54 protein-coding genes and 3 pseudogenes (2 of these 57 cut by a window edge) are annotated in these 115,343 nt (G+C 70.9%); 36 read left to right on the top strand and 21 right to left on the bottom strand.

What is annotated here, in order from left to right; genetic code table 11:
• On the top strand, positions 1-687 hold the 3' portion of the coding sequence (locus tag ACIA8K_RS03955; protein WP_396054698.1) for an HNH endonuclease. The gene continues 21 nt to the left of window position 1, outside the view; only the last 687 of its 708 coding nucleotides appear in the window; its start codon lies beyond the left edge, outside the window; its stop codon occupies positions 685-687.
• Here ACIA8K_RS03955 and ACIA8K_RS03950 read toward each other — a convergent pair whose 3' ends face one another.
• Positions 688-1,425 (bottom strand): GntR family transcriptional regulator, encoded by a 738-nt coding sequence (locus tag ACIA8K_RS03950; RefSeq protein ID WP_396054696.1) that lies wholly within the window; start codon positions 1,423-1,425, stop codon positions 688-690.
• Positions 1,426-1,538: 113 nt separating this feature from the next.
• On the opposite strand from ACIA8K_RS03950, the gene iolC reads away from it, so the two are divergent.
• From iolC to ACIA8K_RS03895, 11 genes are all read left to right on the top strand, one after another.
• Positions 1,539-2,486, top strand: a complete 948-nt coding sequence (iolC, locus tag ACIA8K_RS03945) for a 5-dehydro-2-deoxygluconokinase (RefSeq protein ID WP_396054694.1) — start codon at positions 1,539-1,541, stop codon at positions 2,484-2,486.
• Positions 2,479-3,366, top strand: coding sequence for an aldolase (locus ACIA8K_RS03940; protein WP_396054692.1), 888 nt, complete (start codon positions 2,479-2,481; stop codon positions 3,364-3,366). The genes iolC and ACIA8K_RS03940 overlap by 8 nt, the downstream gene beginning before the upstream one ends.
• Positions 3,363-4,190, top strand: coding sequence for a 5-deoxy-glucuronate isomerase (iolB, locus tag ACIA8K_RS03935; RefSeq protein WP_396054690.1), 828 nt, complete (start codon positions 3,363-3,365; stop codon positions 4,188-4,190). The genes ACIA8K_RS03940 and iolB overlap by 4 nt, the downstream gene beginning before the upstream one ends.
• Complete coding sequence (gene iolD / locus ACIA8K_RS03930; protein ID WP_396054688.1) at positions 4,187-6,052, top strand: 3D-(3,5/4)-trihydroxycyclohexane-1,2-dione acylhydrolase (decyclizing); 1,866 nt, start codon at positions 4,187-4,189, stop codon at positions 6,050-6,052. Before iolB ends, iolD begins: the two co-directional genes overlap by 4 nt.
• Before the next feature lie 92 nt (positions 6,053-6,144).
• Positions 6,145-7,104 carry a sugar ABC transporter substrate-binding protein gene (locus ACIA8K_RS03925; protein WP_396054686.1) on the top strand — a complete coding sequence of 320 codons (960 nt, stop codon included), beginning with the start codon at positions 6,145-6,147 and terminating at the stop codon, positions 7,102-7,104.
• On the top strand, positions 7,104-8,150 hold the full coding sequence (locus ACIA8K_RS03920; protein WP_396054684.1) for an ABC transporter permease: 1,047 nt from the start codon (positions 7,104-7,106) through the stop codon (positions 8,148-8,150). Before ACIA8K_RS03925 ends, ACIA8K_RS03920 begins: the two co-directional genes overlap by 1 nt.
• Positions 8,151-8,152: 2 nt before the next feature.
• Positions 8,153-9,040, top strand: coding sequence for an ATP-binding cassette domain-containing protein (locus ACIA8K_RS03915; RefSeq protein ID WP_396054682.1), 888 nt, complete (start codon positions 8,153-8,155; stop codon positions 9,038-9,040).
• Positions 9,041-9,051: 11 nt separating this feature from the next.
• The gene (locus tag ACIA8K_RS03910) at positions 9,052-9,915 is read left to right on the top strand and encodes a TIM barrel protein (protein ID WP_396054680.1); all 864 of its coding nucleotides are present in this window, start codon (positions 9,052-9,054) and stop codon (positions 9,913-9,915) included.
• Complete coding sequence (locus tag ACIA8K_RS03905) at positions 9,912-11,066, top strand: Gfo/Idh/MocA family protein (RefSeq protein WP_396054678.1); 1,155 nt, start codon at positions 9,912-9,914, stop codon at positions 11,064-11,066. Before ACIA8K_RS03910 ends, ACIA8K_RS03905 begins: the two co-directional genes overlap by 4 nt.
• Entirely contained in the window at positions 11,063-12,052 is a 990-nt protein-coding gene (locus ACIA8K_RS03900; protein WP_396054676.1) for a Gfo/Idh/MocA family oxidoreductase, read from the top strand. The genes ACIA8K_RS03905 and ACIA8K_RS03900 overlap by 4 nt, the downstream gene beginning before the upstream one ends.
• A 49-nt stretch (positions 12,053-12,101) precedes the next feature.
• The gene (locus ACIA8K_RS03895; RefSeq protein ID WP_396054674.1) at positions 12,102-12,602 is read left to right on the top strand and encodes a GNAT family N-acetyltransferase; all 501 of its coding nucleotides are present in this window, start codon (positions 12,102-12,104) and stop codon (positions 12,600-12,602) included.
• A gap of 40 nt (positions 12,603-12,642) precedes the next feature.
• On the opposite strand, the gene ACIA8K_RS03890 is transcribed toward ACIA8K_RS03895, so the two are convergent.
• Positions 12,643-13,587 (bottom strand): SDR family NAD(P)-dependent oxidoreductase, encoded by a 945-nt coding sequence (locus tag ACIA8K_RS03890; RefSeq protein WP_396054672.1) that lies wholly within the window; start codon positions 13,585-13,587, stop codon positions 12,643-12,645.
• Positions 13,588-13,696: 109 nt separating this feature from the next.
• Here ACIA8K_RS03890 and ACIA8K_RS03885 point away from each other — a divergent pair, with 109 nt between their 5' ends.
• The 3 genes from ACIA8K_RS03885 to ACIA8K_RS03875 all read left to right on the top strand — a co-directional run bounded on the left by ACIA8K_RS03885 (position 13,697) and on the right by ACIA8K_RS03875 (position 16,239).
• Complete coding sequence (locus ACIA8K_RS03885) at positions 13,697-14,362, top strand: TetR/AcrR family transcriptional regulator (RefSeq protein WP_396054670.1); 666 nt, start codon at positions 13,697-13,699, stop codon at positions 14,360-14,362.
• Between the two features lie 118 nt (positions 14,363-14,480).
• Positions 14,481-15,062, top strand: a complete 582-nt coding sequence (locus ACIA8K_RS03880) for a ferredoxin (RefSeq protein WP_396054668.1) — start codon at positions 14,481-14,483, stop codon at positions 15,060-15,062.
• 697 nt (positions 15,063-15,759) lie between these two features.
• Positions 15,760-16,239, top strand: coding sequence for a hypothetical protein (locus ACIA8K_RS03875; RefSeq protein WP_396054666.1), 480 nt, complete (start codon positions 15,760-15,762; stop codon positions 16,237-16,239).
• A gap of 284 nt (positions 16,240-16,523) precedes the next feature.
• On the opposite strand, the gene ACIA8K_RS03870 is transcribed toward ACIA8K_RS03875, so the two are convergent.
• The 8 genes and pseudogenes from ACIA8K_RS03870 to ACIA8K_RS03835 form a co-directional block, all read right to left on the bottom strand.
• Positions 16,524-17,078: a hypothetical protein gene (locus ACIA8K_RS03870; protein ID WP_396054664.1), complete on the bottom strand. Its 555-nt coding sequence runs from the start codon at positions 17,076-17,078 to the stop codon at positions 16,524-16,526.
• A gap of 53 nt (positions 17,079-17,131) precedes the next feature.
• Positions 17,132-17,665 (bottom strand): hypothetical protein, encoded by a 534-nt coding sequence (locus ACIA8K_RS03865; RefSeq protein WP_396054662.1) that lies wholly within the window; start codon positions 17,663-17,665, stop codon positions 17,132-17,134.
• A 725-nt stretch (positions 17,666-18,390) separates the two neighbouring features.
• Positions 18,391-18,804, bottom strand: a pseudogene (locus ACIA8K_RS03860) (transposase family protein); the annotation flags it as partial.
• A 19-nt stretch (positions 18,805-18,823) separates the two neighbouring features.
• Positions 18,824-19,913, bottom strand: a pseudogene (locus tag ACIA8K_RS03855) (IS110 family transposase).
• A 234-nt stretch (positions 19,914-20,147) separates the two neighbouring features.
• Positions 20,148-20,507, bottom strand: a pseudogene (locus tag ACIA8K_RS03850) (transposase family protein); the annotation flags it as partial.
• A gap of 366 nt (positions 20,508-20,873) precedes the next feature.
• Positions 20,874-21,026 (bottom strand): hypothetical protein, encoded by a 153-nt coding sequence (locus tag ACIA8K_RS03845; protein WP_396054660.1) that lies wholly within the window; start codon positions 21,024-21,026, stop codon positions 20,874-20,876.
• A gap of 1,039 nt (positions 21,027-22,065) precedes the next feature.
• Positions 22,066-22,836 carry an IclR family transcriptional regulator gene (locus ACIA8K_RS03840; RefSeq protein WP_396054658.1) on the bottom strand — a complete coding sequence of 257 codons (771 nt, stop codon included), beginning with the start codon at positions 22,834-22,836 and terminating at the stop codon, positions 22,066-22,068.
• 578 nt (positions 22,837-23,414) lie between these two features.
• A complete protein-coding gene (locus ACIA8K_RS03835) occupies positions 23,415-24,683 on the bottom strand; it encodes a thaumatin family protein (protein WP_396054656.1) in 1,269 nt (422 codons plus the stop codon).
• Between the two features lie 215 nt (positions 24,684-24,898).
• On the opposite strand from ACIA8K_RS03835, the gene ACIA8K_RS03830 reads away from it, so the two are divergent.
• Complete coding sequence (locus tag ACIA8K_RS03830) at positions 24,899-25,627, top strand: SDR family oxidoreductase (RefSeq protein ID WP_396054654.1); 729 nt, start codon at positions 24,899-24,901, stop codon at positions 25,625-25,627.
• Positions 25,628-25,644: 17 nt separating this feature from the next.
• Here ACIA8K_RS03830 and ACIA8K_RS03825 read toward each other — a convergent pair whose 3' ends face one another.
• Complete coding sequence (locus ACIA8K_RS03825; RefSeq protein WP_396054652.1) at positions 25,645-27,021, bottom strand: glycoside hydrolase family 43 protein; 1,377 nt, start codon at positions 27,019-27,021, stop codon at positions 25,645-25,647.
• Between the two features lie 163 nt (positions 27,022-27,184).
• Here ACIA8K_RS03825 and ACIA8K_RS03820 point away from each other — a divergent pair, with 163 nt between their 5' ends.
• Positions 27,185-28,132: an asparaginase gene (locus ACIA8K_RS03820; protein ID WP_396055626.1), complete on the top strand. Its 948-nt coding sequence runs from the start codon at positions 27,185-27,187 to the stop codon at positions 28,130-28,132.
• A 106-nt stretch (positions 28,133-28,238) separates the two neighbouring features.
• Here ACIA8K_RS03820 and ACIA8K_RS03815 read toward each other — a convergent pair whose 3' ends face one another.
• Entirely contained in the window at positions 28,239-29,012 is a 774-nt protein-coding gene (locus tag ACIA8K_RS03815; protein WP_396054650.1) for an SDR family oxidoreductase, read from the bottom strand.
• Between the two features lie 217 nt (positions 29,013-29,229).
• Here ACIA8K_RS03815 and ACIA8K_RS03810 point away from each other — a divergent pair, with 217 nt between their 5' ends.
• Complete coding sequence (locus ACIA8K_RS03810; RefSeq protein ID WP_396054648.1) at positions 29,230-29,877, top strand: formylglycine-generating enzyme family protein; 648 nt, start codon at positions 29,230-29,232, stop codon at positions 29,875-29,877.
• Between the two features lie 69 nt (positions 29,878-29,946).
• Here the strand turns inward: ACIA8K_RS03810 and ACIA8K_RS03805 are convergent, their stop codons facing one another.
• Positions 29,947-31,686, bottom strand: coding sequence for a CocE/NonD family hydrolase (locus ACIA8K_RS03805; RefSeq protein WP_396054647.1), 1,740 nt, complete (start codon positions 31,684-31,686; stop codon positions 29,947-29,949).
• A 323-nt stretch (positions 31,687-32,009) separates the two neighbouring features.
• On the opposite strand from ACIA8K_RS03805, the gene ACIA8K_RS03800 reads away from it, so the two are divergent.
• Both ACIA8K_RS03800 and ACIA8K_RS03795 read left to right on the top strand, forming a co-directional pair.
• Positions 32,010-40,721 carry a hypothetical protein gene (locus ACIA8K_RS03800; protein ID WP_396054645.1) on the top strand — a complete coding sequence of 2,904 codons (8,712 nt, stop codon included), beginning with the start codon at positions 32,010-32,012 and terminating at the stop codon, positions 40,719-40,721.
• A 13-nt stretch (positions 40,722-40,734) separates the two neighbouring features.
• Positions 40,735-42,828, top strand: a complete 2,094-nt coding sequence (locus ACIA8K_RS03795) for a hypothetical protein (protein WP_396054643.1) — start codon at positions 40,735-40,737, stop codon at positions 42,826-42,828.
• A gap of 52 nt (positions 42,829-42,880) precedes the next feature.
• On the opposite strand, the gene ACIA8K_RS03790 is transcribed toward ACIA8K_RS03795, so the two are convergent.
• Complete coding sequence (locus ACIA8K_RS03790; RefSeq protein ID WP_396054641.1) at positions 42,881-43,648, bottom strand: hypothetical protein; 768 nt, start codon at positions 43,646-43,648, stop codon at positions 42,881-42,883.
• A 211-nt stretch (positions 43,649-43,859) separates the two neighbouring features.
• Here ACIA8K_RS03790 and ACIA8K_RS03785 point away from each other — a divergent pair, with 211 nt between their 5' ends.
• The 8 genes from ACIA8K_RS03785 (at position 43,860) to ACIA8K_RS03750 (ending at position 64,523) form a co-directional block, all read left to right on the top strand.
• Entirely contained in the window at positions 43,860-53,843 is a 9,984-nt protein-coding gene (locus ACIA8K_RS03785; RefSeq protein WP_396054639.1) for a hypothetical protein, read from the top strand.
• Between the two features lie 131 nt (positions 53,844-53,974).
• Positions 53,975-54,613, top strand: a complete 639-nt coding sequence (locus tag ACIA8K_RS03780; protein WP_396054637.1) for a response regulator transcription factor — start codon at positions 53,975-53,977, stop codon at positions 54,611-54,613.
• Positions 54,614-54,627: 14 nt separating this feature from the next.
• Positions 54,628-55,440 (top strand): hypothetical protein, encoded by an 813-nt coding sequence (locus ACIA8K_RS03775; protein ID WP_396054635.1) that lies wholly within the window; start codon positions 54,628-54,630, stop codon positions 55,438-55,440.
• 40 nt (positions 55,441-55,480) lie between these two features.
• Complete coding sequence (locus ACIA8K_RS03770) at positions 55,481-58,237, top strand: right-handed parallel beta-helix repeat-containing protein (protein WP_396054633.1); 2,757 nt, start codon at positions 55,481-55,483, stop codon at positions 58,235-58,237.
• Positions 58,238-58,247: 10 nt separating this feature from the next.
• Complete coding sequence (eccCa, locus tag ACIA8K_RS03765; protein ID WP_396054632.1) at positions 58,248-62,318, top strand: type VII secretion protein EccCa; 4,071 nt, start codon at positions 58,248-58,250, stop codon at positions 62,316-62,318.
• Positions 62,319-62,475: 157 nt separating this feature from the next.
• Entirely contained in the window at positions 62,476-62,793 is a 318-nt protein-coding gene (locus ACIA8K_RS03760) for a WXG100 family type VII secretion target (protein ID WP_396054630.1), read from the top strand.
• A gap of 35 nt (positions 62,794-62,828) precedes the next feature.
• Positions 62,829-63,146, top strand: a complete 318-nt coding sequence (locus tag ACIA8K_RS03755; protein ID WP_396054628.1) for a WXG100 family type VII secretion target — start codon at positions 62,829-62,831, stop codon at positions 63,144-63,146.
• Positions 63,147-64,523 (top strand): EsaB/YukD family protein, encoded by a 1,377-nt coding sequence (locus tag ACIA8K_RS03750; protein WP_396054626.1) that lies wholly within the window; start codon positions 63,147-63,149, stop codon positions 64,521-64,523. It abuts the gene before it with no gap.
• 54 nt (positions 64,524-64,577) lie between these two features.
• On the opposite strand, the gene ACIA8K_RS03745 is transcribed toward ACIA8K_RS03750, so the two are convergent.
• Genes ACIA8K_RS03745 through ACIA8K_RS03735 form a run of 3 tightly spaced genes read right to left on the bottom strand, consistent with a single transcriptional unit; the run spans position 64,578 to position 66,675 of the window.
• Positions 64,578-65,234 carry a hypothetical protein gene (locus ACIA8K_RS03745; protein WP_396054624.1) on the bottom strand — a complete coding sequence of 219 codons (657 nt, stop codon included), beginning with the start codon at positions 65,232-65,234 and terminating at the stop codon, positions 64,578-64,580.
• Between the two features lie 59 nt (positions 65,235-65,293).
• Positions 65,294-65,956 carry a hypothetical protein gene (locus ACIA8K_RS03740; RefSeq protein WP_396054622.1) on the bottom strand — a complete coding sequence of 221 codons (663 nt, stop codon included), beginning with the start codon at positions 65,954-65,956 and terminating at the stop codon, positions 65,294-65,296.
• A 59-nt stretch (positions 65,957-66,015) separates the two neighbouring features.
• Positions 66,016-66,675 carry a hypothetical protein gene (locus tag ACIA8K_RS03735; protein ID WP_396054620.1) on the bottom strand — a complete coding sequence of 220 codons (660 nt, stop codon included), beginning with the start codon at positions 66,673-66,675 and terminating at the stop codon, positions 66,016-66,018.
• 244 nt (positions 66,676-66,919) lie between these two features.
• Between ACIA8K_RS03735 and ACIA8K_RS03730 the strand changes: the two genes are divergently transcribed.
• Positions 66,920-88,288, top strand: a complete 21,369-nt coding sequence (locus tag ACIA8K_RS03730; RefSeq protein ID WP_396054619.1) for a hypothetical protein — start codon at positions 66,920-66,922, stop codon at positions 88,286-88,288.
• A gap of 40 nt (positions 88,289-88,328) precedes the next feature.
• Here the strand turns inward: ACIA8K_RS03730 and ACIA8K_RS03725 are convergent, their stop codons facing one another.
• Entirely contained in the window at positions 88,329-88,742 is a 414-nt protein-coding gene (locus tag ACIA8K_RS03725; protein ID WP_396054617.1) for a YbaB/EbfC family nucleoid-associated protein, read from the bottom strand.
• 331 nt (positions 88,743-89,073) lie between these two features.
• Between ACIA8K_RS03725 and ACIA8K_RS03720 the strand changes: the two genes are divergently transcribed.
• Entirely contained in the window at positions 89,074-91,185 is a 2,112-nt protein-coding gene (locus ACIA8K_RS03720; protein ID WP_396054615.1) for a hypothetical protein, read from the top strand.
• 165 nt (positions 91,186-91,350) lie between these two features.
• Here ACIA8K_RS03720 and ACIA8K_RS03715 read toward each other — a convergent pair whose 3' ends face one another.
• Positions 91,351-92,688: a S8 family serine peptidase gene (locus tag ACIA8K_RS03715; RefSeq protein WP_396054613.1), complete on the bottom strand. Its 1,338-nt coding sequence runs from the start codon at positions 92,686-92,688 to the stop codon at positions 91,351-91,353.
• Positions 92,689-92,856: 168 nt separating this feature from the next.
• On the opposite strand from ACIA8K_RS03715, the gene ACIA8K_RS03710 reads away from it, so the two are divergent.
• On the top strand, positions 92,857-95,619 hold the full coding sequence (locus tag ACIA8K_RS03710) for a hypothetical protein (protein ID WP_396054611.1): 2,763 nt from the start codon (positions 92,857-92,859) through the stop codon (positions 95,617-95,619).
• On the opposite strand, the gene ACIA8K_RS03705 is transcribed toward ACIA8K_RS03710, so the two are convergent.
• Positions 95,607-97,607, bottom strand: coding sequence for a hypothetical protein (locus ACIA8K_RS03705; RefSeq protein WP_396054609.1), 2,001 nt, complete (start codon positions 97,605-97,607; stop codon positions 95,607-95,609). The two genes, ACIA8K_RS03710 and ACIA8K_RS03705, sit on opposite strands and share 13 nt — an antisense overlap.
• A gap of 205 nt (positions 97,608-97,812) precedes the next feature.
• Here ACIA8K_RS03705 and ACIA8K_RS03700 point away from each other — a divergent pair, with 205 nt between their 5' ends.
• The gene (locus tag ACIA8K_RS03700) at positions 97,813-99,396 is read left to right on the top strand and encodes a S8 family serine peptidase (protein ID WP_396054607.1); all 1,584 of its coding nucleotides are present in this window, start codon (positions 97,813-97,815) and stop codon (positions 99,394-99,396) included.
• 64 nt (positions 99,397-99,460) lie between these two features.
• On the opposite strand, the gene ACIA8K_RS03695 is transcribed toward ACIA8K_RS03700, so the two are convergent.
• Positions 99,461-101,074: a ricin-type beta-trefoil lectin domain protein gene (locus tag ACIA8K_RS03695; RefSeq protein WP_396054605.1), complete on the bottom strand. Its 1,614-nt coding sequence runs from the start codon at positions 101,072-101,074 to the stop codon at positions 99,461-99,463.
• A gap of 207 nt (positions 101,075-101,281) precedes the next feature.
• Here ACIA8K_RS03695 and ACIA8K_RS03690 point away from each other — a divergent pair, with 207 nt between their 5' ends.
• The 4 genes from ACIA8K_RS03690 to ACIA8K_RS03675 all read left to right on the top strand — a co-directional run.
• Positions 101,282-101,869 carry a sigma-70 family RNA polymerase sigma factor gene (locus ACIA8K_RS03690; RefSeq protein ID WP_396054603.1) on the top strand — a complete coding sequence of 196 codons (588 nt, stop codon included), beginning with the start codon at positions 101,282-101,284 and terminating at the stop codon, positions 101,867-101,869.
• 80 nt (positions 101,870-101,949) lie between these two features.
• Positions 101,950-102,723, top strand: a complete 774-nt coding sequence (locus ACIA8K_RS03685) for a zf-HC2 domain-containing protein (RefSeq protein ID WP_396054601.1) — start codon at positions 101,950-101,952, stop codon at positions 102,721-102,723.
• 377 nt (positions 102,724-103,100) lie between these two features.
• Positions 103,101-103,457, top strand: coding sequence for a hypothetical protein (locus ACIA8K_RS03680; protein ID WP_396054599.1), 357 nt, complete (start codon positions 103,101-103,103; stop codon positions 103,455-103,457).
• 207 nt (positions 103,458-103,664) lie between these two features.
• Positions 103,665-115,343 carry the 5' portion of a hypothetical protein gene (locus ACIA8K_RS03675; protein ID WP_396054597.1) on the top strand. It continues 3,912 nt past the right edge of the window, so only the first 11,679 of its 15,591 coding nucleotides appear in the window; it begins with the start codon at positions 103,665-103,667; its stop codon lies beyond the right edge, outside the window.

Here is a 115,343-nt window from a genome sequence, read left to right as displayed (position 1 = left end):
AGCCGGCAGATCCGGGCGGCGCCGGGTCCGGATCGCTACTCACTGGCGACCAGGCTCTGGTCCGGCCGATCGGTGAGGAACGCGGTCTATACGCCGGTGAAGGAAGCGCTCTGCAGCATGGCGCCGGGCCGGGAGCGCTGCATGTACTGCGGCGACAACCACGGGACCGACGTTGACCATTTCGAGCCGGTCGCCCGTAATCCGCTGCGGACCTTCGACTGGCTCAATCATCTGCTTGCCTGTTCGAACTGCAACAGCCATCAGAAGCGTGACCGATTTCCGTGCGACGCTGATGGCCGGCCGCTGCTGATCGATCCGACGGCGGAGGACCCGGCCGATCATCTGTTCCTGTCGCTGTCGGTCGGCGAGTACAAGGCGTTGAGCGACAAGGGGGCGCGGACGATCGAGGTCTGCGACCTGAACCGTGCTCTGCTCGCGCGCGGCCGGATGCAGGCCCGCCGGGTGGTGGCGATGGCGCTGCGCGGCTGGCGTGACGACCGTGACGCCGGTGACGCGGCGGGGATGGCCGAGAAGGTGCTGACCATCCGGGAGCAGCCGTTTGCCGACGTCTGCCAGGCGATGCTGCGCCAGGCGACCGCACCGGGGGCGGATGTGATCTTCTCGGACAGTCCGGATCTGATCGCGCTGCTGTGCAGCGAGCCGCTTCGCGAGGCGCTGCTGGCCTGATCAGCGGTGGTAGACCGTGACGTCGATGGCGTAGTGGTCGGCGCGGTAGAGGTTGTCGGCGAATTCGACCGGGGAGCCGGCGGCGTCGAACGCGGTCCGCTGCATGCAGATCAGCGGCGCTCCCGGGCCGATCTCCAGCAGGCGTGCCTGTGCGGTGGTCGCCGCGCGGGCCGTGATGCGCTGCGTGGCCACGGCGGGACGGCCGCCGCGTGTGCCGAGGAGGTGGTAGAGGCCGTGGGTGGTCAGGTCGGCGGCGGTCAGGGCGGCGAAGCGGGGTGGGAGCCAGTTGCGGAGGATCGCGAGTGGGGTGCCGTCGGCGAGGCGGAGGCGTTCGCAGTGGACCAGGTGTTCGCCGTCGGGGAGGCCGAGCATGCGGCTCGCCTGGCGGTCGGTGGCGGCGGGTTCGAAGGACAGGACGCGGGTGGACGGGTGGCGGCCGGCGGCGGTGAGGTCGTCGTGGAGGCTGGTGAGGGCTACGCGGCGGCGGACCTGGATGTCGTTGACGCGGGTGCCGGCGCCGCGTTTGCGGGTGAGGAGGCCGTCGGCGACCAGCTCCTCGATGGCGCGGCGCATGGTGGGGCGGGAAACGCCGAGGGTGGCGGCGAACGAGATCTCGTCGGGGAGGCGTTCGCCGGGGGCCAGCAGGCCGGACTCGACGGCCTGCTCCAGACGGCTGCTGACCTGCAGATATAGCGGGTCTGGGAGGCTGCGGTCGACGACGATCAGGGGCAGTGGCATGTGGTCACCTGACAAGCGGGCCTGTTTGTCAGGACAAAGTATTGACCTCGACGCCGGGTGAGCGGAAGCTCGCGGGACGGAAACACGCCGGAAACCGGGGAGGGCCCCACCGTATGACCGGGTTCGAAGTCGTCACGATGGGGCGCGTCGGCGTCGATCTCTACCCGCTGCAGACCGGCGTCGGGCTCGAGGACGTGGAGACGTTCGGCAAGTTCCTTGGCGGCAGCGCGACGAACGTGGCGGTGGCGGCCGCGCGGCACGGACGGCGCACCGCGGTGATCACCCGCGTCGGACCTGACCCGTTCGGGAGGTATGTCCGGCGCACGCTTACCGAGCTGGGCGTCGACAACCGGTTCGTGACCGACGTCGAAGGGCTTGCCACGCCCGTCACGTTCTGCGAGATCTTCCCGCCGGACGACTTCCCGCTCTACTTCTACCGGCAGCCGACCGCGCCGGACCTGGTCATCCGCCCCGAAGAACTAGATCTTGACACCGTACAAGCGGCAGATCTCTTCTGGTGTACGGTGACCGGCCTGTCCCGGGAGCCCAGCCGCGAGGCGCACCACGTGGCCTGGGCGGCCAGGGGCAGGCGGCCGCTCACCGTCCTGGACCTCGACTACCGGCCGATGTTCTGGGACTCGCCAGACGAGGCCGGCACCCAGATCCGGACAGCGTTGCCGCAGGTCACGGTCGCGGTCGGCAATCTCACCGAGTGTGCGGTGGCCACCGGTGAGCCGGATCCGGACAAGGCCGCCGACGCGCTGCTGCGCGCGGGCGTCGAGCTTGCCATCGTCAAGCTCGGCCCCGAGGGCGTGCTCGCCAAGACGACTGACGCGGCGGTACGCGTCCCGCCCACCCCTGTCGACGTGGTCAACGGCCTCGGCGCCGGTGACGGCTTCGGCGGCGCGCTCTGCCACGGCCTGCTTAACGGCTGGCCCCTGGAGCGGCTGATCCGCTTCGCGAACGCGGCGGGTGCGATCGTCGCCGGCCGTCTGGAGTGCTCCACCGCCATGCCCACCACCGACGAGGTAGAGAGCGCGCTGGAGCGGAACCATGCCTGACTTCGAGATGCTGCGTGAGCTGCGCGCCACCCGCCCGGACGCGATCGCGGAGGCGGCGGCGAAGCGGGTGAGACGCGACAGGACCATGACCGACGGCCGCCTGATGCTTGTCGCGGCCGATCACCCGGCCCGTGGCGCGCTCGGCGTGCGCGGCGACGCCACCGCGATGGCCGACCGCTACCAGCTGCTCTCCCGCCTGGTCACCGCGCTGGCCCGGCCTGGCGTGGACGGCGTGCTCGGCACCGCGGACGTGCTCGAGGACCTGCTGCTGCTCGGTGCGCTTGACGGCAAGGTCGCGATCGGCTCGATGAACCGCGGCGGCCTGCACGGCTCCGTCTTCGAGCTGGACGACCGCTTCACCGGCTACGACGCCGCGGCCGTGGCGCGGATGGGCTTCGACGGCGGCAAGATGCTTGTCAGGATCGACCCCGACGACCCGGCCACGGTACGCACGCTCGAGTCTGCCGCGAGGGCCGTGGACGACCTGGCCGCGCACCGCAAGCTGGCGATGGTCGAGCCGTTCCTGTCCCGCCGCGTCGACGGGAAGGTGGGAAACGATCTGAGCGCCGCGGCCGTCGCCAGGTCCGTGGCGATCGCGGCCGGGCTCGGCGGGACCAGCGCGTACACCTGGCTGAAGCTGCCGGTGGTGGACGACATGGAGACAGTGATGGCCGCGACCACGCTGCCCGCGCTGCTGCTCGGCGGCGATCCGTCCGGCCACCCGGAGGAGACCTACGCGCGCTGGGGCCGGGCGCTGTCCGTGCCGGGCGTGCGCGGCCTGATGGTCGGGCGCGCGCTGCTCTACCCGCCGGACGGGGATGTCGCGTCCGCGGTCGACTCGGCGGTGGCGCTCGTGCGCGGCGCGGAGGTGGCGGCATGAGCGCGCGTGTGGTCACCGATCTGACGCCGGAGTCCGCCGGCTGGGCCTATTCCGGTCTGCGGATCGTGGAGCTGGACGACGGTGACACCTATGCGATGGACACGGCCGATACGGAGCTGATTACCGTACCGCTGAAAGGCTCTTGTTCTGTGTCGACGGCGGATGGGGACAGGGCTGAACTGGCGGGGCGCGCCGATGTCTTCGACGGGCCGACAGATGTCGCCTATGTGCCGATCGGCACGCGGCTCACAGTCACCGCGGTGGGAAAGGCAAGAATCGCTCTGGCGAGCGCAAGAGCAACGACAAAAATGCCTTTCCGGTACGTCCCGGTGGCCGACGTCCCGGTCGAGTTGCGTGGCGCCGGGAATTGTTCCCGGCAGGTGCACAACTTCGGCGTGCCAGGTGTGCTCGATGCGGACCGGATCATCGCGTGCGAGGTGCTGACGCCCGGCGGGAACTGGTCGTCCTATCCGCCGCACAAGCACGACGAGGACCGTGACGGCGAGTCGGTGCTCGAAGAGGTCTACTACTTCGAGGTGGCGAACGGCGGGCCCGGCTACCAGCGCGTGTACGGCACGCCGGAGCGCCCGATCGACGTGCTGACCGAGGTGCGCAGTGGCGAGATCGTGCTGGTCCCGCACGGCTGGCACGGCCCGTCGATGGCCGCGCCCGGCTACCACCTGTACTACCTGAACGTGATGGCCGGGCCGGGCGCCCGCGCCTGGCTGATCCGCGACGACCCGGAGCACGCCTGGGTCCGGGACACCTGGGCTGATCAGCCGATCGATCCCAGACTGCCGTTCACAAGCGGGGGCGTGGCATGAGACTGACAGTGGGGCAGGCAGTGGTCCGGTTCCTGGCCGCGCAGCGCACCGAGCGGGACGGCGTCGAGCACCGACTGATCGACGGCTGGTTCGGCATCTTCGGGCACGGGAACGTGGCCGGGCTCGGGCAGGCGCTGCTTGAGGCGGAGCTGACCGACCCGGGCGCGGCGCCGTACCGGCAGGCCCGCAACGAGCAGGGCATGGTGCACGCGGCGGCCGGCTTTGCCCGCATGCGGAACCGGATGTCCACGCTCGCCTGCACGTCGTCGATCGGGCCGGGCGCGACGAACATGGTGACCGGCGCGGCGCTGGCGACCGTGAACCGGCTGCCGGTGCTGCTGTTCCCCGGTGACGTGTTCGCCACCCGGGTCGCGGATCCGGTGTTGCAGCAGCTTGAGGACCCGCGCACCGGCGACATCTCGGTGAACGACACGTTCCGGCCGGTGAGCAGGTACTTCGACCGGGTGTGGCGGCCGGAGCAGCTGCCGTCCGCGCTGCTGAACGCGGCGCGGGTGCTTACCGACCCGGTGGAGACCGGCGCGGTGACGATCGCGCTGCCGCAGGACGTGCAGGCGGAGGCGTGGGACTGGCCTGACGAGCTGTTCGCGCACCGGGTCTGGCACGTGGCGCGCCAGGTGCCGGAGCCGGCTGCGCTGGCCCGTGCCGTCGAAGTCCTGAAAAATGCGATAAAGCCGCTTATCGTGGCCGGCGGCGGCGTGATCTACTCCGAGGCGACCGAGGCACTGAGACTGTTCGCCGAGGCGACGGGCATCCCGGTGGCGGAGACGCAGGCAGGCAAGGGCGCGCTCGCCTACGACCACCCGCTCAGCGTGGGCGCGGTCGGCGCTACAGGCACCCCGGCCGCGAACGAGCTGGCCCGCGAGGCCGACGTGGTGATCGGCATCGGCACCAGGTACAGCGACTTCACCACCGCGTCCCGGACCGCGTTCGCGGCGGAGGGCGTGCGGTTCGTGAACATCAACGTCGCGGCGTTCGACGCGGCGAAGCACTCGGGTGCGTCAGTTGTGGGCGACGCACGGGAAACGCTTATCCAGCTGACCGAGGCTCTGGCCGACTACCGGACGGAAGACGCGTACCGGGAGAGGGCGGGCCGGCTGGCGGCCGAGTGGGACGCGACAGTGGAACGCGCCTACCACCTGGGCCACACGCCGCTGCCCGCGCAGACCGAGGTGATCGGCGCGGTGAACGACGCGGCCGAGCCCCGGGACGTGGTGGTCTGCGCCGCCGGCTCGATGCCCGGTGACCTGCACAAACTGTGGCGTACTCGGGACCCCAAGGGCTACCACGTGGAGTACGGCTTCTCCTGCATGGGCTACGAGATCGCCGGTGGGCTCGGCGTGAAGCTCGCCGCCCCGGACCGCGAGGTGTTCGTGCTGGTCGGCGACGGCTCGTACCTGATGATGGCGCAGGAGCTGGTCACCGCCGTGCAGGAGCGGGTGAAGCTGATCGTGGTGCTGGTGCAGAACCACGGGTACGCCTCGATCGGCCGGCTGTCCGAGTCGGTGGGCGCGCAGCGGTTCGGCACCGCCTACCGGTTCCGGGACGGCGACGGCCGGTTGGCCGGGAACACGCTTCCTGTCGATCTGGCCGCGAACGCGCGAAGCCTCGGGTGCGAGGTGATACGCGCCACGTCGATCGACGAGCTGACCGGCGCGCTGGCCGAGGCACGCAAGGCCGAAGGCGTCATCGTGGTGCATGTCGACGCAGATCCGTACCAGGATTCGCCGGGAAGTGGATCGTGGTGGGATGTGCCGGTAGCGGCCTCATCTACCTTGAACACCGTGCGCGACGCGCACGCACGGTACCGGGAGGGCAAACGCGCCCAACGTCACTACATGTAACCGTGCGTACGCGGAGGGCACACCGCGTGTTGCGCGCTGTATTCCTGAGAGGACCATGAGTAATGAAGGCTCTTTACCGGGTCGGGGCTTCCGTGGCTGCCCTGGCCCTCCTTGTGACGGCCGCCGCCTGTTCGAACGAGAACGCGGTAAACCGTGATGACGATGACACCTCCGGCAAGGGCGGTGGCACCTACGGGCTGAAGATCGCGGTCGTCACGCACGGCGCGGCCGGCGACGCGTTCTGGAGCATCGTCAAGAACGGCGTCGAGAAGGCCGGCGGCGACCTCGGCGACACCATCCAGTACAGCAGCGACGGCGACCCGCAGAAGCAGGCGCAGCTGATCGACGCGGCGGTGAACCAGAAGGTCGACGGCCTGGTCGTCTCGATGGCGAACCCGGACGCGCTCAAGGCGTCGGTGGAGAAGGCGGTCGCGGCCGGCATCCCGGTCATCACCATCAACTCCGGCGCGGCCCGCTCGAAGGAGTTCGGCGCGCTCACCCACATCGGCCAGGACGAGAAGGTCGCGGGCGAGGCGGTCGGCGCGGAGCTGAAGAAGCAGGGCGTCAAGAACGTGGTCTGCGTGATCCACGAGGCCGGCAACGTGGGCCTTGAGGAGCGCTGCGCCGCGGTCGCCTCCACGCTCGGCGGCCAGCTGCAGAACCTCCAGGTGGACATCAACAACCTGCAGGCCTCGCAGGCGACGATCAAGGCGAAGCTGCAGGCGGACAGCGCGATCGACGGCGTCGTCACGCTCGGCGGCCCGGTCGCGAACGTGGCCGCCGCAGGCATCGCCGAGGCCGCCTCGCCCGCGAAGCTCGCCACCTTCGACCTGAACGCCGAGGTCGCGAAGGCGGTGCAGGACGGCAAGATCCTGTTCGCGGTGGACCAGCAGCCGTACCTGCAGGGCTACCTGGCCGTCACCATGCTCACCCAGTACAAGTCGAACCTGAACGTGCTCGGCGGCGGCCAGCAGGTGCTCACCGGCCCCGCGCTGGTGACCAAGGAGAACGCGGCACAGGTCGCCGAGCTCGCGGCCGCCGGAAACCGCTGATGACCAGCGCTGCACTGACCGGCGCGGGCGACGAGCGCGTCGCCCGCGTCGGGCTGGTCAAGCGGCTGCTGCTCAAGCCGGAGCTGGGCGGGCTGATCGGCGCCGTGCTGGTCTTCGTCTTCTTCGCGTCGCTCTCGAGCGTGTTCCGGTCGCCGGACGGCGTGGCCAACTGGCTCGACGTCGCGTCGACCTACGGGATCATGGCCGTGGCGGTCGCGCTGCTGATGATCGGCGGGCACTTCGACCTGTCCGCGGGCGTGCAGATGGGCACGGCCGCGATCACCAGCGGCATCCTGACCACCTACTACGGCCTCAACACCTGGGTCGCGCTGCTGCTGTCGCTGCTTGTCTGCCTGGCGATCGGCTTCATCAACGGCTATCTGGTGGTCCGCACCGGGCTGCCGAGCTTCATCATCACGCTCGGCACGTTCCTGATGCTCCAGGGGCTCAACCTGGGCGTGACGAAGCTTGTCACCAACACCGTGCAGGTCAACAACTTCAACCGCATCGTCGGGTACGACGTGCTGCAGAAGATCTTCGCGAGTGAGTTCACGATCGCCGGGGCGCGGTTCCAGATCGCCATCCTCTGGTGGATCGTGGCCACGGCGGTCGGTTCCTGGGTGCTGCTGCGTACCCGCTTCGGGAACTGGATCTTCGCTGTGGGCGGCGACCTCACCGCCGCGCGCAACGTCGGCGTGCCGGTCCAGCGCACCACGATCGTGCTGTTCATGACCACGTCGTTCGCGGCCTGGTTCGCCGGCACCACGCAGATCGTGCGGCTCACCTCGATCCAGGCGCAGGCCGGCTTCGGGCAGGAGCTGATCTTCATCGTGGCGGCGGTGATCGGCGGCTGCCTGCTGACCGGCGGCTTCGGCTCGGTGGTCGGGGCGTCGGTCGGCGCGTTGATCTTCGGGATGACCGCGCAGGGCATCATCTACGCCGGCTGGGACGCGGACTGGTTCAAGTTCTTCCTCGGCGCGATGCTGCTGCTCGCGGTGCTGACCAACCAGTACATCCGCCGCTTCGCCGAACAGTCGAGGAGGTAGCCGTGAGCGAACTCGCGAGCGAATCAGGCAGCTCAGGTGCGACAGTCGACAGCTCCGCTCTGCCGGAGAACGGCGCCCCGCTGCCGGAGAACGGCGCCCCTCTCCTGGAGATCAGGGAGCTGACCAAGACGTTCGGAAGCGTCATCTCGCTGTCCGGCGTCTCCACCACGGTCCGGGCCGGCCAGGTCACCTGCGTGCTCGGCGACAACGGCGCCGGCAAGTCCACGCTCATCAAGATCCTGTCGGGCGTGTACCGGCCGGACGGCGGCGAGCTGCTGATGGACGGTGCGCCGGTGCGGCTCGGCAACCCGCGCGCCGCGCTCGACGCCGGGATCGCCACCGTCTACCAGGACCTGGCGATGGTCCCGCTGATGGCGATCTGGCGGAACTTCTTCCTCGGCTCCGAGCCGACGAAGGGGTGGGGGCCGTTCCGGCGGTTCGACCGCCGCCGGGCGCTCGAGACCACCCGGCGCGAGCTCGGCGAGATGGGCATCGACATCCGCGACCCGGACCAGCCGGTCGGCACGCTCTCCGGCGGCGAGCGGCAGTCGGTGGCGATCGCGCGCGCGGTGCACTTCGGCGCGCGCCTGCTCATCCTCGACGAGCCCACCTCGGCGCTCGGCGTGAAGCAGGCAGGTGTGGTGCTGCGGTACATAGCTGCCGCACGGGATAAGGGGCTGGGGGTCATCTTCATCACCCACAACCCGCACCACGCGTACCCCATCGGCGACAGGTTCTTGATCTTGAACCGTGGTAAGAGCCTTGGCGACCGGGCGAAGTCCGAGATCTCGCTTGCGGAGCTGACCCGGCTGATGGCCGGCGGCGCCGAGCTGGACGACCTCGCGCACGAGCTGGCCCGCGAGCCGGGCGCAGGCGAAACGGCGAAATAGGAGGCGACGGGATGACCGCGACGGCGGAGCGAATCGGTGGCGCGCCCATTTCCTGGGGTGTCTGTGAGGCGCCCGGCTGGGGGCTGGAACTGCCCGCCGGCCGGGTGTTGCAGGAGATGAGCGGCCTGGGTCTGGCGGCGACCGAGCTGGGCCCGACCGGCTACCTCGGGAAGACCCCGGCCGAGGTGCGGAAACTGCTCGATGACAGCGGCCTGCGCCTGATCGGCGGCTTCCTGCCCGTGCCGATGCACATCGCCACCCCCGCGGACCTGGAGGAGGCCGCGGCCGCGATGGACACGCTCGCCTCGGCCGGCGCCACAGTTGTCGTCCTCGCCGCCCGCTCCGCCGACGGCAGCTACGACAACGCCGTGCCGCTCGACGACGCCGAATGGACGCGGCTGTTCGCCACGCTCGCGACGCTTCAGGATCTGGCCCGCGAGCGTGGCCTGCTGCCCACGCTGCACCCGCACGTCGGCACCGCGATCGAGAGCCGGGACGCGGTGCTGCGCCTGCTGGCCGGCAGCGACGTGCCGATCTGCCTGGACACCGGCCACCTGCTGCTCGGCGGCATGCGGCCGGAGGAGCTGATCGCGCTTGCCGCGGACCGGATAGCGCACGTCCACCTCAAGGACGTGGACACCGCGGTCGCCGGCCGCGGCCTGGCCTACCTCGACGCGGTGCGGGCCGGGCTCTACCGGCCGCTCGGCGCGGGTGACCTCGACATACCCGGCATAATCCGGAGCCTGGAGGCCGCGGGCTACCGGGGCTGGTACGTGCTGGAACAGGACTGCGCGCTCGCCGAGGTGCCACCCGCGGGCGAGGGCCCGGCCGACGACGTGCGGCGCAGCGTGAACTATCTGAAGGAGAACGTGTGACCGGGTCCGACCGGATCGGTGTCGGCGTGGTGGGCTTCGGCTGGATGGGCGAGGTACACACCCGCTCCTACCAGCGGGTCCGCCACCACTATCCGCACCTGCCGCTGATCCCCTCCCTGATCGCGGTGGCCGATCCGGCGCCCGGCCGGGCCGCCTCCGCCGCCGCGCAGTACGGGTTCCTGGAGGCGTCGGAGGACTGGCGCACGCTGCTGAGCGACGACCGGATCGGCGCGATAAGCGTCACCGCGCCGAACTTCCTGCACCGGGAGATCGGCACCGCAGTGGTCGCCGCGGGCAAGCACCTGTGGATCGAGAAGCCGGTCGGGGTGGACTCGGCCGACACCCGCGCGGTCGCTCTCGCCGCGTCCGAAGCGGGCGTGCAGAGCACCGTGGGCTTCAACTACCGGGCCGCACCCGCGGTGGCGCACGCGCGGGAGCTGATCGCGGCCGGCGAGATCGGCACCGTCACCAACGCGCGCATCCGGTTCTTCAGCGACTACGCGGCCCACCCGGCCGGCGGCCTGTCGTGGCGCTTCACCCGCGCGGACGGCGGCAACGGCGTGCTCGGCGACCTGGCCTCGCACGCGGTCGACCTGGGCCGGTATCTGCTTGGTCCGCTGTCCGCCCTGGTCGCGGACACCTCGGTGGTCATCCCGTCCCGGCCGACGGTCTCCGGCGCCGGCAGCCACTTCTCCCGCGCGGACGGCCCGCCCGGCGAGGTGGAGAACGAGGACTACGTCTCCGCGCTGCTGCGCTTCTCCTCCGGCGCCCGCGCGGTGCTTGAGGCCAGCCGCGTCGCGGTCGGCGAACAGAACACCTACGGCTTCGAGGTCCACGGCACCACCGGCGCGCTCTCCTGGGACTTCCGGCGGATGGGCGAGCTGCGGGTCAGCACCGGCACCGACTACCAGGACCAGAGCTACCGCACGGTGTACGCCACAGGTGGCCACGGCGACCTGCGGGCGTTCCAGCCCGGCGCCGGCATCCCGATGGGCTACGACGACCTGAAGGTGATCGAGGCTGCCGGCTTCCTCACCTCGATCGCGACCGGCACACCGCACGGGCCCACGCTCGACGACGCGGTGGCCGCCTCACTCGCACTGGACGCGATGTCGGAGTCCGTCCGTACCGGAAAGTGGGTGTCGCTGTGAAGCGCATCGGAATCATCGGCACCGGCATCATGGGCACCGACCACGCCCGGCTGCTGCACACGTCAGTCTCCGGCGCGGTCGTGGCCGGCGTCTACGACCTGGACCCGGTCCGGGCCGCCGAGGTCGCGCAGTCGAGCGGCGGCGCGCGCGTGTTCGGCAACCCGTACGAGCTGATCGTCGACGACGACATCGACGCCGTGCTCGTCGCCTCCTCGGACGACACGCACGAGGAGTACGTACAGGCCTGCATCACCGCCGGCAAGCCCGTGCTCTGCGAGAAGCCGCTCGCCCCGACCGTCGAGGCGTGCACGCGTATCGTCGACGCGGAGGTCAAGGCCGGCACCCGGCTGGTCTCGGTCGGGTTCATGCGCCGCTTCGACCCCGGCTACGCGCAGATGAAGCGGGTGCTCCAGCTCGGCGAGATCGGCGCGCCGCTGATCCTCCACTGTGTCCACCGCAACCCGGCCGCGGTGCCAGGCCTGCCCGGGCCCGCAGTGATCACCGGCTCGGCAGTGCACGAGCTGGACATCACCCGCTGGCTCTTCGACGAGGAGATCGTCGAGGTCTCCGTGCACGCGCCCCGGGCCACGAGCCTCGGCGGCGGCACCCCCGACCCGCAGATCCTGCTGCTGCGCACCGAGTCCGGCATGGTCGCGGACGTGGAAGTGTTCGTCAACGCCCGCTACGGCTACGACGTGCGCGCGGAACTCGTCGGCGAGCTCGGCACTGTCACGCTCGACGGCCCGCCACCCACAGTTCTGCGCCGCGCCGGCATCGACGGGCGGGCGCTTCCGGCCGACTGGCGTCCGCGCTTCGCGGAGGCGTACCGGCTGGAGCTCCAGGACTGGGTGGACGGCGCCGGCAACGCCGCGAGCGCGTGGGACGGCTTCGCCGCGACATTCGCCGCCCAGACGTGCGTGCGCGCGCTGGAGACCGGCACGCCGCAGCGCGTCGAACTGCCGCCGGTCCCGAAGCTCTACCACTGACGCGCGCTGCCCCGATCCCTCAAGATCGGGGCAGCCGTATAGTGCCGGCATGCCGATCGTCCGCCCCGCCGTCCCCGCCGACCTGGACGCGGTCGCCGCGATCTACGCGCACTACGTCACCGACAGCGTCGCCACCTTCGAGGAGACCGTGCCGTCCGCGGACTACTGGGCGGGCAAGCACGCCGACCTCACCGGACGCGGCCTGCCGTTCCTGGTGGCGGTGGACGAGGACCGGATCGCCGGCTACGCCTACGTCGCCCCGTGGCGCACCAAGTCCGCCTACCGCCACACCGTCGAGGACACCATCTACCTGGACCCGGCCGCCACCGGCCGTGGGCTCGGGTCCCTGCTCCTCGGCGACCTCCTCGACGCCTGCCGCACCGCCGGCCTCCACCAGGTCATCGCGGTCATCTCCGACCCCGGCGGCGACGCCTCCGTCGCCCTCCACCGCCGCCACGCGTTCACCGACGCCGGCCGCCTCGCCGATGTCGGCTTCAAGCACGACCGCTGGCTCAGCACCCTCTTCATGCAGCACACGCTAACCCCCTGACCAGCGACAACCCTCTTCCCGCTCTGCCGGTGCCGGATCCCTACCTGGCGGCCGAGCCGGCGGGGAACGCGTTCGGTGCGGGTGCGACGGCGGGGAACGTCACCCCGGTGAGGGTCTCGGAGACGGCCCACAGTCGTTGCTGGACGGCCACCTCGTACGACTCCGGGCTGGAGGCGACAGGCCGCGGGTAGCCCATGATCTCGTTGCGCCCGCCGGGACCGTAGTACTGCCCACCGAGCGCGGCGGGGTCGGTGGCGGCGCGCAGGGTGGGCAGCGCGCCCATCGCCGGCTTCTGGGTGATCAGCGGCGCGAGCCAGGTGAGCGGAAGCCGGAGGGCCGCAGGGGTGTTGCGGGCCAGGTCGGTGCCGGACAGGCCGGGGTGTGCTGCCATCGCGACCGTGGTGCCGTGCGTGGCGAGCCGGCGCTGCAACTCGTACGTGAACATCAGGTTGGCCAGCTTGGACTGACCGTAGGCGGCGACCCGGCTGTACGACCGCTCGGACTGCAGGTCGTCGAAGTGGATCGCGGCCCGGATGCGGTGGCCGGTGCTGCTGACAGTCACCACGCGCGAGCCGGGCACCGGAAGCATCAGGTCAAGAAGCAGCCCGGTGAACGCGAAGTGGCCGAGGTGGTTGGTGCCGAACTGCAGCTCGAAGCCGTCCCTGGTGGTCTGCTTCGGGGTGTGCATCACGCCGGCGTTGTTGATCAGCAGGTCGATCCGGCCGAGCCGGGACCGTAGCGCCGCCGCCGCGGCCCGGACGGAGTCGAGCGAGGTCAGGTCGAGTTCCTGCACTGTCACGTTGCCGGCCAGGCGGGCCGCTGCCTGCTCTCCCTTCTCGGCGTCGCGCACGGCGAGCACAACTGCCGCGCCGCGCTCGGCAAGCGCCTTGGCGGTCTCGTACCCGAGCCCGGTGTTGGCCCCGGTTATCACTGCCACCCGTCCGTGCTGGTCCGGAATGTTCGCGGTCGTCCACGTCGCACTCATGTCGTGCCCCCATCGTTTTAACGTACCTTCGGTATCTTGTATCGATGACTTTAAAGTACCCCCGGTATGTTGTCAACGTACCGGGGGTACTTAAGCTAAAGTGGTGATCGTGACGTTCCAGCGGGCACGAACCGAAGAGCAGCGGGAGGTACGCCGGCGGGCGATCCTCGACGTGGCGTCCGCGATGCTCGACGAGATGCCCGTGGCCGCGGTCACCCTCAACGAGCTCAGTCGCCGGGTCGGCCTGGCGAAGCCGAACGTGTTGCGGTACTTCGAGTCCCGCGAGGCAGTGCTGCTTGAGCTGCTTGACCACTCCCTGGGGGAGTGGCTGACCGACCTGGCGGGTGAGCTGGCCGCCGGCGTCGACGAAGGCCTGCCCATGGCGGAGCGGGCGACGGCGGTGGCCGAGGTCGTCAGCCGCACGCTCGCCGGCCGGGTGGTGCTGTGCGACCTCTTCGGCGCACAGGGCGGCGTCCTGGAGCACAACGTCTCAGTCGAGGTGGTCGCACGCTACAAGCGCGCCTCCCTGGACCGCCTGGCCACCATGGCCGCGCTGCTCACGAAGTACCTGCCGGAGCTGGGGGAGAACGCGGCACTGTTCAGCCTGCAGACCATGATCACGGCCGGCGCCCTGTCCGCGTACAGCACACCCCCGCCCGCCCTGCTCGCGGCGTACCAGGCCGAGCCCGAGCTGGGTCGCTTCCACCTCGACCTGCCGGACTTCCTAAGGCTGTCCGTGACGGCCACCCTGCTGGGCGTGCTTCCCCGCGCCTGAGCGCGTTGTGCCATGAATCGAGGCGGCCCGCGCTCGTCTCGCTCGAAACCTAACGGCCTGCCCGCCCGTACCCCCGGCGGTGCCCTTTGCTCGGTGTGTGCGGCTAGGGTCGTTGATCATGTACTGGGATCCGATGCCGGCGGTCGCCGCGTCCGCGGGCCTGCCGATCGTCGATCACCCCGAGGCAGGACGGCCGCTGGGGCCACCGGAGGAATATCTCCGCGGCCGCTGGGAGGAGCGCGACTGGCGTAACGTGCCGGGCCCGTTCTACGGCGCGCGGACCGACTCGTGCTGGGTGGGCCGCGAGGTCGCCCCACGCCATGTCGTCTACGAGGACGAGTTCGGCAGCGAGATCGTCTACCGGCAACCCGGGAACGCCGGCGAGGTGCACCGGCTGCTGACCGCAGCCTGGAACGATCCGTTCCGCGCCTACGCCGCCGACGGAGACACGCACTGGACGCTCCCGCTGGTGTCCGAGTGGTGGGCCGGCCGCGCCCGGCTGACCGCCTGGATCGACGCCGTGCAGCGCCAGTGGTCCGTCAGCGCCCGGGCCGACGAGCGGGAGAACGCCGCAGGTCTGAAGGACTTCGCCGACTATGTGGCCGGCGGTCTCGAAGGGCAGCTCCGCGCATACGGTTTCTGGCTCGACAACCGCCGCCCGCCCCAACCCCACGACACGCTTCCCGACCTGCACCTATAGCCCTCGCACGCATGCCCGGTGTTTCCCGCTCCGCGCCGGCGGCGTCATCGATCATGTCGGGTATCCGGTCGCGGTGCGGCCAACACCATCGCAAGTGAGTTCTGCAGTCTGCACAGGCCGGCAAGTATCGCCGCGAGAATCACCTGCATGCCGAAGGCCACACAGGCTGGTCGTGTCCCGTCGGCTGACTCCGGTGAACCCTTCGGCGGTGCGGGGGAAGCGGGCCACCATACGCAATTGAAGCCGTGCCGCGGTGCCGGCACGTCCGGCCAACGACATGGGTACAGCGATGACGACGAGCGGAAGGCCTGTGAGGCCACGCATGACGGTGTCGACGACCCACCGGCGTCCTCGCGATCGGGCCGGTCGATCGGATTCGGTGGGACCGGCGGTGCTTCGAGCCGCGCGCATGCCAGGATTCTGCCGCTTCGCGACACCTTCGGGCACCGGGTTTCAATGCAGGGTTTCTCCCTAGTTCTGTTCACGGTCGGCATCTCGGGCGCGGGCGACGCCACTTTTCCAGCGTGGCGAGACCGCCGGTCATTGGCCTTCGCGCTGGTACTCGCATCGGCCCGAACGGTTGCAGCATTCGATTTCACATCGCGGCACTTTGCCTCCGGCACGTGTCCACCGCAGCGCCTAACGTCTTCCTCGACCGGATGACAGATCCGGTCGACCACGGGGGTAGGGAGCATTTATGTCCACTCTGGACTTTCGAATCCTGGCGCGCGTCGCGGTGGCGGTCGTCGCAATGGCCGGTGCGCTCGCCGCGGGCGGACCGGCGATCGCCGGAAAACCCGCCGCGTTCGGACCGGCGGTCGCCGGAAAGACCGCCGCGGTGGCGGAGGCGGTCAGTCCGACAATTACGCCTGCGGCCCGGCGCACCTACATCGTCGACTTCGGTGAGTCGCACTCGTGCCCGGCGGGGAACCTCTGCCTGAGTGTCCTGGACCCGACGGTCGGCAAGTTCAAGATCTTCGAGCTTTACGACTGCAATCGGTACGACCTGCACAACTTCTACGACAACGGCTTCTGGTCGAACCGTCAGACCGGCAACGTCCGGTCGTACTTCTACGACCAGAACGGCACTGTGCTGGCGACGTTCTCCTCGACCGATCCGATGCCGCGCGACGGATCGCAGAACTGGAGCCCGGTCTGGTCGGTCCGCAACTGCTGATCACGCACCCCCGCCGCCGGCCCGCGAGGACAGGCCGGCGGCGGGCGCGTGAGGCGTAACCCTCCCGCGAACGCCATCAGCGGGAGGTCATGAATCGAGTCGTGCATTGCTCTGGGTCCGGGCACAGCGCTTCACCCGGCTGCCTCGGGCCGCACCATCCGCCGCCCCCTGGCGACCTGGGCGAAGGCCGGTGCTCCTGGCGCCGATCACGCTGAACGCCTTGTCCTGCCAGTGGAGCACTGCCGGTCTGGGTTCATCGGATCGAGGCGGCCTCGATCCTCAAGTCAATTGCGTCGGATCTGCAGCCCACCAAGAGGGTTGCGGCTATGCAATGGAAGGCCGCGCACGAAACGGTCCACGGTTGCGGAGGGCATTTTTTCGGCCTTTTTGGCGAATTCCTCGAGGTTTCGGAAGAGGAAGGGGCCGGTATGCTGCGCGGCCTCTCGTTCAACGATCACAAAAGGTTCTATTGAATACCAGACATGGACAATGCGGTCGCGGAGCACCGCGATTATCTGCCGATCCTGGAGAACTCCGAGCGCCGTGAGTGCCGCGAACAACTGGTAGTAGTAGGCAACATCGTAGATCTTGGCGCGCACGTCGTCGGGTAGTCCGGAGATCCCTGCGGTCGGCTCATGTTCGACCGGAAGTCGCGTACAGACGAATCGGTAATTGTCGTTGAATTCGACGGAGCGAAACTGTGCCAGGAGGTCGATCATCACCGGGACATAATTGGCATTTCGCATATGGGTGACTTGCCTGGCCGCGAATATTGCAGAGACGAGGAGCGCCAAGAGGGAAACTAGAAGGGCAGCAACGCCGAGCACCTGACCGTCCATATTCGCATTGTGCGTGCCCCAGGCAAACGTCCCGTGCCGTACCCCCGTGCGGTCTAGTGATCGACGGTTGTGGTTGGTGCGGTGCCGAGGGATTCAACGGTTCGTAGGCTCAGCCGGTGGTAGATGTCGGTTGGCTCGGTCTCTCGTGCCTGGACATAGGCGTTCTCGAAGAAGTTGAGGAACGGGGCGCCGCGCATGCGACGTTCCGTCTCGATATAGGGTGCCAGTGCCTCCCATACCTGCCGAAGGCGATAGTTTCCGATACTCAGGATGATCCGTCGATCCACGAGGCCGAACGCCAGCATGATGCCGAGGTTCTCATACATGAAACCGACATTCCATGCCTTTGCGGTGGCTGGCTCGGGCAGAGCGTCGATGCCGAGTTGAGGATCGTGTTCCTCGCGCAGGCGGGTGACCACATATCGCTGGTCGGCCTGGAAGGTCCGATCGCCGAACTGCGCGATCAAGACGTCGGTGGTCGCCTGCAGGTTGCTCGACTTGCGAGTAATGATCATCTGACGAACTGCCGTCCAGCTCGACACGATGATCGCGACCACCGACAGGGCAAGGCCAATAATGCTGATCATCGCGTCACGCGCCTATGGGTGCGCCCCGCATGCAGGGAGTGTGATTCACTGCCTGATAGCGCCAACCCTGTGCCAGTCGTGATCGACTCCGTGGGTGCGAGTGCCGGGAAATCGTCCATACCTCCACTGTGACTAAGCCGGTCCACAGCCCGCCGCCAAGCAGACAGCCGCATGTCTGTCACCCCGACATCTGTCCGGATCTGCCGCGAGTCGCGCGCCCGAAGCGTTATGGCCGGTCAGCGGCGGCGGACGTGTGCTTTCGCGTCTGCTACGGATCACAAGCCTTGGCTTCCGCACTGTGTTCGTTCGTAGCTATTGCCGACCGCGCCAGACGGTCTCTTGACCTGCGTCAGCGAGTTCGCCCGGGTGCTCATGCCGGGTGCCTGGCTGCTGACGGCCTTCCAGTCCGGTGATTGCCGACCAGTGGAGCGCACCAGCGCCTACGGGCATCCGGTAGCCCTGACCAACTACCGTCACGCCCCCAGCACCTGATCGCGGTGCTCACCGAGACGGGCTTTGACGTCCGTACCCACCTGCACCGTGGCGCTGAAGGGACCGAGAAGACTCCGCAAGCCGTCCTGCTTGCCCGTCGACGAAGCCGAGCCACATCCGACCTTGCCGCTGGCCAGACGCCATGCCCTACCGCGCCGCCCGGCTTCCGCTCTTGCCGACTTGGGGGCGTGCCGCAACCGTCGAGCCGCTCTGCCGTCATTGAGCCCTTTTCATCATGCGTGGCGGTCAGCTTCGACGTGGTGCAGAACCAGGATGGCCTGCACAATCACGGTGGCTCGGCGGGCGCAGCAGCGCAGCTTGGTCAGTAGTTTCCAGGTCTTCAGGGTGGCGATGGCTCGTTCGCCGCGGGCGCGGATCTGGGCGTGCTGTCGGTTGTAGCGCTTCTGCCAGCGTTGGAGTTTCGGTCGGGACCGGTGGCGTTTGTACGAGACGCGGATGGTGCCGCCGGCGCCTTGATAGCCCTTGTCGGCGAGGGTCATGACGTCTGCACTGGTCAGGGCGTCGATGATGCCGAGTTGGCGGGCGGCGTTCAGGTCGTGGGTGCGGCCGGGCAACGCGGCCGAGGCCCGGATCAGTCTGCCGGCCGGGTCGGCTATGACCTGCACGTTCACGCCGTGCCGCTTATGTGTGATGCCCCTATGAATGTCAACCAGGTAAGGCTGGTGAGGGTGGCTGCGAAGCGGTGATGATTTTGTAGATCGTGCGGGCGAGGTAGCGCTTCAAGCAGCGGATCACTTCCCGCTTGGTGCGGCCCTCGGCGGTGCGTCGTTGTAGGTAGTTCTTGGTCGGGAGGTGCCATCGCAGGCGGATCAGCACCGCGCGGTAGAGCGCGGCGTTGGCCTGACGGTCTCCTCCTCGGTTGAGGCGTAACCGGTGTGTCTTGCCGGACGATGCCTCCACCGGGCTGACGCCGCACAAGGCGGCGAATGCGGCCTCAGTGGTCAAGCGTTGCGGATTGTCGCCGGCTGTCACGAGTAGGGTGGCCGCGGCGTCCGGGCCGATGCCCGTCACCTCCATGAGCTCGGGCGCCGTCGCGGTGATCGCCATGGTGATCCGCTGCTGCAGTGCGGTGATTTCAGCGGCCAGCAGCTGAATGCGTCGCGCCAGCAGTCGTAGTACGTAGACGACCGCCGCGGAACCAGCGTCGTTGCCGTCGTTGAGTTCGGCGCAGCGATGGATCAGTTGTCGCGTGTTGAGGGCTGACAGTTGCTCACGCAAGACTGGATCACTGCTGACGAGAATCGCCTTGAGCTGGTTGATTGCCTGCACACGGGCTTGACGGCCGAGTCCTTCGCTACTTTGAGCACGCGGATGTCCTCGACTGGTCCATCGGCGGACTTGGCCAGCGCTGTCGCCTCGCCACTGAGCACCGCTCTCGCGGCAGACTCGGCATCAACGGCATCGGTCTTGCCACGCCGGCGGCGCGTGGCGCGGTCAGGGCGGTTGACCTCGATGACCTTCACGTCTGCGGCCCGCAGAGCCCGCGTCAGTCCCGCACCATACGAACCGGTTCCTTCGACTCCTGCGACGTTGAGCGGCGCGAAGGAGCAGGCCCAGGCGATCATCTGCTGGTATCCGACCGCGGTCGCCGGAATGAGCGGGTTCCCAGCAGCGCGCCGGTGCTACTGAGAACAACGGCAACGTGCATGTCCTTGTGGGTATCGACGCCCAGCACGACCTCGTCGTTCGTCCGCGACGTGCCTGCGGCGTTATTCCCCTGCGACACGGGCGTCATGACATCCTCTCCTGTTGCCTGCACCGTTCTGAGCCGCCGTGTCCGCCCGGCCCAGCGGTCAGGACTGTGACGACGCCTGAGCAGCGGCAAGGCCCCTATAGGGACACGCTGACTCCGAGGCGGCCGGCAGCACATGCCGTGATGAGCCAGGCCGACAGATCAAACACAAGGCACCGAAGGCCAGCCAGAGTACGGGTCAGGCCGGGCTCATCACGGACATCCATGATCCTCACAGCCGGAGTAGTAGGGCCGCTGGTCGGCGACCCGGTCGATCGGGATCAGGGTGCCGTCGAGGATGGCGAAGGTCAGCCTGCGGATGCGGTCCATGGCGGTGGCCAGGTCGTCTGCGGCAGCCGAGAGCAGGTCGACGGCTTCACGGACATAGCGCCAGGCGGTGGCCACGCCGATACCCAACCCGGCGGCCAGGCGCGTGTAGGTGTCACCGTTGCGCAGGGGCGCCAGAGTGAGTAACACCTGTTCACCAGGGTTGAGGCGCTGCCGTCGGGAGCCGCGTTGGCGGCGGTGGGCGCGGATGTGGTCGGCGAGGTGGCTCAGGCTCTGATTGGACAGCGGAATCGTGCCGGGGTAAGACAGCGCAGCGAGGCTCCCGGTCGGGGCATCGGATCTTGGTCGACTGCTGTCTTACCTGGAGCCTCGCCTTCATCGATATCCGGGCCACCCACGTCTGCCGTGACCAGCACCGTCAGGTTGGGAAAGGCTCACTCATTCGGATTCGATATCGCGTTATGACGACGCCTTGGGGTGTGGTCGTTGGCGGGGTTTTCGTTGAGGGTGGATGGTCTGGAATCGCGAATGATGAAAGGTCTGGCGTGGATTAGATGCTGTTTCGGGGCGGTGGTGGGCGTCGGTGCGTGAAATGCTTCTCTCGTGGGGCAGTTACAGTTATTTACCACGGCGACCCTGGCCGGGATGCGGGACCGCAGCGCATCCCGGAATTACTCACCTGCGCGTGACGAATTCCGGCGAATTCACCAGCGGCACCGCGACTGGGGAAAGCGCCACGGTCATATCGAACGCCTGCGTCGGTTGCGCGGCTGTTCCTATGCCGACGCAACTGCCGTGGTGGACGGTATCCGTGTCGACCGCGACCACGCCACGACCGGCACTCCCGCGACCTGCCCACCCGACCATCGCACACCTCCCACCGCGGATGGGGACGAGGCCCAGGTCGGGGCAGGTCGAGCCGGCACGCACCTGCCTCCTCGAACCACGCCACCAACGGCAGCCCACAACGAGCCCGACAAGTCCGGTCATCACCACGGCAGCTTGCCGGCCGCATCCCTTGGCGGTCGCAAGCATTCCTCGCGCCGGACGGCGACCACCGAAGAACCCGTCGTCGAGGAGCACAAAGCCGCGCCGCATAAATGTACCGTCATGCGGCAGTCGGAGCTTGCCGCGACCATCCGAGGCGCCCTCATTCGACTTACGGAGAAAAATCCTTCGTTGAATCGGTACGTGCGGCACGCGTCGGCAATGCAGGACCGATGTCGAACCCTGGTAAATAGCCAGACCCGCGCACCGCCGTGCCATCTAGGGCGCAGCTTGAAGGCATTTACTGAGGTTTCGCGGTCGAGGTGCGAGTCGGGCACTCCGCGCCCGGAATTTGGTATATAGAAGCCCTGGCGCGCCCTCACCCTGACCGCGAAAGGTCAGTAGTAAACCTGGGGTGGCGCAGGGCGTCGAAGTCAGGCCGCGGTACCGGTGCCGGGCGCGATTACGCGATCCCGCGCGGTTGCGGGCGACGGGAGCTGGTCGCGGAAACGGCCGCGGTGCTGGTCTGGGCGCCGGGTGCGGCGCTGGTCGCGGAAACGGCTGCGGGTGCTGGTGGCGGCGTTGGTCGCGGAAACGGCTGCGGCGCTGGTCGCGGAAACGGCCGCGGTGTTGGTCTGAGGGCCGGGTGCGGGGCTGGTCGCGGAAACGGTTGCGGTGCTGGTGGCGGTGTTGGTCGCGGAAACGGCTGCGGCGCTGGTCGCGGAAACGGCCGCGGAGCTGGTACCGGTGCCGAGTGAGGAGCCGGTCGCGGGGCCGGGCGTGATGCTGGGTGCGGAGACGGAGACGGAGACGGGGGCGGGGGCGGAGCGGCTGAGGGGGCGGGGCGTGATCTCGATGGAAGGGGGCGGCCGTCCGTGCCCTAACGATGATCTTGGTTGGTCTCGGACGTGGAGGGGCGGGGGCGCAGGCGGGGTTCCAGGAGGCCGGCTACGGCGCGCAGCGCCCGGGCGGCGCGGGGGACGGAGAAGGACGGGGTGGGGGCGGCCATCGTGAGGGCGGCGGTGAGGCGGCCGGCTGGGCGGACAGGGACGGCGACGCCGGTCATGCCGGGCTGGAACTCCTCCCGGTCGAGGGCGTAGCCGCGGCGGCGGGTGGCGTGCAGGTCGGCCCGCAATGCCATCAGGCCGGTGACGGTGGCCGGGGTGCGGGCGGTCAGCCGGAGGCGGGCGAGCAGGGGGTCGAGGCGCTCGGCCGGGGTGAAGGCGAGCAGCGCCTTGCCCGCGCCGGTGCAGTGCGGGGGGAAACGGCCGGCGACGCGGGTGGCGAGTCTCGGGTGGCCGTGGCCGTCGACCTTGAGGAGGTAGATGACGTCGTCGCCGTCCAGGGTGGCCAGCTGGGCGGTCCAGCCGAAGGCGGCGTGCAGGTCGCGCAGGTAGGGGGCGGCCACGTCGAGGAGCGTCATGCCGGCCTGGGCCGCCTGGGTGCCCAGCTCGAAGAGGCGGAGACCGAGACGCAGGCCGTCCGGGCCGCCGTCGGCGAGCAGGCGCTGGGCGAGCAGGCGGGAGACGATGCGGTTGCAGGTGGCCTGCGGCAGGCCGGTGACCCGGGCCAGGTCGCGGCGGGTGCTGTGCGGGTGGGCGGCGACGGCGTCGAGGAGCGCGGTCACCCGGCCGATCATCGACTGGTCCACCGGCCGATTCTGGCATCGGACCACGTGGCGCGGTGGAGAGGCCGGCCGGTCTCGGCGGCCGTGTGCCCGTCACGGCGGGTGCCGTGTGCCCGTCACGGCGGGTACCGAGCGCCCGTCACGGCGGGTGCCGAGTGCCCGTCACGGCGGGTGCCGTGTGCCCGTCACCGCAGGTACCGAGCGCCCGTCACGGCGGGTGCCGAGTGCCCGTCACCGCGGGTACCGAGTGCCCGTCACGGCGGGTGCCGGGCACCTCTGCGATCCGCCGCCACTCGCACGGCGGCGGCCACCCCGGGGCCACCCGGGGGCCGGGGCGGCCGCCGCCGTGCACCGGGTCAGACCGGCAGGGCGACCGGGTGCAGGAGGAGCCCAGGACCAGGCCGGACAGGCCGTCGGCGCGGGGCGCGGCCAGGCAAAGAGGAGGCGGTCTGCCGGAGCACGCCGCCGTTCTCGACCGTCCAGACCTGGGCGGCCGACGAGCTGTTTGCCCGACAGCGGCACCGGCCCCGCCAGGCCCGCCGGGAGGATCCGGGCGATCCGCCGCTCCCGGCCGGACCGGGGGCGGCGGTGCATGCATCACGTCAGGCGCGGTACCACTTCTGGTTGACGCTACCCGCGCACTCCCAGATCTGCAGTTGCGCGCCGTTCTCCGGGTTCCAGTCCTTGATGTCGAGGCACTTGTCGGCCTGCGGGTTGACCACGTCACCGGCGTCGGTGAGCACCCACTGCTGTGCCGGGCCGCCGTTGCAATAGGCGAGTTGGACGGCAGCGCCATTGTCTCCGGAACCCCAGGCGATGTCCATGCACAGGTTGCCCTTGCCCATCAGCCGTCCGTCGACGAACGCCCACCTCTGCGCCTCGGTGCTCGCACAGTCCCAGACCTGCAGGTGTACGCCGTCCGCGAAGTTGGCGTTCGGCGCGTCGAGGCACTTGCCCATCCAGTAGTTGACGAGCCTGCCGGTGGTGGACGGGTCCGGGTCGGCGAGGGCTCCGGTGCGCAGGTCCTCGGCCGGAGCGACCGGCGCCTGGCCGGTGCCGTTTCCGTGGAAGGTGACTGTGAAACCCGTGCACTCCTTGCACTCGAACATCGTCTGGTTGCCCGCCATCGCGTCCATCTTGGACCAGCTGTACGCCTTGGGGCACACGCCGGCGACCGCACGGCTGTAGTCGGTCTCCACGTCCCGGTTCGGGTTGATGCAGTTCAGCGGTGTCCCCCGGTCGTCGCGGACCAGGTTGGCAGCGGGGCAGCTCGGCAGGAACGGCTTCGCGCAGCCGGCCACGCCGCAGTGCTGCGAGCCCTCCTGCGGCGCCGGTCCGCCGGTCGGCGTGATCGTGATCGGCAGCGACACCGCGTTGACGTAGCTGATGTTGTACCAGACCGCGGTGAGCGCGTCGGACGGATCGAAGTTGAACTCGGCGAGGCTTACCGGCTGCTCGGAGTTGATCGCGCAGTGGTCGGCGGCGTTGCCGCAGTCGCCGACCGCGCAGTGGAATGTGCTGCCCGATTCGCCTGTGCACTGCTGCCGGGGGAAGAACTTGCCCCGCCAGTGGCCCGGTCCGGAGCTCTCCGGGATCTCGATGGTCGCCCGCTGCCCCGGCTCCAGGATCGGCAGGCTGCCGAAGTTCTGTGACCCGTCCGCGTTGACCGTGCTGCCGACCCAGACCTTCTCGCCGCTGTCATTGACGAAGGTGACCGTGTGATTCGCACTGGTCTGCGCCTTGGATTCACCGGCCTGCCCGTCGCCGGACCCGCCGATCAGTGTGCTGACCGCCAGTAGGAGTACCGCGATGGCGGTCAGTACCGCAGCGAACGAGCTGCGTGCGGCTAACGATGAGTCTCTACCCGGCATACCACTCACTCTGGTCGGCATCGGCGTGGGCGGTCTACGTCCCAGAAAGAGGTCTCCGCGCTGCGGCGGCGACGCGTGTCCCGCCGCATCCGGGCCGGGAGAGGGGCGATGGTGAGCACCGCCGTCACCTGACGACTCACTCAGTGAGCTTCGGGTCGAGGCTCGGCGGCCGGCGGCCGTACCGTCGCAGGTGTTTGATCGTGATGGGGGTGGTCATGGAGGTGTGTGTCGTCACCGGCGGGACGCGCGGAATCGGCGCCGCGATCGCGCGTGAGCTGGCCGGTGTGCCGGGGCGGGCGCTGGTGCTCGGCTATCGGCGCGATCACGGGCGGGCCCGCGCGATCGAGGCGGAGCTGCACCGGCCGGACAGCCCGGTACGCGCGGTGAGCTGCGACGTCGCGGATCCGAACCAGGTACGGGCGCTGTTCGGCGTCGCGGACGAGCTGGGCGGGCTGACCGGGCTGGTGAACAACGCGGCCGTGCTGGAGCGGCAGGCCGGGTTCGGTGAGATCACGCCGGAGCGGTGGGCGCGGATCCTCGGCGTCGACGTGATCGGGCTGGCGGAGTGCTGCCGGGCCGCGATCGCCCGGATGGGGGAGGGCGGTGTGATCGTCAATCTGTCGTCGCGGGCCGCGGTGCTCGGGGCGCCGGGGGAGTACGTGGACTACGCGGCCGCGAAGGCGGCGGTCGACACGATCACGCGCGGGCTCGGGCTGGAGGTGGCGCCACGCGGCATCCGGGTGGTCGGGGTGCGGCCCGGCGTCATCGACACGGAGATCCACGCCTCGGGCGGCGACCCGGACCGGGCCCGGCGGGTGGGCCCGTCGCTGCCGCTCGGGCGCGCGGGCACGCCGGAGGACGTGGCGCGCGCGGTGGCCTGGCTGCTGTCCCCGGCCGCCGCCTACGTCACGGCCACCACCATCGACGTGTCGGGCGGCCGCTGAGACGGCTGCTCGCGGGCTCAGTACCCGACGCGGAACGTGGCGTCCTGCTTGTCGGTGGTGGTGGAGCCGGAGGTGATCGGATCGACGCGCAGCACGTAGCCGCTGTGCCGGATGAAGCGGTCCGGGAGGTTGTGCGACCGGAACGAGGTCCACGACGAGTCCGCGAAGCCGGGCACCCGGTGGAACGTGGCGTCGGCGTCGAACGCCGCGGTGCCGTCGTCGGCCGCCAGGACCAGCGCATAACTCCAGTGCCGCAGGTACATGGTGGGGAAGTTGACGCTGCGGAACGACACGCCCGCCGGGTCGGCCAGGCCGGGGACGAGCGTCCACTGCTGGTCCTGGTACGGATCGAACGGGTAGACGTCGATCCTGGCCACGTTGTCGGCGTGCCTTACGTACCGATCGGGGAAGTTGTAGCTCTTGATCCGGTTCCACGTCGGGGCACCATAAGTCGCGATTAATCCGGACATCTCGGAGGCGGTGATCGGCGTGATACCGAGGTGCTTCGAGTTGATCGGCTGCGTGTAGAGGCGGTCGTTGAGCAGCGACCAGGTGCCGCTCGCCACGTCCGAGGTCTGCCAGGCGAAGAAGCGGCCGTTCGGGCTCCAGGTGTCGCCCCACATGTACCAGGTGTTCGCCGTGTTCGATTTCACGATCTGCGGCGCCTCCACGCCCCGGCCCGGCGTGATCGCACCGGTGTGGACGCTGAAGCTGTTCGGGTTGAACGTGCTGGACCGGGTGCCGAGCAGCGTGCTGTTGTTGTTGTTCTTGTAGTACATGTAGTTCACGCCGCCGACGGTGACGAAGCTGCCGTCGATCGCGTCGTAGCCCGGGTCGAAGAACACGACGCCGCTTGTCGCGGTCCGGAAATCGGTGGTGTAGCTGACCATCAGCACGTTGTGACCCGACGCGTTGACGGCGGAGTAGACGATCGCGTACTGCCCGCGCGCGGGGTCCCACACCGCCTCCGGCGCCCACGCGTGGGTGGCCAGCGAGTGCACCTTGAGCAGCCGGTAACCGGTGAAGGTGCGCAGGTCGGCGGAGTCCCAGATGTGCAGATACTGACTCTGGTACGCCCAGTCGGTGCCCTTCAGGTCGGTGGCAAGCACCGTGAACGTGCCGTCCTGCCTCCGCAGGATGAACGGGTCGCGCAGCCCGGTGCTGCCGAGCGTGGGCGTGGCGACCGGGCGGTTCTGGTTCAGCGGCGTCCAGTTCAGCCCGTCGGCGCTGACCGCCAGGTGCAGCCCGTAGCTCGCGGCCGCCATGGTCGGCGACTCGGTGAAGTACGCCATCGCATATCCGGCATAGGTGGCCGCGGCGGCCGATCCGGTCCGGGTCAGCGCGGCGGCCCCGCCGAGAGCGGCACCTGTGGCGAGCAATGTCCGACGCTTCATCTCAAACCTCTCATGTGAGCGCTCACAAGGTCGGCCGGAGGTGTGGCGTCCTCAGGTCCGGCGGGTTGCGGACCATCCTGGTCCAGGCTACCCACAAAGTCAAGGTCATCAATGCCCTGTGGGTACGCTGCGCGCGCTGATCAACGGCGGTAGCGTCTGGATCATGCGGGATGGATATCGGGGCGGGGCCGTGCTCGCCGAGGCCGTACGGTCCGGCTTCACGGAGAGCACGCACCGTGGATCGGTAGTGGTCCTCGACGCCGGCGGCGCGCCCCTGGCCGTCCGGGGCGACGGCCGCGGCCCGGTCTTCCCGCGCTCGTCGAACAAGCCGCTGCAGGGCGTCGGCATGCTCCGCTCCGGCCTGCGACTCGACGACGACGCCGACCTCGCGCTCGTCTGCGCCAGCCACTGGGGCGAGGACGTGCACGTCAGCCGGGTGGAGGCGCTGCTCGGCGCGCACGGGTTCGCCGGCGCGGACCTGCACTGCCCGCCCGATCTGCCCGCCGGGCCGGCCGTACGGGACGAGGCGCTGCGGGCCGGCCAGGTGCCCACCCGGACCCGGATGAACTGCTCCGGCAAGCACACAGGCATGCTGCTCGCCTGCCAGGCCGCCGGCTGGACCACGGACGGCTACTGGGAGCCGTCCCACCCGCTGCAACGCCAGCTGCGCGCCACCGCGGAGGAGCTGACCGGCGAACCGGCCGCGGCGGCAGGCGTGGACGGATGCGGCGCGCCGGTACTCGCGTTCTCGCTCACCGGCGTCGCGCAGGCGTTCCTGCGTCTGGTGCACGCGGCACCCGGCTCGTTCGAGCGCCAGGTGGCGGACGCGATGCGCGCCCACCCACGCCTGGTCGCCGGCACCGGCGCGACTGACACGCTGCTGATGACGCAGGTGCCGGGCCTGCTGGCCAAGGGCGGCGCGGAAGGCTTCGCCGCTGTCGCGGTCCCGGGCGCTGGAGCGGTCGCGCTGAAGATCGACGACGGCGCCATGCGGGCGATCCCGGCGGTGCTCTCAGCCGCGCTCGGCGCGCTCGGCGTGGACTGGGAGCCGCCGCCGTCCCCGGTGCTCGGCGGCGGCGAACCGGTCGGCGAGCTGCGCGCGGTCTGGTAGTAGCGCCGGTTTCCAGGCCCTGTATCGACGTGGAGGTCGGAGCGAGGCGCGGTCCAGGGGTCGCCGGGGCCTCGCCGCAGCCCGGCATCCCACGTCGATACAGCGCCTAGGATCGATCGGCGGTGTCCCCGGCGCGGGCGGCAAGCGCGCGGTCCGCCTCGGCGCGCATGGCGGCCACGAAAGCCGCGGTCTCCGGGGTGAACGGGATGCGGTAGACGTGTTCCGCGCCGGTGCCGGCCGTGTAGACGTCCCAGAAGAACGGGGCGATCTCGTCCGGGTCCGACTTGGGACCGCCGGTGCCGATGATGCCGCTGATCCCGGTGAACGCGACGTGCACGCCGCTGCCATCGAGCGACTTGTGCAGGTTCACCGCCCAGTGCCGCTGGGCGCCGGAGACCAGGCCCGCGTTGCCGAGGGCGGGGGCCGGGTCGATTGCGGAGCCGCCGGCCACGATCAGGATCGTGCCGGTGCCCGCGGCCCGCATGTCCGGCAGCACCTGCCGTACCGCTGTGATCATGCCGTTGATCCGGATGTCGACCCACGGCGCGGTGTTCTCCACGGTCACGTCGAGCGCGTCAGCGATCGGCACCAGACCCTCGCGGAAGTCGGGCGCCGGGTTGTAGATCATGACGTCGATCCGGCCGTACCGCTTCTTGATCTCGTCGAAGGCGGCAGTCGTCGCGGGGGCGTCCGTCACGTCGGCGGGGAAGGCGTCGGCGTCCACGCCAAGCTCCCGCAGCCGGGCGACCATCGGGTCCAGCTTCCGCCGGCTCCGGGAGATCAGCGCCACCCGGAAGCCCTTGGCGCCGAACACGGTGGCGATGCTGAGACCCATGCGAGGGCCGGCTCCCACGAGTACCAACGTCTTGGTGTCTGTCATGTCGTCTCCTGAGGGGCGGGTACGGAACCGCCCGGAACCCTACCCTGAGCCACAGTGGGTAAGGCCGCTCTGAGCTGCGAGAACACTGCTGCTCGACCGATGAGACGCCGGTCTGATCAGCGGTGGCCCGGCCGGTCGGCCCGGCCCGTTCTCCGGCACGCCGAGTCGATACGACGGACGCGGGCAGGACGTGCGGAGGCCGCACTAGGATTCTGACGTGGACACTCTGATCGCCGTACCCGCCGGGGAGGTGACGCTCTCCGACCGCCGCACGCAGACCAGCTGGCCGGTGGAGGTGGCGGCGTTCCGGCTCGCCGCGCTCCCGGTCACCCGGGAGCTCTACGCGGAGATCATCGGCCGCTGCCCGGTCGGAGGCGGCGACGACGCGCAGCCGGTCACGGACGTGACCTGGTGGGACACCGTGCTGTTCTGCAACGCGCTCTCCGCCCGCGACGGGCTGGCCCCGGTCTACGGCGTGGCCGGCGAGGACGTGACCTGGGACCGCGATGCGGACGGCTACCGGCTGCCGTCCGAGGCCGAGTGGGAGTACGCCTGCCGCGCCGGCACCAGCGGCCCCCGCTACGGCCCGCTCGACGAGGTCGCCTGGTACCGCGACAACTCCGGCGAGCGGCTGCGCGAGGCCGGCCGCAAGACGCCGAACGCCTGGGGCTTCCACGACATGCTCGGCAACGCCTGGGACTGGTGCTGGGACGTCTACGACGCCACCGTCTACGGCGGCTACCGGGTGCTGCGCGGCGGCGGCTGGTTCGACGAGCACTGGAGCTGCCGCGCCTCCGTCCGCCGCCGCAGCCACCCCAGCCTCACCCTCGACGACGTCGGCTTCCGCGTAGCCCGCAACGCCTGAGCCCGCAGCGCCTGAGCCCGCAGCGCCTGAGCCCGGCCGGTCGCCGCGGCGACCGGCCGAGTCCACAGGTCAGAGCGCGGAGCGGCCCACCACGGGCAGCTGGACGCTGCTGCTGACCGGGCGCACCGAGATCTCGGTGCCGGGCAGCGGGCGGAGCGTGTAGTCGTAGTCGGTGGAGATGACGACCACGCCGAGGCGGTGACCGGCCGCGACGGTGCGGTCGACCGGCTGGAGGTCCCAGCGCAGGCGGTAGGTCCGGTCCGGGGTGAGCGGCTCGGAGCGGGAGAGTGAGCGGCGGTTCTGCGGGTCGGTCCAGCCGCGGGTGAGGATGCGGGTGGTGCCGTCCGGCGCGTAGTCGACAAGGAGCGCGGTCAGGTTCGCGGCGGTGCGGTCGACGCTGACATCCGCGGTGATCCACGGGGTGCCGTTGAGCCGGGTGTCCCGGGTCAACACCGGCAGCTGGTACGCGAGCCGGTGGTCCGCCGAGGCCGAGGCCACCAGCTGCTGCGCGTTCTGCGTGCGGCCGTCGTCGGTGAACGTGTCGGTGCGCGGCCGGCCGGTGGCCAGCGGGACCGTGACGTTCCTGGTGCCCGGGACCGGCCAGGCCGTGGTGGTCTCGGTGACAGTGCAGCTCGCGTTCTCGAGCGTCACCGGCGCCTCGTCCTCGATGCCGCTGTCCACCCGGTAGAGGTAGTGGTCGACCCAGCGGTGCATGGCCGGCGCGAACTCCGGGGCGCAGGACGAGCCGTGGCCGCGGTCGTAGAGCCAGAGCTTGCGGTCGACGTCGAGCGCGTCCCACAGCTGGACGCCCTGCTTGGGCTTCACATTCCAGTCCTGGAGGCCCTGCACCACGAACACGCTGGCCCTGATCTGACCGGCCTGGGCGGTGTAGTCGCGGGCCGCCCAGACCGGGGAGTAGTCGCCTGTGGCGCGGTCCTGCGCCTGCTCCAGGTAGGCCATGTTCGGCGCGCACGCCTCCGGGTTCGCCCGGGAGAGCACGTACTTCGCCATGATGTCCAGGTCCTCGCCCTGCCAGCCGCCGGGCGCCACCACCAGGCCGTTCGCCCGGTAGTAGTCGTACCAGCTGGTCACGGCGGACATCGGGATGATCGTCCGGAGCGCGGACCGGCCGGTGAGCGCCGCCATGATCGGCAGCGTGCCGTTGTAGGAGACGCCGTACATGCCGACGCTCCGGGCCGACCAGCGCGCGGAGACGACGTTGCCGGCCGCGTCGAACGCCCGGCCCTTGCCGTCCAGCCAGTCGACCACGGCGCGGGTGGAGATCTGCTCGTCCCGGCCGCCCGCGTCCGGGCAGCCGGTGGAGGTCGCGGTGCCCAGGCTGTCCATCGCGATCATGGCGTACCCGCGGGTGGTGTAGTACTCCCAGGTGCTGACCGCGGCCGGTGCGGCGTTCAAGCTGGTCAGCGCGCGGTTCGCGGCGATCGCGGCGGCGGACTTCGCGTGCACGCCCTCCTGCGGCAGGCGGTCCACGTCGACGCTCGGGTAGGGCACCTCGGGCGTGCTGCCGCCGTACGGCGTCGGCATGATCAACGAGGCCACCCGCAGGCCCGCGGTCTCGGTCTCGCCGGGGCGGGTGATGTTCAGGTGCACCCGGTCGCGAACGCCGTCCCGGTCGGTGTCGAGCGGTGCCTCCACCCAGACGTCCTCGTTGAGCGCGGCCGCATAGTCGAAGACCGGCTGGGTCGCGCCGTCCTTGACGACTATCGTCGCGCGACCCGTGGCCTGCGCGGGGCTCGCCGCGGCGACCGCGGCAAGGACCAGAGCAGCGGCGATGGCGGTACGTAACACGTGTCCTCCACCCATGTAGGGAGATGTCTCGATGCTCCCTGACGCTAGCCGGTGTCGCCGGTCCGCGGGGGAAATGGCGCCGCCAGCGTGTTTCCGTTAAATCTCGCCTGCATTTACGCCTCGTGAAAGAAGCGATTACCGCGCATTAATCAATGGTTCAACTTGGGCGATGAACCAGCAGTTCAGGGCGGTCGTAGAAGTGGTTTCGCATAGTCCACGTACGACGGGGAGAAGCCGTGCCGAGCCCGAGTGCCTTTCTCCAGATCTGCGCGGACGGACGGTTCATTCCGATTCCATCGGGTGTTTTCTTTCACGAAGGGCCGATGACCACCCCTGTTGATCTAGGGGCGCTGACCCGGGCGATGAGCGCACGCCGTCTCACCGGCGGTACCGCCGTGTTCCTCACCGACGCCACGCTCACCGACCCGGCCGCGGTCGGCCGGGTGCGGCTCGCGCTGCAGGAGATGCCGTCGCCGGCCCGCGCCGGACTGGTGATCGGCGCCCACCCGGGCGAGACGCACGACCCGGTCGCCTGGATGCGGCACACCGAGACGCTCGACCTGCAGAAGCACCTGCCGTTCCGGGCGGACGCCGAGTTGGGCGCCCGGGTCGTGGCCGTGGACGCGGCAGGGCTGGAGACCACAGGGGTTCCGCAGGGCCTCCGGGTGCTGCCCCGCGCGCAGGCCGCGGCGCGCGAGACGCTCAAGACCGCCGCGCGGCTCGCCGTGGACCCGGCCCGAACCCGCTTCGAGCGGCTCCGGGACCTGCTCATCGAGGCGTCACGGCTGCGGGACACGCTCGGCGTGCGGCGCACCGTGGACGACGGGACCCCAACGCCGGTGACCGCCGCGTACCAGATGGCGCTCGGGCTTGCTCTTGTCGGCGTGCCGACGATCACCGGGCCGGCCGAGCGGGCCGCGGTGCCGACAGTCGCCGACCCGGAGCTGGCGCGCGGCGCGCGGAACGTCCTCGACCTGGACCAGCTCACCCGCGCGGTGCTGCCGACAACTGTCACCGAGGTGCTGTACGCATTCACGTCAGGCCTCGGCGCCGGCGAGCGGGCGGACCCGAAGGCGCTCCACGACGCGCTGAAGGCCGTGCCGGGCTCGGTCGCGATGGTCCGCGGCGGACTGCCCGGCCGCGGCGAGGACCGGGTCCGGTGGCTGGTGTCGCTTGACCACGACGTGTTCTGGGTGAACGCGGAGCTGGATCACGAGCCGATGTCCCGGTTCGACCCGGCCGCCACCGACGGGCGTACCGCGGAGCTGCGCGCGGCCGGCACCACGGTCTCGGTCCGGAACGCGGCAGGCGACCCGGTCACGCTTGCCACGCTCGCGCCGCCCGCCCCCGCGCCGCCCGTCGCGCCACCGGTCCGGGACCCGGCCGCGACCGCGCTCGTCGACGGGCTGGGCCTCACCGGAAGCGAGCCGGTCTTCGTCTTCTCCACCGCGATCGGCGACGGGAAACCGGCCGGCCAGGACGGCACGGCGCTGACCCCGGCCGTGCTGGAGAGCCTGGTCGACGGCCTGCGCCGGCAGTACCCGGCGGGACGGGTGCTGCTGATCGGGCCGGAGCCGGGCGCGAACCTGCGCGACCGGGCGCCGGAGCTGTTCGCGCTCCAGCGGGACGCCCCCACCCACGGCCTCGACCTGACCAGGACTGCGCACCTGGACGCGGTCCTCACCGCGTTGAACACCGGCCGTACCGCCACGGTGATCGGGATGTCCGGCGGCGTCGGCGAGGTCTCGGACCGGCTGGGCCTGCGTACGGTGCGGCTCGGCGCCGGCCCGGACTTCGACGGCACCCGGCACGCCGAGGCCGCCCAGCTTCAGCGCCTGGACGTGCCGATCGACTGGCCGGCGCACCTCGCGCGGGTCCGGGCGGCGGTGGAGGCGGGTGATCGCGGCGCGCTCACCGCGGCGATCGACGACTGGACGTCGTCCGCGGCGACGTACCGGTCCATCCTGGACATCGAGGCGAAGCCGGTCCCGTCGGCCACCACGCTTGACGAGGCGACCCTGTCACAGGAGGTCTATCAGGAGCGCGGCCACCAGCTGCGGAACACGGACAACCGGATCAACAGGTTCCGGGCCAACGTCGCCGACTGGCTGCTCACCGAGATACTCCCGGCCGGCCGGAACCTCGACGCCGATGCGGCCCGCGACTGGTGGAACCGCACCGCCGCCGAGCTGGACCTCGACGACATCCTCCGGGTCTTCACCGCGGACGTGGACGAGCTGGTGCGGCGCGCGGTCGACCTGGACCGTGAGTACGGCACGGCGGTCTGGTCGAAGAAGGTCAAGGCCGAGGAACGGGACGTCTTCGGCGCCCGGAGCACCCCGCAGCTGCAGCCCGCCACGCCCGAGGTCGAGGACGGCGAACCGCCGCTGCCGCCGAGCGAGAACCCGATGTTGAAGTCGGCGGTCGACGGATTCCTTGCGTCACCGCAGAACGCGGTGATCGAGAACAAGGACCTGGTCCGGTACGCGCTGCTGCGCAGGCCGGCGCTGTGGATGACGCTTCACCACCTCAAGCCGCACATGCTCGAGCAGCACCCGGACGCGGAGTGGCACTACTTCACCACTGCCGACGGCGAGATCTGGATCGCCAGCGAGGTGCCGGTCAACAAGGACCTCCCGGCGGCGATTGCGGCGCGCGACGCGGCTCGGGCGGCCGGCACGGATCAGGCGGAGCACGTCCGGCGGATCGCCGACCTGGAGCGGACCTCAGCGATCGGCGCCGCACAGCTGAGCGCGCTCTATGAGGGGTGGCGTGGCACGTACCCGGGCCTCACGCTCGACGACGTCGTCGAGATCCTCAACACGGTCGGGCATCCGGCGATCGCCGCAGCGGAGCACACAGTCCCCGGCTCGGACATGGTCACTCCGCTGCTGCGGGCGGCGCAGGGCCGTACCAGTGGCGAACTGCATCTGATCTCGTCGCTCGGCGACATGGTGGACGTCAACACCAAGTCCGGGCGGTTCATGAGCCTGAAGGTGCGCAAGCCGAAGGCCGGGGACGCCAGTCGCTGGGCCGGCAACGTGGCCCGGCGGGTCGCGGCCCACCTGGACATGCCGGTGCGGCTCGGCGAGATGAAGTACGCGGGCAACGACAAGTCCGGGCCCAACCCGCTTGCGGGCGGCCCGGTGCGGGTCGCCGACCTGCCCGGCGGGCGGCTGTCCGGGGACGGTCTCGGCGGCTTCACGATCGGCGACGACGTCTCGCTGCTGATCCGGCAGGTCACCGTCGCCGGCCGGACGGTGCTGCTGCTGGTCCCGGAGACGGAGTGGCAGGAACTGCGCGGCCGTAACTGGCTCCCGCCGGCCCCGGAGGACGGCGCCGCGCTGCCTGTGGTCGTCGTCCACAACCAGGACGGGTTCGTGCGCGTGCCTGCCGTCCAGGGCAATGTCGAGGGCTCGGTGCTGCTGACGCCGGCCGAGCTGACGCAGATCGCGGAGCGGCTCGGCAAGCACCAGGCGGTGATCTCCTGCGAGATCGCCGAGCTGCCGGGCGCGTTCATCCAGGGATATGCCGCCGCGCTCGACGGTACGGTCCTGGCCGCCCCGGCCAAGCTGCTCGGCGGCGCCGAGGACGGCGTGGGCACGCTGATCGACGGCACCGGCGAGAGCGCGGCCCGGGGCCTGCCGGTGCTCACCGAGGGCGGCGTGCCCTGGCAGCTGTTCACTGCCGAGTCCCGGGACACCGGGGGCGGGTGGGACACGCTCAACGACGTGACAGTCGACGGACGGGAGCTCGGGTTCGACGGCTTCCGGTCGGTGGACGACCCGGCGGCGTTCGCGAATGGCACCGGCGTGCTGTTCGGGCCGCGGACGGACGCGCTCCGCCAGGCCAAGCGCGTGGTCTGGTACGCGCCGGAACACCATCAGCTCGGCCCGGACGGCGCACCGTCCTGGTTCCGGCCGTTCGGGGCGTCGGACCGGGCCCGGCTGGACGCGCTGACCACGCGGATGGGGCAGGCAGCGAGCCCGGCACGCGGCGCCGGCATCGTCGACGACCTGGTCGCGCTCGGCGTGCTCAGCGACCAGAAGGGCGCCGAGGTCCGCGCGGAGGCGCTTGACAAGCGACTTCGCGCGCAGAACCTCCCGGCCGAGGCGATGACGCTCGTCCGGATGCGGATGTTCGACACGCGTGCCTCCACCGCGGCGTCCGCGATGCTCGACGGGGTGAAGAAGGCGGCCGCGGCGTTCACCGCGCTGTCGGACGAGATCCTCGGCTCCGGCATCGTCACTGTGGGCGGGCATGACGTGTTGCGGCTGCGGCTGGCGCCCGGCGTGCGTACCGACATCGACGCCGAGGGCCGGCTGGACATCCGGGTGGTCCAGGCGGCCGGCCCGCAGTGGGACAGCCGGGTCGCCGTCGGCCTGCACCCGGCCGGGGACGGCTGGGAGCTCCGCGTCCGCCCGCGTGCGAGCGACGCGACGATCCACGCCCAGCTCTCCGGCATGCTGGCGGCCCTGGTCTCCGGCCCCGGGGGCACCGATGTGGCCGAGGCCCGGCAGTTGCTCGCCGGGGAGCGGGCGCTGCGGTTACAGCGGAACGCGGCCTCCGGCTCGATCGCGCGGTGGAGCCGGGCGAAGACGACCAGACTGACGCTTCACCAGCGGACGCTCGACGGCCTGATGCGCGAGACCAAGGCGGACATGCGGCTCCTCGCGGACCGCGACGGGCTGCCGGCCGCGCTGAAGACCGAGCTGGAGACCGCGATCGCCCGGCCGACGTGGCGGGCGGAGAAGGTGGAGCCGCCACTGCCGGAGAAGCCGGGCCTGGCGCTGCACAACGCGCGGCGGCTGACCTCGACGCCGCTCGGCGTGCTCACCACATTCGGCGCGGGTACGGCGGCGGGCCGCGACCCGTCGCTGATGGGCGCGAGCATGGCCGGCGCGGCCGCCCAGCCGATGCCGCAGGCCTGGTCGGACGCGGCGAACGCGCGGATGAGCGCCATCGACGGCCCGCCCGCGAACCGGCTGATCGCGCCCGGCACCGAGGTGGCCGGCTACGGGCTGTTCAGCGCCCCGCGGTTCCAGATGTCCTCCGCCCAGGCGAACGTGACGAAGCGGTCGCCGTCCGGCTTCGCGCAGGCGCTCGCCTCGATGATCGTGGCCGGCAGCGTGAGCAGCAGGTGGGCGACCGGCGGCACCGCACTGGGCCTGACAGTGCTCGCGAACCTGATCCAGGCCGAGCTTGACCACGCGTTCGACCACCCGGAGGCGGTGTCGTCCAAGCGGTACGCGTTCGAGCACGCGCGCACCTGGGACAAGATGCGCAACGACTATGTGGAGAGCGCGTACTTCCGGGTCCGCGAGCTGATGAACCGGATCGGCGACGGCCCTGTCGACGCCGCGCTGCAGACCGAGCTGCGCACGGCCCGTACCCAGGTCGACAGCATGATCCAGAGCATCACCGCGGAGGTCAACAGCGCGGTCCGGGAGATGACCCAGCGCCGGAACAGCCCGTGGACCGGCTCCACGCTCTCCGAGACGTACGACCTGGTGACCCGCGGGGTCGGCGACGGGAAGCCGAGCCGGCTGCACAACGCGCTGCGGGTCGGCGGCCAGCACTCGGGGGCGCAGCTGCCGTCGCTCGTGCTCGGCTTCATCGCGGCGAGCGTGGTCGACCTGCTGACCATGAACATCGCGGCGGCCGGGGCCAGCGGCGCGGTCTACGGCGCGGGATGGAGCGGGCTCAAGCGGCACGAGTTCGCCGACCTGGTCGCGGTGGCCAGCTGGGACGCGCTGAACCGGCTGCAGTACATCCAGCAGGCCAGCGCGTTCCTGCTCAAGGAGGCCGGCGCGGTCAAGCCGGTCGCGATCGACGAGCGGCCCGCCGCCGACCCGAAGAACTCCAGGCTGCTCAGCGCGATGCACAGGATCCGCCTGCGACGGCTCGCGGCGGCCCGCGCCCAGGGCCGGGCGAACGCGGATGCCGGCCGGCCGAGGGAGGTGTCCGGACGACTGCAGATGGCGTACAAGCACGTGCCGTCGTTCGTCACGCACATCGGCGCGGCGGGCATCGTCGGCGGTGGCCTGCTCGGCCTGGACGGCGGCGTGCTCGGCGTCGGCATCGCGGTCGGCGGCGTCGCGAAGCTTGCCACAGGCATCGGCGAGAACCTGCTCCGGGTGTCCGCGCCGCTTGTCGCGCAGGAGGCCGGCACCAAGGTGGCGCTCGCCGAGACCCAGCGGATGATCACCACCCGGGCCGAGATGGCGAGCGAGATCACCGAGCTCCTCACGGCCGCCGCGGTCGCCAACCGGCACATCGTCCCGGCGACCGGTCCGGGCTGGGTGGGCCTCGGCGGGACGCTCAAGGCGATGCCGGGCAGCACCGGCGGCCGGATCGTCAGCGGCTGGCGCGGCACCCGGCGCGGCTTCACCCGGGCCGGCGACGTGCGGCACTGGAACGATCCGCCGGTGCTGTGGCGGGGACCCGCGGCGACCGGCCCCGTGACCCTGACCCACCGTGACCGGCTCGCCGTCAACGAGCTGCTGGCGATGGCCCGGGACCTTGACTACGCGCACGACCCGGCGAAGACCGCCCGCGCGGACCTGACAGTCCCGGCGGTCAGCGGGAAGCTCGTCGTGCTGCTGGACCGGCTCGGCCTGCGCGAGGCCCAGGACACCGGCGGGCACCGCTGGACCGCGGTCCTCGCCGACCTGCGCGCCCGGCACGGTTACCGGGCCGCCACGAACACGCCGCTGAGCGTGCTTCGCAAGACGCGGGCGCCGTCCGACCCGGCGTCGACGGCACCGCGCGCGGACAACGAGCGGCTCTACGACGACACGCTCCGGGACAGCCACGCGGACGACGTGCTGAGCACGCGGCTCTGGCAGGCCGCGAACCGGCCGGCGCTCGCACCGCTGCGGATGGGCGTGCGGCCGGACGGCTGGGTCAAGGCCTTCCCGGCGGACGGCCACCGCTACCGAATCAAGATCACCGAGGGTACGGTCGCGGCCGGCGGCCAGGCCCTGCTGCGGCTTGCCCCGGACGACCTCGGGCACGCGGTCTTCGGGCGGCACCGCGACGACGCGCACACGCTCGTCGTCGACCCGGCGGTCCTGGCGGATCCTGACCGGCTCTCCGCAGTGCTGCACGGGGCCACCGCGCAGATCGGCCGGCAGCGGCTCGACAACAGGCACCGCGTCCGCGACCTGCTGAGCGGAACCGGCCGGACCGAGTTCCCGATGTCCGACCTCCGGGCGAGGCCGGTCGCCGAGCTGCCGGGCGGCCGGGTGACACCGGACGGGCGGGGCGGCTTCCGGATCGGCGACGACATCTCGCTCGTGATCCGCCAGGAGACGGTCGCCGGCCGTACCGTGCTGGTGCTGGTGCCCGAGGTGGAATGGCAACGGCTGCAAGGCCGCAACTGGCTTCCGCCGTCCGGTCCGGCCGGTGGCGGGCTGCCTGTGGTCGCGGTGCACAACCAGGGTGAGTACGTGCGGGTGCCGGCCGTCCAGTTCGGCGTCGAGGGCTCGGTGCTGCTCACCGTGGCCGAGCTGGCACAGATCACCGCGGGTCTCGCCACCGACCGGGCGCTGATCACCTGCGAGATCACCGAGCTGAACCCGGCGCTCGTCCAGGCGTACAGCACCGCGATCGACGGCACCGTCCTGGCCGCCCCGGGCAACCTGCTCGGCGCCGCGGGGAACCGCCCGCTGCTCACCGAGGGCGGCGAGGTCTGGCGACTGTTCACGCCCGAGGCCACCGGTGACTGGGACACGCTCAACGACCTCACCGTCGACGGCCGGGACCTGACGTTCGACGGCTTCCGCTCCCAGGACGACCCGACGGCGTTCGCGGCACACCGGGACGGCCGGCAGCCCGGCGTGCTGTTCGCCTCCGGGACCGCCGCCACACCGGCGCCGCGGTTGCTCGGCGCGTGGGCGGGCTCGCTCGCCGGGCAGGCCGCGGACGTGCGGCGGTTCGCGGCCACCGCCGGTCGGCAGGTCGTCGCGGTCGACCTCAGCGGCCCGCCGCAGACGTCCGGGCCGGTCGTCGCGGAGCTGCGCGAGGTGCTGACCGGCTTCGCCCGGATGGGTATCTCGCCGGTCGTGGTCACCACCGAGGCCACGAAGGCGTCCGGTGAGCTGTTCGAGAGCGTGCGCCGCGCGTTCGGGCCGGTGCTGATCCAGCCGGCCATGGCGGGCTGGGAACGGGTCTGGCTGCTCCAGACGGCCGGCGGCGAAGGCCGGCAGATGGAGTCCCGGCTCGGCGCGGAGATCTTCGAGGCCGCCGGACGGCTGCGCGGCGAGCCACCGCAGGACGGCGGCGGCACCACCCTGCCGGAGAGCGTGGGCACCTGGACGATGTTCCCCACCTGGGCCGAGGCGCGCGCGTACCACCGGGAGCACCTGGACGGGCTGCATGCGCCCGCCGCGGCCGTCGCGCTTTCCGGCGCGGTCGCGGCCGAGCCCGGGAACACGCGGCTGGCCGCGTTCCGGACCGCGCTCGAGGTGGCGCGTGCCGCCGGAGGGCTGCCCTCACCCGGCGAGGCCGGGCTGACCCCGACCGCGACGTCGATCCTTGACGTGGAGCGGACGCCGGCGGCCGGGCCGCGCGACCGGGCCACGGCCGGGTTCGTCTACGACTACCTGGCCACGATCGGGCCCCGCGCCGACAGGTTCGCCATGGACGGGCTGCTGTGGTCGCTGATGATGTCCGGCGCGCTCACCCACGAGCAGGGACTCTCGCTGGTACGGGCCACCGCTGTCACCCAGACCGACAAGGCCAACCGCGAGGTTTTCGAGGCGGCCGTCAGACTTCTCTCGCTGACCCCCGCCGAACTGGACGGCGACCCGATGACACATCCGCCGTTGCGGGAGATCATGGACATGCTCGGAGACGTCACCGCGGCCTACAAGCGAGGGCCGGACGAGGCGCGGAACCCCAAGTGCGTCGACCCGATCGACCGAACCGCGTGGATCGGGCGACTCGACACACTGCGCGATTCGATGCGAACCTCTAACCCGCCGCTCGCCGCCGCGATCGAGGTCGCCACCCACATCCTGACGAACTGCTGACTGGAGAACCGCCGTGACCCTGCCGCTCACCTCGCGCACCATGGACGCGATCTGCCTGGAACACGTCGTCCCCACCAGCACCGGCAACCACGTCTTCAACGCGCCGCCGTCAAGCATGGCTCAGGACACGCTGCTCGGCGAGGCCCAGCAGATGCTCAGCGTGGACAAGTACGCCTACGTCTCGTTCGGGATCGGCATGCGTGACGCGCTCACCGACACCAGCGCGGCGACCACTCTCTGGGAGGACGGCATCGCCCGCCCGACCGGCGCGCTCAGCCCGGAGAAGGGCTCCGTGCGCGCGCTCATGTACCAGTACTTCCGCGGCATCCCCGCGGAGGCGCTGGACCGGCTGGTCGAGCGGCCGCTGTTCGGCCGCGGCCAGGAGGACGTCCGGATGAGCCTGGCCGACCTCGCCGCCCGCGCCGACATGATGGGCCTGCCGGTCGAGATTCCGATCGAGCGGCTCGCCGACGGCGGAGAGCCGATCCCGTCGAGCCGGATCGTCCACTTCGACACGTCCGGCCCGGCCACCCCGGCGAACGCCACGCTGATCCGGGTCGAACCGGCGCGGGTCTGGGACGCGAACCCGTTCGTCACCACCGGGCCGGACGTCCGCGCCGAGGCGCTCAAGGACGGCTACCCGGGCGGGCGGATCGTACCTGTCGACGGTGGGAAGCGGCTCGGCATGGCGTCCGCGCTGGCCGAGTTCCAGCACGCGGACCTGTTGCGCGACGGCCGGGCGCTGACCGGCAACGACCTGACCCGGGACGGCGTGCCGCCGCTGACCCCGGTCGCCACCTACGGTGACCTGCTCGCGCACGTTGCGGGCGCGGACGGGACGTACTCCCTGATCGAGGTACGCGCGGACGGGGCAGCGGACTCGCAGGTGTTCGTGGCCGTGCACGACGCGGCCGGGGACGCCTTCCTCGACCTCGGCACCGGCACCACGGCGGTGTTCCCCGACCTCCCGGAACAGATCAGGGTCAGCACGCTGCCTGTGGACACCGTCCTGGCCGACCTGCTGCGGGACCCGGCCGCCACCGGGGGCGTACCGGCGCAGATCCTGCCGCCGCCCGGGGTCACCCGCACGCACACGTTCGGCGCGGGCGGCAGCCGCTCGGTCGACCTCGTCGGCGGGTTCGGCGGGCCCGGCGTACCCAAGGATGTGCTTGACAAGCTCTCGGTCGCGGCCGAGGCGATCGGGCAGTCGGTGATCGTGATCGGCCCGCCGCCGCGCGACAAGTGGTCCCGGCGCCACCCGGAGCGCGCGGAGAAGCGCTTCCTGCTGCGCGCCGAGCACATGGCCTTCCAGCACCTGCAGAACCGCGAGCCGGCGCCGATCATCTTCAACTACGGCGGCGTGAGCACGGCGCTTGACCGGATGGCCGAGAAGTGGGGTTCGCCGGTCATCCAGCAGTCGATGGGCGGCGGCCTCGACTTCGACCGCAAATGGGCCGCGGCCGGGGTGCCGCCCTTCAAGGACCTCACCGGCGAGACGCTGAAGGCGGTCGGTGACCTGCAGCGGGCGAACACCGCGGCCACTGTGGAGCCGGAACTCGCCTCCTACCTGTCGATGACCTTCGACAACCCCGCGGCGGTACGGGAGAAGCTGGCCACCGACGGCAGTTCGCTCAAGGCGCTCCAGCACCGGATCGCCGGGCTCCCGGCCGACCCCGAGCTGTTCCGGGCGCACAGCAAGCTTCTTGACCTGCTCGGCCGGGAGGACGGCTCGTTCGACAGGGCGGTCGAGTACCTGGCCTCCGCCAAGGGCGGCACCGTGCCCGCGCTGCCCGACCTGCCGTCAGTCCTGAAGCAGGCGCCGGAGGCACGGGCCGGCGCGCTCGAGGACCTCAAGGCCGTCACCTACGGTACGCACGACGACGGCGCCGCACGGGCCGTGCTCGACGCCGTCCAGAAGCGACTTGCCGGTGAGAGCGAGGAGGTCGTCAAGAAGGCGATCTACGACAACTCGGTCTACCTGCCGGAAGGACCCGGTGGCCGCGCGGACATCGTCCGCACGCTGCAGGGATGGCGCGACGGCGCATCGACCGCGCAGGAGCGGGCCGTCTTCGACGAGATGGCGATCTGGGTGACCACCTGTCCGTGAGCCCGGGGCCGGCGCCGGCGCCCCGCACGGGACGCCGGCGCCGCCGGATTCACTACTTGACGGGGTCACCGCTGTCGTCGTACACCCACTGGGTGGTGACCTTGTCGTTCGGCTGCCCGGTCCAGGTCGCGCCGTCCTTGACCGTGATCTTGAGGTCGTAGGGGCCGGGGCGTTCCTCGGTCCAGGTCCACTCGCCCTTGACCGTGTCACCGTTCTCGAACCACGGGTCGGCGTCCGTGTCGACGTTCGCCGCGACCGGCGGAGCATCCTGGTCGCGGTGGCCGTCCGCCTTGAGCTTCGCTTCCTTCTCGGTAAGCGTCATGTCGTCCCAGGCCTTGGTCGCCGCCGGGGCGTCGGGCAGCGACCAGGACGCGAACGCCGGAAGGTAGTTGTTCCGGTCACCGTTCGGCGGGCCGACCTCCCACAGCTCGTCCGCGAACATCTCGAACGCCACCTTCAGGTTCGACTCGACCTGCGCGTATCCGTTCGCGGCACCCTTCAGGCCACCGGCGAACTGGTTGAGTACGCCGGTCTTCTTGTCGTTGTCCGGACCCGCGCCCTCCTCGCCGAAGAAGTCGTTGACGACGACCAGATAGGTGTCCCGCCAAGCGGTCGACTCCGTCGACGACGTGCCGGTCCAGCCGAGCTTGAGCTCCTCCCAGGCCTTGCCGACCGTCTCGAACGCGGCCACGATGTCCTCGCGGTACCCCTGCACCGCCATGGCGCAGTTGAACAGCTCGCGAGAGTTGATGTTCATCGTGACGGCGCTGGCGTTGTTGTAGACCGCGGAATCGATGTTGTCGAATTCAAACTCGGCCACGTGGGACTCCTTCCCTGGCGGACTGCACCACCCCAGAGCCTTGCTTCGCCGGGCGGGTACGTCCACGTCCCCGAAGCGGTGTCACACATGTGGCCCATCCGGCCGTCCCGGGGTCCACGGGGCCGCCACAACGAAGGTCTTGCCGCTGCCCCTCGAACACTCGCTACCCTCCACGCGCGTGTCATGTCGGTCGCGATGAATGGTGTGGACGATGAGCAGCTCCGACGAGTCAGATATCGGTTCGCGGGCCAGCTACCGCGACGGCAGCACCGCGGACTACGACGCGGGCGGCGGTGTCGTTCGCCGGACCACACCCGACGGCGTCGTCTACGAGACCTTCGACGCGCAGCACCGGCCCACCGCGGGCCACACCGACGCGGCGCAGTTCACCATCAACTACCCGGAGGCGTGGAGTGGTTCAGCGAAGGCAACAGGTGGCCCAAGTGTTGAGTACTCCGCAAACGGGGACATACTCCGGCAAAGAACCGCCGACGGTACCGAATTTGAGGCTTTTGATGCCGACGGCCGACCGCACGAAGGAAGCGCGGGCGGCGTCCACTTCAGCATTGATTACCGGGCGGACGGACGCACCGTCAACACGTTCGACGACGGCACCGTCATCCAGTACGACGCCGGTGGACGTGTCACTCGCCAGGAAACGCCCGACGGCACCGTCTACAGCCGTTTCGATTCCCAAGGCCGGCCGACTGCCGGCACCACTCCCGACGACGTCGGCACGGGTTCGTCCAGTTTCGCCATCGATTACACGCCCGACGGCGGCTCCGTCCTTCGTAATTCCGACGGCTCGTCCGCCACGTTCGATTCCGCGGGTCGGATCGTCGAGCAGGAGAGCGCCGACGGTACCGTCTATTCCGACTTTGACGCAGGCGGACGACCGCTAGCCGGCAGCGCCGACGGGCGCGACTTCAGCATCGACTACTCGGCCGACGGCGGGTCGGTCATGCGCTACGACGACGGCGCCTCGGTCGGTGTCGACAGCTCCGGCGACGTCACACGCCAGCAGGGAGCGGACGGCACCGCCTACACGTCGTTCGACGCCGAGGGCCGGCCCACCGCGGGCGAGACCGACGGCCGGTCGTTCACGATCAGCTACGACCAGGACGGCGGCAGCACCTCGCGCTACTCCGACGGCTCGTCCGTCGAGCTGGACGCCGCCAACCAGGTCGTCCGGCAGGTCACCGCGGACGGCGGCACGTACACGTCCTTCGACTCCCAGGGCCGCCCGACCGCCGGGGACTCGCCGGACTCCGGCGCATTCACCATCGAGTACGGCGAGGGCGGCAGATCCGTCCAGACGTACGAGAACGGTGTCCGTGCCGAGTACGGCCCGGACGGCCAGCCGATCCGGCACACACTCGCGGACGGCACCGACTTCACCCGCTTCGACGGACAGGGCCGCGCGGTCGCCGGCACCGGCGCGGACGGCGAGACGTTCGCCATCACGTACGACGACAAGTCCCAGACGTCGACGATGACGTACCAGAACGGCTCGTCCGTCCTCACCGACGCGGCCGGCACGACACTGCGCCTCACCACGGCCGACGGCGGCGTCTACACCTCGTTCGACAGCGAGGGCAGGCCACTCGCCGGCACGACCGCGGACGGCCAGTCGATCGAGATCTCTTACGAGGCCAACGGCAACTCGACCGCGCGGTACGGCGGCGCTGACGGCACCACTGTCACGTCGAACGCGGACGGCGACCCGATCCGGATGGTGACCGCGGACGCGACCTACGACGCGTTCGACGGCGAGGGCCGGCCGACGCACGGCACGACCGCCGACGGCCAGTCGATCGACCTCTCCTACGAGGCCAACGGCAACTCGACCGCGCGGTACGGCGGGTCCGACGGCACCACTGTCACGTCGAACGCGGACGGGGATCCGGTGCGGATGGCATCGGCGGACGCGACGTACGACGCGTTCGACGGCCAGGGCCGCCCGACGCACGGCACCACCGCCGACGGCCAGTCGATCGACATCTCCTACGAGGCCAACGGCAACTCGACCGCGCGGTACGGCGGGTCCGACGGCACCACTGTCACGTCGAATGCCGATGGTGATCCGGTCCGGATGGTGTCCGCGGACGCGACCTATGACGCGTTCGACGGTGATGGCCGTCCGACGCACGGTAAGACGGCTGACGGCCAGTCGATCGACATCTCGTACGAGCCGAACGGCAACTCCACGGCCCGGTACGGCGGTTCCGGCGGCACCTCGGTCACGTCGGAGGCGGACGGCGACCCGCTCAGGATGGTGTCCGCGGACGCGACCTACGACGCGTTCGACGGTGATGGCCGTCCGACGCACGGTAAGACGGCTGACGGCCAGTCGATCGACATCTCCTACGAGCCGAACGGCAACTCGACCGCCCGTTACGGCGGTGCTGACGGTGGTGTGACTGTCACGTCGAATGCCGACGGTGACCCGGTCCGGATGGTGTCGGCGGATGCGACCTATGACGCGTTCGACGCGGACGGCCGTCCGACGCACGGTAAGACGGCTGACGGCGAGTCGATCGACATCTCCTATGAGGCGAATGGTCAGTCGACCGCCCGCTACGGCGGCTCCGACGGGACCACCGTCACGTCGAACGCCGATGGTGATCCGGTCCGGATGGTGTCCGCGGACGCGACCTATGACGCGTTCGACGGTGATGGCCGTCCGACGCATGGCAAGACCGCTGATGGTCAGTCGATCGACATCTCGTACGAGGCGAATGGTCAGTCGACGGCCCGGTACGGCGGTTCCGGCGGTACGTCGGTGACGTCGAACGCTGACGGCGACCCGCTCAGGATGGTGTCGGCGGATGCGACCTACGATGCGTTCGATGCGGACGGTCGTCCGACGCACGGGAAGACCGCTGACGGCCAGTCGATCGACATCTCGTACGAGGCGAATGGTCAGTCGACCGCCCGTTACGGCGGTGCTGACGGTGGTGTGAGCGTCACGTCGAATGCCGATGGTGATCCGGTGCGGATGGTGTCGGCGGACGCGACCTATGACGCGTTCGACGCGGATGGTCGTCCGACGCACGGCAAGACTGCTGATGGTCAGTCGATCGACATCTCCTATGAGGCGAATGGTCAGTCGACCGCTCGTTACGGCGGTGCTGACGGTGGTGTGACGGTCACGTCGAACGCTGACGGTGATCCGGTGCGGATGGTGTCGGCGGACGCGACCTATGACGCATTCGATGCGGACGGCCGTCCGACGCACGGTAAGACGGCTGATGGTCAGTCGATCGACATTTCCTACGAGGGCAACGGTCAGTCGACGGCCCGTTATGGTGGCGCCGGCGGCACGTCGGTAACGTCGAACGCTGACGGCGACCCGCTCAGGATGGTGTCCACGGACGCGACCTACGACGCGTTCGACGCGGACGGCCGTCCGACGCATGGCAAGACCGCCGATGGTCAGTCGATCGACATCTCCTACGAGGGCAACGGTCAGTCGACCGCCCGTTACGGCGGTGCCGACGGTGGCGTGACCGTTACCTCGAACGCCGACGGTGACCCGGTGCGGATGGTGTCCGCGGATGCGACTTACGACGCGTTCGACGGTGACGGCCGTCCGACGCACGGTAAGACCGCTGACGGTCAGTCGATCGACATCGCGTATGAGGGGAACGGCAACTCGACCGCCCGTTACGGCGGTGCCGACGGTGGCGTGACCGTTACCTCGAACGCCGATGGTGATCCGGTCCGGATGGTGTCGGCGGACGCGACCTATGACGCGTTCGACGGTGACGGCCGTCCGACGCACGGCAAGACGGCTGATGGCCAGTCGATCGACATCGCGTATGAGGGCAACGGCAATTCCACCGCCCGGTACGGCGGCGCCGATGGTGGTGTGACTGTCACGTCGAACGCTGACGGCGATCCGATCCGGATGGTCACCGCGGACGCGACGTATGACCGTTTCGACGGTGAAGGTCGTCCGCAGCACGGTCAGACGGCTGACGGCCAGTCGATTGACATCGCGTATGAGGGCAACGGTCAGTCGACCGCCCGATACAGCGGTCCTGACGGTGGCACCACCGTCACCTCGAACGCTGACGGCGATCCGTCCCGGATGGTCACCGCCGACGCGACCTATGACCGTTTTGACGGTGAGGGTCGTCCGCTGCATGGTACGACCAAGGACGGTCAGTCGATCGATATCGGCTACGAGGGCAACGGGAACTCGACCGCCCGGTATGGCGGCGCCGATGGCGGTACCACTGTCACGTCGAATGCTGATGGCGATCCGGTCCGGATGGTCACCGCCGACGCGACCTATGACCGTTTCGACGGTGAGGGTCGTCCGCAGCACGGCACGACCGCAGACGGTCAGTCGATCGACATCTCGTACGAGAGCAACGGCAGCTCGACCGCGCGTTACGGCGGCGCCGATGGTGTGACGGTTACGTCGAACGCCGACGGCGATCCGTCCCGGATGGTCACGGCGGATGCGACGTATGACCGCTTCGACGGCGAAGGCCGGCCGCTGCACGGGACGACCAAGGACGGCCAGTCCGTCGATATCGGCTACGAGGGCAACGGCAACTCGACCGCGCGTTACGGCGGCGCCGATGGCGGCACCACTGTCACGTCGAATGCTGACGGTGACCCGATCCGGATGGTCACCGCCGACGCGACGTATGACCGTTTCGACGGTGAGGGTCGTCCGCAGCACGGTACGACCAAGGACGGCCAGTCGGTCGACATCTCGTACGAAGGTAACGGGAACTCGACCGCCCGGTATGGCGGCGCTGACGGTGGTACCACTGTCACGTCGAATGCTGATGGCGATCCGATCCGGATGGTCACCGCCGACGCGACCTATGACCGTTTCGATGGCGAGGGTCGTCCGCAGCACGGTACGACCAAAGATGGTCAGTCGATCGACATCTCGTACGAGGGCAACGGCAACTCAACCGCCCGGTACGGCGGTGCCGATGGCGGTGTGACTGTCACGTCGAACGCTGACGGTGATCCGGTCCGGATGGTGACCGCCGATGCCACCTATGACCGTTTCGACGGTGAGGGTCGCCCGCTGCACGGGACGACCAAGGACGGCCAGTCGATCGATATCGGCTACGAGGGCAACGGCAACTCGACCGCGCGTTACGGCGGCGCCGATGGCGGTGTGACTGTCACGTCGAACGCCGACGGCGATCCGATCCGGATGGTCACCGCCGATGCCACCTATGACCGTTTCGACGGTGACGGTCGTCCGCAGCACGGGACGACCAAGGACGGCCAGTCGGTCGACATCAGTTACCAGGGCGACAGTTCCACCGCGCATTACGCGGGCGCCGATGGTGGCACCACTGTTACGTCGAATGCTGACGGCGATCCGATCCGGATGGTGACGCCGGACGCGACCTACGATCGTTTCGACGGCGATGGCCGCCCGCTGCACGGGACCACCAAAGACGGCCAGTCGGTCGACATCAGCTACCAGGGCGACAATTCCACCGCGCATTACGCGGGCGCCGATGGTGGCACCACTGTCACGTCGAACGGTGACGGTGACCCGATCCGGATGGTCACCCCGGACGCGACCTATGACCGTTTCGACGGTGAAGGTCGTCCGCAGCACGGTACGACCAAGGACGGCCAGTCGGTCGACATCTCGTACCAGGGAGACAATTCGGTCGCCCATTACGCGGGCGCCGACGGTGGCACCACTGTCACGTCGAACGGTGACGGTGACCCGATCCGGATGGTCACCCCCGACGCGACCTACGACCGTTTCGACGGCGATGGTCGTCCGTTGCACGGTACGACGAAGGACGGCCAGTCGGTCGACATCTCGTACCAGGGTGAGAACTCCACCGCGCACTATGCAGGCGCTGACGGCGGTGTGACTGTCACGTCGAACGGTGACGGCGACCCGATCCGGATGGTCACCCCCGACGCGACCTACGACCGTTTCGACGGCGATGGTCGTCCGTTGCACGGTACGACCAAGGACGGCCAGTCGGTCGACATCTCGTACCAGGGCGAGAACTCGACCGCGCACTATGCCGGCCCCGACGGCGGCGTGACTGTCACGTCCAACGCCGACGGCGACCCGACCCGCATGGTGACGCCGGACGCGACCTACGATCGTTTCGACGGTGACGGCCGTCCGTTGCACGGTACGACGAAGGACGGCCAGGCCGTCGACATCTCGTACCAGGGTGACAATTCGGTCGCCCATTACGCCGGCCCCGACGGCGGTGTGACTGTCACGTCGAACGGTGACGGTGACCCGATCCGGATGGTCACGGCGGACGCGACCTATGACCGTTTCGACGGTGACGGCCGTCCGTTGCACGGTACGACGAAGGACGGCCAGTCGGTCGACCTCTCGTACCAGGGTGACAATTCCGTTGCGCACTATGCGGGCGCTGACGGCGGTGTGACTGTCACGTCGAACGGCAACGGCGATCCGATCCGGATGGAGACCGCGGACGCCACCTACGATCGTTTCGACGGTGACGGCCGTCCGTTGCACGGTACGACCAAGGACGGCCAGTCGGTCGACATCACCTACCAGGGTGACAATTCCGTTGCGCACTATGCGGGCGCTGACGGCGGTGTGACTGTCACGTCGAACGGTGACGGCGACCCGATCCGGATGGAGACCGCTGAGGCCACCTACGACCGTTTCGACGGTGACGGCCGCCCGATCCACGGTACGACCAAGGACGGCCAGGCCGTCGACATCACGTACCAGGGTGACAACTCCGTCGCCCATTACGCGGGTCCCGACGGTGGCACCACTGTCACCTCGAACGGTGACGGCGACCCGATCCAGATGGTCACGCCGGACGGCACCTACGACCGTTTCGACGGTGAGGGCCGACCGATCCACGGTGTGACGGACGATGGCGTCCAGGTCGACATCACGTATCAGGGTGACAGTTCCGTCGCGCATTACGCGGGCCCTGACGGTGGCACCACAATCACGTCGAACGGCAACGGCGACCCGGTCCGGATGGAGACGCCGGACGCGGTCTACGACCGTTTCGACGGTGAGGGCCGGCCGATCCACGGTACGACCGACGACGGCGTGCAGGTCGACATCGCGTACCAGGGTGACAGTTCCGTCGCGCATTACGCGGGCCCGGACGGCGGCACCACTGTCACCTCGAACGGTGACGGCCAGCCGGTCCGGATGGAGACGCCCGATGCGACCTACGACCGTTTCGACGGTGAGGGCAGGCCGCTGCACGGTACGACCAAGGACGGCCAGTCGGTCGAGATCTCGTACCAGGGCGATAATTCTGTTGCTCATTTTGCCGGTCCTGACGGTGGCACCACTGTCACGTCGAACGGCAACGGCGATCCGATCCGGATGGAGACGCCGGACGCCACGTACGACCGTTTCGACGGTGAGGGCCGCCCGACCCACGGCATGACCGACGAGGGCGTCCAGGTCGACATCTCGTACCAGGGCGATAATTCTGTTGCTCATTTTGCCGGTCCTGACGGCGGTACCACTGTCACGTCGAATGGCAACGGCGATCCGGTCCGGATGGAGACGCCGGACGCGGTCTACGACCGTTTCGACGGTGAGGGCCGGCCGATCCACGGTACGACCGACGAAGGCCAGACGGTCGAGATCAACTACCAGGGCGACAACTCGGTTGCCCGCTTCACCGGCCCGGACGGCGTCACCACTGTCACGTCGAACGCGGACGGCGACCCGATCCGGATGGAGACGGCGGACGGCACGAACTTCGACCGTTTCGACGCCGAGGGACGGCCGCTGCACGGTGTCACCAAGGACAACGAGCAGGTAAACCTCAGCTACGACGGCGCGGGGAACAGCACCGCGAACTTCCCGGACAGCGGCACCACAGTCGTGTCCGACCCCGACGGCAACGTGATCAAGATGACGACCGGGGACGGTTCCACGTTCACGTCGTTCGACGGCGAGGGCAGGCCGACCGCGGGCACGACCGCGGAGAACGAGTCGATCACGATCACGTACGACGACAACGCGAAGACCAGCACGGCGCATTACGGGAACGGCACGGAGGTCGACTCCGACGCGAACGGCGATCCGATCGAGATGCGCTCGGACGGCGCCACCTTCACGGACTTCGACGACAAGGGCCGGCCGATCACCGGTACGACGAAGGACGGCGAGCCGATCGCCATCTCGTACAACGACACGACGAACACCTCCACCTCGCGGTACGGGGCCGATGTCGAGGTCGACTCGAACGCGGACGGCGATCCGATCGAGATGCGGACGCCGGATGCGACGTTCACGGACTTCGACGACAAGGGCCGGCCGATCACCGGTACGACGAAGGACGGCGAGCCGATCGCCATCTCGTACAACGACACGACAAACATCTCGACCTCGCGGTACGGGGCCGATGTCGAGGTCGACGCGGATGCGAACGGCGATCCGATCGAGATGCGGACGCCGGATGCGACGTTCACGGACTTCGACGACAAGGGCCGGCCGATCACCGGTACGACGAAGGACGGCGACTCGATCGCCATCTCGTACAACGACACGACGCACACCTCGACCGCGAAGTACGAGGGTGGCGTCGAGGTCGACTCGAACGCGGACGGCCAGCCGCTGGAGATGCGCACCCCGGACGCCACGTACACCGAGTTCTACCAGGACGGGCGGGTCAAGGGCGGTACCACCAAGGACGGCGACACGATCGCCATCTCGTACAACGACACGACCGGGGTGTCGACCGCCAAGTACGGCAGCGGCGTCGAGGTGGACTCCAAGGACAACGTGACGTTGGAGATGCGCACCGCGGACGCCACGTACACGGACTTCTACGCGGACGGGCGGGTCAAGGGCGGCGTCACCAAGAAGGGCGACGACGTCGCCGTCACGTACGACGACGTGGCGGGCACCTCGACGACGCGGTACACCAACGCCGAGGGCAAGGCGACGGACGTGGTCGCAAAGGGCGACGTCGTCCTGGAGATGCGCACGCCGGACGCGACCTACACGGTGTTCGACGCCGAGAACCGCCCGACCGAGGGCATGACCACAGGCGACAAACCCCAGACGATCAAGATCGCGTACGACGACGTCGCCAAGCGCTCGACGACCACCTACGGTGACGGCACCGTCTACACCGCGGACTTCGAGGGCAACCCGATCAAGCTGGTCTCGGACGGGGTCGCCTACACGAGCTTCGACGACAAGGACCGGCCGACTGCGGGCATCAACGAGAAGACGAGTGAGACCGTCAAGATCACGTACGACGACGGGGCGCAGATCTCGACGACGACGTTCGGCAACGGGGGTGAGCTGGTCGCGAAGTTCGACGGGACGCCGATCACGTTCACCACCAAGGACGGCACGATCTTCAACGACTTCTACCCGGACAAGCGCCCGAGGGGTGGCATCTCCGACGGCACCACGTTCACGATCACGTACGACGACAACGCGCACACGACCCGGATCGACTACAAGGGCGGCACGTACGTCCTGCTGAACTCCGAGGACAAGCCGTACTACATGCAGACCGGGGACGGCTACAAGTTCACCGAGTTCTACGAGGACGGCAGGCCGAAGTCCGGGACCACCCCGGACGGCGACAAGATCGTGTTCACGTACGACGATGCGAAGAAGACCTCGACCGCGGTCATCAACGACGGCGAGACGACGATCGTCTACGACGAGCACAACACCCCGCTCACGATGACCACCGACGAGGGCTGGATCTTCGACCACTACGACAAGGACAAGGGGGAGTTCACCCGCGGCTTCGACCCGACGCGGCAGAAGTTCTTCGAGATCACCTACGGCCCGAACGGCGAGGTCACCTGGACGTACGACACGCACGACTACATCACGTTCGACGAGAAGGGCAACCCGCTCTACGGCGAGTACCTCGACGAGGACGGCAACGCCGTCAAAGTCGACTACAAGGTGCAGATCCCGCTGCTCAAGACGACCGCGGAGACGACGCAGACACAGCGCAACACGATCTCGGACCTGCTCGACGACATCAAGACGTCGCTCGACTCCGCGGAGGACTACTGGGTGAGCCCGGCCGGCACCACCTACGCGACGTACCGAAAGTCGATCGACATGGCCGCGAAGAACCTGCTCACGGTGCTCGACTCCTCGATCAAGAAGCTGAATCTGACCTACCAGAACTACGTGGATGCGGAGAAGCAGAACGCGGAGAACTTCCGGCCGGACCGCTGATCGTTCGGCAAATTCCTCCTTCGTCTTGAACCGGACGCCGGGCGGCTCCGTAATCAGGGCGCCCGGGTTCCCGAACCGGGGCGCACGCCCGGCACCGGCCGCCGGTGTGCGGGATTGACCAGGAGGAACAGATGCTCACGATCGCGATCGTCGACGACCACCCGGTGAAACGGGCGGGTCTGGAGAAGTTCGTCGCCGAGACGTCCGGCCTGGAGGTCGCCACGTCCGTGCGCGCGGTCGAGGACCTCGACGAGGGTGCGGAGTTCGACGTCGCGATCCTTGACGTGCCGCTGCGCCCGGGTGGCCCGGCCCTGTCCGCGATCGAGAGTCTGGTGACGCGCGCGCCGGTGGTGGTCAGCTCCACCTGGGAGCGGCCGCTGACGTTCGGCGCGGTGCTGCGGACCGGGGTGCGCGGCTTCGTGGACAGCCGCACGGACGGGCGGATCATCGTGTCCGCGCTGTTCACAGTCGGGGAGGGCGGCTTCTACGTCTGCCCGCGGCTGGCCGACCAGTTCCAGGCCGAGCTGGTCCGCAACGTCAACGAGGACCCGGCGGGCCTGGCGCCGCGCGAGGTGGAGACGCTGCGCTGGATCGCGCGCGGGCTCACCCACTCGCAGATCGCGGGCCGGATGGGGCTGACCGAGGCGACGGTCAACACGTACGCCAAGCGGATCCGGGCGAAGCTGAACGCCGGTAACAAGGCGGAGCTGACCCGGATGGCGATCGAGCTTGGCCACATGACCGACACCCGCCGTTTCCCGGCCGCGTAGGGCCCGCCCGCACCATGGAGCAGCAGAAGGCGCCCGAGCCGGCGTCCACGACGACGCTGAGCAGATCCTCCGGTGGGCGTCCGCCGAAGCCCCCGTCGCCGCACGCGGAACGTCTCGAGTTCGTCCGCGCGTTCATCGACTACGCACGCGCCCAGCCCAGCCCGGACCGGCTCTACGCCAGGCCGCACACCGCCATGTTCGTGGCCTCCGGCTGCGCCATCTTCGCGCTGCTCTTCGGCCTGGTGTTCAGCCTGTTCACCGGCGACCGGACCGGCCGGAGCGGGACGACGGCCAACGCCTCGCCCAGCCCGACCGGGCCGTCCACGTTCACCGCCGTGACCGGATGGGACTGCCGGGGTGAGCCGGAACACGTCTTCGAGGCGCGCGGCCGTACCCCGCAGTGGCAGATCCTCGCCGGTAACGCGTGGTCGAAGGACGGCTGCCGTGGCAACTACGCCACCATCCCGATCAGCGGTGACCAGGGGTACGACGATCCGTCACAGGTGCTGATCTGGGCTTTCACGCCGGGCTTCGGGGTGGACAAGTGTGACGTGGCGGTCTACACGCCCGCGGTGGACAAGAACGCGCTCAAGCTGGCGCCGAAGGCCCGCTACTACATCTCGGCCGGGCGGGATGGTGATGATCTGGGTACCTTTGACCTGAATCAAGGCACCAAGCCGGGCGAATGGCTTGAGGCCGGGTCGTTCCCGGTGACGAACGGTAAGTTTACGATCCGCCTGGGGAACCGGGGAAAGTTGGAGAACGGCGGCGGCGATCGGCTGCTCGTCGCTCAGTTGCGTGTCACCTGCGGGAAGGCCGACAGGTGACACCCCGGGCGAGGACAACCAGGACGGAAGGGCCGCACGAATGCGTACCGGGATAGCTGATGCCTCGTCATCGGCCCGCGTCGAGCGGGTCGGCGCCAAGGGCTGGGGGCGGCACCGGACGATCGGCGAGGCGGTCCGCGCCGCGCAGGACGGCGGGATCGTCTCCGTCGCTGCCGGCCGCTACGGCGAGTGCGTGGTCGTCGACAGATCGGTGCAGATCATCGCGGAGGCCGGCGGGGTGGAGATCGCACCCACTGACGGCCCCGCGTTAGAGATCCGGGCCGGAACCGCGGTGGTGCAGGGCGTGCACCTGATCTCCGCGCAGCGCAGCAGGGCCGCGGTCGTGGTGGCGGGTGGAACGGTCACGCTCGGTGGCTGCGAGATCCGCGGCGGCCGGGTGGAGGTCGCCGGCCAGGCGTCCGTCACGCTCGACGAGTGCACGGTCAGCGGCGCGTCCGGCGTCGGGCTCGACGCGGCCGACTCGTCGCGGGTCCGCCTGAACGGCGGCACGGTCCAGCAGGTAGAGGGCACCGGGCTGGCGGTCCGGGGCGGCGCCCGCCTCACCCTCTCCGGCACCGCGGTCCGGCACGTCACCTCCGTCGGCGTCCACCTGCGCGAGTCGGCCGGTGCGGAGGTCGAGCGGGCGGAGGTGTCGCACGCCGGCGTCGCCGCACTGCTGATCGAGGACGAGGCCGCCGCGACGGTACGGGACAGCCAGTTCTTCGACAACGACGGTGACGTGCTGCGCGCCACCGGCAGCGCGCCGTTCACCGCCGACTGGTGGCCGGGCACGCTGCCGGATCGCCCGCTGCTCGACCCGCCGGCGTTCGGCCCCGGCGAGCCCGGTGGCATCCGGATCGAGCGCTGCACCGCGGACCGGACCGGCGGCACCGCCTTCCACCTGTCCGGCAGCGCGAACGTAGGTGTCGCCGACTGCCGGGTCGACACGGTGACCGCGGCGGGCGTCGTGGCGACCGGCGACGCCCGGCTGGTGATGACAGACACCCACATCGTCCGGCCGCGCAGCACCGGCGTGGCGCTGCTCGGCCAGGCGCACGCCCGGATCGAGGGCTGCTCGGTCGCGGACTCCGGCGCCAACGGGCTGTTCCTGGCCGGTGACTCGCGCGTGCTGCTCCGCGCGCTCGGCGTCAAGCAGACCAGGTACACGGCTGTGCACCTGGGCGGCACCGCGATCGCCACGCTCATCGACTGCGAGATCAGCGACACCCCGGAGTGCGGCGTCCGGGTCACCGGCCGCTCCATGGCCCGCATCGACGGCGGCCGGGTGGAACGCGCCCGCCAGTCCGGGGTGGCCGTGGAGGAGACCGGCGACGCGCACCTCAGCCGCCTGACCGTCACCGAGGGTGAGGTCGGCGTGCGCATCGACTCGCCGCACCGCTCGCTCGTGGAGAACTGCACGATCACCGAGATCGCGCAGACCGGCTTCGAGGCCGCGAAGGGGTCCGGGCCGATCGTGCGCAACACCACGATCAACGGGTGCGGCGGCGCCGGCATGTTCGTGGACGCGGACGCCACGCCGCTCGCCGACGGCCTGACAATCGACCGGATCGGCGGCACCGGCGTGGTGGTCTGGGGCGGCGCCACCCCGGTGATCCGTGCGACGACGATCGCCAACTGCAAGAAGAACGGCCTCTACCTGGGCGCCGAGGCCCATGGCACGGTCGAGGACCTGGACGTGTCCGGCACCGGATATCCGGCGCTCTACATCGGCGCGAAGGCGTCCCCGGTGCTGCGCCGCGTCCACGTGCACGATGTGGACGAGGACCTGACGCTCGTCGACGGCGCGAACGCGACGTTCGAGCAGTGCACAGCGGACGCGGTCGGTACCTCGACCATGCCGATCGAGGGCGCGAACACGCTTGTCCGCCGGGCCGGCGTGGCGCTTGCCACGTCCACTACGAGCACCCGCTCGACCGCGTCCGCTGGCAAGGGCGACCCGGACGCCGCCGAGACGCTGCCGGACCTGCTGGCCCAGCTCAACCGGCTGGTCGGCCTGGACAAGGTGAAGACCGACGTTGGCTCGCTCGTCAAGTTGGTCCAGATGGTGCAGAAGCGCCGCGATGCCGGGCTCAGCCCGCCACCGATGTCCCGGCACCTGGTCTTCGCCGGCAACCCGGGTACCGGTAAGACCACAGTCGCCCGGCTCTACGGCCAGATCCTGCGCGCGCTCGGCATGCTCGGCAGCGGTCACCTGGTCGAGGTGGACCGGGGCTCGCTCGTCGGCGAGTACGTGGGCCACACCGCGCCGAAGACGCAGGCCGCGTTCCGCCGCGCACTCCACGGCGTGCTCTTCATCGACGAGGCGTACGCGCTGACTCCGGACGGGCACGGCGCGGACTTCGGCCAGGAGGCGATCTCCACGCTTGTGAAGCTGATGGAGGACCACCGCGAGGAGGTGGTGGTCATCGTGGCCGGCTACCCGTACGAGATGGTCCGCTTCATCAACACCAACCCCGGACTGCAGTCCCGCTTCTCCCGCACCCTGACGTTCGACGACTACTCCACGGACGAGCTGGTCAGCATCGTCCAGTACCAGGCCGCCGACCACGAGTACCACCTCGGGCCGGACACGATCGACAAGCTGCGCCGTTACTTCGACTCGGTCGACCGCGACGAGGGCTTCGGCAACGGCCGATTCGCCCGCGGCGTGTTCCAGCACATGACGGAGCAGCACGCCGCGCGCGTCGCGGAGCTCGAGTCGCCGACCACCGCGCAGCTGACAGTTCTCGGCCCGGAAGACCTGCCCGACGTGCCCGACGTGCCCGCAGAGCACTAGGAGATACCGCGTGTCCCGCATCTCGTTCCACCGCCCGGCGCGGTTCCTTCCGCCGCCGGCCCCCCAGGACAAGGTGGTCCTGCCGTCGCCGCCGGAGCAGAAGCAGAGCAACGCGGGCTTCATCAGCCTGCTGCTGCCGCTGCTGTCCAGCCTCGGTATCGCGGCGTACATGGTGTCGTACGGCCGGCCGATGCTGATCGCCCTGGCGATCATCTTCGCGGTCGTGTCGTTCAGCGCCACCATCGCGTTCCGGGTGCAGAACAAGCACCTGGAACGGCGGACCGTGATGCGGCAACGGGCGCGCTACCGCGCCCTGCTGATGGACGTGCGCACCAACGCCCGCCAGGTCGCGTCGACGCAGCGGATGCTCGGCGCGTGGGCGCACCCGGAGCCGGACCGCCTGCTGGCGATCGCGCACAGCGGGCGCCGGGTGTGGGAGCGGCGCCAGGGCGATCCGGACTTCCTGAAGGTACGGATCGGCATCGGCGACGCGGAACTGTCCACGCCGATCCAGATCGGCACCCGGCTGGACCCGCTCGCCGACTACGACTGGGAGTCGATGCGGGCGGCCCGCCGGCTCGTCGACTCGATGAGCAAGGTCGCGGCCCAGCCGATCGCCATCGACCTCGGCACCGCCGGCGTGATCAGCATCCTCGGTGAGCCGGAGACCACCGCCGCGATGACCCGGGCCATGCTCTGCCAACTCGGCGTCATGCACGCGCCGGACGACGTGCTGCTCGCGGTCGAGGCGCCGGACATGGAGCTCTGGGAGTGGGCGAAGTGGCTGCCGCACACGTTCGAGCCCGGCTCCCGGCGGCGGCCCCGCGCGGTGCCGCTGATCAGCAGCGAGAACGGTGGTCTCGGCGACTTCCTGGAGCGGGAACTGCGCCGCCGCAGCGAGTCGGCGAGCGCCAGGCGTCTGCAGTCGCAGTTCGACCGCGGCGCGGCACCGCACCAGCAGCGGCTGGTCGTACTGTTCACCGGGTTCGACCCGGTGTCCGAGTGGGGGCGGTCCGCGATGCTTCGCGCGCTGCTCGAGGCGGCAGGTCCGCAGATGGGCATCACGCTGATCTTCCTGGGCCGGCGTGAGACGGACGAGCCGGGCCGGGTCGACCTGCGGGTGAGCGTGTCGGCCCACGGCGGGCTGTCACTGACCGGCCGCACCGGTACCGGCGCCGCCACCTCCGAGCTGTCCCAGGCCGATGAGGTCAGTCAGCCGATGGCGGAGCTGATCGCCCGGAAGCTGACACCGCTGACGCTCACCGACGAGCACGAGCAGGTGCTCGCCCGTACCGTGTCGCTGATCGAGGCTCTGATGAACGGCCGGAGCCTGGACGTGGCGCTCGGCGGGCTCTGGGATCCGAACATGAGCCCGGAACGGCTGCTCAAGGTGCCGATCGGCACGGACGGCGACGGGCAGAGCGTGGTGCTCGACATCAAGGAGTCCGCGCAGGGCGGCTCCGGACCGCACGGCCTGATCGTCGGCGCGACAGGTTCCGGCAAGAGCGAGCTGCTGCGTACCCTCGTGGCCGGCCTGCTTGTCACCCACTCACCTGACCTGCTGAGCATGGTGGTGGTGGACTTCAAGGGTGGTGCGACGTTCGCGCCGGTGGCGGGCATGCCGCACGTGGCCGGCATGATCACCAACCTGGCCGACGACGCGGCGCTCGTGGAACGGGTCCGCGTCGCGCTCGCCGGTGAGCAGCAGCGGCGCCAGCAGCTGTTGCGCGCGGCCGGCAACGTCGACTCGATCCGCGAGTACCAGCGGAGGCGGCAGGCCGGGGAGAGCGGCATCGACGGCGCACCGCTGGAGCCGATGCCGTACCTGCTGGTGATCATCGACGAGTTCGCCGAGCTGCTCACCGCGCACCCGGAGTTCACCGAGTTGTTCGTCCAGATCGGACGCGTCGGCCGAAGCCTGGGCATGCACCTGCTCTTCTCCACCCAGCGCCTGGAGGAGGGCCGGCTGCGCGGCCTGGACTCGCACCTGTCGTACCGCATCTGCCTGCGCACGTTCAGCGCGCAGGAGAGCCGGACCGTGATCGGCACGACCGACGCGTACCGGCTGCCGCCGATCCCCGGCTCCGCCTACCTGAAGGTGGACGAGAGCATCTACCGCCGGTTCCGGGTCGCGCACGTCTCCGCGCCGTTCATCTCGGACGAGCAGCGGGCGGCGGACGGCGTGGCACCGACCTCGATCCTGCCGTACGACATGCGCGCGCTCACCGCCGCCGACCTCGACGAGGAGGAGGAAGAGTCGCTGCCGATGGTGGCCGGTGACGGTCCGACCGAGCTGAGCGTCATCATCGAACGGCTCTCCAGCCGCGGCACCCCGGTCCGTCAGGTGTGGCTGCCGCCGCTGCCGCGCGCCATCCCGCTCGACACGCTGATCGGCCCGGTCGCGGTGCAGTCCGGCCGGGGCCTGTCCGCCACCATGTGGCCGATCGCCGGCGAGCTGCGTGTCCCGATCGGCGTGGTCGACCTGCCCGGCCAGCAGGCCCAGGAGCCGCTGCTGCTCGACTTCGGCGGCCCACACGGGAACCTGGCGATCGTGGGCGCGCCGCGGTCCGGGCGCAGCACCATGCTTCGTACCCTCATGCTGGCCACGATCCTGACGCACACGCCGGCCGAGGCGCAGTTCTACTGCATCGACTACGGCGGTGAGACGCTTCACTCGTTCACGACCGCGCCGCACGTCGGTGACGTCGCCGGCCGGATGGACAAGGAGATGGTCGGCCGGATGCTCGCCGACATCCGCGCCGTCATCACCGGGCGGGAGAAGCTCTTCCGCGAGCTGGGCATCGACTCGGTGTCCGAGTTCCGCTCCCGGCGCGACTCCGGCCGGTTGCCGGAAGGACTGCGCGCGGCGGACATCTTCCTGGTCGTGGACAACTGGGGCGCGCTGCGCAGCGACAACGACCAACTGGAAGCAGTGCTCGTGGAGATCGCGTCGCGTGGTCTGGGCGTGGGCATTCACCTGATCCTCACCACGAACCGGTGGATGGAGATCCGGCCGGCGCTGCGGGAGAGTATCGGCACCCGGGTGGAGCTGCGGCTCAACGACTACAACGAGTCCGACATCGCCCGCCGGATGGCGCAGGCGATGCCGACGAACGTCCCCGGCCGGGCGCTCTGCCCGCCCGGCGTGTACGCCCAGGTCGTGCTGCCTCGCGTCGACGGCCGGGACACCGACGAGGGCCTGCGCGACGCGCAGCAGGACATCCTCGCCAAGGTCGGGCCGTCCTGGTACGGCAAGGCCGCGCCCGGCGTGCGGATGCTCCCGGTGCAGGTGGTGCGCGACCAGCTGGTCTCGGCGGACGCGGTCCCGACCGCGGTCCCGATCGGCATCGGCGAGCCGGACATCTCCACGATCAGCCTCGACCTGGTCAACGGCGACCCGCACTTCATCGTGTTCGGCGACACCGCGTCCGGCAAGAGCATGTTCCTGCGCACCTGGCTGCGGAACCTGGTCGACCGGCAGACCGGCTGGGAGGCGCGCGTGGTGCTCGTCGACTACCGCCGCTCGCTGCTCGGCATCGTCCCGGAGGGACACCTCGGCGCCTACGCGGCAGACTCGGCGACCACCAAGACGTACGCCCAGCAGATCGCGGGGAAGCTGCGCGAGCGGATGCCCCCGTCCACGGTCACGCCGGAGGAGCTCAAGGCGCGCAGCTGGTGGGAGGGCCCGGAGATCTACGTGGTGATCGACGACTACGACCTGGTCGGCGGCGGCATGCAGTCGCCGCTCTCCCCGCTGATGGAGTTCATCCCGCACGCCCGCGACATCGGCTTCCACCTCGTGCTGACCCGCAAGGTCACCGGGGCGGGCCGTGGCGCGGTCGGCGACGCGCTCTTCTCGCGCGTGCGTGAGCTGGGTGGCGGCGGCCTGATCCTCTCCGGTGACGGGCGCGAGGGCCAGCTGCTCGGGACGGAGAAGGCTCAGGTGCGCCCGGCCGGCCGCGGTGCGCTGCTCTCCCGTGGCAAGCCGACCCGCCTGATCCAGATCGCGCTCGACGAGGCACCGGACGAGGACGATCCGGACACCGCCGCGGACGCGCCGTTCGCGGCGTCCAGCCGATGAGCGGGGGACAGCCGGGGACACCCGAATCGGTCACTGTCGGCGTCCTCGCTCCTGCTGAGATGCTGCCCCCACCGGTACGACCCGGGCGCAGTCCGGCTCTCGTCCACAGGTTTTCCCGCCGGGTTCCGACTCCCGGCCTGGCACCGAGGAGGACGTCATGGCGTTTCAGGTAACCCCGGAATACGTGGCCGACGCTGCCGCCAGCTGCACCACCACCTCGACCGAGGTCGAGGCGCAGCTCCAGGCCACCCGCAACTACGTGGTGAGCCTGCGTGATGAGTGGGAGGGCGTCGCCGCCCTCAACTTCGACGCGCTGATGGCCGACTTCGACGCGTTCGGTGTGATGCTCCACAACGCACTCGTCAACATCGGTGACGGTCTCCGCGGCAACTTCAACAACTACACAGTCGTCGAGGAGTTTGCGACCAAGAACCTGGTCGAGGTCAACGGCGAGATCCCCGGCGTCTACTTCTAGGCCATTCCACTGCCCCGCCTCGAGAAGGAGTACACATGCCCGGCGGCGACATCTACGGCACCCACATCAAGGTCCCGGACAGCCTGGAGGGTGCCGGCACGTTCATCAACGGCATCTCGCGGGACACCATCGACGACCTGACGCGGCTCGAGAACAAGCTCCTGCCGCTGGCCGAGACCTGGGTCGGCGACACCTACATCTACTTCGAGGACCAGCGTCGCGCGTGGAACGTGGCCGCTGACGGGCTCTTCGGCCCCGAGGGCATCATGGGCATGATCGCCCACGCGCTGAACGTCAACTACCAGAACTACAGCGAGGCCGAGCTGACCAACACGGCAACCTGGAAGCACTAGATGGCGGACCAGCGCAGTCTCGTGACGGTCGTCGGCACGCGCAAGCGGGTCGACGTCGCCCTGCCCGCAGCCGCCCCGGTGGGCGAGTACGCAGGCCGGCTCGCCGACCTGTGCGGGCAGGACAGTCACGACGTATTCCCGCCGGCCTGGTCGCTGATCCCGGCCGGCGGGGGACCACTGGCGCTGGAGGACACCCTCGCGGACGCGGGGATCGCCGACGGCGCCGTGCTCTACCTGATCGACGTCGCGGGTGATCCCGGCGGCGAACCCGCGATCGAGGACATCGACGAACTGGTCGCGGACCAGACGGAGGAGTATCGCTCCGGGGAGAGCCCGCGCGGCCTGGTGGTGATCGGGCTGTCGCTGGCCTGGCTCGCCGCGACCGGGGTCGTGCTGCTGTGGCTGCACGGCGGGCTCGCTGCGGCGATCGGCATGACGCTCGCCGCGCTCGTGCTGCTCGGCACCTCGTGGGGCCTGCAGCAGCGGCGCTCGGCCGTACCCCCGATGCTCACGCTGTCCATGTCTCTGGCCTCGGCCGCGTGCATGGCGGCTGCCGGCGGGCTGCTCTTCGCGGAGCTGAGCGCCGGGCTCTGGTGGGTCGGCGTGATCGCCGGTGCGAATCTCGGCGTGGTCATGGCGCTGGCCACCACGCCCGAGATCATCCTGTTCGCGGTCGAGCTGCAGATGCTTGTCGCGGGCCTGCTCATCCCGCTGTTCCTGCCGCTCAAGGTGAACGCGGCGGAGGCGTCCGCGGCCGTGGTGGTCGCGGCGGTAGCGCTTCTCGGCGGCTCGAAGTGGATCTCGGCGAGCATCACCGCGTGGGCGTCGAAGCCGCCGAAGGCGAGTGCGCCGATGGCGCAGGCGGTCACCGTGATGCTTGTCAAGGCGCGCACCGTGCTGACGTTCGTGATCGCCGGTCCGGTGCTGGCGCTGATCATCGCGCAGCCGATCCTCGCGCTCTCCGGCAACTGGTGGGCGATCGCGCTGTCCGGCGTCGCCGGCACCGCGCTGCTGGTCCGCACGAAGCAGGCCGGTTTCCGCAGTGAGGCTGTCGCGTTCGGCGTCGCGGGCGTGACAGGTGTCTTCTCCGCGGTCGGCGCCGTGGCGGACCGGTTCGCCGGTACCGGCGGTGCCGCAGTCGCGCTGGTGTTCGGCGGTTTCGTGGTGCTCAGCATCGGTGTGCTGATCTCGCTGGTCCAGCTGCCGATCACGGAGTCGACCTCGGACGTGTCGCTTGCCGGCGCGGCCGCGGCGGGTCGCCGCTCGGTCGCCGAGGTGGTCGGCATGCTCTGCAACCTGGCGGTCGCGCCGCTGGCGATGGGCGTCTTCGGCGTCTACGGGGAACTGGCGGAGATCGGCGCCGGCATCATCGGCTGACCGGTCCGTGACGACGCGGCGGGGAGGAGGCGAAAGCCCCTCCCCGTCGTGCTGTCAGGTGTCAAGCGTGCCGTCGGTGCTCATCGTGACTTCGGTGATTGTGGGTGCGTCGGGGAACTGGCTGCTGTAGTCGATCTGGGCGTAGGCCTGTGCGGCGCCGTCGACGGCCAGGGTGAACTGGCTGACAAGTGTGATCACGTCGGAGGCCGACATGATGATCTTGTGCTGGTACGTGTTGAGCTGCTCGACAAGCTCCCGGCTCGGACCCGCGTACAACTCCTTGTCCACCCGCCACAGCATTCCCTCGCTGTCGAACTCGTTCACGGCCCCGACGCTGCTGAACGGGTCGTTGTCCGAGCCGATGTCCTCCTTGGAGGCGACGGAGAACATCCAGCCTTCGCGGCTGGAGACGTAGTCCTTGTGGGTGTTGTAGGCGGTGACGGCGGTTTTGAGGTCGCTGATGGCGAGTTTGACGGTGTCGACGACGTTGCCGGTGTTGATGGTGAAGGCGTGGACGTAGGGGATGTTGTCGCCAAGCGGTTCCTGGTCGTCTTTGGACTCGGGCTTCTCAACGGTGATCGTGGGTCCGGACTGCCAGCGGCCGTCCTTGTCGTCCTCCCAGGTCTCGCTGAGTGTCAGCGTGGGCGGTGTGACGTCCGCGGCCGGCGGTTGCAGGCTGCCGACCGCCGGGAGCTCCGGGGTGGGTGACACCTAATCCTCCTTGCGATCGACGGGTTCGCGGACCGTCCTCACCGGCCGGACCGCCGTGATTACTGCGTGATGGTGCCGTCGTTGCTCATGGTGACTTCGGTGATTGTGGGTGCGTCGGGGAACTGGCTGCTGTAGTCGATCTGGGCGTAGGCCTGTGCGGCGCCGTCGACGGCCAGGGTGAACTGGCTGACAAGTGTGATCACGTCGGAGGCCGACATCATGATCTTGTGCTGGTACGTGTTGAGCTGCTCGACAAGCTCCCGGCTCGGACCCGCGTAGCTGTCGACGTCGTGGAGTGCCCACTCGTCCGTACCCGGCGTGACGTTGTAGGTCTCGGTCGTCACGTTTGTGAACGGGTCGCCGTCGGCGCCGATGTCCTCCTTGGAGGCGACGGAGAAGACCCATCCCTCGTGGCTGGAGACGTATCCCTTGTGGGTGTTGTACGCGGTGACCGCGGTTTTGAGGTCGCCGATGGCGAGTTTGACGGTGTCGACGACGTCGCCGGTGTTGATGGTGAAGGCGTGGACGTAGGGGATGTTGTCGGGAAGCGGTTCCTGGTCCTCGGCGGCTTCCGGCTTCTCGACGGTGATCGTGGGCCCGGACTGCCAGCGGCCGTCCTTGTCGTCCTCCCAGGTCTCGCTGAATGTCAGCTCGGGTGGTGTGACGTCCGCCGCCGGCGGTTGCAGGCTGCCGACCGCCGGGACCTCTGGAGTGGGTGACACCTATTTCTCCTTGCCGGCAACCCGTTCGCAGGCCGTCCCGGGGCGCCGGGCCGGATGGCTCACTGCGTGATGGTGCCGTCGTTGCTCATGGTGACTTCGGTGATTGTGGGCGCGTCGGGGAACTGGCTGCTGTAGTCGATCTGGGCGTAGGCCTGTGCGGCGCCGTCGACGGCCAGGGTGAACTGGCTGACGAGTGTGATCACGTCGGAGGCCGACATGATGATCTTGTGCTGGTACGTGTTGAGCTGCTTGACCAGCTCCGGGCCCGGGCCCGCGTAGTTCTCGTTCGTCCCGGCCCACCACATGCCCGTGCTGAAGTCGAAGTACCCGTCGTCGTCCGAGTCGCTGAACGGGTTCCCGTCGGTGCCGACGTCCTCCTTGGTGGCGACGGAGAACATCCATCCTTCGCGGCTGGAGACGTAGTCCTTGTGGGTGTTGTAGGCGGCGACAGCTGTCTTGAGGTCGCTGATGGCGAGTTTGACGGTGTCGACGACGTTGCCGGTGTTGATGGTGAAGGCGTGGACGTAGGGGATGTTGTCGGGAAGCGGTTCCTGGTCCTCGGCGGCTTCCGGCTTCTCGACGGTGATGGTGGGCCCGGACTGCCAGCGGCCTTCCGTGTCGTCGGTCCAGGTCTCGCTGAGTGTCAGCGTGGGCGGCGTGACGTCCGCTGCCGGCGGCTGCAGCCCGCCGACCTGCGGGAGTTCCGGGGTAGGTGACACCTGACTCCTCCTCGTCCACTGTGGATGTGCCGTACCCATATCGATCTGAGCGACCGGGCGACAGTCATCCGCAGCATTAACTGTGTGTCGCTGGACGTGGCCGGGCAACGTCCCTTTTCCGGGGCCTGTCGCGGGCGGGCCGACGCCGTCTAGCGTCTGTGTGCTCGGTCCACTGCCGTGTGGACCGCCGCGTGGCCCGGACCTCCCCGGACGGCCTGTGCGGGAAGCCCGGGAGGTAACGCACGTGGGAGACGGCAGCACCGGTCCGGATCCGGCCAATATCGAGGCGCTGGCCACTCAGTGGCGGCTCTTCGGTGACCAGATCGGCATGCTCGAGGGCACCGTCAACCGCATCATCGAAGCTGACTTCGCCCAGGCGTCGGAGTACCCCGGCTACGACTTCAACCCGATGAACGAGATCCCGCTCTTCCCCTTCCCGGGCGTGACCTGGACCGGTGATGCGTTCGTCGAGGTCAACCGGACCGGTGAGGCCATCAACATCCGGGTCAAGGAGGTCCGCCAGGCGTGCCGGTCGATGGCCGACTCGCTCGACGAGATGGCCGCGGAACTTCGCAAGGCGCAGAAGCAGAAGGAAGGTCAGGAGCTCCTCGACCTGATCATGACCATCCTGACCGGTGTCGGCATGGCCCTGATGCTCGTGATGCTGCCGCTGATGGCCGTCACGCTGCCGGCCCGGCTCGCCATGCTCTTCGCCGGACTGGGCCGGGTGCTGAGCATCGTCGGCGAGATGGTCGCCAACATCATCAGCAAGATCCCGATGATCTCGTCGAGCGTGGCGCAGTACATCGGCGTCTTCGTCAACGGCGCGTTCTGGGCGGCCGCCGTCGACCTCTCCATCCAGGCCGCGGTCAACACCACGCACTCCATGCCGTTCAAGCCGGACCCGGCCGGCACGGTCTTCAACATCCTCCTCGGCGGCGCGCTGGAGCTGGCATTCTTCAAGGCCTTCAACGCGCACGGCCTCAGCGGCCCGGGTGGCAAGTTCAAGTCCGGCTTCGACCCGAAGAGCCTCGGGCCGGAACAGATCACCGGCAACAACCAGGACGTCACCGGACTCATCTACAACGCCGGCAACGTCGGCGGCAACCGCGGCCTGAACGGCGGCGTCGTACCCGAAGCGCCGCCGATGACCGGCAACCACATCCCGAGCAACACGCCGAACAACAATCCGATCGTCGCCGGCACCGTCGACACCAGAGGGGTGTCAAACATCAGGCCGCCGGCGAACGTCGAGGCCAGCTCGGCCCCGCCGCTGCGGCCCGAGGTCGTCGCCAACTCGGGGCAGAACTCGATCGCGCCGAGCGTGGGCGCCACTCCGCCGCCCAGCCGCCGGCCGTCGATGGAGAACGTCCGGACCACCGACTCGTCGCTCTCCAACGGCGGCGGCACCCTCGGGGTCAAGCGGCCGCCGTCGTCGTCCGCGCAGGTGGACCTGAACAACGGCAGTAACGTCTCGCTGCCCGGCCCGTCGAGGCAGTCCGGCATCACGCCTGTCGATCCGTTGCAGACGCCACCGCTGCGGCTCGACGGCAAGGCCCCCGAGGCGGCCCTGGGGCAGCGGCCACCGTCGATCGAGGCGTCCAACCAGCTCCACACGCCCTCGAACCTGCCGGGCAATCTCGGGTCGACAGGCGGCCCACCGCAGCGCCCGATCGAGACCGGCGACATCACCCAGCGCCCGGCGTCCGGCGAGTTCGGCACAAGCAACCAGGTGCCGCTGAAGCCTGTCGTGCAGTCGCCCAACGGGCAGTTCGTCGGCGGTGGCGGCGAGCACGTCGTGGCCCCGCCCAGCCGTGCGCCGTCGGTGAACGGGCCCGGCGATGTGGTGATGCGCCCGCCGGGCAGCATCGGAGGCCAGCTCGACGCGCCGGGCCCGCACCAGGCACTGGCGCCGCCGGCCAACACCAGCCGGACGCCGAGCGCCGCCGACCTGCCGGACGGGACCTCCGTACCGCTGCAGCCGACCACCGCCAAGCCCAACGTGCACGCGATCACCGACAACCCGGCAGACGCGATCAGCTCCACGCCTATCGCGCCTGAATCGCCGCGCGGCCGTACCGCAGGAATGCCTGACACACCTACCGTCTCGCGGGCGCCGTCCCCGGAAGGGCTCCGCTCGCACGAGTCGCTCCACACCCAGCCGGACATCTCGCGCCCCGGTACGCCTGTCACCGACGCCTTCCGGTCGCCGGAGGGCATGCGGACGCCGGAGAGCATGCGCCCGGCTCCGGACACCGCTCGTCCCGGCTCGCTGGGCGGGGAGGCCTTCCGTTCCCCGGAGTCGTTCCGCACGCCGGACGGTCCCCGGACGGCTCCGGATGCCCCGCGTACCGGCGCCGACTCGGCCACCGCGCTCCCGCCGGCCCGCAAGCCACAGGCCGGCTCGGATCCGAGCGTCGTCGACGCGGCCTCGGTGCACCGCAGGCCGTCGGTCGAGTCGTTCGAGTCCTCGCGCCTGCCCGCGGACACGTCGAACGTGTCGAGCCCGCCGATGCAGCCGGTCGACAAGCTCCCGACGACCTCTGCGGCCGCCGGCGGCGAGGTCTCCGCGCTGCAGCGCCCACCGACCCCGCCCACGCGCCCGTCGTCCGCGTCGGCGCCCGAATCGCTCTACCGCCCGACGCAGGGCTTCGAGAGCCCGTCCACCCGCTTCGACGGCGGGTCCGGCCAGCCGCCCCGCGGCCGGGACGGCGACGGCTTCGACGACGCGGCCTCGATCGGCGGCCGGAGCATCGGTGGTTTCGACGAATACCCGTCGATCATGCGGTCGACCCGGGACGTCGGCGCCGACGACGTCTCCTCGCTCAGCGGCCGCAGCATCGCCGGTGAGAACGACACCGTCTCGTCGCTCGCGTCGTCGAGCCGGACGGGAATAGACGATCACTTCGAGGTTCCGGTGATCAACCGTGGCCTGGAGGCGTCGACCCGCCACCCGGACGTGGGCTCGATGTCGTCGTCGCGCGCGGATTCTCCGGTACCCACCCGGCCCGGCACGTCGGCCGGGGACCCGCCCACCGGTTCGCAGACGCCGACGCCGGCGCGCGGCATCACCGGCAACACGCCGGACGAGATCGCCCAGAGCGCCCGCACGTTCGTCCGGGACGAGTTCGCCGCGGTCAAGGCCCAGCAGCCGTCGACGACGTGGCTGAGCGAGAAGGGCATGCAGCGGGTCCAGGCCGACGTGGCGCGTGACGCGCAGCTGGCCGGCGCGGGTGCGGGCCGGCGCCCGATGGAGGACGTCGAGGCGAGTGTCGGCCGCCGGATCCAGACCGAGATGAACTTCGAACGGCAGCACTTCCTCGCGGGCAAGAAGCCGGACGTGGCAGTCGATTCCTACATCAAGGCGAACCCCGGGCTCGAGTCATCGAAGACGGCGATCCGGTCCAGCGTCGCCGAGGACCTGCGCGTCGCGGTGAACGAGGCCGGGCCGAACGCGACCCGCAAGCAGCTCACCACGATCCGGCAGCAGTGGGAGGGCTCGCTTCCCCAGCGGGTCACCGAGCTCGGTGACCTGGCGAAGATCACCGGCACGTTCGACTCGCTCGCGGCGCGCGCGGCCACCGGCGACGCTCCGCCGACCAACAGCGAGACGGTCCGCAGCTCGTTCGAGGCCGGAGTCCGCAGCGACCTGGCGGACTGGCGTGCGGCGTCCGGCGGCCAGTCACCGATGAGCCGCGGTGACCTGTCCCAGCGCATCGACGCGCGCGTCCAGAGCGCGCAGCGCGACCTGGACCAGGCGGCGGCCGTCGACAAGACGGTGGCGAACGAGGCCTCCTGGGCAGGCGCTCAGAAGATCAACGGCGCCGATGGTACGCAGATCTCGCCCACGTCGCTGCAACGCGCGGCGAACGACCACGCGGACGCGGTACGGGCCGCCCACTCCTCGGCCCGCGGCGACGACGCCTCGTTCAACGCCCAGCGGCAGACGCTGCGCGACGGCTTCACCGCCCGTGCCCAGCGCGAGCAGGACATCGAGACTGCCTTCACCCGGGAGTTCGGCCCGCAGCTCGACGCGAGGCTCACGGAGCTCGGCGGCGACCCCGCCACGGTCGGCGGCCGGAACGCGCGGATCCGGGGCGAGGCGTTCAATCGCTTCCGCGACGGCGAGACCACCGCCCCGCTGGGCGACCGGGCCGACGGCAACACGGGGCTCGGCGGCTACCGGAAGGGCTTCGACGACTACGTCGACATGCACGTCAACGGCCGGGTGACGAACGGCGACGACGTGCCGCTGACCGCCCGTGACGCCACCCGCGCCGACCTGAGCACCAGGGCCGAGAGCATCCACAACGGGGCGTGGGAGGAGGCGGGCCCGTACGCCCGCTCCGCCGACGTGCACCGCGTCACCACCCAGCGGCTCGCCGCGGAGGACGGCGGCCGGGCGGCTGCCGCGCTGGAGCGGACCGGCGCCATCGAGGGCGTGGTCCGCAAGGGCCTCGTCGCGGACCTCGACCAGTTCGGCCCGAACGCCGGGAAACTGCAGCTCCGGCCGGGCGAGGCGGCCCAGGCCCGCAACAACACGATCAGGCAGCTCGAGTCGGACTTCAAGGCGATCTGGGGCAAGGACCCGACGCAGATCCACCGTGCCCCGGAAACGACAGGTGGCAAGCACGAGCAGTGGCAGCAGAAGCTCGACGACGCCGCCGCGGTGTACGCCGAGAGTGCGTACACCGCGCGCCTCAACCGGCTCGGCGCGGACGTCGGGGAGATCAAGGTCCGCCCGGCCGACAAGAAGCCGGGCCGTGCCGAGCCGTTCAAGCTCCCCGGGAACGCGGGCGAGCTGGCCAGGCGGATGGACAAGGCCCAGACGCAGAACCGGCAGGACCTGGTCAACCGCGCCCGTTTCGAGCAGGAGCTGCGGCTGCGCGGCAACGACCCGGACGCCGCGATCGCTCGCTCCTACCGCCAGTGGTCGGACGCGAACCCGGAGTTGGCAGCCCGGCTGCGCCCGGAGGACGCCGCGGTGATCCGGGGCGACTGGGAGGGCGAGGTCCAGACCTTCCGCCAGGAGACCTGGGGCCGCCGCGGCGAGGGCGTGACCAGCCCGGCCGACGCCGGCAACATGATCAACAAGCGCGCCACGGCGTTCCAGGCCCGGTGGAGCGAGGCGGCAGCGAACCCCCGGCAGGCCGAGCCGCCCGCCGCCATGCCGAAGGACTGGCCCGGCAGCGAGGCGTCCTGGCGCGAGTCGCAGCGGATCCGTGACCCGAAGGCCCGCGACGCGGCGCAGAAGATGTTCCAGGAGGTGTCGGCGCGGTACGCCGGGGAGCGCGGCCCGGACAAGCGGGTGCTCGCCGCCGAGCACTTCGACCAGGCCGGAGTGGAGTTCTTCCGTACCGTCCGGACCGTCAACGAGACACCGCAGACCTCCACCACCACGCCGCCGGCCGGTGGGCGGCCGGGCGCGTCACAGGCGGCCGCCAAGCCGCAGACCGTCCGTGAGCGGCTTGTCGAGGCACGGGAGCGGCTCGACGACGACCTGTCGCTGTCGCAGGTCGCCGACCACTCGTTCCACAAGGCGATGTCGGAGAAGAACCGGTCCGTGCTGGCTGACCGCCACCTCGACGCCACCCAGCGGGCACGCCTGGAGAAGTCCTGGCACGGCGCGGTACGTCAACTCCGGGTCGAGCTGTGGGACTCGAAGGGCACCGGGCTGTTCACCCGGCGGCACACCGAGCCGCAGATGCAGGGACGGGTCTGGGCCAAGCAGCTCAAGGCGCTCGCGGGGGATCTGAGCTACCGGATCACCCTCGAGGGGAAGGTCAACGGGCTGCCCGCGGCGGCAGCGGGCGAGTTCGCCACGATCATGGGCACCCGGGGCAACCGTACCCACGATGTACTCTCGCCCGAGACCTATGACGCGCTCGCGGACCGGTTCCGCAGCGACTGGGTCAGCGCCCGCCGGGAGCTGGGCGGCAGCCGTGAGTTCGAGAACCAGGCCTGGCTCGCGCACGAGCGCGCAAACGAGAACGGCTTCGGCACGCGGCTCGACGCCCTCGACGCGCAGTTCACGCCCGCTCCCACGCCGAACGGGGTGTTCCGGGCCGACACGGGCGGTGACCTGGTGCCGGCCGGTGTCGTGCCACTGGGCCGCTCCGACACGCACCTGGTCCCCGCGGACTTCCCCGGACTGCACGCCCGCCCCGATGCGGAGACGCTGCCCAGCCAGCTGAAGGGCGAGGCCCAGCCGTTGCCGCGGCCGGAGCCTCTGTCGCCGGAGCGGATGGCCGAGTTCGAGGCCAAGGTCCAGGAGCTGCACGCATCGCTCCAGCCGAAGGCCGGCACGGCGAAGGCCGTCGAGGGCCTCCGCGGCGACCCGCACAAGATCTTCGACGATGTGCTCGGCTCAAGCAGCGGCAAGGCCAGGGCCGCGAACCTGGGCGACGACTCGCGGTTCCGGTTCGTGCACGACCTGCCGCAGGCCGAGCAGGCCGGGTGGCGCAACCGGTTCGTGCGGGAGCACCACGCGGAGTTCGAGGAGACGTTCGCGCCGCTGGTCCGGAACGGCACAACCGTGGACACACCGGCCTGGAACAAGGCTGTCGACTCCTGGAACCAGAAGTCCGCCGACCTGCAGGCGAGGCTGAAGCTGGACGCGTTCCAGCACAACGAGATCGGCCGGCACCACGCGGCGGCGGAGCGTGCGGTGCAGGAGGCGCGGGCGAACGGCGTCGCCGACACCGACATCGCGCTCGGCATGAACGCGTTCACCCGCGACGTGCAGATGTCAGTCGACTCGGTGATGAACCGGCGCTTCACCAACGGCGACGCGTTCCACCCGGCGAACCGCGGGGCCTGGGACGAGATGGACGCCGGCCTCGGTGGCCGGTTGCGCGACTACCTGCAACGGTCGCCCGACGTGGCCGGCCGGATGCGGAACCTGCTCGACCAGCGGGTCGACGGCCAGCTCGGGAAGTGGAACAGCGCACTCGGCGACGACGCCCTGACGGCGAACCAGGTGGCGAAGCAGGCCGGCGACGTGCGCTCCTCGATCGCCGACGACGTGAACATGCGCGTGGTCGAGTCGATGCTGCGCCAGCGCCAGGGAATCGGCTCGGCAAACGGCACCCGGTCGGTCGGCGACGATCTCGACTCAGTGGTCGGCCAGGCCGTGGCCGACCGGATGCGGCCGTTTGGTGAGGTCTACAACGGCTCGTCGCCGCGTCGGCAGCTCGACTACCAGACGTACCGTGAGCAGCGTACGAGCGGGCTCATGGACGACCTGGCCCGGACGGTGCAGCAGCCAGGCGTCCGGCTGAACTCCGCGGACGTCACCCGGCTGGCGACCGAGGTGCGGGAGCGGATGGGGGCCGTCGGCGAGGAGGTGCGGCCCGGCCTGGAGCAGAGCGGGTACTCGCCGGAGTCGGTCCGGTCGGCGACGGACAGGCTCGACGCCGAGGCACAGCAGATCCTGCAGGAGATGCCGGCCCGGGTCCGCTTCGAGGAGCGGCTGTCGGAGTCGCTGCGGACGGCCGACTTCTCCTACGGCGAGTTCCTCGGCCCGGACGGCCCGCGGGCGAACCGTACCCTCGGCCAGGAGTTCGGCAAGGAGTGGTTCACCCGGTTCGACGAGGCCTTCGGCGGCGAGCACGCCGGGCTGCGCGGGCCGCTGTCCAAGGAGACCATCGCCGACCTGGCCGGCGCGGTGAAGGCCCCGGACGTCTCAAACCCGCTGTTCCTGAGGGAGTCGGGCGACGACCTGGTGCCGGTGGGCACGTCCCCGCTCGGCCGGGACGCGCCGCACCTGGTTCCGGAGAACTACCCAGGACTTGCCACACGTCCCGGGCCGGACCTGGCGCCGAGCCGGGCAACCGGTACGGCACGCCCGCTGCCCGGACGGGACGAGAGCGCACCTTCCGCGGAGCAGATCGCGGACTTCGAGGCCCGGATCACCCGGCTCGACGAGGCGTTCACGGCCCGGACCGGCACCGCGAAGAACATCGAGACGCTGCGGGCGAAGCCGGGCGAGATCTTCGACGAGGTGCTCAGCGCCGGGCGCGTGCACGCCGAGACGGTCTTCGGCCGGAACGAGACCAAGGCGGCGCCGACCGGCCCGTCGAACAGGACCGACCGCTTCAGGGAGATCGAGGCGGAGCTGTTCGGCACGGACGCGCCGCGCCCAGGCCGGACCCTGGACGGCTCCACCCCCAAAGCCGAAGGCCCGCGGTTCCGGTTCCTGCACGACCTGCCGCAGGCGGAGCTGTCCGCGTGGCGGAGCCGGTTCACGCAGGAGTACCACGCGAAGATGGAGGAGACGTTCGCCCCCGTGCTGCGGGACGGCGCGGCGGTCGACTCGCTGAGCTGGAAGAACGCGGAGGCGACCTGGGCTCGGGCGTCCGCGGACATGAAGGCGCAGCTCAAGCTGGACGCGTTCCACCGCAACGAGATCGGCCGGCACCGGGACACCGTGGACCAGGCGGTCCGGACCGCCCGGGAGAACGGCGTCAGCGACGCCGACATCGCGCTCGGTGTGCGCGCGTTCACCCGTGACGTGCAGATGACCTCGGACTCACTTGTCTCCGGCGGTTACGCGGGCCGGGACGGGTTCGGCCGCGGCGACGCGTTCGACCCGGCACACCGCCCGGCGTGGGATGCGGCGGACGCCGGTCTGGGCGACCGTCTGCGCACCTATCTGCAGCGCACCCCCGAGCTGGCCGCCGAGATGAAGACCCGGATCGACAGGCGGGTGGGCGGGCAGCTCGACCGCTGGAACGAAGGCCTCGGCACCGTGGCGCTGTCGCCGGAGCAGGTGGCGAAGAAGACGGCCGACCTGCGGGCGTCGATCGCCGACGAGGTGGACACCCGCGTGGTCGAGTCGGTCCTGACGCATCGGGACGGGCTCGGTTCCCCGGACGGCCTGCGGTCGATCCGCGACGACCTCGACGCCTCCGTCGATCAGGCCGTGGCCGGCCGGGTACGGCAGTTCGGCGAGATCTACAACGGCCCGGCCCCACGCCGTCAGGTCGACGTCGAGTCGCACCGGGACACGCTCGTCGATTCGTTGCACGCCGACCTGGTGCAGACGGTCCGCCGGCCCGGCGTCCGGCTGAGCTCCGCGGACACCTCACGGCTTGCGGCCGAGATCCGCGGACGCCTGGACGACCTGCACGACGCGGCCCGGCCGGGCCTGCAGCGCGACGGCTGGTCGGCGGAGTCGGTGCAGGCCGCGAAGACCAGGCTCACCGCCGAGGCGGACGCGATCCGGGCCGAGATGGGCGCCCGGGTACGGTTCGAGGAGAAGCTGTCGGCCTCCGTGCGGACCGCGGGCGACTGGTACGGCGGACGACTCGGCCCGGACGGCCCCCGGTCGAACCGCGCGCTGAGCCAGGAGTACGGCCGGGAGTGGTTCACCCACTTCGACGCGGCCTTCGGCGGGGAAAATGCCGGGCTGCGCGGGCCGCTCCCGGACCGTACCGTCGCCGATCTCGCCGACGGCGTGCGCGCCCCGGAACTGCACACCGCCTTCGTCCGGGAGTCGGCGGGCGACCTGGTGCCGGTCGGCACGTCCCCGCTGGGCCGGGACGGCACGCACCTGGTCCCGGAGAACTTCCCCGGGCTGAGCAAGCCCGCGAAGACGGGACCCGACGAGCCGTCCACGGCCCCTGGCGAACAGCCGCGCGGCACGGCGCATCCGCTTCCGAAACGGCGGCTGGACACCATCCACCGGGACGTCGAGTTCGGTGACCGCACCGAACAGCTCGACGCGTCCTTCCAGTCCAAAGTCGACACGGCCAAGGAGATCGAGAAGCTGCGGCCGGACGCGGACCGGACGTTCGACGAGGTGCTGAACGACGGCCGGGTGCAGTCCCAGGAGCTGTTCGGCACGAGCGGGTCGAACACCGGCCGGTCCGGTCTCGACGCGATGTTCGTCGGAGACGAGTCGCGGTTCCGTTTCCTGCACAACGTTCCCGCCTCCGAGCAGATGGCGTGGCGCAGCCGGTTCTCCGACCAGCTCCACTCGAAGTTCGAGGAGTCGTTCGCCCCGGTGCTGCGGGACAACGCGGCGGTCGACTCGATCACCTGGAAGAACGCGGAGGCCTCCTGGCAGCGGTCGCTAGGTGAGATGCGGGCCGAGCTGCGGTACGACGCGTTCCACCGCAACGAGGTCGACCGCTTCCGCAACAACGTCACCTTCGAGGTGCACCGGGCGAAGACCGAGCTGAAACTGAGCGAGGCCGACATCGATCTCGGCGTGCGCGCGTTCGTCCGCGACGTTCAGATCAGCACGAACTCGGTGATCTCCGGCCGGTTCGGCGGGCGGGACGGGTTCGGCCGCGGCGACGCGTTCGACCCGGCACACCGTTCCACCTGGGACGCCTCGGACGCGGGCCTCCGGCAGCGCCTGCGCGACTACCTCAACGCCGCGCCCGGCCTGTCCAGGGATCTGAACGTCACGCTCCACCGGCGGACCGAGGTCGCGGTCAGCCGCTGGAATGATGCGGTAGGCGAGGAGCTGTTCTCGAGCAGCCGGGCCGGCAAGACGGCACGCGACCTGCGGACGTCGATGACCGAGGATCTGAAGACCCGCCTGGTCGAGTCGATGCTGTGGCACCGCGAACGGCTCGGCCTGGCGGACGGGCTCCGTACGGCCCGCAACGAGTTCCTCGCCGACGCCAACACGTTCGTGACCGAGCGGCTCCGGGTTGTCGGCGCGGCCTACGACGGCCCGGCCCCGCGCCGGCAGGCCGGTTTCGAGAACCGCCGGGACGAGCTCGTCGAGAGCCTGGTACACGACCTGGTCCTGACCTCACGGCAGGCCGGCGTGACGGTGAGCCCGGAGGGCATCTCGCGGATGGCCGCGGAGATCCACGACCGGATCAGTGTGCTCACCGACGACCTGCGGCCCACCATGCGGCACGACCAGTTCTCCGCGGAGTCGGTGCGGTCCGCGACCGACCGCCTGGAGGCGGAGGTGCTGTCGATCCGCAGCGAGATGGGCACCCGGGTTCGCCTCGAGGAGCTGATGTCGAGCTCCCTGTCGCATGCCGGCCGCCGCTTCAGCGACCTGCTCGGCCGGGGCGGGCCGATCGCGAACCGCGCACTCTCCCGCGAGTACGGCACGGCGTGGTTCAGCCACTTCGACGAGGTGTACGGCGGCAACGTGAGCCTGCGCCAGCCGCTGCCGGACCGTACCGTCGACGATTTCGCCGGCCGGTTGCATGACGCCGCGGTCGACCAGCACACGCGGTTCCGTGGCGCCGCCGAGCCGGCCGGCCGCGACGTCGTGCGTGCGGTGCTGGAGTCGCGCCTCAACAGGCTGAGCCCGGTGGAGGCGCCGGACAGCCCGTCCGCGCAGGCGGTACGCCGGTCGGTGCTCGACGAGTTCGACAAGCGTTTCCCGCAGGGCGCGGACCTCCGCTCCGCGGACCGCGCCACCTGGGAACTCACCTACTCGGATGCGGAGCTGCGCGGCATGTTCGACGCGGCGGCCCACCGGGACGCCTTCTCGACCACGTTGCAGAGCCGGGTGGACGAGCAGCTCGACGCCATGATCGCCGACCGCACCTGGACTGACGGGACCCGGGCGTCCGCGGACTCGTGGCGCTCCGAGTTCCACACCATGGTGCGCAACGAGTTCGACACCACGTTCCCGGCGAACGGCACCGCGCGTGGTTCGTCCGACGGCCGGTTCGACACCGCCGCCGCCGAACGGTGGGCGGCCGACCTGCGGAACGTCGTCGACACCTGGTACACGGTGAAGCTGACCCAGACGCGGGCCGGCGAGACGATCGACGCGGTCGTCCCCGACCCGGCCGTCGCCGCGCACGTGAAGGCCAAGCTCAACGACGCGCTCTCCTCCCGCCTCAGCTTCGGCCCGGCGCGTGATCTTCCTCAGCTGGGCCGTCCCGACCAGCACGGCAGGGTCGTCACCAGCCTTGTCGACGACCTCGAGCCGACTGTCGGCTCCTGGCTGAAGAGCGCACCCGAGCAGGGCTCGATCCGCCCGGACCTGACCGCCACGCTTGCCCGGAGGCTGGACGAGGTGGCCGTCCCGACCCCGAACAAGCCGGACTACGAATCGGAGATGGCCGCGTGGCAGACGCGGTGGGACCGTGAAGCCGCCCCGCTCCTGGAAGGCAAGGGCAACTCCAAGCCGGCGACGGACAGCGCCGAGTTGATCCGCGACGCGGTGATGAAGGATCTGGACGGCCGGCTGACCGGCAGCGGGCGATTCGACCGGGCGAGCTGGGAGAAGTCGTTCACGGCCGGCCTCGGAGTGCTCAGGAAGCGCCTGGATTCCGTCACCCCGCTCCGGACCGGCGAGGACGGCAGCACCGCGACCGAGTTCGGCGGCGCGATGTACCGGGCGCAGGAGTTGGCCGAGTTCGACGTCCGCTGGGACATGGCGACCAACCCGATCCTGGACCGGTTCGGGACGACCGGAAACGCCCGGACGGCGGCGAAGGACTTCGCCGAAACGGTCCGCGGCCGGATGAAGGCCGACCTGGACCAGCGGCTGCGCGGGGAGAACGGTGAGTTCGACCGGGCGGTCTGGGACGAGACCGTCACCATCAGCGTCACGTCGTTCGAGAAGCAGGTCGGCCCGGTCGTCAACCGGGCGATGGAGCAGGACGGCGTTGGCACCGCGATGTTCCGGGCGGAGGAACTGCTCAAGTTCGACGCCCGGTGGGACGCGGAGGTCGCACCGGTCCTTGACCGTTACGGGCCGTCCGGAGCCGATCGCGCGGCCGCGGCGCACTTCTCCGAGTCGTCGCGCGGCAGGCTGAAGACCGAGCTGGACCAGCAGTTGCGCGGAGAGAACGGCGGGTTCGACAGGGACCGCTGGGACACGTCGTTCACCGGTGGCGTCGAGACGTTCCGCAGGGACGTGCGCGGCGTGGTGGACCGCGAGGTCTACAGCGGAGAGTACGGCGGCGGGATGTTCCGGGCCGAGGAGCTGGTCCGGTTCGACGCACGGTGGGATGCGGAGATCGCACCGGTCCTGGACCGGTACGGCACGTCCGGGTCCGGGCGGGCCGCGGCGCAGGAGCTGGCCGACGGATTCCACGCGCGGATGAAGGCCGACCTGGACCAGCAGCTGCGCGGCGAGTTCGACAGGGACGTCTGGGACGCACGGTTCACCGGTGGCCTCGATTCGTTCAAGAAGAGCGTGGGCGGCGCCGTGGACCGGGCCACCGAGGCGCCCGGCACCGTGACGCCCCGCCCGACGGCGCCCGGGACGACCCGGCCCCTGGGCACCGAGACGCCGTCGGTCTCCACCCGGCCCGGTACCGAGTTCACCCGGCCCGGATCGGGCACCCGGGCAGGGGACGACCCGTCCACGGCGCCGTTGCCGAACCGGAACGGCACGGAGACGTTCACGCTCGAACGTCCGATGAGCCGGCAGCCCGACACCCGGGTCCTTGAGCGGCTGGAGCACTCCACCGCCCGGAACGCCGCGCGCCACGACCTGCAGGCGGCGTTGGAGCGGCGTACCCCTGAGGAGATGCGCGGCAGCGAGGCCGCCGAGGCCGTGCACCGGGAGGTTCTGGCCGACTTCGACTACCAGTTCCCGCCGGGCGGCACCTTCGGCCAGACCGAGCGGGTCTCGTACCAGATGTGGGAAGCGGTCCAGGGCGACGGCGCGCTTCAGGCGCACTTCACCGCGGCAGCCGACCGCGCCCGGTTCGCGGAGACGCTTACCACCCGTGCGGACCGGCACGTCGAGGCCGTGATGAACGGTCGCACCTGGACGGACGCCACCTGGGCGGCGGCGCGGTCCGTGCGGGCCGAATTCCGGGCGGCGGTGCAACGCGAGTTCGACGAGGCGTTCCCGGCGGACGGCAGCCTGCCGGGCAGGCCGGACCACCTGTTCACCTCGGCCGAGGGGCGCCGCTGGGCGGACAACCTGCGGGAGACGGCCGACAACTGGTTCACGATCCGGACCATGCAGCTGCGGGCGGAACGGGTGATCGACGAGACCATTACCGACGCCGGGCTCGCCGGCCACGTGCGGGGCAGACTTGCCGAAGACCTGACGCCGGCCGCCGTCTTCGATCGGGCCGGTCAGCTCCCGTCGCTGGGGGCTGCCGAGCAGACCCGCTTGCTGATGGGCGACGCCCGCGGCCTCGACGCGCGGGTGACCGACTGGCTGACGAGCGGCACACCTGGCAAGAGCGCCGACCCTCGCCTGGTACGGACGCTCACCGACCGGCTGCGGCAGGAGGCCGTGGCCCCGGTACCGGCAGGTACGGGCCGCGATGCCGACCGGGCCGCCTACCAGGCCCGGTGGGAGGAGGCGGTCAACCCGATCGTCGACAGGTACGACGCCGGGCCGAAGTTCGACGCGGCGTGGGACGCCGCCGAGCAGCTCCGGGTCCGGGTGATGGAAGACCTGGAGACCGCGCTGAGAGGCACGTCACCGGTCAGCCGGGAGGTCTTCGAGGGCAGGTTCGCCGGAAGCATCGAGCTGCTGAGGACGCGGGTGGCCGAGGCCGCCGACCCGGCGCCCGGCGACCTGGTGACCGGCGGTGGCCGTACCCCAAGCGGTGAGACCACGCCCACGCCGGGCGGGACGACACCCACACCGCGCCCGGCTCTCGATCCGGCTGCCGCCGCGCAGGTCCGGAGTGAGTTCCTCCGTAAGTGGAACGAGACGGCCGATCCGCTCCTGAGCCGGTACGGCACGGACGGGCCGGAGGCCACGTACGCCGCGAAACGGCGCGACGTGGTGATGAAGATTCTCGACGTCAAGCTGAAGGCCGCCGACTTCGACCGGGCCGCAGGTGACGCGATCCTGGACGCCCACCTCGGCACGCTGCAGCAACGGCTTCCTCAGGTCACGGCCAGGGCCGCGGAGCGGGCCGCACTCGACGAGCGTCTGCGGGACACGGCGCCGCCGGACGCCCGGGACAGCAACGCCGCACGGGCCGTGCGGGACTCCGTCCTGCACGACTTCGACGCGTTCTTCCCGCTCGACGGCAAGACCGGTCTCATGGTCCGAATGCGGTTCGAGGCGTACCAGGACGAGGTGCACCTGCGGTCCTTGCACGTGGCGGCGGGCAACCGTGAGCGGTTCGCGTCCGTGCTGTGGACACGCCTGGACGAGAACATCGAGGACGTGCTTGCCACCCGTCCCTCCACGGAGATGACCAGGGCCGCCGAGGACTCGCTGCGGACCCGGTTCCGGGAGCTGGCGCTTGAGGCGTTCGCGCGGGAGTTCCCGGCGAACGGCACCGTCCGCGGCGCCTGGGACCACCTGTTCGAGACGCCCGCCGGCAACCGGTGGGCGGGCCACCTGCGGGACACGGCCGACTCCTGGTTCACCGCCGACCTCACCCGGCGCCGGGCCGAGCAGCTGATCGACGAGACGGTCACCGACCCCGGGCTGGCCGGCCACCTCCGGTCGCGGCTGAACGACGCGCTGACCCCGCACCTGACGTTCGACCGGGTGCGTGAGATGCGCCCGCTGGGCCCCGCGGAGCAGGGGGACCTGCTCACCAGACTCCTCGGTGACCTGGACACCCGGTTCGCTGCCTGGATGCGCAGCGGGACACCGGGCGGGGAGATCGACGCCGGGCTGCTGAACACGCTCGTCCAGCGGCTGCGGGAGGATATCGCGGTACCGGTGCCGGGACACGTGGGCGTGGAGGCCGAAGTCGCCCGGAACGCCACCCGGTGGCACGAGGAGTCCAGCCAGATCCTGGCCGGGCACGAGGCCTCGGAACAGGCGCTGCACGCAGCCACCGTGATCAGCACCGCGATGATTGCCGACCTGCGGGAACGGATGGAGAAGGACCAGTACGACCGGGTCGCCTGGGACGAGCATTTCGCCGCCCGCCTCGACGTGCTGCGCAGGCGGGTGGCCGGCCTGCCGGCCATCGACCCGCCGACCATGCCGGAGGACGCGCCGGAGCTGGACCCCGACATGGGCTCGAGCCCTCCGCCGGACCTCACCGCGTCGGAGCCGCCACCGGCGATCACGCCGGAGCCGGAGAGCGGCACCCCCGTGCTCCCGGACGACCTCTTCGTGGAGACGCCGGGAACCGGGACGCCCGGAACCACGGATCCGCCGGGAACCACGGAGAGGGTGACCAGGAGGACACGCCCGACCCGGCCCGTTCACCACCTGCACCGGTCCGGGAACCTGTCGTTCCTGTCCCCGATCGGGCAGCCCTCGCCGACCGCGGCCCACCTGCCCACCCCGGCACAGCGCCGGCATCACCTGACGCTGGCGCCGGGCACGGCGACCAACGCCATGCTCACGGCCGCGCTCGCCGACCTGCCCGCGGACGACCGGGTCAGCCTGACCGTGGACCTGCCCGCCGACCGTGCCTACACCGTCCAGGAGGTCCGGGGGCTCACCGACGGCGGTCTGACGACGCCGGGCGGGGACGGCAGGCCGGTGGCGATCCAGGGTGACACGGTCCTGCGGGTGCCGAGCGGGCAACTGACGACGCGACCTGCGGCGAGCCCGTTCGTGACGCCGCTCGATGCCGACGGCAACGTGACGTTCGGCGCGAACGCCGTGATGTTCGAGTTCCGGGCCACGGCGAACGCCTGGGCCACGGCGAACCAGGTCACGCCGTACGGGCTGCCGGTCGCGCCACAGAGCCGGCGCTTCGACGTCGGCGGCGGCTGGATCGGTGAGGAGCAGGAGGGCACCGTCCATGTCGGCCCGGCCGCCGCGGGCTCCCCGGTCTCGGCCGACGCCGTGCTTGTGAACGCGCAGGGAGACCCGGTCCGCGAGCGGGTGACGGTGTCACTGCCGCGCGGCGAGCAGGTCCCGGCCGAGGTGCAGGCCCTGATCACGCGGATCACAGGTGGGTCCGGCTCGGTCGCCTACCGCCGCCCGGCCGGCGAGTTCCCATCGCTGCCGGACCGCCGTCCCGGCCGGATGTACGCCTTCACCGTTCGGCCCGACGCCCCGGTGAGCGAGTTCCTGACCGGCGCGCCGGCCGAGTTCACCGCGGGCCTGCGTACCGGCTGGCATCTGCGGTCGTCCGGTTCCCGCTTCTACCTCACCCCGGCGCGGAGCACGCGCGTGGACGCCCTGCTGCAGCCGCCCACCGGCGGGCGCCGCAACGTGGTGGTCGCCGAGGACAGCTTCGACGCGGCAGTGGTGACCGAGCTGGTCTCCGGTCTGCCGGCGGGGATGGTGGCCGACGGCCTGGTGGTCGACCTGCCGGCCGGGACCTATTCGTCCGCGCGGGTGCAGGAGCTCGCCGACCGGGTGCTGCGGCAGCGGGACGGCGCGCCGCTGGAGGGTGACGCTGTCGTCCGGGTGTCCGCCGACGATCTGGAGGCGCGTCCGCCGGCCAGCCCGTTCGTGATCCCGCGGGACGCGTCCGGAAACGTGACGTTCGGCGCGACAGCTGTGACGTTCGAGTACCGCAGCAGTCAGTCGGCCTGGAGCAAGGACCGGGCGAACCGGGTCACGCCGCACGATCTGGAGCCGAAACCACGTTCCCGGCGTTTCCAGGTCGGCGACGACTGGGTGGGCGAGGAGCACGACGGGACCCTGCACTTCGCGCCGGACGACGACATGCCGGTGGTCCAGGACGTGATCCTGGTGGACCGGGACGGCGCTCCGCTGAACCGGCGGGTACGGGTGTCGCTGCCGTACGGCACGGAGACCCCGCCGCCAGCGGTGCAGGCGTTGATCACCACCATCAACGGCGGCACGCCCGGCTTCCGCAGGCAGGTGTCGGAGCTGCCGCCGTTGCCGGACCGTCGGGCCCGCAGCGTGTACGCGTTCAACGACTCGCCCGACGGCACCCGCAGTGAGCTGCTGCTCGGTGCGCCGTCCCGGTACACCGCCGGCCTGCGTACCGGATATCAACTGCGCGGCAGCGGCAACCAGTTCGTCCTGGCCGCGGTCGGTTCCGTGGTGCGCCGCCCCACGACGCCGCCGCCAGCGGACACCGAGTTCCACCTGGTGCTGCCGCCGGAGATCACCGACTTCAGTGTGGTGGCCGAGCTGATCGCGGGTCTGCCGGAGTCGGTACGCCGCCGCCTGGTGGTCGACCTGCCGGCCGGGCGCACCTACACGCCGGCGCAGGCCGGTGACCTCGCCGACCAGGTGCTTGTGCAGCGCGGCGCCGAGGACAACTGGGCGGCGCTCGAGGGCGACGTCGTGGTACGGGTGCCCGAGAGCGCGCTGGAGGAGCGGGCATCGGCGAGCCGGTTCGTGATCCCGCGCGACGCGCAGGGCGGCGTGACGTTCGGCGCGTCCGCCACGTTCGTCGAGTTCCGGCCGCGGAAGTCGGCCTGGAGCAGGGACCGGGCCAACCGGGCCACGCCGCACGACCTGGACTTCCTGGAGGGACGCCGGTTCGACACGGGCGACGCCTGGGTCGCCGAGGAGCGGGACGGCGCGGTGCACTTCGGGCCCGCGACGGACTGGCCGGACTCGATCCTCGTGGACGCGGACGGCAACCCGGTGCGCGAACGGGTGCGGTTGTCGCTGCCGTTCGGCGACCGGACCCCGCCGGCCGGCGTGCAGGCGCTTGTCGACACGGTCCGGGGCAGCTCCGGCGTCGTCGCCTACCGGCGGCCGGTCGCGGACTTCCCGTCGTTGCCGGACCGTCCGGACGACAGCCTCTACGCGTTCACCGAGCGGCCCGGCGAGACCGTCAGCGAGTTCCTGGCCGGCGCATCCGCCGAGTTCACCGCGGGCCTGCGCAACGGATATCAGCTGCGTACCTCCGGTGGGCGGCTCCTGCTGATGCCGGAGTCCGGCACCGCTGTGCTGGACGGCCCGCTGCCGGACGTGCGGGAGGGCACCACAAGCCTTGTGGTGAGCAGCGACGGCTTCGACCCCGCGGTCGTCGCCGAGCTGGTGCGCGGCCTGTCGCCGGAGGTCCGGAACCGCCTGGTGGTGGACCTGCGGGGGAGCTTCACGCTGTCCGAGGTGCGGGCGCACGCGGCCGCGATCTTCTCCGACGACGACGGCACCGGCGGTACGGGCGTCGTCCGGGTCACCCGCGACCAGTTCGAAGAGGTGCCGCCGGCGAGCCCGTACGTGGTCCCGCGCGACGCGCAGGGCAACCCGACGTTCGGTGTCTTCGGCACGACGTTCGAGATCCGGTCGACGCGGACGGCCTGGGCCCGCGACCCCGCCAACAACCTCCGGCCGCACGGCCTGCCGGTGCAGCCCCGCTCCCGGTTGTTCAACGCCGGTGGTTGGGCCGTCGAGGAGTCGGGCGGCACCCTGCACCTGGGCCCGGCCGGCACGTCGCCCGTGCCCGGCCCGGACCAGGTCCTGGTGGACCCGACCGGCACCCGGTACGGCGACCGCCCGCTGCTGTCGTTGCCGTACCCGCCGGGTGCCGATCTACCCGACGCCGTCGGCGACCTGCTCGGGCGGATCGGGCAGAGCCGGGGCTCCCGGCTCACCGAGTTCGACACCGGCTTCCGGGCGCCCGCGTCCGAGGTGCGGCCGGCGCCGGAGCTGGACCGCCTGCGCCAGGGGCTGCTACCCGGGTACGAGCTGCTCCGCCGCGGCCGTCAGCTGTTCCTGACCAGGGCCGGCGTGCCGGTGCCCGCGTCGCCGGAGCCGCCGGTGGACGACGCGTACAACCTGGTGGTCACCGCCGAGGTCACCCAGCCCTGGGTGATCACGCATCTGATCGCCAAGCTGCCGCGCGGCATCCAGCGGAACCTGGTCGTGGACCTGATGTACGACCGGGAATGGACCACCGCGCAGGCACAGGACCAGGCCGACCGCCTGCTCATCCAGGACATGACCGGAGGCAACCCGACCCCGATCGAGGGCGCGGCGGTGCTGCGGCTGCCGATCCACCTGTTCCGCACCGCGCCGGCGCTGAGCGGCACAGTCATCCCGGTCGACACGCACGGCGCGCCGGTGTTCGCCGGCGTCGCCGAGTACGTGCACGTCCGGGCCGCCGCCAACACGTGGGCCCGCGGCCGGCTGGGCCTGCCGTACGGCCTGCCGATGCGGCCCGGCACCCGGCAGCTCGACATCGGGGAGGGGTGGATCGCGGAGGAGTCCGGCCGGACCGCCCACCTCGGACCGGTGGCGTCCGGTTCGCCGCTGCCCGGCGCCCAGCACGAGATCGTCGACCGCGACGGCGCGCCGCTGACCGGAGAACCGCTCGTCACGTTGCCGTTCGAGACGGAGGGTCACGTCGACTCGGTCGCGGACCTGCTCGAGAAGATGGCCGGAAGCCTGGGCGTCGCCACGCTGCCCGAGAGCTCGATCGGCTACCGGCGGGTGCGGACCACGGCCCCGGCCGCCCCGCGGACCGACGACGATTCCGATGATTTCGACCACTTCGACCACCCGGATCGCTCTGATCACTCCGATCACTCCGATCACGACTCGGACTGGACCGACGTCGGGTCCGAGCACTCCACGGAGTTCGAGGAGGCCCGTTCGCAAGGTGACAACCCCGACGGTGCGCGCGAGCACGGCGGCGCCTGGGACGAGCCCGGCTCCAGCGGCACGTTCGGCGACACACCGCCGTCCGAGCAGAGCCCCGCGCAGCAGCCGGAGCCGTCCGGTCCGCCGGTGCGGCCCGCGGCGGCGGCCGGCAGGGAACCGCGCCTGCCGCGCGGCGTCACGGCGCAGAACGGCGTCATCGTCATCGGCAGCGGGATCGACGAGCGGTTCCTGCACCGGATCCGGGCCGAGCACGGCGCGCTCACCGCCGACGGCCGCGAGGTCCCGCTGGTGGTGGTCGGGCACGGCGACCCCACCGCGCTCGAGCGGCGTCTCGGCGACGTCCTCGAGGCGTACTACGAGCTGGGCGTACGCCCGGTCGTGGTGCTCGGTGACCGAACCGGCCCGGACCCGTTCCGGCACCTGTTCGCCACCTACCGGGTGCCGGCGGTGCAGCGCAGCCAGTCGTCCGGCGGCGGCCTGGACAACCTCAGCCGCGCCTGGGACGTGCTGCTCCCCGGTGAGCAGCCCCGGCCGGCCACCGCGAACGACGCGAAGTCCGCGCTGGCCCGGGCCGCCGCCGACCCGGTCACCGGCGGCTACGGCGATGTGCTCTCCGACGAGTTGCACCACTGGCTCGGCGCGGGCGGCTGGACGCTGAAGCGGCAGCTCTTCTCGCAGCACCGCGACGCACTGGCGAGCCCGGCCGGCCGTGCGGCGATCGAGCGCATTCTGAGTCGCCGTCCGGCCAGGGACATCGCGGCCGGTCACGGCCAGGTCAAGCAGCTACCGGCCCCGGTGGCCCGCGGCGACCAGGCCGGCGACGCGTCGATGTCGGCCCACCGGGCGATCCTGGAGATGGCCGCCGCCGACCAGGCGGACACCGCGTTCAACTACCTCACGGAGACCGACCCCGGCCGCCGGGCCGAAATCCTGATCACACCCGCCATCGAGGGTAGAGTTCCGCTCGGCACCCTGGCCGACCTGGCCAACGGCGCGAACGACGATGTCACGCACGGCGCCAACGCGGCGGTGATGGAGGCCCTGCGGCTGACGCTTGACTCCGCTCCCGGCACCGGCGTGCCGCAGGCGGCGCAGGACCTCATCCGGAACAACCGGATGTACTTCGCCGACAAGACAGACCGGGTCAACTGGGTACGCCAGGTGGGCCGGATGTCCGAGGCGAAGCGGGACCGCGCGACCGAGCTGGCGACCTTCGCCCAGCTGGTCCTGACCTGTATGGACTGACGGCGCCCCGGGGCGGACGGCCCCGGGGACGCCGGCGTCCTCACATCTTGCGGAGACGATCCAGACCGGCGTTTCCCAGACCGGTCAGGTTGCCGATGCTGTCGGAGATCGGGCGCATGTGGTCCTCGGCCAGATTCTGCATCGAGGCGTTGGCCCTGGTGAACGCGTCGGCCAGCAGGTTCTCCACCAGGTCCCGCCGGGACGGGTCGAGCAGGCTCGGGTCGATCGAGACGCTCCGGACCTGACCGTGCGCGCCGAGGGAGACGCTTACCAGCCCGTCCCCGGCCTCCTCGGTGACCGTCGCGGACTCCAGGCGCGACTGCATCTGCGCGATGTGGTCCTGCATCGCTTGGGCCTGGGCGGCGAACTGCTCCAGGTTGAACGGCTGCATGCTGCGGCTCCTGTCGTTGCGGTGCCGGATCGTCACCGGCTCGGCCTTTCTACGAACCCGCACCGGACCTGGTTCAGCACCGGGTACGGGGGACACCCGAACAAGGGCGGTGACGCCGTCTGGATGTTGCTGCTTCACTGGGCCGACCACCTGCCTGCGCCCGCACACGCCCGTAGCGGCCGCAGGCCGTGCCACCCCGAGGACCCCCGCCCGGACCGTCCCTCGGTTCCGTGACATCACCTGGTGCGACGGCCCCGGAGTCGTTCCCGCGTGCGGGAACGGCACGAACCGGCTCCGCCACCGGGCTGTCGCGGGACCGACACGGGACCGGGCGGGCCCGGCCGGCGGCTGCGTCCCGGCCACCTCCACCGGCCGGATCTGGAAGGACTGACCTATGACGGCTCGGCTCGCACTCGCGATCGCCGTCCTGGCCGGCACGCTGTTCGCGCTGGTGGCCGCCCCGGCACAGGCCGCACCGGCAGCCACCGGCAAGTACTACGTGGTCGGCACCCCAGCGAACGGCCAGCGCGAGTACCTGTACGCGATCGCGCTGAAGACGCTCGGTGACGGCAACCGGTCCCGGGAGATCGCGCAGCTCAACCTCGGCCGCACCCAGCCGGACGGTGGCGCGCTCGACGACAGCGGCCAGATCCGGCCCGGCTGGATCCTGATGCTTCCGGCGGACGCGGCAGGCGAGGGAGTCAAGGACGGTCCGCTGCCCGCGGTGCAGCCAGTCGCCGCCGCGCCGTCCCGCCCCACCGCACCGGCGCCGCAGGGCGCGGCAGCACCCGAGTCCTCGGCCTCCGTGAGCATCGCGATCCTGTGGTTCGTCGGCTTCGTACTGATTCTGATGCTCGTCGCCGCTTTGATCAACATCATGCACAACGGTGCGCGCACCGCGGCGGCGGCAGCGGCCCGGGACCGGGCCCGGATCGCTCCCGGCGCCGGCGACCCGCCGTTGCCACCCCCGCCGCCCGGCACCCCGGCCGACCACGACGTGCCGGAGCAGGTCCCGGACGCCGGCCTCGACCTGGTCGCCTCCGCAGCCCCGCTCCACACCCCAGCGGCCGCGCCGACGGACCCCCGCCAGGTCTGGGGCCCGCCCGGAGCGAACGCGGCGGAGCCCACCCACGAGTTCACGAACCCGGTCACCCCCGGCGTCCGGTACGGATCGGGCGGCGGATTCGTCCCGGAGGGCACACCACGACCCGCCACCGATGCCGGCGAGCGGTCCCGGCCTCCGCTTCACCAGGCGTCGGCGGAGTCGGACGAACTGCCGACCGTCGAGATGCCGAGGCCCGAGACCCCGGCCGGTCCGGTCCGGCCTCCGGCGTTCCAGGCCGGGCAGTCCGCGCCACCCGCCCGACCCACGGAGCCGGCTGCTTCGGGCGTGGCTGGCTCGGGCGCGGCTGCCTCGGGCGCGGCTGGCTCCGGCCCGTCTACCTCCGGCCCGGCAGCCCGGTCGCCGTGGCAGGCCGCACCGGAGCCGCCCCTCGAGACGCAGCGACCGGCCGCGACACCTCCCGCCGCGACACCGGCCCCGCCCCCGCAGCCGGCCGCAATGTCGGCGCCCATGACGTCGTCGTCCGTGGCGTCGTCGTCCGTTGCGTCGTCCGAGGCGCCGCCCGCGTCGTGGCCCGCCGCGACACCTGCCCCGGCGCGGCCGTCCACGCCCGAACCCGCGACCGCGGTGATCCCGGACTCCGCGGCGGGCCTGTGGCGGTCCCCGGCGCTCGCCGCCGCCTCCACGGCCTCCGCGTCCACCGCGGCCCCGGCCCTCGGCCCGGGCGGCCGCGCGATGGTCGACGTGCCGTTGCCCGGCGACCCGTTCGGCGCGCCGGAGCCGCCCGCGCCACGTGCCGAGGAACAGATCACCGCGGCCTCCAGCCGGGCTGCCACGTCAGCCACCCCGGCCCGCCCGTCCTCAGGCGGGCGCAAGCCGACCGGGCCGAAGCCGCCCCTGCCCGAGCCCGGCGGCGCGGATCCGGTGCTGAACGAGACGGTGCTCGCGGACGAAGGGCCGGCCGGCGTCCACCTCGTGGGCGTGTCCGCCGGACGGTCCGGCCCGGCTTACGCCTGGCTGGCTGAGGGCGATGTGCCGCTGAAGGGCGTCATCCCACTGGTGATCGGCCGTCGCAATGACTGGTGGTTGCACGTGGACCTCGGCCGTACCCCCGACTGCGTTTCCCTCGCCGGCACGGCGGACGCGGTCCGGCGGCAAGCCGCGCTGTTCGCTCGGAGACTGCAGCAGAACGGGGTCGGCGTCTTCGCGGTCGGCTCGGTGCTCGGCGAGGAGACCGTGCCCGGCCTGCTGGTCCTGGACCGTCTGCCGGCGTTGCCGGAACCGGGCGCGGCACTGCCCACGCCGCGTGTCGTGTTCTGCGCCGATCCGGACGGCACCGAGGCCAAGGCCGCCCGCGATCTGACCTCCGCCACCGCCGGCCGGCTCGTCCCGGTCTTCCTCGGCCCCGCCGTGTCCGCGCGTTGGACGATCCGGATCCACTGACGGGCTGGCCGGCGGCGGTCACCGGCGGTCGGCGGTCGCGCCGGCCGGCTCGTCCCGGTCTTCCTCGGCCCCGCCGTGTCCGCGCGTTGGACGATCCAGATCCACTGACGGGCCGGCCGGCGGCGGTCGGCGATAGCGCCGGTGGACGGGCTGGCCGGGCCGCCGTCAGCGGTGACGTCGGCGACGGACCAGGTAGAGCGGCACCTGCGAGACGATGAGGAACAGCGCCAGACCGGCGATGACGAGCGCGATCTGCCCGAGCGGCGGGCCACCGCCGGACCGATCTCCGGGCGGCGGCGTGGGCTGCGTGATGATGGCGGCCCGTACCGCCGCGGCAGGATCGATGAAGCCGGGGTCCGCGTCCGTCCCGGGGGTGGTGTCCAGCACGGCCTGGACCGCCTCCGCCGCGGACAGCCGCGGCGCGGCGGCCCGCACCAGCGCCAGCAGCCCGGCCGCGAACGCCGCCGCATAGTCCGCGCCGGAGCCCTGCACCGCGGGCCGGTCCGCGGTGCCGAGGCTGGTCACGCCCACGCCCGGGGCGAGTACGTCCACCACGTCGCCCGGCGCGGTCCCGTCCGGCGCGCCGTCCGCACCGGCCGCGCCGACCCGCAGCAACCCGGGCCGGGACTGCGGTACCGAGGTGCCGGCCGGCAGCACCACCGCCGCGCCGCCCGCCACCGCCTCGTCGATCGCGGCGGTGACCTCGGCGGACGCGGCGTCGACCGGCACGGTAAGCGCCACGATCCCGGCGCCGGCCCCGATCGCGAGCCGGACGGCCGCGGCCGCGTCCCGCGGGTCGGCCCGCCCGTTCTCGGCCACCGGCACCCGGACCGGCAGGATCTCGGCCTCCGGTGCCATGCCGCTGAAACCGTCCGTGCGTGCGGCGCGAGCGGCCACGATGCCGGCCATCGCGGTCCCGTGGCCGGTGCAGTCCACGGCCGGGTCGCCGCCGTTTCCGCTGCTCCTGCCACTGAGGACGCGCCCGGCGAGCGCCGGTGCGGTGCCGTCGACGCCGGTGTCGACGATCGCCACGGTGGCTCCGGCGCCCCGGCCGTGCGTCCACGCCGCCGCCAGGTCGAATCGCAGTTGCGCCCAGGGCAGGGAGTCCGGGGCGACCTGGTCCGGGCCGCGGCCGGGGCAGGACTCCGCCGCGGTGGCCCCGCCCCGCGGAACCTCGGGCAACGACCCGACCTCGACACCGGGCCCGGCCGCGTCCCACGGCAGCACGATGATCCAGCCGGGATGCAGCCGGTTCGGGTCGATCATCGCGCCGCCGTCGGTCTGCGGCCGCCCGCTGTTAAGCGCGAGAAGTTCCGCGGCCCGCGCCGGATTGCCGAGCAGCGCGGTCGCGATCTCCGACAGCGTCTCCGGGCTGCCGTCCGCGGCCGTGGCCACCACGTGGTACTTCCGCTGCTCAGAAGCGCCTTCGGCGGGCGCGGGCAGGAGCAGGGCGAGCGCGAGCAGGAGCGCGGCCAGGCCTCGCGGGGCCGGGTGGTGAGCCACGACAACCTCCTCTTCGGACCCGTCGCGCCGGACTCCGTACCGCCGGGGAGCGCTCCCGGTCACGGTAGGTCATCCGCCGTCGGAACGGACGAGTCGCCCGCCCCGGGCGCGGTTCCGGGCCCGGCGTCAGGGAGACTGGGGCCACGGTTTCGTGGGGAGGTTACGCCGGTGTCTGCCCGTTTCCTGATCGTGGTCGCCGCGGTCGTCGGCGCGGTGCTCGGCGCGCCGCCCGGCCCGGCTCCGGCATCAGCCGCCGCCCCCGTCCGTCAGGTCGTCGCCCCCGCCCTCGCGCCGGCACCCATGCCGCGCACCGAGCGTGCCGAGACCCCCGAGCATGCCGAGCCCCGGTGGGCGGCGCCGCCCGCCGCCGCCGAGTCGTCGGGAGGGATAAGCGACACCACGTGGGTACGCCTGAGCGCGATGCTCCTCGCCGTGGCGCTGCTGGTGCTTGCGCTGGCGATCATCCGGGGCGGCAACAACCAGGGCGCTCGCGGCCGGCCCCGCGGTTCGTCCGGACGGCGGCCCCGCTCGGCCCGCGGCCGGGTGCCGGTGGGCACCGGCCTCGACGACGACCCGACCGTGCCGGCGCCGATGCGCCTGCCGGACCCGGCCGCCGACACCTCGCCGACGTTCGCACCAGTGGTGCCCGACGCGTTCACGGCCGCACCGGCCGAGGCGAGGATGAGCTGGTCCGATCCGGCGATCCGGCCCGTGGCCGGGTCACCCTCGGTCCCGGAGCCCGGGTGGCCCGGCCGGCCGACGGCGTGGACTGACCCGGCAACACCGCGAGTGGCGCCGCCGGCCGTCTGGGCCGACGTGGCGGAGCCGGACACGAGCCCTCAGTCGCAGACCTGGGCGGCACCGCAGCACTGGTCAGCGCCGGTGGCGTCCGACGAGCCCGCGCGCCCGGCCGACTACACGCCTGCGGCAGGACCGCTGCCGATCCCGGCCCAGCGTCGCGACTCCGGGTCGCGCGGCTGGTCGCCGGCCCCGTCCGTCCCGGACGGTGCCGCCACGGCCGGCGAGCCCGCCCCGGACCGGAGCCGCGAGTCGCCGGGGTGGTCTCCGCCCGTCTCCGCTTCCGGCCCTGAGGCTGGTCCGTCTGTCCCGGTCCAGGATCGGGAGTCGCTGGGGTGGTCTTCGGCCGTTTCCGGGCCTGCGGCTCCGGCTGGTCCGTCTGTCCCGGTCGAGGACCGGGAGTCGCTGGGGTGGTCTGCGGCCGTTTCCGGGCCTGCGGCTCCGGCTGGGCCGTCTGTCCCGGTCGAGGACCGGGAGTCGCTGGGGTGGTCTCCGGCGGCTTCCGGGCCTGCGGCTCCGGCTGGGCCGTCTCTCCCGATCCAGGACCGGGAGTCGTTCGGGTGGTCTCCGGGCCCGGTGACCGCCACCGGGACGCCGTCGGTCTCGGCTGAGATCCGCGAGGTGCCGGGACGGTATCCGGCCGACCAAGTCCAGGACCCCACGGCCCCGGCCGGATCGTGGCCGGACCAACTCCGGGATCGTGACGCTCCCATCATGTCGCCGGGCTCTCCCGAAGCGCCGGTGAGAGGCCTGGACGATCCGGCACCGCCGTGGGAGGCGCCGGTCAGGCGTCACGACGATCCGGCCGACGACCGGCACTCACCGGCCCGGCCGCGCCCGGACCGTGAGGCCCCGGTGAAGTCGCTGAGCGAGCCTGACCTCGATCGTGAGGCTTCGGTGAGGTCCCTGGGGGATCCGGTTCGGGACCGTGCGGCTCCGGTCAGGTCGCTGAGCGATCCCGCACCGGATCGTGAGGCTCCGGTGAAGTCGCTGAGCGATCCCGTGCCGGGTCGCGAGGCTCCGGTGAAGTCGCTGAGCGATCCGGCGCCGGATCGTGAGGCTCCGGTGAAGACGCTTGGTAACGCCGAGTCGCCGGTTAAGCGCCTGGACGACCCGGCACCGGACCCTGAGACACCTGTCAAGGCGTTGCCACCGCGGGACGCGACCAGGGAACCGGCCCGGGGCCACGACCAGGATCGAGCCTACGAGCAGGATCGGGACCGTGAAGCGGAACGGGACCGCGCCCCCGGACACAACGACGCCGCCGGACACGACGCCCCCGGACACGACGACACACCCGGCCGGGAGGATGCCGCGCCGCAGCCGGACACCGGCATTCTCGGCCCGGTCGTGCTCGACCGGACCGACGGCGGCCAGGTGCGGCTGGGCGGCACCGGCCTGATCATCGGGGTCAGCGCCGCCGCCGGCCCGGCCGCCACACCCATTCCCGTGCCGGCGGCCATCACCGGCCTCGGCGTGGCGCCCCTGGCGAGCCCGCTCCCGGAGCCCGTGGTGAGCCTGGAGCCCGTGCTGAGCCCGCTGCCGGACGTGCCGCCGGTGTGGCGGGCCGGCGATCCGCCCACCGGGGAGGAGCGGCCCGCGCTGCCCGGCTGGGACGACGAGGCCCCCGAGGTTCGAGAGACGCTTGAGACCGCGTACGGCCAGGTCAGGGTGCATCTTTTCGGTGTCGCGTCCGGCGCGGTGCCCGCCTATGTCTGGCTTGCCGAGGGGGAGGAGCCGCCTCCGGCCACAGTACCCGTGGTGATCGGGCGGAAGGGCCGCTGGTGGTTGCACGTGGACCTCGCCCGTACCCCCGATGTCGTGACGATCGTCGGCCCGCTCGATGACTGCCGCAGGCAGGCGGCGGCGCTGCTCGGCGACCTGGAGGGCACCGGGGTGAGCGTGGCGGTGGTCAGGGACGCGATGGGCGGCGTGACACTGCCCGGCGCGCGGCGGCTCAGCCGTTTCCCGGCGCCGCCCGCACCTGGCCGGGTGCTGCAGTCCACGTTCGTGGTGCTGTGCACGGATCCGGCGCCGGAGGCCCGGCATCTGGCCGCGGCGACGGCCGGGCACGCGGTGCCGGTGATCATGGGTGAGGTGCCGAGCGGCAGGTGGTCGATTCAGCCGGCCTGACAGTAGGCAAGCACGTCGGCGAGCGGCCCCTGGGTCACGTCCCGGCGGCGCCGCCAGCGGGTACCGGCCGGTTCGAAGACGCTCAGCGCGGTGAGCCGTTCGTAATGGCGGGGCGGCACCACCAGGTCGATCCCGGCCCGGTGCAGCCGCACGGCCCGGGAGTGGACGGACGGCAGGCGGCCCAGCAGGTCCGCGGCAGCCGTCACGTCTATCGCGCGGCCCTGCGGCACCTGCACCTCCATCAGCAGCCGGCCCGGTGTGGGGGCCGGGGCCCGGCGCCGCAGCCGCAGCCAGCCGGGTGGCAGCGTGCGGGCGTGCAACGGCACCAGCGCGTACGCGGTGCGCGTGCCGGGCCAGCGGGGCGTGTCGTCGGGCAGGCCGGGTACGCCGTGCACCGCGCCGGAGGCGATGATCCGCATGGGTGCGCCTGCGGTCGCGCCGGTCTCGGTGAGTCCGCCGCCGGCGGTGAAGGCGTAGCCGCTCAGCAGCCGCGCCCGGCCCAGTCGCCCGGCGGGCAGCAGGTAGGCCTGCGGGCCGAGCAGGTGCCGGTAGCGGGTCGGGACGGCGTCGATCGAGGTGCCGAGGATCGCGCCGCCCGGCTCCACGTGTACGCGCAGCAGCCAGCGGGTGTGCCGGTCCGGGCGGATCGTGTGCGGGTCGAGGTGGCCGAGCAGGAACAGGTCCGGCGTGCGCAGACCGGCGACGGCGACCTCACGGGGGTGGTCCGGGGACGGCACGTACGCGGTGAGCGGCGTGGTGGTGACCTCCGCGCGGCCCCGCAGCCACGGCACGCCGATCGCGGGCGTGCCGACCGGCTCCTCGTGCGTCTCCGGCGGTGGGGACGCGTACAGCACCGCGGGCGGCCCGGTCGGCTGGGGTGTGAAGGGCGGGGGCGCGGGCATCGGCACCACAGCCGCCCACGCGGGCGCGGCGGCCGGCGGTCGCACCTGCCGCACGGTGGCCTCGGCCGGCGGCACGGCGGTGACCGGGGGCACGGCAGCGCGGGCCGGGGGCACGGCGGCGGGGGCCGGGGTGGCGGCGACAGTGATCCGCGCGGCGGCCGGCATCAGCCGCCCGTCCGGGTCGGAGCGGAAGGCCGGCTCGCCGGGTGCCCGCTTCGGCCGGTGGCACTGCCACACACCTGGTTCGCCGGTACGCCCGAGGGCGCGCAGATCGTGCCGGTCACCGAGCAGTTCCACCGCGCCTCCGGCCGGCGGGGTCCACACGGTGGCGCCTGTCGTCTCGGCCAGCTGTGCCACGTTGTCCAGGAGACGGTCGCGCTCGGCCGCCTCGGCCGGCCAGGTCAGCCACAGCCGCAGGTCGCATCCGTAGAGCGGCAGGTCGCCGAGCACGGATGCGAGATGCCGGCCCTCGCGTACCCGCTGTGAGCCCCGGTAGTCGCCGACCACGAACGCGCCGGAGCGGACGGTGACCGCGATCGTGGCCAGGTGCGGATGACCCTCGCGGAGCCGGTACGCCGCGGCCCGCCGGGTGACGAAGTCGGCGCGGGTGGCGAGCGCGACACCGTCCGGCAGTGCCAGCGCCACCACGCCGGCCCGCGGCCGCACCACGCCGTCGCCGGCGTCGAACCAGCTGTGCAGCGGGGTGTCCAGGTCGGGTGGCTGGATGATCTCCCACGCGACGGGTTCGCCGGTGAGCCGGTCGACCGCGGCCGCGTCCGGCGCCTCGTCCTCGCCCGGCCACGGGTCAAGCCTGGCGCCGTCCGGCGTGGTCAGCACGTCCCGGCCGAGCAGGCCGGCGACCTCGCGGAACAGCGCGCGGTGTCCGGCGCCGTCCGCGGTCAGGATGCGGATGTCGTCGGACGGTCCGCTGGCGCGGCGGATCAGGTCGGCGAGTCGCCGCCCGGTCAGTGGCGTGTCAGGCAGGTCCGGCGTGGCGAGCCCGCCGGTGGGCAGCGGCAGGAGCGGGACGTCGTGGAGGCCGGCGAGTCGCCGGTACTGAGATGCGGTCGGTTGTGTCGCGTACAAAGCCCTCACCGCCTCCGAACAGCCTGGTACCGACGCGACTATATGCGAGCCCGGATGCTGAACCGAAAGCGACGATCTCGTGGCGCCCGGAGCGGTCTTCGATGAGAACTACGAATCGCATTGAACTGCGACGACCGGTGATCCGTAATCCGTGCGGCGCTCATTCGGGCGCGCCGCGCGAGAGTTAAGGAGAGTGCCGGTGCCGGTGACACGTCGACGACTGTATCGGCTGCTCGTCGGGCTGATCCTGGCCTGTGGAGTGGTTCAGCTGACCATGGTGGCCGGTGCCCCCGCAGCGCCCGTGACGCAGGGTTACGTAAAGTACTACACAGTGACCGGCGCCTCGGAGAATCTCACCGAGATCGCGGTGAAGTTCCTCGGCAGCGGATCGCGCTCGGCCGAGATCTACAACCTGAACTCAGGCCGGCTGCAGCCGGACGGGTCCGGGCTGACCGACCCGGCCCGGCTGAACAAGGGCTGGTCGATCGTGCTGCCGTGGGACGCGGTCGGCAACGGTGTGCAGTACGGGCTGATGCCGACCGGCGCCACGCCGTCACCGAGCCCGGCGCGGGCGACGAACAGCCCGGCCGCGCCTGCCTCGCCGAAGCCACCGACGCGGACCCAGAATGCGCCCCAGCAGCCGGTGCAGACCCAGTCGCCGAAGCCGTCGGCGCCCAGCAGCCCGTCCCCGAGCCCGTCGCCGAGCCCGCCGCAGTCCCCGCAGCCGCCGCCCGGTAAGCCGGTCAACGGCTCGTGCGGCACCACCGGTGCCACCGACGCGCGCTCGACCTGGGCGCAGCAGCAGCTGGTGCCGGACAAGGCCTGGGAGACCACGCGCGGCAACGGCGTCGTGGTTGCGGTGATCGACTCCGGTGTGGACGCCAGCCTTCCGCAGCTCAGCGGTCGGGTCATGCCCGGTGCGGACATCACGTCCGGTACCGGCGTCGGCGACTCGGACTGCCTCGGCAGCGGCACCGCGATGGCCGCGATCATCGCGGGCAGCTCGGACCAGGCGGACACGCCCAGCGGCATCGCGCCGGACGCGACGATCATGCCGATCCGGGTGGTCGACGACAAGTCCGAGTCGGACCCGGCGGACGAGGCGACCGCGATCGAGGTCGCGGTCTCCGCGGGCGCGCAGGTGATCGCGGTCGGCGCGCACGTCGACCTCTCCGACCCGGCGGTCTCCGCCGCGATAGCCGACGCGCTGGCCAAGGACCTGCTGGTGATCGTGGCGGCGGGCCCGGGCCCGATGCCGCAGGCGCCGAAGGGGTCCAGCGGCGCGCTGATCACTGTCGGCGCGGTCGGTCCGGACGGTAAGTTCGCGGCCGACTTCCAGGGCACGTCAGTGGACGTGGTGGCGCCCGGCATGGACGTGGCAAGCCTCGGCATCAACGGCAGCGGCACCATCTCGGCAAGCGGACCGCAGTACGCGGTCGCGTTCGTCGCCGGGCAGGCCGCGCTGGTCCGGGCCGCGTACCCGTCGCTCACCGCTCAGCAGGTCAAGCACCGGATCGAGAGCACCTCGGACAAGGTGGGCGGCCAGGCGGCGGGCAGTGAGAGCCGCTACGGCTTCGGCATGATCAACCCGGCTGCGGCAGTCACCTCGGCGGTCGACGGCGAGCAGGTAGCGCTGCCGCCGGTGCCCGACCCGGGCGTCAGCATCGGCGCGGTTATCGCGCTCGTGGTGGTGGTGCTGATCATGCTGGCCGCGATCGGGCTCCTGCTCCTGCGGGCCCGTCGCTGGGCACAGGGCCCGGCCGACCCGGTCGAGCACGAGCTGCGCTGATCCCGCTGTTCAACGAGAACGGCCCCCGTCCCGGAAAGGGACGGGGGCCGTTCTTCATGTCCGGTCAGCTCTTCGGCGTCCAGGACTGCTTGACGTGGTTGAGGCACCACCAGATGACGACGCCGGAGCCGGGCACCGGGTTGTCGACGTTCGTGTCCAGGCACTTGTTGTCGGTCAGCAGCGTGTAGACAGTGCCCTTCTCGATCTGCCACCGCTGCGCGTCGGTGCCGTTGCAGGTCGCGGTCTGCACCGGGGTCTGGTCGTCGGTCTTTCCACCGGCGACGTCCAGGCACAGGTCGCTGACCCGGGACCGGATCGTGCCGTCGGTACGGACCTCCCAGCGCTGAGCGGCCGCCATGTCGTTGCACTTCTGCACCGTGACCTGCAGCCCGTTGGTGGCGAGGCCGGCGCTCAGGCACTGCCCGCCCTTGGTCTGGACGAACATGGTGCCGTCCGGCTTCGTGACCTTCGGGGGCGTCGGCGACGGGGACTTACTCGACGGTGCGGGCCCCGGATTGGAGGCGGACGGCTTCGGCTTCGACGGTGACGAGGACGGCGTGGGAGAGACGGACGGCTTCGCCGGGGTGGCGATCCGGGTGTCCGACTTGTAGTAGTTGGCGTAGGCGGACACGGTCTCGATGAAGGACTTGGTGGCGGCGTCCGGCACGCCCGCGGACTGGCGCACCGCCTCGGCACCGTTGCGGTACGCGGCCAGCGCCAGCAGGTACGGGTCGCCCTCAAGCGCGGACAGCTCGGTGATCAGCCCGCACAGCGCCTCGCCGACCGCCGGGATCGACTTCTCCGGGTCCCACGCGGACGCGCCCTCCGGGCCGTAGCGGGCCCACACGTCGCTGCGGAACTGTGCGACGCCCTGCTCGCCCGTGGTACCCAGCATGTTCGCGTTGAACTCCGACGCGGCCATCAGCACGCCGGCGACAGTCGCGGGAGTCACCTGCTCGCAGATCTGGCCGGCCGCCTTGACCGGGGCCACGTACGACTCCGGCAGCGGCTTGACCTCCTTCGGCGACGCGGCGTTCACCTGCGTCGACGTGCCTCCGAACTGTGGCAGCTTCGCGTAGTACGCCGCGTACGCCGTGGCCTTGCCGACGTACTCGTCCGCCGTACCCGGGACGCCCTTGGTCTTGATGACCTCGGGCAGGCCGGAACGGAACGCGGCGAGTGAGAGACGCCACTCGTCGCCCTGCACGCCGGCGACCCGGAGTTGGCCCGAGTTGTCGCACATCTGGTGGGCGAGCGCGAGGACTGTCGCGGAGGTGTCCTCACGCTTCGCCCCCGGCCAGGGAGCCCAGTTCTTCCAGTCCTCGTCGTCCATGCCGGTCAGGCCCTTGCCGCCGGACACGGTGCCGGTCGCGGACGCGTTCATGCCGGACTCCGCCATCAACTGGCCGGCGAGCCGCGAGGTGGTAAGCATCGGGCAGGACCGGGCCGCGTTGGCGATCGCGTTCAGTTGCTCGTCGGTGACGCTGCGGCCGGTGAGGTCGTCGTCGGCTGCGTTCGCGATGCCGAAGCCGATCGTGGCGACGGACGCGACCGCGATCGCGACGCCCGCGACGATCAGGCCCGCGACGCCCCGGCGCAGCCCACCGAATCTCGACCGGAGCAGGTCACTCAGCTGCCCGAGCCATCGGCTCAGATTGGGGAACATGGTGGTTCGCACGGCGCGTACCCTTCGTCAGCGTCAACTCCGGCGTGAAGACGAATACGAACCCGGCGTGGTTCACCGATCGGCGCAAACTACCGTAGATTTGTTCGCGAGCGGAGGGAGCGACCACGTGCCCATGATGTCCACACGATGTGCCGGTGCCGCAATGTCCGTATGGTGGGCCGGTGTCGCAATGTCCCTACGGTGTACCGGTGCCGCACAGTGAGCAACTCGTTGGAGGCCTCGATGCCGGCGATGCACGACGACGCCGCAGTGTCGACTTCTGACGACGACTCCGCCGACTGGACGCCCGACGAGCGCATGCGCCGGATCCACGAGGCCCACGCCGGGCCCGTGCTCCGATTCCTGATGCGACTCACGCTCGGCGACCAGGATCTCGCGGAGGACCTGCTGCAGGAGACCATGCTGCGCGCCTGGCGCAACCTGGAGCACCTTCCGCCGGAGATCGCCCGCGTCGCGCCCTGGCTCTACACGGTCGCCCGCAACGTCGCGATCGACGCCGCCCGTGCCCGGCGTGCCCGCCCGCCGGAGGTCGCGGTCGCGGACATCACCCGGCTGCCGCAGCCCGGCGACGCGGTCGACGGACTTGTCTCCGGCCACATCGTCCGGCAGGCGCTCACCCGGCTGAGCCCGGAGCACCGGGCGGTGCTGATCGAGGTGTACTTCCGCGGCTCGTCGACTGCGGAAGCGGCGGCCAGGCTCGGTATCCCGGAGGGTACAGTCAAGTCACGGGCCTATTACGCTGTGCGATCGATGCGGGCCGCGGTGGGTTCGGTGGAGCCGGAATGACCCGCCGCTTCGCCGATCGGCCGGGTGGCCGCCGATCCGGCCGACGGGAGCCGGAGGGCACGAGGGGAGGCCTGGCACACATGACCGACGACCGTGACGACGCCATGGCCGAGCGGGCCAGCCTCGCGCTGTACCTCCTCGGCGCGCTGCCCGACGACGAGCGCGTGGACTTCGAGCGGCACCTGGCCGGCTGCGATCGCTGCCTCGCCGAGGCGCTCGACCTGGGGCCGTCCACAAGCGGCCTCGGCCAGTTCTCCGACGACGACATCCACGAGTTCCTGACCGCGGTCGGCAACGACGACACGTCGATCCCGGAGCCTGAGCCGCCGGCCCCGGCCGTGGTCACCGCCCCGGTGCCGCGGACCCGGCCGGCCCGTCACGACCCGCCGAGCGGACCGCCTGACAATCGGCCGGGCCGGGCGTCGCGCCGCCGGCGAAACGCGATCTTCAGCTTCGCGGCCGTGCTTGTGCTTGTGGTGGCCGGTGTCTCGTTCGCGTTCCTGCGCCTCGGCGGCAGCGCCGGCGGTCCCGCCGACGCCGATCTGGTCGCCATCGCGGAGGCGACAAGCGCCGGCGTCAGCCTGTCCGTGACAGTCACCGAGACCCCGATCGAGGGTACGACCGCGCGCGTCACGATCAGCGGCCTGCAGGACGGCACGCTGTATCGGCTGTACGTGGTGGCCGGCGAGCAGACCGTCGTCATCCGGGACTTCACAGGTGAGTCCGGCACCCAGCAGGTCAACGGCCGTCTGACGGTGCCGGTCGCCGAGGTCGCGTTCTTCTCCGTGCGGGTGGTCGACGGCCCCACCGTGGTGAACGCCTACGTCGCCGGAAGCTCTCCGACTCCGCGCTGATCATCGCCGGCCCGATTCACTGTCCACTGTGGGTGGTCCGCTTTGGCGTGTTCGCACTGTAAGGGCGATTAACTACTAGATCATCCTGCAGTCGTGCGGAACATCCGCCTTAGCGACATATATCATCAAACAATAGTGATGAAGGCCATTTCTGTAAATTAATGATGAACCGCGTAGGTCATCGTGTCGTCTTCCTTGGGTCGGCGCCCCGTCTACTGGGGGCGCCGGGTGGGGAGGGCGACGTGGCAAGTGCCGGACAATTCCTTCTGGCCTGCGCGGACGACCGTCTTACGGCCGCTCGTGCCAAGGCGATACCGCCGGCCGCTCGTGCCGAGGCGATACCGCCGGCCGCTCGTGCCGAGGCGATGCCGCAACCGGTGGGGACGACACGGGCGACCGTGCTCCCCGCCTCCAAAGGGGACCGCGGCGCGCGCGACGCGCTGAACCGCGTGCGGCCCACGGACGGCGCACCGCCCGGCAGCCGCACCGTCACTGTTGAGGCGGCATCCCCGGGCGAGCGTGACATCGAGCACGCCGTCCGCGGAGTCCTGCGCGTCAAGCTGCGCGGCGCCGATACCCACGAGGTGGCCGGCCTGGTCCACGGGCACGTCACCTTCCGCCGTCCCGGCGGGCCCGCCGCGTGGATCCGCTGCCTCTCCGACCTGCGCCGGGAGTTGCCGCAGCACACCGACGACCTCGAACAGCTGGCCGTCCATGCCATGAGCTGCGGGTAACCGGCTCCGGGCCCGCACGTCCATCTAGGACCGATATTTTCATCTATATCGTGCACTGATACGAACAGTCAGTCACATTGTGTTACCTCAGTAAATTTGGGCGATCGACATAATTTTTCGGATTCCGCGGTGAACCGAAGCGGAGGGCCCGACGTCAACTGATGTCGGCGCTCCGGTACCTCGGTAGGCGCCGGTGAGGAGAGCGACGTGGCGAGTGCCGGTGACTTCAGCCTGCTGTGTGCGGACGGCCGATTCATCACGGTCCCGGGCGGTGTCTTCTACCACGACGGGCCGATGTCCGAGCCGATCGACCCCGCGCTGCTGACCGACGCCATGCAGGCCGCCCGGGTACCCGGCGCGACAACCGTCTTCGTCCAGGAGAAGACCCGCCTCAAGCTCGGCGCGGTCGACCACCTGCGCCGCGCGCTCGACGACATCCCCGCCCTGCTCCGCGACCGCTTCGTGCTCGGCACCCTCCCCGGCGAACGCGTCGACCAGGACGCCTGGCTCAGCCTCGCGGACGCCTTCGGCCTCGCGAAGCACGCGTCGTTCGCCCCGGGCCTGACGCCGTCCCCCCGCGTCGTACCCCTGGATGCCTCTGGTCTGGAAACCACGGAAAACCCGGCGGCGGTACGTCTGCTGTCCCGCTCCCAGGCCGCCGCCCGCGAAACGCTGCGTTCCGTCCTGGACGGCACGCCCCCGTCGTGGGACCGGCTCGTGGAGCTGGCCGAGAGCGCGGGCGGTATCCGGGACGAGCTGCGGGTGGCGCCGAAGCTGCGCGGCGATGAGCGGCGTGGCCAGTCCAGCGCCGCGTACGCGCTCGCGGCAGGTATCGCGCTCTACGGCATACCCGACGGTTTCGACGCCGCCCGGCTGCTGCGGAGCGTGCGCCCGATCAGCGCCGCCGACGTGCTGCGCGCGTGGGGTGGCACCGCGGTCGCCACCGGCCCGGCTGATGTGGTCGCGGCGCTTGTCGCATCGCCGGGGTCCGGTGCCCTGATCCAGGCCGCCACGACCGGCGGCGGCCGGCCCACCCTCGGCTGGCTGGTGTCCCGGCCGGAGGGCCTGGCCTGGATCGATCCGGAGCTGGACGGCGGCGCGTCGGTCCGGTTGATGCCGCCGCAGGACGCGGTCTCGTTGCTGCGCGCGCTTCCCGGTACGGCCCCCGCCATGCTGTGGGTCGACGCGCAGGGGCGTCCGGCGATGCCTGTGGAGGCGTCACCTGCCGCGGCGAACCCCACTGCGACGGACCAGGACGTGGCGCCGCTCCGCGGGCCGGGGACGCCGGAACCGGTGCTGTCCACGCAGCCGAGCGACTCGGCGCCGGCCACGGACACCCTGCCGGCCACGCCGGACGTCCCGCGCCCGGCCTACCCGACCGTCGCCGTCTCGCTCGGGCTGTCTGCCGAGGAGATCCGGGAGCTGCTCCCGTGGCTCTCGCAGATCAACCCGAAGTACCGGACCGACCTGACCTACGAGCAGAACTGCGTCCTGGCCGCGATAGCCCTGGACATGACGCTGGCCTCGCTCGGGGATGTCCATCAGCTGCCGGTGCAGGCGGACGGCGCTCCCGGCCCGCTCCGGGTCGATCTGCTGGAGAGCTGGTTCCCGGGCCGGCGGCTCGAGTTCGCCGGCAGCCTGGAGCAGATCGCCGCGGCGATGACGCACAACGCCAGAGGCCCTGAGGGCCGGAAGGTGCGCCGGGGCATCATCGTGGTGCGCGGCGAGGGCCAGGCCGAGTCACACATGATCAACGTGGTGAGCCTGGGCACGCGGTTCGCCTTCATGGATGGGCAGACCGGGGAACGGGCGCGGATGCCCGAGAAGATCGCTGAGCTGCGGTTCCTTGCCACCACCGACGGCATTCCCAGCGTGGAGCCGTTGGTGGAGCTGCACGGCGCCGGCGCGGAGGCCGAGCTCGGCCCGGTGACAGCCGTGCGGGGGACCGTGTCCCCGGACCAGGACCGCGCCGGTATGTACAACCCGGCGACGTACTCGATGCCGCCGCCGCCCCCGCCGCAGGAGTCGATGGGCCAGAAGGCGGCGGCGCTCGATGCCTGGTACCAGCGGGAGAAGGCGAAACCGGCGAATCAGGGCAGCAGTACGCGGCAATGGCTTCGGGACCAGTTCCATCAGCAGAACCAGGAGATTCACAAGGAGCTGCTGCGCCGGCTGGCCGTCTGGACGTCGACGCCGTGGGGTCAGGTCCCGGTGGTGGCGCACGGCAATACCGGAAGCGTCGAGGACCGGAACCTGCTGCTCTATCGCTACTACCGATCGGTCCTGGAGGTCAACCCCGAATGGGGCAGCCAGAACTGCGTCGACTGTTCCATCACACTCGATAACCTGTTCGGCGGCACTGCGGTACCGGGGTCGGCGGCCGGCGACACCCCTGCGCAGATGCTTGATACCGCGCGGCGCCGGATCGGCGCACGTGCCTACGCGTACAGGTCTGACACCCGGAACCGGGTGATGAGGGGCTCGCTCGGCGCCATTGCCGAGGTCTACAACCGGGGTCCCGGCTTCCGGGGGATCATCAACCAGGTCAGGGCTGCATCGAGCGCGCCGGCAACCGAGACCGCCCACATGTTCAACATGCGTAACGACCACGGATACGTCGTCGCCCTCGACGGTCAGTCGGCCTCATTCGGGCGGGTAAGCGATCTGCAGGGCACGGATTTCGGCCTCACCATGACGGTGTTGCTGCCCACGACGACCACGCAGCCCAGTCCGCTCACCGTCGCCGGAGGCGCGCCCGCCGCGGTGGAGTACGACACGGCCAGCAACGCGTTGCTCTTTCCCGCGCCACCCCCGCCGGTGACCACGTCGCAGTATCCGGCCGGCGGTTACAACTACTACGTCGGTATGGCCACCGTGCCGCAGGCGCTGCCCTCGGACGTCATCCCGCTGTCGTCGTCGACTGTCGACGAGGTGCGCGCGGTGGTCGACGCCGCCCGGTCCGGGTGGGCCGAGCTGCGTGGCCGGATGACGGAGATCGTCGACGCGGTGGTGAACGCACCCAGGTCGGCGGCGGCACGACGCGATGCGGCACAGGCCGCGCGGGAGATGTTCGACCGGGTCGGCCGCGACCTGGACGGTTTCGCGGGCCGGGTCGGCGGTCTGTCGGACGCGATGGCGCGGGCTCAGCTCGACGTGCTGGGACGCCGGTACGAGCTTGCCAACGACATTCTGGTGGAGGTGCTGCGCGACGCCCCGGTGCCGTCGTCGGTGTCCGAGCTGTCGCGTGACGGCAGGGTTCTCCCGCCGGTGTCCGAGGCGTTCCGGTCGGCCACGGGTGCGACCGGAACTCCCGCTGAGACCGTGCAGGTCCCCGGCCTCCTCGACCCGCCCGCCGACGACCTGGTCGTCTTCATGCAGACCGGCCGGACCTCGTCCCGGGCGGCGGCCGACCCGCGGCGCCTCGCAGGCATTGCCCCGGACGGCTCGTACGTGATGGCCCGCCCGGCAGGTCCGGGTCGCCCCGGGTTCTCCGGCTTCGACGTGTACGGACCGGACGGCCGTCCCCGCGGCACGCTTGAGACGCAGACACAGCAGGGCACCGATCACGTCGGCACGTCGCAGCTGGACAACTACTCGGACGTGCCCGGCGCGCTCGACCTGACCACGTTCTACGCGACCGAGTACAGCGACCGGCGGTACTTCCGGTCACTCGACGTCATGAACGAACGGGTCCAGGAGATCCGCGAGAACGACTACGGCATGGCCACGATGGACGGCTCCGACGGGTTCTTCAACAGCTACGAGCAGGAACGCACGGAGACGAACCGGATCGCCCGGGAGCGCCTGGAGCGCCTCGGATGGGCGCTCCCGAGCGGCGACTATGCGCCGCACATCGCGTGGACCAGCACCGACCCCTACTGGGCGCCGACCATGGACGGCACGCCGCTGGAAATCATCACGGAGACGCTCGACGGGGGGATCACCCGTGCGGTGTCCGGCTGGTACGCCGCCGACGGCTCCTTCGAGGTGGTCAACCCGACGACCGGCGCCGTGGTGCGCCAGCTCCGCTACAACGGCGCGGCGTGGACCACAGGCATGCTCTCCACCGCGGACACCAGGTACTTCCAAAGGCTCGGCACCGACGACGCGGAGCAGCTCGTCCAGTCGATAGTCACCTACGGTGAGCGCATCCGCGACGACCTGATGCTGCCCGGTTTCGCGCTGTACCGAATGCCGATGGAATATCAGGTCGCCCAGGTCCGGGCGATGGTCGACGCGAACGGCCAGGTCGTCCAGGCTCGGCGGCCGCTGCGGGTCGACGTGGACCAGCAGGAGTACGACAGCCACCACCTGGTCACCGAGCTGTGGCGGGCCGGCTGGACGATCACCCCCGGTCATGAGAGCAGCGTCGACCAGGCCAGGCGGGTGGTGCAGATCAACCCGTACCGGGACTCCGCACTGGCCATGCTCACCGCGGCGCACCGCCAGCTGTCCGCGCCGAGTTCCTCGCGCGGAAACCGGCACGACGCACTGACCGACCCGAGGCGCGGGAGTCGGAGGTCCGGTGCGCTCGAGGCCGAGCCGGGCCTCGACGCGCGGCCGGACGGCCTGGACGTGACCTCCCTCGCGGTGCGGTACGCCGACATGCCGTTGACCGCCGACCCTGTCGTACCGCCGGACCTCAGTGATCCCGCGCAGCGCGAGGCCGCCCTGGAGCGGGCGCTCGGGTGGACCCGGGAGGTGCAGGTTCCGGCCGGAGTGACAGGTCTGCCGCCGGAGGACTGTGTCGATCGCGCCTGGGGCGTGTTCATCACGATGTATCGGCGCACCGGCAATACGTGGGGCGACGCGGGTCTGCTGGAGCAGCGCACGGCGGAAGGCCTGGCGACGCGGCTGGGTGGTTCGCTGACGCCGTTGCCGGATCGGGACGCGTTGTGGGACGCGATGGAGACACAGCCCGGATCGACCACGCTGGTACGAGTGCCGGCGCGTGACGTCGGGTTGGCGCATGTCATCTGGGTGACGTCCGTCGGCCCCGATGAATTCATCGTGTGGGACAGCCAAGACCCGGCCATGACCGGTCGCCGGATGAGCCGGGCGGAACTCGACCAGCTCGAGTACTTCCGTGCGACAGGCCTGACCGTGCTGCGGCTGGACCAGCGGGGCGGAGTGGTGAGCCTTTCGCAGACGGCCCCGGCCGCGATGCAGCTGCTCGACCCGCCGCCCGGCCTCCAGCAGTCAGGCATGCTGATCTGGCCGGACGCGCAGCATCCGACGAAGCTGTTCTCCGACGCGGACGACCTGGCCGGCGACCCGATGTTCGCCGGTCTGCACCCGCGGCAGCTGGCCCGGCTGACGGTGCTGGCCGAGGACGAGATGACCACGAAGGTGTTGAACGAGCAGTTGCTCACCGACACCCGCAACGTCGTCGTCGGGGCGGTCGACGGGCTGGGCGCCAACGACATCAAGTTCTTCCGTGAGCTGTACCAGGCGCGGGGCGCCTTCGACGCCTTCGACCCGGCGATGCGGCCCCGCACCATGGGCCTTGTGCTGCAGCGGGCCGGTGGGATCGGCGACCGGGTCGGCGCGCGTAATGAATCCATCACCCAGTTCGGCACCAGGGTGCCGTACACGGAGGTGCTGGTGCCGCACCCCGGGCCGTGGCTCTACTCGGTGCCGCCGCCGAACGATCTGGCGAGCACGCTCGAACAGGTGCTGGGGCACAGCAGCTTTGCCTACGTGCTGACCGACAACGAGCCCGGCGGGTTCCAGGCGAACCAGCTGACCCAGCGGATCGACGAGATCAACGCGGCCAACGCGCGAACGCGCGGCTACATACCGCTGCAGGCCGAGATACAGGAACCGGTCGTGGAGTGGAGTCCCGAGAGCGGCCGGTACCAGACGAACCTCGGCGGCGCCACGTTCGAGATCGCGCACGAGGGCGGGTTCTACCTCGTGGTGATCAGCCGGGCACGGTACGCCCCGGCCCCGCCCGCCCCGCGTCCGACGCAGCAGGTCAGCACCACGTACCAGCAGCCCTCGTCCTCGTCGTCGCAATGGTCCAACCAGTCTTACTACACCGCGCCGAGCAGCAGCTACGCCAATTACCAGAGCTCCGGTTATCCGTCGTACAGCGGAGGCTCGGGAAGCTCCTCGGGACGGACCCAGTACGTCGCCGGATGGGGCAACGTCTACATCGGCATGCTCACCGTGCCGCCCGCCGGGCACGTCCTCCCCTGGAACGTCGCCCCGTGGGTACCGGCGTCGGCAGATGGTGTCCGCGCGGCGGCCGGCGCCGCCCTGTCCCGGTGGGCAGAGGTGGAGACCATCGCCACGGCGATTGTCGACGCGGTGATGAGCGCACCCACGTCGGCACCGGCGCGGCGCGACGCGGCAGCGGCCGCCCGGGAGATGTTCGGCCGGATCGGAGAGCAGTTCGACGGCTTCGCGGGCCGTGCCGCCGGTCTGTCCGACGAGATGGCGCGGGTGCAGCTCGATTCGTTCGGGCAGCGGTACGAGCTGGCCAACGACCTCCTGGTGGAGGTGCTGCGCGACGCCCCGGTGCCGTCATCGGTGTCCGGGCTGCTCCGCGACGGCCGGGTGCTGCCGCCGGCGTCCGAGGTGTTCCGGCCGGCCGGCAGTCTGCCCGGGCCGCTCCCGGAGGCCGAGCCGGTCACCGGCGTGGTCGACACGACCGCCAACGACGTGCTCGTCTTCATGCAGACCGGCCAGCTGCCGGAGCAGCCCATCGGCGAGCTGCCGCCGTACACCGTGGGGGTGGCGCCGGACGGCTCGTACGTGGTGGCCAGGGCTCCGCGGGAGGGCGAGACGCAGAAGCACGGCTTCGCCGGATTCGACGTGTTCGGCCCGGACGGCGGCGCACGGGGCACGATGGAGGTGCGGACCGAGGAGAGCGGCGATTACGTGGCCACCTCCTCGATCCAGAACCATTCGGACGTGCCGAGTGCGCTCGACCTGACGTCGTTCTACACGAGCGGCGTCAGCACGCAGCCGTTCTTCCAATGGATCTCGGTCATCAACGAGAAGGTGCAGCAGATCCAGGAGAAGGAGTACGGCATGGAGGTCCTGGCGACCTCCATCGAGGGCTCCCGCAACTACCGGCAGAAGATCACGGACACGCACGCGAAGGCGCGAGAGCGGCTGGAGAGCCGCGGCTGGACGCTGCCCGCCGGTGACTTCGCGACGCCGCAGGTGCTGCGGCCGGCGTGGACCAGCCAGGATCCGAGCTGGGCGCCGATCGTGGCGGGCACGCCGCTCGAGATAGTGGTGGAGACCCTTGACGGCGGCGCGACGCGGCGGGTCTCCGGCCGCCGTGGCCAGCAGGGCACGTTCCAGGTGGTGAACCCTGCCACCGGCGCCGATGTCCACATGCTCCGCGCCACGACCGGGCCGGACGGCACCAGCCGGTGGACGGCCGAGGCGCTCTCACCGACCGATCTCCGGTACTTCTCCAAGCTCGCCCGGGACTGGGGCTGGACCGCGGCCGGCGGCCTCCGCGAGCGCATCATGCACAAGATCCAGAAGCGGGCCGGGCTCCGTGCCGAGGACGCCAAGGCACACGACTTCGTCGCCTCGATCGTCACGGACGGCACGCTGCTGCGCGAGGACCTGGTCCTGCCCGGCTTCGGACTGTACCGGCTGACCTGGAACAACCGCACCACGCTGATCCGCGCGATGGTCGGCGCGGACGGACGAGTGATCCGAGTACGCCGGCCGCTGCGGATTGACGAGGATCAGCAGCGCTACAAGGGACACAACCTACTCACCGAGCTGACCGAGGCGGGCTGGACGGTCCGCACCGGGCACGTCAGCAGCGTGGACACCGCCTCGCGGACGCTGGTGCTGGACCCGTACAGCGACACCGGCTGGCGCTCGCTGACCGAGGCGTACAGGGCCCACAGCTCCCCCGTCAGTACCGCAGAAGGCTCCGCGCTCGCCGGCCTGCACCCACAGCAGCTCCGGAGACTGCGGACTGTCGCCGGAGACGATCTGCAGACGTTCGTCCCCGACGAAAACGTGCTTGTGGACACCAGGAACGTCGTGGTCGGCGCGGTGGACGGGCTCGGTGCCGACGACGCCAGGTTCTTCCGGGAGCTGTTCGAGGCACGGGGCACCTTCGACGCGTTCGACCCGGCGATCCGGCCGTCCATGATGGACCGGGTGTTGAACCGGGCGGGTGTGGACCGCACGGCGGTCGGCGTGCAGGCCGGCTCCATCGCCGACTTCGGTACCAACGTCCCGTACACGGAGATCATCGTTCCGGACCCCGGGGCGTGGCTCCACGCGTCCTCGGACGATCTGGCGGACACGCTCTCGACGGTGCTTGGCCGCAGCAGCCAGGCGACAGTGCTGACCAGCCGCGAGCCCAGCGGCGTGCAGGCGCAGCACCTGGTCGCCCGGATCGCGGAGATCAACGGAGCCAACGCGCGGACGGACGGCTACATCCCACTCGAGGTCAGCGTCCAGAAACCGGAACTCGAGTGGAACGACGACCACGGCCGGCTTCAGACGAAGCTCGGCGGCGCGACGTTTGTCATCCGGCACCCGGGTGAGCACCAGCTCGTCGTGATCACCCGGGCGGCGGCCGCCCCGCCAAGGCCGGATTCGGGCTCGCAGCTTACGCCGCCGGGGCCCAATGTCGTCCAGGTCAATATGGCCGCCGAGGCCACGGGCCTCACCGACCGGGTGCCGCTGCTGCCGCAGACGCCCGACGGGGTGCGCGCGGTGGCCGACGGTGCCCGTGCCCGGCTGTCAGGGGTCGTGGACCGGGTGACCCGGGCGCTGGACACGACGGTGACCGGTGATGCCGCGACCGAGTTGCGGACGACGGCCGCCCAGTCCGTGCGCTCCACGTTCAACACGATCCGTATCGGGCTGGACCGGATCGCCGATTCGGGCCGTCCGATGACCGATGTTGCCGCCCGGACCATCCTCGCCCGGCTCATGCAGGCCTACGACGACGTGCACGGCGTGATGTCGATCGCGTTGCGTGGCGCGCCGCCGCTGCCGCCGACGGGGGAGTTGTTCCGTCCCCTCACCGATGCGCCGCCTGTGGACACGGCCGGCCCCGCCGAAGCGGAACCCGCACGCATCTCCGCGGTCCCGCTGGCCGGCGGACGAGGCCTGGCCTACGTGCCGGCCGGCCGGACGCTGCACGGCGTGCGGGGGGAGTACACGGTCTTCGGTCACGGGGGCGGCAAGGACACCGGCGGCAACACGCCGGCTGAGGTAGCCGCCGATATCCTCGACGACCCGCGGTACGTCCCCTCGGAGCGCATCTTCCTCGCCGCCTGCGAGACTCCGGCTTTCGCCGGTGAGCTGGCGCTGCTGCTTCCGGTCGGTACCACCATCACCGCGCCGACAAACGCGTACTGGACCGATCCCGACGGCACGAACGGGCACGTCGCCGGGATGATCCTCGACGAGCGTGAAATGGCCACTCCGGCGCCGGCCACCATGGCCGACCACTATGTGGAGCTCACCCACGAGGCCGACGGCACGGTGAGCCAGCGGGACCTCCCGAACACGCCGAACGTGCTTGGTTCCCGCCCGACGCCGTGGATGAACCGGGTCGGCCGGCTCAACCCACGCAACAGCAGCACCATCTCGGCCGTCGAGCAGAGCCAGACGACGACGGAACCGGACCTGGTCTGGGCCCGGACCGGCAGCGGGCGCGTCATCTCCTTCCGCGCGTCAGAGGTCACAGTCGAACGGCTGATCGGCAGCGCCGGACAGGCGATCGGCATGGTCTTCCCGTCCGGTGCCGACGATCTGACGAAAAGCAGCCGGTGGGCGAGCGCCAACGCGAACTTCACCACCGGAGAGTTCCGCGACAACGAGGAGGGCGCGACCTACTACCACAGTGTCGACGGAGTCGACGCGCGCACCGACTATGCCTGGTGGGTCGGCCGGGGCAGGACACGGGCGCCGTGGGGCACGGACGTGATCCCGATCGTGGCGCACGCCGACGAGATCATCGCGGTCACCGTGGGTGATCGGATCGTCAATATGACGCCCGAGCAGTTCGGCCGAGCGATGTACCACCACCCGGTCTTCGCCGTGGTGACCCAGAACCGGACGGGTGACTTCGCGATGGTCGCCTGTGACATGGGTTCCTATCCCGGCGGTACGGGAGACCGGCTCGGGAGCGCGCTGCGGGCCGTCGACGCGCAGGCGGGGCGGGGCGCTGTCACCGGCCGGCGCTTCTACGGCGCATCGGGCCTGGTGTACTCGCCGATCGGGTACGACCGGGACGGCATCTTCACCCAGCGCGGCGGCACGATCATGGGCCTCAACGTGCACAACGGCTACTTCCGGGAGCTGAACCCGCAACCGGCCACGACGTCCACGCTGACGTCCTACACCAGTCCGCCCCCGCCCGAGCAGCCGCAGCCGGCGACGTATACGTCGCAGGCGTACGAGTACCCCGCCACGTCGTCCTCGACATCGAGCAGTTACCCGTATTTGTACCCGTCGTCATCGTCCGCACCACAGGGCTACGGGAACACGCAGAGCTACGGAAATACCCAGAACTACGGGAACACGCAGAACTACCCGAGCACGCAGAACTACCCGAGCACGCAGAACTACCCGAGCACGCAGAACTACCCGAGCACGCAGAACTACCCGAGCACGCAGAACTACGGGAGCACACAGAACTACGGGTACACGCCCGCATCGTCGTCGACCGCGGGTGGTTACACATACACCCCCACCTCGCCGGTGCGGCAATGGAGAGTCGACGCCGACGGCAACTACTACATCGGCATGGCGACCATGCCGTCGTCACTCACCGCTGACCTCGCCGCGCTGATTCCCGCGTCGGCCGACGCTGTGCGTGCGGTGGCGGAAGGCGCACAATCCCGCTGGGACGCGGTGCACGGCCAGGCGACGGCGATGCTCGACGAGGCGATGTCCAAGGCCGGGGTGACGGACGTGCAGGCGGCGTCCGCGCGAACGGCGCGTACCACGTTGAACACCATTCGCACCGGCCTGAACGTGGTCACCGGACGGGACAGGAACCTTTCCGCCGAGGCGGTGCGGGGGATCCTCGAGAGTCTGGTAGGCGTGTACACCCAGGCCGGCAGCCTGATGGCGGACGCGTTGGGCGGCCCGCCCGCACTGCCACCGGTGTCTGAACTGTTCCGGCCGGTCACCGGCGAGTCCGCGGCACCGGCCGGTTCCGTGCTCACCGAGGACGGGCTGCGGACGCTGTTCGCGGAGGTCGTCGCGGGCGGGGACCGGGCGGCCTCGGACAGCGGCGACCGTACCCTCGCGGAGTGCCTTGCTCTGATCCAGGACCTGGTGGGGCGGCTGCACACAGGTGGAGTCCGGGTGCCGCGCACCCGGGAGGAGCCGGTCGCGGGCACCTGGCTCGCCGATCGGCGGGACTGGGACCGGTTCGGCACCTGGGCGGGTACGTCCACCCGGCTGACCGACGAGCCGGGGCTGGGCAAGGGCTCGCTCGCCGTGGTGCTGACCGACCGCGCGAACATGCCGTACGGGCATGCCTACGCGGCGTACCACACCGCGGACCGGGGCGTGCTCTGGATCAACCTGACCGATCCCGGTGCGACGCCACGGGTGGGCGCGCCCACGGAACTGCCGGGCGAGGCCGACGCGTACACCCGGACGATCGTGATCAGCCCGAACGGTGTGGTGGCCCCGGCCCGGGCGGCGCTTGAGTCGGACTCGCTCGCCGCGACACTGACGGACCCGAGGACCAGCACCGGCTACCGGGGTGGCGGCGTCGAGGGCGAGCGGACCATGCCGGTCGAGCTGCCGGCGGCCGATTCGGAGGAGGTCGCCAGCGGCAAGGCGCTCGGCGCCCGGCCGGACGGCAGTATCGACCTGCTCACCGACACGAAGCGGCTGTTCGAGCGGGACGGCACCTATCACCTGACC

This window comes from Catenuloplanes sp. NPDC051500 (assembly GCF_044454585.1).
In the GTDB taxonomy this organism is placed as follows: domain Bacteria; phylum Actinomycetota; class Actinomycetes; order Mycobacteriales; family Micromonosporaceae; genus Catenuloplanes.
Note: the sequence above shows the minus strand (reverse complement) of the source record. Positions and strands in the feature narration are given on the sequence as shown.

What these genes read in the sequence shown, in the direction of transcription:
- ACIA8K_RS03950 (WP_396054696.1), bottom strand. Translation starts at nt 1,425, where the DNA reads ATGCCACTGCCCCTGATCGTCGTCGACCGCAGCCTCCCAGACCCGCTA.
- iolC (WP_396054694.1), top strand. Translation starts at nt 1,539, where the DNA reads ATGACCGGGTTCGAAGTCGTCACGATGGGGCGCGTCGGCGTCGATCTC.
- ACIA8K_RS03940 (WP_396054692.1), top strand. Translation starts at nt 2,479, where the DNA reads ATGCCTGACTTCGAGATGCTGCGTGAGCTGCGCGCCACCCGCCCGGAC.
- iolB (WP_396054690.1), top strand. Translation starts at nt 3,363, where the DNA reads ATGAGCGCGCGTGTGGTCACCGATCTGACGCCGGAGTCCGCCGGCTGG.
- iolD (WP_396054688.1), top strand. Translation starts at nt 4,187, where the DNA reads ATGAGACTGACAGTGGGGCAGGCAGTGGTCCGGTTCCTGGCCGCGCAG.
- ACIA8K_RS03920 (WP_396054684.1), top strand. Translation starts at nt 7,104, where the DNA reads ATGACCAGCGCTGCACTGACCGGCGCGGGCGACGAGCGCGTCGCCCGC.
- ACIA8K_RS03910 (WP_396054680.1), top strand. Translation starts at nt 9,052, where the DNA reads ATGACCGCGACGGCGGAGCGAATCGGTGGCGCGCCCATTTCCTGGGGT.
- ACIA8K_RS03895 (WP_396054674.1), top strand. Translation starts at nt 12,102, where the DNA reads ATGCCGATCGTCCGCCCCGCCGTCCCCGCCGACCTGGACGCGGTCGCC.
- ACIA8K_RS03890 (WP_396054672.1), bottom strand. Translation starts at nt 13,587, where the DNA reads ATGAGTGCGACGTGGACGACCGCGAACATTCCGGACCAGCACGGACGG.
- ACIA8K_RS03880 (WP_396054668.1), top strand. Translation starts at nt 14,481, where the DNA reads ATGTACTGGGATCCGATGCCGGCGGTCGCCGCGTCCGCGGGCCTGCCG.
- ACIA8K_RS03875 (WP_396054666.1), top strand. Translation starts at nt 15,760, where the DNA reads ATGTCCACTCTGGACTTTCGAATCCTGGCGCGCGTCGCGGTGGCGGTC.
- ACIA8K_RS03870 (WP_396054664.1), bottom strand. Translation starts at nt 17,078, where the DNA reads ATGGACGGTCAGGTGCTCGGCGTTGCTGCCCTTCTAGTTTCCCTCTTG.
- ACIA8K_RS03865 (WP_396054662.1), bottom strand. Translation starts at nt 17,665, where the DNA reads ATGATCAGCATTATTGGCCTTGCCCTGTCGGTGGTCGCGATCATCGTG.
- ACIA8K_RS03835 (WP_396054656.1), bottom strand. Translation starts at nt 24,683, where the DNA reads ATGCCGGGTAGAGACTCATCGTTAGCCGCACGCAGCTCGTTCGCTGCG.
- ACIA8K_RS03830 (WP_396054654.1), top strand. Translation starts at nt 24,899, where the DNA reads ATGGAGGTGTGTGTCGTCACCGGCGGGACGCGCGGAATCGGCGCCGCG.
- ACIA8K_RS03825 (WP_396054652.1), bottom strand. Translation starts at nt 27,021, where the DNA reads ATGAAGCGTCGGACATTGCTCGCCACAGGTGCCGCTCTCGGCGGGGCC.
- ACIA8K_RS03820 (WP_396055626.1), top strand. Translation starts at nt 27,185, where the DNA reads ATGCGGGATGGATATCGGGGCGGGGCCGTGCTCGCCGAGGCCGTACGG.
- ACIA8K_RS03815 (WP_396054650.1), bottom strand. Translation starts at nt 29,012, where the DNA reads ATGACAGACACCAAGACGTTGGTACTCGTGGGAGCCGGCCCTCGCATG.
- ACIA8K_RS03800 (WP_396054645.1), top strand. Translation starts at nt 32,010, where the DNA reads ATGACCACCCCTGTTGATCTAGGGGCGCTGACCCGGGCGATGAGCGCA.
- ACIA8K_RS03785 (WP_396054639.1), top strand. Translation starts at nt 43,860, where the DNA reads ATGAGCAGCTCCGACGAGTCAGATATCGGTTCGCGGGCCAGCTACCGC.
- ACIA8K_RS03780 (WP_396054637.1), top strand. Translation starts at nt 53,975, where the DNA reads ATGCTCACGATCGCGATCGTCGACGACCACCCGGTGAAACGGGCGGGT.
- ACIA8K_RS03775 (WP_396054635.1), top strand. Translation starts at nt 54,628, where the DNA reads ATGGAGCAGCAGAAGGCGCCCGAGCCGGCGTCCACGACGACGCTGAGC.
- ACIA8K_RS03770 (WP_396054633.1), top strand. Translation starts at nt 55,481, where the DNA reads ATGCGTACCGGGATAGCTGATGCCTCGTCATCGGCCCGCGTCGAGCGG.
- ACIA8K_RS03760 (WP_396054630.1), top strand. Translation starts at nt 62,476, where the DNA reads ATGGCGTTTCAGGTAACCCCGGAATACGTGGCCGACGCTGCCGCCAGC.
- ACIA8K_RS03755 (WP_396054628.1), top strand. Translation starts at nt 62,829, where the DNA reads ATGCCCGGCGGCGACATCTACGGCACCCACATCAAGGTCCCGGACAGC.
- ACIA8K_RS03750 (WP_396054626.1), top strand. Translation starts at nt 63,147, where the DNA reads ATGGCGGACCAGCGCAGTCTCGTGACGGTCGTCGGCACGCGCAAGCGG.
- ACIA8K_RS03720 (WP_396054615.1), top strand. Translation starts at nt 89,074, where the DNA reads ATGACGGCTCGGCTCGCACTCGCGATCGCCGTCCTGGCCGGCACGCTG.
- ACIA8K_RS03685 (WP_396054601.1), top strand. Translation starts at nt 101,950, where the DNA reads ATGACCGACGACCGTGACGACGCCATGGCCGAGCGGGCCAGCCTCGCG.